The sequence below is a fragment of the Streptomyces sp. NPDC050674 genome (assembly GCF_040654575.1).
Lineage (GTDB): Bacteria > Actinomycetota > Actinomycetes > Streptomycetales > Streptomycetaceae > Streptomyces.
This window is the reverse complement of sequence record NZ_JBFAIG010000004.1, coordinates 115,343-228,652: the sequence shown is the minus strand read 5'-3', so window position 1 is coordinate 228,652 and position 113,310 is coordinate 115,343. Positions and strand designations below refer to the sequence as shown.

Sequence of the window (113,310 nt, the reverse complement as noted above, 5' to 3'; positions counted from 1 at the left end):
TTGCCGTACGTGAAGGCGTACACGCCCGGTGCCGTACGGGCGTCGAAGCCGCTGTCCGGCAGGAAGAAGCGGGCGAGCTGGCCGCCGTACCCGTCCGGTGAGTACCAGGCCTCCATGTCGTGGTTGCCCGTCGTTACCATCCAGGGCACCGACCTGGCCACCGGCTCGGTCTGCTTCAGGAACCGGTCCCACTGCCCGGCGTCGAAGACGTCCGTCTCCTTGCCCTTGCCGGTCGGGTCGGCGTAGCAGATGTCGCCGGCGTGCAGATGGAAGGCGGGCTCGCGGCGCAGCAGCGTACGGTCGTTGAGCGCCGCGTCCTCGCCGACACCCTGGTCGCCGAACGCGGTGAAGACGAAACGCTCCGGCGGGCGCGCCGGTGCCGTGCGGAAGGACGTGACGGTCGCCCGGTGCCGCGGGGAGGCCGGGTCGAAGCCCTCGTGGCCGACCCCGTAGTAGTACGTCGTGTCCGGGCGCAGCCCGTCCAGCGCGGCGTGCAGGTAGTACTGGTCGACCGCGGCCCGCACGCCCTGGAGCTCCGGGGTGCGCAGGTCGCGCAGGTCCGCCTCGACCCTGGGGCCGAGGTCGTCGGGGCGCAGGCCCACCCGGACGTAGGGCTTGCGCACCGCCAGCGGCACCTGCCAGGAGATCCGCATCTGGGTCTTGGGGTCGGCGCCGAAGGCGAGGTGGCGGCCGAAGGGCGTGACGAGGGAGCCGGGCGCCTGCGAGGTGGCGGGTGACGGGCTCCAGGACGCCGTGGCGCCGCCCTGCCCGGTTTGGGAGCCGGGAGCCGATCCGGAGCAGCCGGTCAGCAGCCCGCTCGCCACCGCGCCCGCGGTCACCAGCGTGCGCCGCCGCGACAGCCGCGTCCGCAGGTACTCGTGCTGCTCCGCCATGCTCATCCGGCCGGCGAGCTCGGGCGGGATGCCGAAGTGGGGGATCTCCATGTCCAGTGAACTTCCCAGCGGAGGCCGACGGCCGCACCACATCCGGGTGAACGGCACCAGACGGGAGCGTGCCGTCCCCCGGTCGGACGCCTCTCCGATGTCCGCATCCCGGACATCGAGTGTCATCCCATGGGACGAGGAGTAGGGTGCCCGCATGTCTCGCAGCCTCAATCTCGCAGTGATCCCCGGTGACGGCATCGGCCAGGAAGTCGTGGCCGAAGGTCTGAAGGTCCTCTCCGCCGTCCTTCCGCAGGATGTGAAGCTGGAGACCGAGGAGTACGACTTCGGCGCCCGGCGCTACCACGCCACCGGTGAGACCCTCACCGACGCCGACCTCGACGCCCTGAAGCGGCACGACGCCATCCTGCTCGGCGCGATCGGCGACCCGTCCGTGCCGTCCGGCGTCCTGGAGCGGGGCTTCCTGCTCAAACTCCGCTTCGCCTTCGACCACCACGTCAACCTGCGTCCGTCGAAGCTCCTTCCGGGTGTCGCCACCCCGCTCGCCGGTGAGCCGCAGATCGACTTCGTCGTGGTCCGCGAGGGCACCGAGGGCCCCTACACCGGCAACGGCGGCACCATCCGCAAGGGCACCGAGCACGAGGTCGCCACCGAGGTGTCCGTGAACACGGCCTTCGGTGTGGAGCGCGTGGTCCGCGACGCCTTCGCCCGCGCCCAGGCCCGCCCGCGCAAGAAGCTGGCCCTGATCCACAAGAACAACGTGCTGACCTTCGCGGGTCACCTGTGGACGAACGTCTTCAACAAGGTGGCCGAGGAGTTCCCCGAGGTCACCACCGAGTACATGCACGTCGACGCGGCGACCATCTACCTGGTCACCCAGCCCGAGCGCTTCGACGTCATCGTCACCGACAACCTCTTCGGCGACATCATCACCGACCTCGCCGCGGCCGTCTCCGGCGGCATCGGCGTCGCCGCGAGCGGCAACATCAACCCCTCCGGCGACTTCCCCTCCATGTTCGAGCCCGTGCACGGCTCGGCCCCGGACATCGCCGGCCAGGGCAAGGCCGACCCGACCGCCACCGTGCTGTCCGTCGCCCTGCTCCTGCGCCACCTCGGCTACGAGGCCGAGGCCGCCCGCATCGACGAGGCGGTCGCCGCCGACCTGGCCGAGCGCACCGGCAAGCCCGCCCGCTCCACCTCGGAGATCGGCGACGCGCTCGCCGTACGCGTAGCCGGCTGACCCGCCGCTGCACACCGCAAGCCGCCGGGTCGCATCAGCGCCCGGCGGCTTCCGCATGCTCCCGCCGGGTGTCACCATCGACCACCGGGCCGCGTTCCCCCCGTTCCTCGCGCCGCCGCCTCCGGGCGATAATCGAACGCGAGGCCGCGGAACGAGGGAATGCTCGGACGTCCTAGCACTGGTCCCCAGCAGAGCAGTACCGAGCGCGGCCCGTCACTACAACCGGTGAAGGACATCAACCCATGACGACGCCCACGATCGAGCTCAAGCCCTCCGCCCACCCGCTCTCCGCCGCCGAACGCGAGGCGATCCTGGCCAACCCCGGGTTCGGCCGCCACTTCACCGACCACATGGTGACGATCAAGTGGACGGAAGGCCGCGGCTGGCACGACGGGCAGCTCGTGCCGTACGCGCCGATCTCCCTGGACCCCGCCACCACGGTCCTGCACTACGCGCAGGAGATCTTCGAGGGTCTGAAGGCCTACCGCCAGCCCGACGGGTCCGTCGCCACCTTCCGCCCCGAGAAGAACGCCGAGCGGTTCCAGAGCTCCGCCCGCCGCCTCGCGATGCCCGAGCTGCCGGTCGAGACGTTCATCGAGGCGTGCGACGCCCTGGTGAAGCAGGACAAGGCATGGGTGCCGGCGCACGGCGGTGAGGAGTCTCTCTACCTGCGCCCGTTCATGATCGCCACCGAGGTCGGGCTGGGCGTGAAGCCGGCCAACGAGTACCTGTTCCTGGTGATCGCCTCCCCGGCCGGGGCGTACTTCCCCGGTGGTGTGAAGCCGGTGTCGATCTGGGTCTCCGAGGACCGCGTGCGGGCCGTGCCCGGCGGCATGGGCGACGCCAAGACCGGCGGCAACTACGCCGCGTCCCTGCTCGCGCAGGCCGAGGCCGCGACGAAGGGCTGTGACCAGGTCTGCTACCTCGACGCCGTGGAGCACACGTGGGTCGAGGAACTGGGCGGCATGAACCTGTACTTCGTGTACGGCGACAAGATCGTCACGCCGTCGCTCACCGGCTCGATCCTGGAGGGCGTCACGCGCGACTCGCTGCTCGCCGTCGCCCGTGACCTCGGATACGAGGCCGAGGAGGGCCGGGTCTCGGTCGACCAGTGGCAGCGGGACTCGGAGAACGGGTCGCTCACCGAGGTCTTCGCCTGCGGTACCGCCGCGGTGATCACCCCGGTCGGCACGGTGAAGCGGGCTGGGGCGGAGTGGAAGCAGAGCGGGGGAGAGCCGGGCGAGGTCACGCTGCGGCTGCGTCAGGCGCTGCTCGACATCCAGCGGGGTACGGCCCCGGACGCCCACGGCTGGATGCACCGGCTGGGCTGAGCCGCCCTGGTTTCGGGGCTCCGCCCACCCACGTCCCGAAGCGGGTCGGGCCGGAAGCGGCGCTTGCCTCACCGGCCCGGGCCCGACGGGAACCGCCCCGGGGGCAACAGCGCACAGCCGCCCGTCCCGCCACCCGCGACAGCAGGAGACCGCAGTCCACACCGCAGGTGGTGCTGACCGCCCAAGGCCTGCCCAGGGCGGTCGGCAGCAGCACGCAGGATGTCATCGTGTCCCGCGCGCGAGCGGTGACGCCCGGCGAAGACGGCGGCCGTGGCCGCGACGGCGACCGTGTACGCCGCCCGGGGCGACGAGGTGGCCGGGAAGGGGCCGCGCCGACCAGTGGCTCCGCGTGGCCGCCCCGTCCGCGTCCGCCGTGAACGCGAGGACCTACCGCGCTTCAGCAGGCCCGGCATCAGCCCCGGTCGGGTGGCGTGCGGCTCCGGGCGGGAGACGTAGCGGGCCCCTGAGACGCAGCGGGCGCAGCCGTTCAGCAGCGTGATGCGGGCGACTGCCCGGACAGCCCGGCGGCCGCGGCAGCGAGCGGCCAGGCCGGCCGGAACCTGCCGGGCAGCAAGCCGCCCGCCTCCGGCAGCGCGTCTGTGGTGAAGCCGGGGGCGCAGGCGATCACGCCGAGCGCGAGCGGAGCCGTCATTCCGCACCCGGTAACCCGTCATCCCGCACCCGGTAACCGCAGACCCCGCCCGCCACCGTGGCAGCGGCGAGCAGTTCGCAGACGACGCCGTACGACATCCCGCCCCGCGGCAGCCCGGCCACCGAGCCGACCAGCCGCCCGCACACTCCCCGACACGGCCCCGCCGGTGCGCAGCGAGACCAGCGCCGGTGGGGCCGTGCGCATGACGCCCACCACCGTGCCCGCGAGCACCACGCTGGTCTCCCTCAGTTAGAGTGACGTTCAAGATGATGTCGCGCTGTCCTCTCGCCACCCTTTCTTCCAACAGGGTTGGTGTTTAGAGTGGTGCTCTAACAGAGGGAGTGACATGCGGCTGACCCCGACCGAACGCGACCGGCTGCTGCTCTTCGGCGCCGCCGAACTCGCCCGCGCCCGCCGGGCCAGGGGGCTAAGGCTCAACGTCCCCGAGGCGACCGCGCTCATCGCCGACACGGTGTGTGAGGCCGCCCGGGACGGCAAGCGGCTCACGGAGGCCGTCGAGGCCGCCCGGCGTGTCCTCGGGCCGGGCGACGTGCTGCCCGGTGTCGCCGATGTCGTCACCGAGGTGCAGGTCGAAGCCGTCTTCGACGACGGCTCACGGCTCGCGGTCGTCTCCGACCCCCTCGGCGGCGGTTCCGGGCCGGACGCCCCGGGGGCGCTGCTGCCCGGGCCGGAGTACGCCGAGCCCGAACCGGCCGAGCGGCTCACGGTCACCAACACCGCGACCGTGCCCGTCTCCGTGACCTCCCACTTCCACTTCTTCGAGGCCAACCCGCGGCTCGACTTCGACCGCGTCCGTGCCTACGGCATGCGGCTCGCCGTGCCCGCGGGCTCGTCCGTGCGGTTCGGGCCGGGACAGAGCGCCGAGGTCGGTCTTGTGCCCATCGGAGGCGAACGGATCGCCGTCGGGTTCGCCGGACTCGTCGACGGTCCGCTGGACGAGCCGGGCGCCAGGGAGGAGGCCCTGCGCAGGGCCGCCGCCTGCGGCTACCTCGGCATACCGGACACATCTGAACAGGAGGCCCGGCGATGAGCCGCCCCGGAGGGCACCCCGCCGAGGCGCGCCGCCTCACCCCCCACGAGTACGCCGCCACCCACGGCCCCCGCGCAGGCGACCGTGTCCGCCTCGGTGACTCGGGGCTGGTCGTCCGTGTCGAGTCCGACTCCCAGCGCCCGGGCGACGAGTTCCTCGCCGGGTTCGGCAAGACCGCCCGCGACGGACTGCACCTCAAGGCCGCCGCCGTCCGGGACACTTGTGACGTCGTGATCAGCAACGTCGTCGTGATCGACGCCGTGCAGGGCATCCGGAAGGTCTCCATCGGCATCCGTGAGGGCCGGATCCACTCCATCGGGCGGGCCGGCAACCCCGACACCCTCGACGGGGTCGACGTCGTCGTCGGCACGGGCACCTCGATCGTCTCCGGCGAGGGGCTCATCGCCACCGCCGGAGCCGTCGACACCCACGTCCATCTGCTGTCGCCGCGCGTGATGGAGGCGTCCCTCGCCTCCGGCGTGACCACGATCATCGGGCAGGAGTTCGGCCCGGTCTGGGGCGTCGGCGTCAACTCGCCCTGGGCGCTGCGGCACGCGTTCGGCGCCTTCGACGCCTGGCCGGTCAACATCGGCTTCCTGGGCCGCGGTTCCTCGTCCCACGAGGCACCCCTGGTCGAGGCCCTCGCCGAGGGCGGTGCCTCGGGGTTCAAGGTGCACGAGGACATGGGCGCCCACACCCGCGCCCTGGACACCGCCCTGCGCGTCGCCGAGGAGCACGACGTCCAGGTCGCCCTGCACAGCGACGGGCTGAACGAGTGCCTGTCGGTGGAGGACACCCTGCGGGTGCTGGAGGGCCGGACCATCCACGCCTTCCACATCGAGGGCTGCGGCGGCGGGCACGTCCCCAACGTCCTGAAGATGGCGGGAGTGCCGAACGTCATCGGCTCCTCCACCAATCCGACCCTGCCCTTCGGCCGGGACGCCGTCGCCGAGCACTACGGCATGATCGTCTCCGTCCACGACCTCAAGACCGACCTGCCCGGCGACGCCGCCATGGCCCGGGACCGCATCCGCGCCGGGACCATGGGTGCCGAGGACGTCCTGCACGACCTGGGCGTCATCGGCATCACCTCCTCCGACGCGCAGGGCATGGGACGCGCGGGCGAGACGGTCCGCCGTACGTTCGCCATGGCCGGGAAGATGAAGGCCGAGTCCGGCGACCCCGGCGACGGGCACGACAACGAGCGCGTCCTGCGCTACCTGGCCAAGCTGACCATCAACCCGGCCCTCGCGCACGGACTTTCGCACGAGGTCGGATCCATCGAGACCGGCAAGCTCGCCGACATCGTGCTGTGGCGGCCCGAGTACTTCGGCGCCAAACCGCAGCTGGTCCTGAAGGCCGGCTTCCCCGCGTACGGCGTGACCGGCGACCCGAACGCGGCGACCGACACCTGCGAGCCCCTCGTCCTCGGGCCGCAGTTCGGCGCGCACGGGGCGACACCGGCCGAGCTCTCGGTGGCCTTCGTCGCGCAGGCCGCGCTGGACCAGGGGCACGACACGATGCCGACCCGGCGCCGCAGGGTCGCCGTGCGCGGCACCCGCGGCATCGGCCCGGCCGACCTGCGCCTCAACTCCCGTACCGGGGCGGTCGACGTCGACCAGCGCACCGGCCTGGTCACCCTCGACGGCGAGCCGCTGCGCTCCGAACCCGCCGAGTCCGTCTGTCTCAACCGTCTCTACTTCCTCTGAGGATCAACGATGTCCGCAGCCGCCGACGGCTTCCGCATGCCCGCCGAATGGGTTCCGCACGAGCGGACCTGGATGGCCTGGCCGGGCCCGAACCAGACCTTCGACGACCCCGGGGAGCTGGCCGCCGCCCGGGTGGCCTGGGCCGCCGTCGCCCGGGCCGTGCGCCGCTTCGAGCCGGTGACGGTGGTGTGCGGGCCTGGGCAGTCGGGCGAGGCGCGTGCGCTGCTGGGCGAGGGCGTCGACACGGTCGAGCGGGACCTCGACGACGCCTGGATGCGCGACATCGGCCCGACCTTCCTGACCGACGGCAACGGCGAACTGGCCGCCGCCGACTGGACGTTCAACGGCTGGGGCGCCCAGGAGTGGGCCCGTTGGGAGCACGACGCGAAGGTCGCCGCACACGTCGCCGACCTCGCCGGGGCACGGACGTACACCTCGAAGCTCGTCAACGAGGGCGGGGCGATCCATGTCGACGGCGAGGGCACCGTCCTGCTGACCGAGACCGTCCAGCTCGGCCCGGAACGCAACCCGGGCTGGTCGCGCGACCAGGTCGAGGCGGAGATCCACGCCCAGCTCGGCACCCGCAAGGCGATCTGGCTGCCGCGCGGCCTGACCGGCGACTATCCCCCGCACGGTTTCGGCACCCTGGGCCACGTGGACATCGTCGCCTCCTTCGCCCGCCCCGGTGTCGTCGTGGCGCACTCCCAGCCCGACCCCGCCCATCCCGACCACGAGATCACCCGGGAGGTCATCGGTCTGCTGAAGGCGCAGACGGACGCCCGCGGCCGCCGCCTGGAGGTCGTGGAGGTGCCCGCCCCGACCGTCCTGGAGGCCGACGGTCACTGGGCCGACTACTCCTACATCAACCACTACCTCTGCAACGGCGGTGTGGTCCTGTGCGGCTTCGACGACCCGCGCGACGAGATCGCCGCCGGCATCTTCCGCCGCCTGTTCCCCGAGCGGACCGTGACACTGGTGGACGCCCGTACGATCTTCGCGGGCGGTGGCGGCATCCACTGCGTCACGCAGCAGCAGCCGAGGATCTAGGAGCGCACATGGCCGGTGGGCGACGGCAGGCCCCGCCCCGCGAGGACGTCCTCGCCGCGGCCATGGAGATGATCGCCGAGCGCGGCCTGGAGAAGCTCACCATGGCGGCGCTCGGCGGCGAGGTCGGCATGAGCAGCGGCCACCTGCTCTACTACTTCGGCTCCAAGGACGAGTTGCTGCTGCGCACCCTGGAGTGGAGCGAGGGCCGGCTCGGCGGCGAGCGGGCGCGCCTGCTGACCCGGGCCGCGCCCGCCCGCGAACGCCTCGATGCCTACGTGGACCTGTACGTCCCCGACGGCCACCGCGACCCGCACTGGACGCTGTGGCTGGAGGTCTGGAACCGCTCGCAGAACGCCGACACGCAGGCCCGTGACCGGCAGGCCGCCATCGAGGGCGCCTGGCACCGCGACCTGGTCGCGCTGCTCGCCGAGGGCATCTCGCGGGGCGAGTTCCGCGGCGTCGACCCGGACCGGTTCGCCACCCGCCTGCGGGCCCTGCTGGACGGCTTCTCCATCCATGTGGCGATCGGGCTGCGCGGCACCGACCGCGCGCAGATCCTGCGCCACGTGCGCGAGTTCCTCGCCGACAGCCTCCTCGCGGACGCCTGAACGCACGCCCGGGGCGTACCCGATACGACGGATTGACCCTCCGGCCGGTCGTGATGTCGGCTCGGGGGAGCCCTCGGCGCGGGGCCGGGGGAGAAGCGTCCATGATCGACCGCGACGGCCGCGCGGTCGCCTTCAGCAGCCCGGCGGCCGACCTGGTACCCGGCGACACGTACGACACCTCGCACGTCTACGTCCGTCACCTGAAGTGACCGACCGCATCCTGAGACGGCGGTGAGCCAAGCGCGGGGGTTGTGCCAAACTGCCCCCGTGCTCTCGTTCGCCACGATTATTGGCAGCAGGCGCGCCGGTCCGCAGTGACCGTCACGTACGACCACGTACGGGCGGACACCGTCGTCCTCGACCCGCGCGCAGACCTCTCGCACCCGCGAGAGGTTTTTCGCATTTCTGGCCCACCCGCAGCCGGAGGCGAGAGCGCGAGGGAGTATGTGAGGGCGGTGGAGCCGGTCATTCCGGTACGACCGAGATCCCATCCTCAGGAGCCTTGAGACCATGACCGCTAGCAGCGAGCTCGACGATTCGTTCCACGTCTTCGACACCACCCTGCGCGACGGCGCCCAGCGGGAGGGCATCAACCTCACCGTCGCGGACAAGCTGGCCATCGCGCGGCACCTGGACGACTTCGGCGTGGGCTTCATCGAGGGCGGCTGGCCGGGTGCCAACCCCCGGGACACCGAGTTCTTCGCCCGGGCCCAGCAGGAGATCGACTTCCGGCACGCCCAGCTCGTCGCGTTCGGCTCCACCCGTCGCGCCGGTACCACCGCCGCCGAGGACCCGCAGGTCAGGGCACTCCTGGAGTCCGGCGCGCCGGTGATCACGCTGGTCGCCAAGTCGCACGACCGCCATGTCGAACTCGCGCTGCGCACCACTCTGGACGAGAACCTGGCGATGGTCCGCGACACCGTGTCCTTCCTCAAGGAGCAGGGCCGCCGCGTCTTCATCGACTGCGAGCACTTCTTCGACGGCTACCGCGCCAACCCCGAGTACGCCAAGGCGGTCGTCCGCACCGCCTCGCAGGCCGGCGCGGACGTGGTGGTCCTGTGCGACACCAACGGCGGCATGCTCCCGGCCCAGGTTCAGGCCGTCGTCGCCACGGTCCTCGCCGACACCGGAGCCCGGCTCGGCATCCACGCCCAGGACGACACGGGCTGCGCGGTCGCCAACACCCTGGCCGCCGTCGACGCGGGCGCGACGCACGTGCAGTGCACGGCCAACGGCTACGGCGAGCGCGTCGGCAACGCCAACCTCTTCCCGGTCGTGGCGGCCCTGGAGCTGAAGTACGGCAAGAAGGTCCTGCCCGACGGGCACCTGCGCGAGATGACCCGCATCTCCCACGCCATCGCCGAGGTCGTCAACCTCACGCCCTCCACCCACCAGCCCTACGTCGGCGTCTCCGCCTTCGCCCACAAGGCCGGACTGCACGCCTCCGCGATCAAGGTCGACCCGGACCTCTACCAGCACATCGACCCCGAACTGGTCGGCAACACCATGCGGATGCTGGTCTCCGACATGGCCGGACGGGCCTCCATCGAGCTCAAGGGCAAGGAGCTCGGCATCGACCTCGGCGGCGACCGGGAGCTGGTCGGCCGGGTGGTCGAGCGGGTGAAGGAGCGCGAACTCCAGGGCTACACCTACGAGGCGGCCGACGCGAGCTTCGAACTGCTGCTGCGCGCCGAGGTACAGGGCGGCAAGCCGCTGAGCTACTTCGAGGTCGAGTCCTGGCGGGCCATCGTCGAGGACCGGCCCGACGGCTCCCACGCCAACGAGGCCACGGTCAAGCTGTGGGCCAAGGGCGAGCGCATCGTCGCCACCGCCGAGGGCAACGGCCCGGTCAACGCCCTGGACCGGTCCCTGCGCGTGGGCCTGGAGAAGATCTACCCCCAGCTCGCCAAGCTGGAACTGGTGGACTACAAGGTCCGCATCCTGGAGGGCAAGCACGGCACCAACTCCACGACCCGTGTGCTGATCTCCACGTCCGACGGCACGGGCGAGTGGTCGACGGTCGGCGTCGCCGAGAACGTCATCGCCGCGAGCTGGCAGGCCCTGGAGGACGCGTACACCTACGGACTGCTGCGCGCGGGCGTCACTCCGGCGCGGTAACCGAAACCCGCCCCGGGCCGGGTGCCCGGGGCACGGGTCACATCGCCGAGTCCCGGGACCGCGGCACCGGCACCTCGCCGCCCCGGTCGCGGCCGGGAGCCCGGTCGAGGCGGAAGAGGCCCGCGGTGTGGGCGCGCTGGCCGGTGGTGTTGCCGGTGGAGCGGGTCAGCTCCTCGACGCCGTCGGCCAGATAGCCGACCCACGCCGTGCCCTCGTCCTCGATGATCCGCTGGGCGTCGGTCCGCAGCCGCTCGATCACGGCGAGCAGTGCGGCCTGCTCCTTGTCGCTGGGGGAGTCGGTGGTCCTCAGGAAAGCCTGCGCCCAGTCGGACTGCGCCTTCTTGAGGATCTGCTGCAACGCCAGTTCCGCGCGGATGTAGCGGGTCCAGGACGCCGAGAACCCGAAGATCCGGTCGAACAGGACGCAGCCCGCGCCAGCGGCCAGGAACACGAAACCCCACTCGGGCCGCACGGCCGTGGGAGCGGCCGCGTGCACCAGGGGCGTGATCGTGCCGACGATGCCCAGCAGCGTGGCGAGCGCCCGCAGCGAGCGCGACCACTGCGACGGCCCCCGGCGCCGGGCCAGATACCAGCCGATCGCCGACGTCACCTCCGCCTCGGCGTGCCGGAACAGCTCCCACAGCAGGTCGGCCCGCGTCCGCGACCGGTCCAGCTCCGTCAGTTCGGACACCGTCATGTCCGCAGCCCTGCGTCGTCCGAACATGTCCCCGCTCCCGCCCCTCTGGATGGCCAGAGGCATCCTAGGCGCAGCCGCCCGCACAATTCCCTGCCTCGACGGATAACCCTTCTTGTGCCGTTTCGGGTAGCTTCGAACATATGAAGGCCGCGCTGGTGCGTACCGTCGTACGTCTGCTGATCGTGCCGTTCGCCGCCGTGCTGGCGGTGCTGCTGGCCGGTGCGCCGGGCGCGCACGCGGCCACCGACCTCTCCGATGTCGCCCGCCAGTTGCGCGAGAGCCCCGTCTACGTCGATCCGGCCGCCTCCGGGCAACTGGCGGCGTCGGACGCCGAGGCCCTCGCCGACAAGATCAAGGACGCGGACAAGCCCGTCTTCGTGGCGGTCCTCCCGGCCGGTTATCCCACGCAGAATCTCTTCCGCAACCTGCGCACCGAGACCGGCATCACCGGCCTGTACGGCGTCCACCTGGGCGACCGCTTCGACGCCCGGGCCGACAGCTCCGTGATGAGCCGCGAAGCGGTGTCCAACCTGGTCACGGCCGTGCAGGACGCGGGCGACACCAAGGCCCAGCTGAACGACTTCGTCGACGACGCGCTGCGCAACGTGGGCGGTTCGGCGCCGAGCGGCTGGAGCGACGGGTCGGGCACCGAGGTGCCGGTCGGCGGCCTGATCACGATGGGCGCCCTGGTCGCGGCCGGCGGCGCGGGCGCCTACGCCCTGGTCCGCCGCAACCGGCGCCGCCACGAGGAGGAGCAGCGGGCCGCGCTGGAGAAGCTGCGCGTGGTCGTCGACGAGGACATCACCGCCTTCGGCGAGGAACTCGACCGGCTCGACTTCCACCCCGGCGAACCCGGCGCCGACGACGCGATGCGCACCGACTACGAGCGCGCCCTGGACTCCTACGAACAGGCCAAGTCCCTGATGGCGGCCGCGACGAGACCGGAGGACGTCCGGGCCGTCACCCAGGCCGTGGAGGACGGCCGGTTCGCCTTGGCCCGGCTCGCCGCCCGCCGCGCCGGCGGCCCCCTCCCCGAGCGCCGCCCGCCCTGCTTCTTCGATCCGCGCCACGGCCCCTCGGTCACCGACGCGACCTGGACGCCCCCGGCCGGCGCCGCCCGCGACGTCCCGGTCTGCGCCGCCGACGAGCGGCGGCTCGCCGAGGGCCGCGATCCGGTGATCCGCGAGGTCGACACCGACTACGGCCGCCGCCCGTACTGGGAGGCGGGACCGGCGTACGGCCCCTGGGCCGGCGGCTACTTCGGCGGCGGTCTCCTGCCCGGCCTGCTCGTCGGCACCATGCTCGGCAGCATGATGGCCGGCCCCGCCTACGCGGCCGACTACGGCTCCGGCTACGGCGACTTCGGCGGCTACGACGGCGGCGACGTCTCCGGCGCCGACTTCGACTCCGGCGACTTCGGCGGCGATTTCGGAGGGGGCTTCGGGGGAGGCGACTTCGGCGGCGGGGGCGGAGGCGGCGATTTCGGCGGCGGCTTCTGAGGGGTCGGGCCGGCCTCGACTCCGCCGAAGGGGTCGTCCGCCGGGACGGCACGCCGCGGGCGCGCGTGGGACAGCGCCGCGATGCCTCGCGCTTACGCGGCGTCGGCGGCCCGTTCCGACCCGCCGCGTTCCCGGGGCCGGTGAGACCGGCGTCGCGGCGGCCCCCGCGTGCAGGACGCTGATGCCGCTGCACGGGGGCCTTGGCTCACGGCCTGGGTGTCTTCCCGGACACCTTCACCCAGGCCCGCGAACAGAGCGCGCACGGCTCGCGTAGCGGACAGGATCCGTCCTATCGCCTGCCTACCGTGGTGCCATGACGACCTCCGGCGACACGGGTCCCGTCTCCTTCGAGACCACGGCCGACCTGGACTCCTGGCTGACCGCCCACCCGGCCCCGCATCCGGGCCTGTGGGTCAGGATCGCGAAGAAGGGCTCGGGCATCCCGTCGGTGAGCGCCGCCGACGTCAACGACGTGGCGCTGTGCCACGGCTGGATCACCGGGCAGCGCAAGGGACTCGACGCGTCGTCGTACCTCCAGTGGATCACCCCCCGGCGCCCCGGCAGTCTCTGGTCCATGGTCAACGTCCGGCGCGTCGAGGAGCTGACGGCCGCCGGGCGCATGCGGCCAGGCGGGCTCGCCGAGGTGGCGGCCGCGCGGGCGGACGGCCGCTGGGAGGCGGCCTACGCGTCCCAGCGGGAGGCGGAGGTCCCGCAGGACCTGGCGGCGGCACTGGCCCGCAGTCCCCGGGCCGCGGCGGCGTTCGCGGCCCTCGGCCGCACGGACCGGTACCTGGCGATGCTCGGCGTGCTCAGGGCCAGGACACCGCGGAGCCGGGCGGCGCGGGTGTCGGCGGCGGTGCGGGAGCTGGAGTCACGGGACGGGCCCGGCACCCCGAGGCGCCGGGCCCGCGAGCCGTAGCTCCCGGAGGGGATCAGAGGGTCGATGCCGCCGAGGCGATGGCGGAGGCGAAGGTGGAGACCTCCGTGTAGACGCCGGGAGCCTCGGGCCGCGCGCAGCCCTCGCCCCAGCTGACGATGCCGACCTGGATCCAGTCGCCGGCGTTGTCCTTGCGGAACATCGGGCCGCCGGAGTCGCCCTGGCAGGTGTCGACGCCGCCCGCGTCGAAGCCGGCGCAGATCTCCTCGTTCGCGACGAGGTCGCCGTAGAGGCCGCCGTAGGCCTTGCACGCGGCGTCGCCGACGAACGGGACGGTGGCCTTCAGGAGGTAGCGCTGCTGGGAGCCGCCCTCGCGGTTCGCGCCCCACCCCGCGACGGTGAAGTCACCGGTGTTGTACTGCGCCGTGGTGGCGATCTTCAGGGTCGGCAGGTTGATGGGCTGGGCGAGCTTGATGAGCGCCCAGTCCTTGCCGGTGCCGTTGTAGCCGGGGGCGCGCAGCACCTTGGTGGAACGGACCTGGACCCGGCCGCTGGTGGACTGGAGGTCCACGACCCCGGCCGTCGCCGTGATGCTGGTGTTGTTGCCCGACCGGCTGACGCAGTGCGCGGCCGTGAGCACGATCTGCTGGGTGTAGAGCGCGCCGCCGCAGCCCATGGAGAGCCGGACCATGAACGGGAACTCGCCCTGCGCGGCCCGGGTCCCGCCGACGACGGGCGACGGGGCGGCCTGCGCGGCGGAGACGGGCTGGAGGCTGGCGATCGCGAGCGCGGCCGCGCCGAGCACCGCGCATCTCTTGAGGGCCGTGAGGAGTCTCTTCAAGGTGATGCCTTCCGTGGGGGGTTGACCGGGGAGATGTGCAACCGAAGCATCAAATTGACGAGTGCATGACAGCAGCAAGGGCAAAAAGAACGTCCATGTGCTGGCATGGACTGGTCAAAATACTGCTGCTGGATTATGGGAACGCCGACAGACTCCGCACAAGGGGCGGGAACCGGCCAGACCGGCCCGGTGGGGTGTCACCGGGCCGGTCCCGCGGAGCTCACGCGTTCCTGATGGCCGAGATGTCGAAGTTGAGCTTGATCTTGTCCGACACCAGCACGCCGCCGGTCTCCAGCGCGGCGTTCCAGGTCAGACCCCACTCGGAGCGCAGGATCTCCGCCTTGCCCTCGAAGCCGACGCGCTCGTTGCCGAACGGGTCCTTGGCGGCGCCGTTGAACTCGAGGTCGATGGTGAGGGGGCGGGTGGTGCCGAGGATCGTCAGGTCGCCGGTGATCCGGTAGTCGTCCCCGCCGAGGGCCTCCGCCGAGGTGGAGCGGAACGTCATGGCCGGGAACTCCTCCGTCTTGAAGAAGTCCGCGCTCTTCAGGTGACCGTCGCGGTCGGCGTTGCCCGTGCTGATGCTGTCCATCACGACGTCGATGGAGGCCGTCGAGCGCGACGGGTCGGTGCCGTCGAGGTGGAGCGTGCCGGTGAAGTCCTGGAAGCCGCCCTTGACGTTGGTGACCATGGCGTGCCGGGCGACGAACCCGATCGTCGAGTGGGCGGGGTCGATCGTGTAGTCGCCGGTCAGGGCGGCGAGCTCGGGGCTCACGGCGGTGTCGGTGGCGGTGCGGGCGTCGGTGCGGCCGAAGATGCTCATGTCGGATGCCTCCTGGGTAGATGTTGAATGTTTAACTACTCCAACGCGACCCACCGTAGACCTATTCCGTTCAATGTTCAACATCTTCATCGGGTGCGTCCGCGTCGTGCCCGGCCGCGCCCATCCGTTCCCCCGGTCGGCCCAACCCCGCGCCCTGCGGTGGCGAGGTCGGGCGAGTCGGGGTTCCGTTTCTAGGGAGCGCATGGAGACAGACGAGACCACGGCGGACGCACAGCGCAGGGGAGAGCGACTCGTGACACTCACCGGCTCCGGCTCGGCCTACGACCCCCCGGCGGAACCCGCCCCGCGACGCTCCACCACCCCCGTAACGGCCCGGGTGAACCAGTACGGGCCGCCGCGGCGTCTCGACCGGCGCGTCGCCCTGGTCACCGGGGCCTCCTCCGGCATCGGCGCGGCCACCGCGCGGCGCTTCGCCATGGACGGCTGGCAGCTGATCCTCAACGGACGCGACCGGCGCCGCCTGGAGCAGACGGCCTCCGGCACGTCGGCCGTCGTGCTGCCCGCCGACCTCGCCTCCCCGGGCGGTCCCCGCCTGCTGGCCCAGTCCGCGCTGCACACCACCGGCCGGATCGACGTCCTGGTCGCCGGAGCCGGCCTCGGCTGGACGGGCCCCTTCACCGCCATGCCGCACACCGACATCGACCGGGTCCTGACCCTGGACCTCAACGCCACCCTCCACCTCGTGCGCGAGGTGCTGCCCTCCATGATCGCGGCCGGACGGGGCCGGGTGGTACTGCTCGGCTCGGTGGCGGGCTGCGTGGGTCTGCGGGAGGAGGCGGTGTACTCCGCGGCCAAGGCCGGGCTGGCCGCCTTCGCGGAGGCGCTGCGCCAGGAGCTGCGCGGCACGGGCGTGGGCGTGACGTTCGTCGTGCCCGGCACCGTCGACACCGCTTTCCACCTCCGTCGCGGCAGGCCCTACGACGGCACCCGCACCGGCCTCCTCTCGCCCGGCTGCGTAGCCGGCGCGATCTGGGAGGCCGTACGCCAGAACCGCGACGAGGCCTATGTCCCCACCTGGCTGACCCTCCCGGGCCGGGTCCGAGGCCTCGCACCGGGCCTGTACCGCCGCCTGCTGAACCGCTTCGGCTGACCTGTTTCCGGCGGGGCGGCGTGGTACCGGGTGCTCTGGCCTTCCCCGGATCCGGGTGCCCTGGCCTTCCCGGATCCGGGCGGTCCGGCCTTCCTGGTGATGGCCGCTCAGTGGCCGCTGCGGACGTCTCCGGCTCTCAGCCGCCTGCCCCACCCGGTCAGGCCGGCCTGGCCGAGTGGCCCGACCGGGCCGCCCCGGCCGCACCGCTTCGGCCGCTCCGGGTGCCGGTGCCGTTCGTCCGGCCGGTTTCCTCGTCCCGGCGACCCCTGGCCGGGAGCCCCTGGCCGTTTCCGGTCACATCCCCGTTCGCCCGGGCCGGTATCGCTGCCGCCCGCCCCGGTCGCTGGTTCCGTTGCCGGTGCAGGCGGACGGTCACCCGGGCTCCGGCCGCCCGGGCCTTCCGTGCCCCGGTCGCCGTCGCCCCGGCGCTCACCCGCCGCGAGCCGCTCCGCGCCCCTTCCCCCCGTTCCGGTCACCCCGGCCCGATCGGTCGTTCAGGTCACCGGCTCCCCGTGGTAGGGCATGGGCATGACTTCCCAGCGCCGTGAGTCCCCCCGCCGTACGGCCGGGGCCGCCGCCCCGTTCCGGCCCGGCCGTCGCACCCTGCTGCTGGCAGCCGCGGCCCTCGCGGCCACCGGGAGCGCGGCGCCCGGCGGCCGGGGTGGCGGCGCCGTCGGGCAAGCAGGCGCTCCGAGCGAACCCGCCGACCCGTACGACACCCTCCGCCGGCGCTGGCTCGGGATTTCCCTCGGCACGGGTTACGACCCGGCCGCCGAGCCCTACGCCACCCGCCTAGCCGAGACCGGCGCACTCGCCCGGGACCTGCTCGCGAGCATGGCCCCGGCCGCCGGCTCCCTCTGGCCCGGCCACCCCTTCGACCCGCCGGCCGGCATCACCCGTGCCTACGGCCGCCTGTGGACCATGACCCAGGCCTACGTGCAGCAGGGCACCGGCTCGACCGCCGACCCCCGTCTCCTGGCCGGTGTCCTGCGCGGTCTCGACCACCTCTCCGCCACCGTCTACCACCCCGGCACCACCCGCTACGGCAACTGGTGGGAATGGCAGATCGGCAGCCCCCGTCTGCTGATGGACATCACGGCAGCCCTGTACGAGCGGCTGGGGGAGGACAGGATCCGTGCCGCCTGCGCCGCCGTCGACCACTTCGTCCCCGACTCGGCCCTCGCCGACTACACCGGCACCTCCACCGGCGCCAACCGCGTCGACCTGTGCCGCTCCGTCGCCCTGCGCGGCATCCTCGGATCCGACCCCGACAAGATCGCCCTCGCCCGGGACGCGCTCTCCCCGGTCTTCCCCCACGTCACCCGGGGCGACGGCCTCTACGCCGACGGCTCGTTCGTCCAGCACACCTGGGTCGCCTACTCCGGTACCTACGGCCAGGTCGTGCTGGACGGCCTCGGACGGCTCTTCGCCCTGCTCGCCGGATCCGACTGGGAGGTCACCGACCCGAACCGGCAGATCGTCCTGGACAGCGTCGAGCGCGCCTACGCCCCGCTCATCCACGACGGACTGGTCATGGACAGCGTCAACGGCCGGGCCATCAGCCGCGGTCTGCTCACCACCGACGACCGCGGGATCATGCGCGGCGACCACCACCACGGCCACCAGCTCATCGCCGCCATCGCCCTGCTCGCGGCCGGTGCGAGCCCCGCGGAACGCGAGCGCTGGCACGCCCGCGTCAAGGGCTGGATCGAACGGGACACCGTGACGCCGATCCTGACGGCACCACAGTTCGGCGTCGCCGACCTGGCCCGGCTGCACGCCATCGCCGCCTCGCCCGTCCCGGCCGCGCCCGAACCCCCCGGGCACCACCTCTTCGCCGCCATGGACCGGGCCGTCCACCGCGGCCCCGGCTTCACCGTGAACATCGCCATGGCCAGCGACCGCATCGCCCACTACGAGTGCGGCAACGGCGAGAACCCCCGCGGCTGGCACACCGGCGCGGGCATGGTGAGCTGGTGGTCCGGCGCGAGCGATCAGTACACGGACTGGTTCTGGCCGACCGTCGACTGGTACCGCCTGCCCGGCACCACCGTCTCCACCAAGCGGCTCGCCGACCGCGAAGGCGGCGAATGGGGCACGGCCCGCCCCGACGCGCGCTGGGTCGGCGGCACCACCGACGGCACCTACGCGGCCCTCGGCCAGCACCTCAAGGGCCTCGGCTCCACCCTCGAAGCCCGCAAGTCCTGGTTCTGCGTGGCGGACGCGGTGATCTGCCTGGGCGCCGGGATCACCTGCTCCGACGGCGTCCCGGTCGAGACGGTCGTCGACAACCGCAACCTCGGCGCGTCCGGCACCCAGCGCCTCGTCGAAGGCCCCGGCTGGGCCCACCTGGAGGGCCACGGCGGCTGGGTCCTGCCCGGCCCCGGGCCGAAGACGCTGCGTGAGGACCGCACGGGCGCCTGGTCCGACATCAACACCGGCGGCGCACCCGAGCGGCGCACCCGCCGCTGGCAGACCCTCTGGCTCGACCACGGCACCGACCCCGAGGACGCCACGTACGCCTATGTCCTCATGCCCGGGGCGTCCCGCGGGGCAGTCGCCCGCCGCGCCGCCGACCGCCGCTGGATGTCGGTGCTCGCCAACGACGCCGCCCGCCAGGCGGTCACCGTGCCCTCCCTCGGCTGTACGGCCGTGAACTTCTGGCGGCCCGGCACGGCCGGTCCGCTCACCGCATCGGCGGCGGCGAGCGTGCTGCTGGTCCGCCGCGGCCCTGCCGCTACCCTCTGCGTGAGCGAACCGCCCCGCACCGGGGAGCCCTTGGAGATCGTCTGGGACCACCCGGTCCGCAGGGTCGACCGCGCGGACGAGACCCTCGAGGTGCTCTCCACCGGCCGCCGGCTGCGCGTGCGCGTCACTCCGGGGACGGCATGCGCCACCCACGTCTGTGAGGTGACCCCGGCCTGACCCCTTTGTGCGACCCCTACAAGCGACACGCCCCGGGAGCAGTCAGAAAGGGTCAACCCCGTCATGGTTCTGTTCAGGGGCACCAGGAAAACACGCCGGAGACTGTGAGGAGTCGACGGCCCGGATTCCTCGGTTGTCTTCGTAGAGTCGCTACATGACCGTTTTGGATGAGGCGCCGGGTGAGCCGACCGACGCGCGTGGACGCGTGGCCGAACTGCACGAGATCCGCGCGCAGGCGATGGCGGGACCGAGCGAGAAGGCGACCGAGGCGCAGCACGCCAAGGGCAAGCTGACCGCGCGGGAGCGCATCGAACTCCTCCTCGACCCGGACTCCTTCCGGGAGGTCGAGCAGCTGCGCCGGCACCGGGCCACCGGGTTCGGCCTGGACGCCAAGAAGCCGTACACCGACGGTGTGATCACCGGCTGGGGCACGGTGGAGGGCCGCACGGTCTTCGTCTACGCGCACGACTTCCGCATCTTCGGCGGCGCCCTGGGCGAGGCCCACGCCACGAAGATCCACAAGATCATGGACATGGCCATCGCGGCCGGTGCTCCGCTGGTCTCGCTGAACGACGGAGCCGGCGCCCGTATCCAGGAGGGCGTCTCGGCGCTCGCCGGCTACGGCGGCATCTTCCAGCGCAACACCAAGGCCTCGGGCGTGATCCCGCAGATCTCGGTGATGCTCGGCCCGTGCGCCGGTGGCGCGGCCTACAGCCCCGCCCTCACCGACTTCGTGTTCATGGTCCGCGAGACCTCGCAGATGTTCATCACCGGCCCCGACGTCGTCAAGGCGGTCACCGGCGAGGAGATCACGCAGAACGGCCTGGGCGGCGCCGACGTCCACGCCGAGACCTCCGGCGTCTGCCACTTCGCCTACGACGACGAAGAGACCTGCATCGCCGAGGTCCGCTACCTGCTCTCCCTGCTCCCGCAGAACAACCGGGAGAACCCGCCCCGCACGGAGTCCTCGGACGCCACCGACCGCCGCTCGGACGTCCTGCTGGACCTGGTCCCGGCGGACGGCAACCGGCCCTACGACATGGCCAAGGTCATCGAGGAGATCGTCGACGACGGCGAGTACCTCGAGGTCCACGAGCGCTGGGCCCGCAACATCATCTGCGCGCTGGGCCGGATGGACGGCCAGGTCGTCGGCATCGTGGCGAACCAGCCCCAGTCGCTGGCGGGTGTGCTGGACATCGAGGCCTCCGAGAAGGCGGCCCGTTTCGTTCAGATGTGCGATGCCTTCAACATCCCGATCATCACTCTTCTGGACGTCCCCGGCTTCCTCCCGGGCGTCGACCAGGAGCACGGTGGCATCATCCGCCACGGCGCGAAGCTCCTCTACGCCTACTGCAACGCGACCGTACCGAGGATCTCCCTGATCCTGCGGAAGGCCTACGGAGGTGCGTACATCGTCATGGACAGCCAGTCCATCGGTGCCGACCTCACCTACGCCTGGCCGACCAACGAGATCGCCGTCATGGGCGCGGAGGGTGCCGCCAACGTCATCTTCCGCCGCCAGATCGCCGGCGCCGAGGACCCCGAGGCCATGCGGGCCCGCATGGTCAAGGAGTACAAGTCCGAGCTGATGCACCCCTACTACGCGGCCGAGCGCGGCCTGGTCGACGACGTCATCGACCCCGCCGAGACCCGCGAGGTGCTCATCAGGTCCCTCGCGATGCTCCAGACCAAGCACGCGGACCTGCCGTCCCGCAAGCACGGCAACCCGCCGCAGTAACCCGGCGGACATCTTCCTCACGGAGACTGACACCCATGGAATCAGCTGACATCCGCGTCGAGAAGGGCCACGCAGAGCCCGAGGAAGTCGCCGCCATCACGGCCATCCTCCTCGCCCGCGCCGCCGCCCGCCCCACGGATCCCACCCCGGCCCACCGCGGCCGCATCAAGGCCGGCTGGCGCCGCCTGGAGCGCGAGCCCGGCTTCCGCGCCCCGCACAGCTGGCGCTGACCCACCTTCGCTGAAAGGGGCCCCTCCACACGGAGGGGCCCCTTTCAGCGCTGCCTGGGGGCGCGCCGCCAGGGGCGCGGGGAACTGCGCGACAAGCCACCACAGACCCGCGCCCGGCAAAACGACAGCCCCCGGCAGCCCAGAGGCCGCCAGGGGCTGTCCCGCAAGCGAGCGAACTAACGAAGCCGAGCCATCAGCGCGTGCTCCACCAGCGTGATCAGCGCCGACTTCGCGTCGGCCCGGTGCCGGGCGTCCGTCGTGATGATGGGAGTGTCCGGGCCGATCTGGAGCGCCTCGCGCACCTCATCGGGCGTGTACGGCTGCTGGCCGTCGAAGCCGTTTAGCGCGATGACGAACGGCAGGCCGCTGTTCTCGAAGTAGTCGACGGCGGGGAAGCAGTCGGCGAGCCTCCTCGTGTCGACCAGCACGATCGCGCCGATGGCGCCGCGCACCAGGTCGTCCCACATGAACCAGAAGCGGTCCTGGCCCGGTGTACCGAACAGGTACAGGATCAGGTCCTGGTCCAGGGTGATGCGGCCGAAGTCCATGGCCACCGTGGTGGTGGTCTTGTCCCCGGTGTGGGTCAGGTCGTCGATGCCCGCGCTGGCGGACGTCATGACGGCCTCGGTGCGCAGCGGGTTGATCTCCGAGACGGCACCCACGAACGTGGTCTTGCCCACGCCGAAGCCGCCAGCCACCACGATCTTCGCGGACGTGGTGGAGCGGGAAGGCCCTCCGCTAGAGCTTGCGAAGTCCACTGAGCACCCTTTCGAGCAGTGTCACGTCTGGCTGGCCGCCGGCGTTTTCGTCGCCGCCGGGCTGATGGATGGCGACCAGTCCCGCCTCCGCCAAGTCGGCGACGAGGATCCTGGCCACGCCGAGAGGAATCGTGAGGAGCGCCGAGATCTCGGCGACCGACTTGATGTCCCGGCAGAGGTTGCAGATCCGCTGATGCTCGGGCAACTGGCCCTGCATCTGGTGCGGCTGCGCAGTGGTGTGCACCAGCGCCTCGATGGCGAGCTGGTAGCGCGGGCGTGTCCGGCCGCCGGTCATGGCGTACGGGCGCACCAACGGATTGTGATTGTTCGACGCCCCGCCGGGCGTCGGCTCGGGGCTGCGGCGCTGCGGCTGCACGGGCTGGATGCGCGGTGCCGGCGGCTGGTCGTACGGCGAGGGGCCGGGGCCCTGCGGCGCGTACGGCTGCCGGTGGCTGGGCGCGGAGGGGAAGTTGTAACGGTTCGGGTTCTGACCACCGTCGCCCTGACCCTGGCCAGGGCCGTACGACCAGTTGCCCGAAGACGAACCGCCTGGGGGTGTTGCCACTTTCTCCTCCTCCGACTGTGCCTGGCCCCCATCGCTGTGGAGCCGCGTCCCAAGACCTTACGGCCCCGGGACGCCAAAACGCACCGTCCGTCTGTTAGTTGAGCAGGCTCCCCTGGAGCTCCGCACGAAGGTCCGGTGTCAGGACCGTACCGGCTCGGTCGACCAGCAGTGCCATCTCATACCCGACGAGGCCGATGTCCGCCTCCGGATGTGCGAGAACCGCGAGCGACGATCCGTCTGAGATGGACATGATGAACAGGAATCCCCGCTCCATTTCCACAACCGTCTGATTCACGCTGCCACCCTCGAAGATCCGGGAGGCGCCTGCCGTCAGAGACGTCAGACCGGAGGCGACGGCCGCGAGCTGGTCGGCGCGGTCGCGGGGGAAGCCTTCGGACATCGCCAGAAGGAGTCCGTCGGCGGAGACCACCACCGTGTGGGACACCCCCGGGGTGTTGTCCACGAAGTTGGTGATCAACCAGTTCAGGTTCTGTGCCGCCTGGCTCATCGGGCTCACACTAACGCTCCTGGTTGTAGGTGCTGTCAGGACCGAAGCCCTGGCCGTTCGTTTCACTGCCTGCGCTGCGTCCGCGCTGGACGCCCCGACGCAGGTTGCTCAGCCTGCCCCGGACGTCCTCCGGGGCGCGGGAGACCTGTGGGCCTCCCTGGTGGGTGCTTTCGGCGGCGCCCTCGATCAGGTTGGCCTTGGGCACCCGCCTCGGCAGGCCGGAGGAGGTGACCCCGCCCGCCTTGGGCTTCCGGAGCTGCGAGGCCTGCTGCCACCGCTCGTCGTTCGCCGACCGCCAGTCGTCGCCGTTGTTCTCCGGAGCGGAGGCCGGCGGCTCCTGGCTCGCGTGCCGCGCGCCACCACCCGTGCCGTTCGTACCGCTCGCGGTGGATCCACGGCGGGGAAGCCCGGCGTCGGTCATGGTGCGAGCGGCGGAGGGGCTCGATCCCGGACGGTCGAAGCCTACGCGGTCCTGCTCACTCGCGTCAGCGGCCTGCGCAGATTCCGTTTCCTGGACCTGAGAAGGGTACTGGCTCGGGTAGCCGTTGCGGTAACCGTCCTGCTGGGGCCAGTCGTCCTGGTGACGACGCTGCTCGAAGGCGGCGAATCCGCCCGGTCCGCCCGAGGCGGGCGCCGAGGGCTCCTCCTGAGCCGGCTCCGCATAGGAGGGTTCCGGGTAGCCGCCGTTGGGCGAGAAGGCGTCGTTCTGCGGCAGGCCGCCGCCCGGCGCGTAGTACTGCTCGTCGTACGCAGACCGCTGCGGCTCCTCGTACGCCGTGTGCTGCCCCTCGTACGACGCCTGCTGGCCCTCGTACGACGCCTGCTGCTCCTCGTAGGGCGCCTGGCGGTCGTACGCGGACGGCTGCTGCTCCGGGTAGCCGTTCTGGCCGGTGTCGTAGGCCTGCCCGGCGTCGTAGCCCTGCTGCCCGTTGGCGTACTCGTCCTGGTACCCGGTCGCATCCTGGGCCTGCCCGCCGCTCTGCCCGGGCAGCGCGGGCTGCTCGTGCGACTGGGCCTCCAGGGCCGCCCGGCGCTCCTCACGCATCAGGGAGCGGCCGACCGGGTCCAGCTCCCGTATGTCGTCGGGGACTTCGGAGTAGCGGCTGTCGTCGAAGCCGAGCTCCGCGGCCGTGCGCATGGGCTGGCCGTAGTTCTCGCCGCCGAAGTTCTGCTCCGGGATGATCTGCGAGACGGTGAACTCGTCACGGTCCACGTGCTGCTCGCCGCCACCACCGTGGGTGATCGCGTCCGGCAGCATGACCAGCGAGGTCGTGCCGGCCTGCTCGCCCGAGGGGCGCAGCTGGACGCGGATGCCGTGCCGGTCCGACAGCCGGCCGACCACGAACAGGCCCATGCGCTGCGAGATCGCGGCGTCCACGGTCGGCGGGTTGGCCAGCTTGTGGTTGATGTCCGCGAAGTCCTCGGCGGTGAGGCCGATGCCCTTGTCGTGGATCTCGATCATCACGCGGCCGTCGGGGAGACGGGTCGCGGTGACACGGACCTTGGTCTGCGGGGAGGAGAACGTCGTGGCGTTCTCCAGCAGCTCGGCGAGCAGGTGCACGAGGTCGGTCACGGCGCGGCCGTGGATCTCGGCCTCCGGGACACCGGACAGCTCGATGCGCTCGTACTGCTCCACCTCGGAGGAGGCGGCGCGCAGCACGTCGACCAGCGGGACCGGCTGGTCCCAGCGGCGGCCGGGCTCCTCGCCCGCGAGGACCAGGAGGTTCTCGCCGTTGCGGCGCATACGGGTCGCGAGGTGGTCCAGGCGGAAGAGGTTCTCCAGCTGGTCCGGGTCGGCCTCGTTGTTCTCCAGGTCGGTGATCAGGGTCAGCTGGCCCTCGATCAGCGACTGGTTGCGGCGCGACAGGTTGGTGAAGATCGCGTTGATGTTGCCCCGCAGCAGGGCCTGCTCGGCGGCGAGCCGGACGGCCTCGCGGTGGACCTGGTCGAAGGCGCGGGCGACCTCGCCGATCTCGTCCGTGGTGGTGATCGGGATGGCCTGCACACGGGTGTCGACGCGGCCCGGGTCGGTGCGGGAGAGCTGGTCGACCAGCATCGGCAGGCGCTGCTCGGCGATGCCGAAGGCGGCGTTGCGCAGCTGGCGCATCGAGCGGCTCATCTGGCGGGCGACCGCACCGGCCAGGATGAAGGCCAGCAGCAGCGCGACCACGACGGCGGCACCGGTGATGTAGGCGTCGCGCTGGGCGGCGTCGGCGATGTCCGAGGCCTCGCTCACGGCCTTGTCGGCCATGTCGGTCTCGATCTTCTCGTACGCGTTGAACTTGAGCGTGTTGACCGCCCACCAGTTCTCGGCGGTGATGCCCTTCTCGGCGAGGGCGGCGCGGGCGCTCGGGTCGGTGCTCTGGAGCGTCGCGACGGCGGAGATCATCGACGTGGGGTTGGACGGCGGCGGGACGTAGTCCGGGTTCTTGGCCTTGGCCTCCCGGGCCATCGCCGCGGCGTCGGCCTTGATTTTGGCCTCGGCCGTGTCGAGCTTGGCGGCGTCCTGCTCGGTGCCGCCGCCGATGTACTCCTGCACGGCGATGCGCTCGAGGTAGGCGTACGACGACAGGGCGATGCGCTGGCTGGCCAGGTTGCCGGCGTCCGGGCCGGGCTTGACCAGGATGTGCATGCCGATGGAGCGCTGCAGCGACAGGGCCGCCTTGGTGAGCTCGATGGCGTACACGGTCCGGCCGTAGCTGGTGATGTTGCCGGTGCCCAGGCCGAGCTCGTTGGCGAACTCCGTCAGGGGGTGCGCGACCTCGACATAGCCTTCCTCGGTCTGCACGCCCTTGAGCTTGGAGGTGTACGCGACCTGGCGCAGGGTGGCGAGCTTGGGCTCCGCCTTGCGGAACAGGTCCAGCCGCCGCTCGAGGCCGGGCTTCGCCGGCATGTTCTGGGCGGCGGCGTCGAAGGCGTCGGCCGCCTCGTCGGTGGCCTTGCGGACCTCGGTGACGGTCGCCTTGTCCTGGGCGGTCTGGGCACTGCCCTTCAGCAGGGGCGCCGCCGAGGCGTCACGTTCGTTGTAGAGGGCGTTGGCGTAGAGGAGCGAGGCACGGACCAGGCGCGCGGTGTTCTGCGCGTCCTCGGCCTCCTGCCAGGTGTCGATCGAGCTCTTCACCTGGAAGCCGCCCATGACGAGGCCGACCACCACGGGTATGAGCAGGATCGCGTTGAGCCGGGTCGCCACACGCCAGTTGCGCGGGGAGAGACGGCCGCCGCTCTCGGCGGGTGCGGCCGTCGGTTCCGAACCGGGCACGGGGGCGGGCGCCGCTGTGCGCGGCGGCGGGGTGAAGTTGCCCCGGGCCGACGGCTCGGGACTGCTCTTGCTTCGCCTCACTCGACCAACAACCTCTCGGCGGTCGGCACCAACGTTGTGCCGCAGTGTTCAGAGCCCAACACGACTCGATGGACGAGTACGTCATTGACTATTGGGCAGTTCAGGCATTCCAGCACGACGACCTGCGCTCTTCCAAACAGTCGGGGGAGGGGATTCGACGTGATGTAAGCCCCAGATAAAACGGTCATAAAGAGCGAGCCCCGCCAAAAGGCGGGGCGATTGTGAGCGCAGCGAGACCGGATGTGCGCGACGCGTGGCCGTACCACCACATTCCTCTGCCGAAACGTTATGAACACCTTGGCCGACCGTGTCAAAGGACACAGTCGGCTCCGGTGTATCTACGACAACTGCCGTATGGCGTATCTGAATTGGGTGCTACCTCAGCCGTGCCATCAGAGCGTGCTCGACCAGCGTGATCAGGGCACTCTTCGCGTCCGACCGGTGCCGGGCGTCGGTGGTGATGATCGGGGTGTCCGGACCGATCTGGAGCGCCTCGCGCACCTCTTCGGGCTGGTAGGGCTGCTGTCCGTCGAAGCCGTTGAGCGCCACGACGAACGGCAGACCGCTGTTCTCGAAGTAGTCGACAGCCGGGAAGCAGTCGGCCAGGCGCCGGGTGTCCACGAGCACCACCGCGCCGATGGCGCCGCGCACCAGGTCGTCCCACATGAACCAGAAGCGGTCCTGGCCCGGCGTTCCGAACAGGTACAGGATCAGGTCCTGGTCCAGGGTGATGCGGCCGAAGTCCATGGCCACCGTGGTGGTGGTCTTGTCCCCGGTGTGGGTCAGGTCGTCGATGCCCGCGCTGGCGGACGTCATGACGGCCTCGGTGCGCAGCGGGTTGATCTCCGAGACGGCACCCACGAACGTGGTCTTGCCCACGCCGAAGCCGCCAGCCACCACGATCTTCGCGGAGGTGGTGGACCGCCCCGCGTCAGAGCTTGCGAAGTCCACTGAGCACCCTTTCGAGCAGTGTCACGTCCGGCGCGCCGGTGGCGTCGTCGCCGCCCGGCTGGTGGATCGCGACGAGACCGGCCTCGGCGAGGTCCGCGACGAGGATGCGGGCCACTCCCAGCGGCATGTTGAGCAGTGCCGAGACCTCGGCCACCGACTTCACCTCACGGCAGAGGTGGCAGATCCGCTGGTGCTCCGGGAGCAGCCCCATGAGCGCGGCGGGGTCCGCGGTCGTGCTGATCAGTGCCTCGATGGCCAGCTGGTAGCGCGGCCGTGTCCGGCCACCGGTCATGGCGTACGGCCGTACCAGTGGCTGGTCGCCCTCGTCCTCGTACGGCTCCGCGTACGGATCATGAGAGGCGGTGGGCGGGGTCATGGGTCCTCCGGGCGGGACAGCAAGTCGGTCAGCAAGCCGTCTGACGGGGCCTGTGTGGGGTCTGTGGCGGCCGGACGGTGATGTGGTGAGACGGGTGGTGCCGGGGCCGATCAGTGGAGCAGACTGCCTTGGAGCTCAGCTCGCAGGTCGGGGGTGAGGACCGCGCCCGCGCGGTCGACCAGGAGCGCCATCTCGTAGCCGACGAGGCCGATGTCGCACTCGGGGTGGGCGAGAACCGCCAGCGAGGAGCCGTCCGAGACGGACATGAGGAACAGGAATCCCCGCTCCATCTCCACGACCGTCTGAGCCACCTCCCCGCCCTCGAAGATCCGGGAGGCGCCCGCCGTCAGGGACGTCAGGCCCGAGGCGACGGCCGCGAGCTGGTCCGCGCGGTCGCGCGGGAAGCCCTCCGACATCGCCAGGAGGAGACCGTCGGCGGACACGACGACGGTGTGGGACACCCCGGGGGTGTTGTCCACGAAGTTGGTGATCAACCAGTTGAGATTCTGTGCCGCCTGGCTCATCGGACTCAACTAACGCTCCTGCTGGTGAGTGGGCCGTGGGTGGCTGCCGGTCTGGGTGGACCCGGCCTGACGACCCTGTGCGATTCCCCGACGGAGATTGGTCAGCCGGCCGCGCACGTCATCGGGCGCGCGCGAGACCTGCGGACCACTCTGGTGGGTTTGCTGCTGCGCCGTGCCCGGGACGAGGTTCGCCCGGGGTACCCGGCGCGGCAGGCCGGAGGTGGTGATACCACCCGCGGCGGGCTGGCGGACGCGCTCGGCCTGTCGGACGAGGTCGTCGTTCGGCGAGGCGCGCCAGCCGGCGGACGCGGACCGCTGCGGACCGGTGGGTCCCTGCGGTTGCTGCGGTTGCTGGGGGGCGGCCGGCGCGGAGCCGTTGTTCTGCTGCTGCTCCTGCTGACCGTGGAACCAGTTGGTCTCCAGCGTGTCGTACAGCGGCGTACGACCGTCGCCCGGGCCGGTCGCCGGCGGCAGGGCCTCGGGCTCCTGCCGGACGGGCCGGACCTGCGGGGCGGGCGGACGCGGGGCGCCGAAGTCGGCACCGCCCCGGGCGCCGTTGACCTGAGGCCGCTCGAACTGGCCCGTGCCCGACGGGTCCGCCGGCGTGGCCGGACCCGGGAGGGTGGGCCGGCCGGAGCCGCTGTCCTGGCGCGGCGCGGGGTACTGACCGGTCGTGCCGTTGTCCTGGCGCGGCGCCGGGTACTGACCCGTGGAGCCGTTGTCGTAGGACTGCGGCGCCGGGTACTGACCGGTTGAGCTGTCCTGGCGCGGTGCCGGGTACTGGCCCGTGGAGCCGTTGTCCTGGCGCGGCGCGGGGTACTGGCCCGTGGAGCCGTTGTCGTAGGACTGCGGCGCCGGGTACTGGCCCGACGTCGAGGACGGGTCGGGGCGGCCGCCGTTGGTGCCGAAGACGTCCGGGCGGACGAACTGGTTCTGGCCCTGCGGTGCGTTCGCGCCGAGGCCGAACGGGTCCGCGTGCTGGGGAGCGCCGAAGTCGGACGGCGAGCCGAAGCCCTGCCGGTCGCCGTCACGCGGCACGGCCGGCATCTCCGTCGTCGAGCCCGGGCCCTGACGGTCGTCGACGCGCGGCATGGGCGACGTACGGGAGGCGTCAGCTTCCTCGTGACCGCGCGGGGCGTCCAGCGAGGCACGCGGCACCGGCGGCTGGGCGTTCTCGTCGCTCCAGCTCGGCACGCGCTGCTGCGGGTCGCCGCCGGGCAGCTCCGCGCGCGCTCCGCCGCGCGGCGGCAGCTGCGGCCGACGGCCCTTGCCCTGCTCGGACTTGTTGCCCTGCTTCTTGCGGCCCCGGCCACCACCGCCGCCGCCGAATCCGTCCTGACCCTGCGGGCCGTTGGTGCCCGCGGCCTGCAGACCCTGCGGGGCGCCGGGCGCCGGCTGGCCGAACCCGGCACCGGCCGGAGCCTGACGGCCCGGTGCGGAACCACCCTGGTCGAAGGCCGAGGCGCCGGGACCCTGCGGTCCACGCGCTCCGCCCGGTGCTCCGGGACGGCCACCGTCCGCGTCCCGTCCGGGCAGCGCGGCCCGCGGGCCCTGGCCCGGAGCGAGCCGGCCACCGCCGGGCGCACCGCCACCGAAGGCGTTACCCGACGCACCGGCCCCGAGGGCACCGGCGCCCTGGCCGGCACCGGCCGCACGCCGGGCCGCGGCTGCGCCGGCGGCGGCCTGCGCGGCGGCGGGGCCGCCACCGACCTGCGGCTGACCGGGCTGCTTGGGCTGGGGCTTCCTGCCGCCCTGGGCGACGTCCACGGGCAGCATGACCAGCGCGGTCGTGCCACCGGAGTCGGACGGGCGCAGCTGGATGCGGATGCCGTGGCGCTGCGAGAGGCGGCCGACCACGAACAGACCCATGCGGCGGGAGACGGAGACGTCCACCGTCGGGGGAGAGGCGAGCCGCTCGTTGATCGCCGCCAGGTCCTCCGGCGACAGACCGATACCGGTGTCGTGGATCTCGATCAGCACCCGGCCGTCGGGCAGGGCGTGACCGGTGACCTTGACCTTGGTCTGCGGCGAGGAGAACGAGGTCGCGTTCTCCAGCAGCTCGGCGAGCAGGTGCACGAGGTCGTTGACCACGCGGCCGGCCACTTCGGTGGTCGGCACGGAGGCCAGCTCGATGCGCTCGTACTGCTCCACCTCGGAGGCGGCGGCACGGAGTACGTCGACCAGCGGGACCGGGCGGGTCCACCGGCGGCCGGGCTCCTCACCGGCGAGGACGAGGAGGTTCTCACCGTTACGACGCATGCGGGTGGCGAGGTGGTCGAGCTTGAACAGCGAGGACAGCTGGTCCGGGTCGGCCTCGCGGGACTCCAGTTCGGAGATCAGCGACAGCTGGCGCTGGATCAGACCCTGGGAGCGGCGCGAGAGGTTGGTGAACATCGCGTTGACGTTGCCCCGCAGCAGGGCCTGTTCGGCGGCGAGGCGGACCGCCTCGCGGTGCACGTCGTCGAAGGCCGCGGCCACGCGGCCGATCTCGTCCCGAGAGTGCACGCCGACCGACTCCACGGACGTGTCGACGTCCTGCGGGTCGGACTCGGACAGCTGCTTGACCAGCTCGGGCAGACGGTCGGAGGCGACCTTGGTGGCCGTGTCCTCCAGGCGGCGCAGCGAGCGGATCATGGAGCGGGCCACGACGAAGGCGCCGACCAGCGACACACCGAGCACGATCAGGATCAGGGCACCGGAGATGATCGCGTCGCGCTCGGTGGCGCTGCGCAGCTCGCGGGCCTTCTGTTCCATCTCCTCGAGCAGGGTGTGCTCGATGTTCTTCATCTGCTGGATCTTGGTGGAGCTGTCGTCCAGCCAGTCGCGGTAGGACCGCTTGTCCTGCTGGGCCAGACCGCTCGCGGAGATCAGGGCGCGACCCGCGTAGGTGTCGGTCGCCTTGATCGTGGAGTTGCCGCCGTCCTCGATCGGCTTCAGCAGCTCGGCGGCGGCGTCCTCGCCGTAGATGCTCTTGAAGCTGCGGATCTCGGAGTTCTGGCTCTCCAGGGCCGACTCGGCGTACAGCCGGTCGTTGGGCGAGAGCCTGCCGGTGGTGGTGTTGCTCGCGGGCAGTGCCGCCGCCAGGGCCGCGCGCTGGATCGAGGAGTACTCCTTGGCGGAGGAGAACGCCGCGAGCGCACGGGTGCGCTGGATCATGTCCGGGTTGCTGGTCGCCTCGGCCATGTCCTGGGAGAGGTCGATCAGGTTCTCGATCAGACGGTGGTACGCCTCGATCGTCTGCGTGGAGTTGTCCTCGGAGGCGTAGGCGCCCTTGCGGATCTGCTCCAGGTCGCCCAGCTCGCCGGCCAGCTGGACGAGGTACTCGCGGACGCCCCTGAGGTTGCCGTCCTTGCTGGTGCTGTCGATCTCCTCGGAGCTGTCGAGGAAGTTCTTCATCGCCCGGTCGGTCTTCTCGCGAAGTCCCTTGACGGTGAAGTCGGTCGCCTTGCCGCCGTGCGCGAGCGGACCGGCCGACTGGTCGCGCTCCTCCTGGAGCGCGGCCGACAGCTCGGTGGCCTGCTTGGTCAGATCCGTCAGCAGCTTCATGTTGTCGAGCTGCTGGATGTTCTCCATGGAGTCGTTGATGCGCAGTGCGCCCAGCGACGTGGCGGCGACCACGGGGAGTGCGAGCAGCGAAACCAGGCGGGTGGAGATACGCCAGTTCCGCAGGGCTATTCGCGAGCCCGGGCCGACCGGGCCCGCCGGCGGCTTCAGACCCTTGGCCGGGGCCGCGGACCCGGAGGAGGTCGGTCCCGAGCGCTCACCGCCGTCACCGGCAGGGCCCTGGTTCTGGGCGTGCTGGGGCGAGGGGCCGCCATTCATGGGGCCAGTCCCGCCGTGCGGCTCCGGCTCCGCCGCAGCGTTGCCATCCCTCTTGAAACGTCCCTGCACTAGCGTCGCAACCTCTGGACCAGGCGCCCCGTCGCCTGAACGGCGGGACACGGTGTCGGCGTTCTGGGGACGCCCTGAAAAACGCCCCCGTGGTGGTCTTGGGTGACCGGCGCTGGCTCCCCCTTCTCACCGCCGCTCGGCGCGTCTGTGCGCCCCCTGTGCGCCGGCTCGATCCTGCGGCGGTTCCGTGAGATTCCAGCACAGCACAGGATCTCCAACAAGGCCCGTAGGCCGAGCCGTGACCTAGGTGACACCACGTGAGTGCCGTATCACCAGACGTAGAAAGGGAGTTCGTCCATTTCGGACGTATGCCCGCGAGTCGCCGAGTCCGGCCGGGTGTCCCAGTCGCCATGATCAGGAGCGGAATGATGGCTTCAGTGGGCCAATGTCCGTTTCGTTGGGGTGGGGCGTGAGTCCGGAATGACCGATTCGCCCTGTGATTCGTGAGAAAACTCACATGCCGATCATGGCCTCCGGGCGGCGGGGCCGGGGAATCGGATGTTTAGCCTGACGCTTTACAGCGATGGCACAACCGACAACCCGCGTCCGTACGGGGCTTCATGCCCCGCCCGGCGCCCGGCACAGGACAGGGTCAAGTAAACAGTGAAGACGACGACGATGTTCCACAAGATCGCCAACCCGCGACGCACGACGCTGGCGCACCTGCAAGGCGCCGACGAACTGCAGACGCCGGAGCAGCCGGAGCACCCCGTCGACCTGCCGGCCCAGACCGCAAACCCCAAGCGCACCGTCCTCATGGAGATCCCCGTCGCGGCCGCCGCGGCCGCGGAGTGACACCAGGTAGTACGCGCGCCGGCCGCCTCGTGCTCAGGGCGGCGGGCCACGGATTCTCCAGGGGCGTCCCCCGCGAGGGGGCGCCCCTTCACCATGCGCGGGGCGCGGGGACCTCCCCGCGTTAGCCTGGACCGTCAGACTTCAGCCGCGTCAGTCAAGGGGCCAAGCAACCCGTGCGCATCGCCAGATTCTCCATCGACGGGAACGTCGCCTTCGGTGCCATCGAGGGCGACAGGCAGGACGAGCTCGTCCTCGACATCATCAAGGGCATCCCGTTCGCGGACTTCGAGCTCTCCGGCACGAAGGTGCCGGTGAGCAAGGTCAGGCTGCTGCCGCCGGTGCTCCCCAACAAGGTCGTGGCCTTCGGCCGCAACTACGCGGAGCACGCGCGCGAGCTGGGCCACGAGGTGCCCGAGGCGCCCTTCGCCTTCTTCAAGCCGTCCACCTCGGTGATCGGCCCCGGCGACGCGATCCAGTACCCCTCCTTCTCCTCCGAGGTGCACCACGAGGCCGAGCTGGCCGTGGTCATCGGCCGGATGTGCCGCGAGGTCCCGCGCGAGCGCGTCAAGGACGTGATCTTCGGCTACACCTGCGCCAACGACATCACCGCCCGCGACGTGCAGAGGCGCGAGAAGCAGTGGGCCCGGGCCAAGGGCTTCGACAGCTCCTGCCCGCTCGGCCCCTGGGTGGAGACGGACCTGGACGCGAGCGACCTGACCATCCAGCTCACGGTCAACGGCCAGCAGCGCCAGCTCGGCCGCACCAGCGAGATGATCCACTCCATCGAGGACCTGATCGTCAACATCTCCGAGGCCATGACGCTGCTCCCCGGCGACGTGATCCTCACGGGCACCCCGGCTGGGGTCGGCCCCCTGAACGTCGGCGACGAGGTCGCCGTCACCATCGAAGGCATCGGCACTCTCACCAACAAGGTTGTCAAGCGTGGCTAGCGCACCCGGCTCCGTACGCGTCCGTTTCTGTCCCTCGCCCACCGGTAACCCCCACGTGGGTCTGGTGCGCACCGCCCTGTTCAACTGGGCGTTCGCCAAGCACCACCAGGGCACCCTGGTCTTCCGCATCGAGGACACCGACGCGGCCCGCGACTCCGAGGAGTCCTACACCCAGCTGCTCGACTCGATGCGCTGGCTGGGCTTCGACTGGGACGAGGGCCCCGAGGTCGGCGGCCCGCACGCGCCGTACCGCCAGTCGCAGCGCATGGACCTCTACAAGGACGTCGCGGCCAAGCTCCTCGACGCCGGCCACGCCTACCGCTGCTACTGCTCCCAGGAGGAGCTGGACACCCGCCGCGAGGCCGCCCGCGCCGCCGGCAAGCCCTCCGGCTACGACGGCCACTGCCGTGAGCTGACCGCCGCGCAGGTCGAGGAGTACCAGGCCCAGGGCCGCGAGCCGATCGTCCGCTTCCGCATGCCCGACGAGACGATCACCTTCACCGACCTGGTCCGCGGCGAGCTGACCTTCACCCCGGAGAACGTCCCGGACTACGGCATCGTCCGCGCCAACGGCGCCCCGCTGTACACGCTGGTCAACCCGGTCGACGACGCCCTGATGGAGATCACCCACGTCCTGCGCGGCGAGGACCTGCTCTCCTCCACCCCCCGCCAGATCGCCCTGTACAAGGCGCTGATCGAGCTGGGCGTCGCCAAGGAGATCCCGTCCTTCGGCCACCTGCCGTACGTGATGGGCGAGGGCAACAAGAAGCTCTCCAAGCGCGACCCGCAGTCCTCGCTCAACCTGTACCGGGAGCGCGGCTTCCTCCCCGAGGGCCTGCTCAACTACCTCTCCCTCCTCGGCTGGTCCCTCTCCGCCGACCAGGACATCTTCTCCACCGAGGAGATGATCGCCGCGTTCGAGATCTCCGACGTGAACCCGAACCCCGCGCGCTTCGACCTCAAGAAGTGCGAGGCCATCAACGGCGACCACATCCGGATGCTGGATGTGAAGGACTTCACCGAGCGCTGCCGCCCGTGGCTCCGGGCGCCGTTCGCCCCGTGGGCCCCCGAGGCCTTCGACGAGGCGAAGTGGCAGGCCATCGCCCCGCACGCGCAGACCCGGCTGAAGGTCCTGTCGGAGATCACCGACAACGTCGACTTCCTGTTCCTGCCGGAGCCGGCCGAGGACGAGGCCTCCTGGAACAAGGCCATGAAGGAGGGCTCGGACGCCCTGCTGCGCACGGCCCGCGAGAAGCTGGAGGCCGCCGACTGGACCTCCGCCGAGTCGCTCAAGGAGGCCGTCCTGGCCGCGGGTGAGGCCCACGGCCTCAAGCTCGGCAAGGCCCAGGCCCCCGTCCGCGTCGCCGTCACGGGCCGCACGGTCGGCCTGCCGCTGTTCGAGTCCCTGGAGATCCTGGGCAAGGAGACCACCCTCGCCCGGATCGACGCGGCGCTGGCGAAGCTCACCGCGTAACGCACGGCACCACACCGCGAGGGCGGCGTCCGGTTCGGGCGCCGCCCTCGCCGTGTCCGCCCAGCCGTCACGCGGAGTTCATCCTTCCGGCCGACTCCCGTCTCGGACAGGGACGTTGGATGCCCTCTGTGCGCACGGTGCGCGTGTGCGCCCTGGTACAGGGGGAGAGAGCATGACCCGTTCACGAAGACTCGTCCACGCGGCCGTCGGCGGGGTGGTGGCCCTGTCCTGCACCGTGCTGACCGCACCCGCGCAGGCGGCGCCCCGGGCCGACGCGCCGGCCGGCACGGTACGGCTCGTCACCGAGAAGCGGGTGACCGTCGACTACCCGTGGGCCGGGGCGTCCGGCTTCCAGTACCGCCCGGGAACCTCCTCGGTCATCACGGTGGACTACCCCGGCGTCGTGCCGCCCGCCCACGCCGGCCCGGACGACCTGGCCAGCGGCACCGACGTCGTGAACACCCTCGACGGGCGGACCGTCCGCCAGAAGCACCGCTCCACGGGCGTCACCGCCACCGTGACGATCCCCACCGGCCACGCCTACCGGGCCGCCGTGGGCTGGAGCGTGCTGACCATGGACGGCACCGGTGCCCTGCACGTGCTGCGCACCGTCGACGGCACCCTCACCGTGGACACCCCGGTCACCGGCTTCCCCGCGGGCGCCCGGCCCGTCGCCTACCGCACCGGCGGCTCGGCCGGCCGCCTCGCGATCGTCTACACGCTGTCCGGCAAGACGTCCGTGGGCCTGGTCGACCTCTCCGGCGGCGCCTTCCGCACGTACGTCACCGGCGACACCGCGACCCCGCAGCTCGCCTTCAACGACCGCTGGCTCGTCGCCGACTGGAAGGCGATCCGGGTGGACTCCGAACCCGGCACCGAGCCCACCGCCCTCACCGGCACCGCCGCCCAGCTCGAAGCCGTCGTCGGCGACCAGCTCCTGATCGGCAACCCGGAGTTCGTGCAGGGCGGCACCGAGGCCGCGCTGACCGCCCGCTCCCTCGTCACCGGCGCGTCGACCACCGTGCTCCCCTCGTCCTTCGGCGGCATCGGCCCGGCCCTGGACGGCTCGGCCCTGGCCACGGCGGGCCCCTCCAGCCTCGACTGGAACATCCACCGGATCACCCCCGACGGCAGCGGCGGCCTGACCACCGCCAAGGTGGCCGAGGTCCCCGCCGCCGCGACCGGCGTCCAGGGACTGGCCGTCGCCGGGGGCGAGTTGTTCCTCTTCGGCGCGACGCCGGGCGCCTCGCTGCGGTACAGCGGCTTCCAGCTGGACGCGGCCGGCCGGCCCGACGGCCCCCAGACCCGCCGCAGCCCCGCCCTGAGCCCGCCCACCTGCCTCACCGGCGACGCCGCCTGCCCCCAGATGGAGGCCCTCGGCGACGGCCGGGTCGCGCACCTGTGGACCGACGCGGCCGGCGAGGAGTCCGTGGTCAGCGCCGGCCTCGACACCACCACGCTCCTCACCGAGCCGACGGACGGCGACGCGGCCGGCCGCATCGGCACCGGCTCCGGCCGGTACGTGCTCTACAACGGAGGCTCCGGCAAGCAGCGGGTCGTCGACTTCCCGCGCACCGGCGCCGGCGAAACGGCTCTCGTCCGCGACCGCACCGCCGCCGCGGTGTGGGGGCAGACCCTGTGGACCCCGGGCAGCACCCAGGGCCAGGTCACCGGCCGCAACCTCAAGACCGGCACGACCACCACCGTCGCCACCGGCGCCCCCTGCGTCGCCACCGACCTCCAGGCCGTCAACACCTGGCTGTACTGGTCGTGCGGCAGCTCGGCGGGTGTCTACGACCGCGCCACCGCCCGCAGGATCACGGTCCCGGCCGACCTCGGCCCGGCCCGCCTCGCCGACGGCTTCCTGATCCGCGAGAACCGCGCCACCCACGAGCTGCTGCTCACCGACTTCCACACCGGCACGGCCACCACCCGCACCCTGGCCGAGCTGCCCGCCACCGACCAGAACACCGGCGGCAGCAACGGCCGCTGGGCCGTCGACCGCTTCGGCGGCCCCATCGCCTACCTCAACGGCACCTACGGCGAGGTGTCGATCGTCCCCAGCGGCGTCCCCACCTCGCCCCTGGCACAGACGGAGGCCCAGGTCTACTCGCCCTCCGTGATCGGCAAGGCGTTCCCCTGGACGCCGGTGTGGCAGCTGAACAAGCCCTCCAGCTGGACCCTGACCCTCACCAACGCCTCCGGCAAGGTCGTCCGCACCCTGACCGGCAGGTCCACGGGGGCCGCCGTACGCCCCGCATGGGACGGCACCACCGACAGCGGCGGCGCCACGAGCGGCGGCCACACCTGGAAACTCACCGCTCACCCCCGCGACGGCCAGGGCCCGGACCTCGCGCTCACCGGCAGCATGACCCTGGGCTGAGAGCACAGCGCGGTGGGTACGGTCGGAGCATGAGCATCCAAGCCGTGGTCTGGGACGTCGACGACACCCTCTTCGACTACACCACCGCCGACCGCCTCGGCATGCGCGCCCACCTCACGGCCGAGGGCCTGCTCGACCGCTTCGACGGCGTCGAGCAGGCCCTCGACCGCTGGCGGGAGGTCACCCACCTGCAGTGGGCCCGCTTCTCGGCCGGCGAGGCCACCTTCGAGGACCAGCGGCGCGACCGCGTGCGGGTGTTCCTGGACCGGGACCTCACCGACGCCGAGGCCGACGCGTGGTTCCAGCGGTACGTCACCCACTACGAGGCGGTCTGGGCCCTCTTCCCGGACGTCCTGCCGGTCCTCGACGCGCTCTCCGCCAGCCACCGGCACGCCGTGCTCTCCAACTCCAGCCTCCACGTCCAGGACCGCAAGCTGCGCACCCTCGGCGTCCACGACCGCTTCGAGACCATCCTGTGCGCGGCCGAGCTCGGCGTCTCCAAGCCCGAGGCGGGGGCGTTCCTCGCGGCCTGTTCCTTCCTCGGCCTGCCGCCGCACCAGGTCGCCTACGTCGGCGACCACCCGGAGATCGACGGGCGGGGCGCCGCCGAGGCCGGGCTGCTGTCGGTGTGGATCGACCGCGGCGGCCTGTACGCCACGATCGACCCGCCCGTCGGGCCGCACCGCATCGCCTCGCTGGCCGAACTGCCGTCCCTCCTCGCCTCGGATACTCGTTTTGGAGCCCCGTCCACCTTCGGGTAATGTTCTTCCTGCGCCGCGGGAAGCGGGCCGGAAGGCCACAAACCCAGGCGCACAGCTAGAACACAAACCCTCCGGGGGTTGCGTTCCAGTGGCCTATGGTGTAATTGGCAGCACGACTGATTCTGGTTCAGTTAGTCTTGGTTCGAGTCCAGGTAGGCCAGCTCGCAGAGCTCATCTGCATCGCCCCCGTTGTGTAGCGGCCTAGCACGCTGCCCTCTCAAGGCAGTAGCGCCGGTTCGAATCCGGTCGGGGGTACTGGTTCCGAGCGATCGACGATCATGCTCGGGACTGCTAGGGCCCCCGTTGTGTAGCGGCCTAGCACGCCGCCCTCTCAAGGCGGTAGCGCCGGTTCGAATCCGGTCGGGGGTACTGAACTGGTCTAAACCACATTGGTCTATGGTGTAATTGGCAGCACGACTGATTCTGGTTCAGTTAGTCTTGGTTCGAGTCCAGGTAGACCAGCTCGGACCTGCGGAAACGCAGTGTCCAGGCCCCCGTTGTGTAGCGGCCTAGCACGCCGCCCTCTCAAGGCGGTAGCGCCGGTTCGAATCCGGTCGGGGGTACACATCACAAGAGGCCCCTCACTTCGGTGAGGGGCCTCTTGCGTGCTTGCCTTCTTCGGGTCGGGAAAGGCCTGCCGCGGCGTTGAGGCCGGCCTTCCCGAAACGCTCCGCCGCTTCAGCCGGTGCGCCGCAACGCCTCGGAGAGGCGCCCCGCCGCATCGATCACAGCCTGCGCGTGCATACGGCCGGGGTGCCGGGTGAGCCGCTCGATCGGCCCGGACACCGACACCGCCGCCACGACCCGGTTCGACGGCCCCCGCACCGGCGCGGACACGGACGCGACGCCCGGCTCCCGCTCGCCGATCGACTGGGCCCAGCCCCGCCGCCGTACACCCGACAGCGCCGTCGCCGTGAAGCGCGCCCCCTGCAAGCCGCGGTGCAGCCGCTCCGGCTCCTCCCAGGCCAGCAGGATCTGCGCCGAGGAACCTGCCTTCATCGTGAGCGTCGAACCGACCGGGACCGTGTCCCGCAGTCCGGACAGCCGCTCCGCAGCGGCGACACAGATGCGCATGTCGCCCTGGCGGCGATACAGCTGCGCGCTCTCGCCCGTGATGTCACGAAGATGCGTGAGCACCGGGCCGGCGGTGGCGAGGAGACGGTCCTCACCCGCGGCCGCGGCGAGCTCGGCCAGGCGAGGGCCGAGAATGAAACGGCCCTGCATGTCGCGCGCCACCATGCGGTGGTGTTCCAGGGCCACGGCCAGGCGGTGGGCCGTGGGTCGTGCCAGTCCGGTGGCACCGACCAGACCCGCGAGGGTGGCCGGACCGGACTCCAGAGCGCTCAGGACGAGGGCCGCCTTGTCCAGAACGCCGACGCCGCTACTGTTGTCCATGAAACGATACTCCCGTCTCACTCTGTGAAACGCAAGTTCAATTTTCCGTGGAACGCGCCACCCTGGAATCACGAAGTCACAACGGCCCGTGACGTAAGGGCCTGGTGGTGCGTGCCCGGGATCAGGGGAACGGGCGCCGCCTCCTCAAGATCTCTAGTTGGGTCGGCGGAGCGTCGTCGGCCGGAGGGAAAAGCGATGGGTAGGACACTCGCGGAGAAAGTCTGGGACGACCATGTCGTCCGGCGCGCGGAGGGCGAGCCCGACCTTCTCTTCATCGATCTGCACCTGCTGCACGAGGTGACCAGCCCGCAGGCCTTCGACGGCCTCCGCAAGAGCGGCCGCACCGTGCGCCGCCTCGACCTCACCATCGCCACCGAGGACCACAACACCCCCACCCTCGACATCGACAAGCCGATCGCCGACCCGGTCTCCCGGGTCCAGCTGGAGACGCTGCGCAAGAACGCCGCCGAGTTCGGTGTGCGTCTGCACCCGCTGGGCGACGTCGAACAGGGTGTCGTCCACGTCGTGGGCCCGCAGCTCGGCCTGACCCAGCCCGGCACCACCGTGGTCTGCGGCGACTCGCACACCTCCACGCACGGCGCCTTCGGCGCGCTGGCGTTCGGCATCGGCACCTCCCAGGTGGAGCACGTGCTGGCCACCCAGACGCTGCCGATGTCCCGCCCCAAGACCATGGCGATCACCGTCGAGGGCGAACTGCCCGACGGAGTCACCGCCAAGGACCTGATCCTGGCGATCATCGCGAAGATCGGCACCGGTGGCGGCCAGGGCTACGTCCTGGAGTACCGCGGCGAGGCCATCGAGAAGCTCTCGATGGAAGCCCGCATGACCATCTGCAACATGTCGATCGAGGCCGGTGCCCGCGCGGGCATGATCGCCCCGGACGAGACCACGTTCGCCTACCTCAAGGGCCGCCCGCACGCCCCCGAGGGCGAGGACTGGGACGCGGCCGTCGCGTACTGGAAGACGCTGAAGACGGACGAGGACGCCGAGTTCGACGCCGAGGTCGTCATCGACGCCTCCGCACTGTCGCCGTTCGTCACCTGGGGCACCAACCCGGGCCAGGGCGCACCGCTTTCGGCGTCCGTCCCCGACCCTGCTTCGTACGAAGACGCATCGGAGCGCTACGCCGCCGAAAAGGCCCTGGAGTACATGGGGTTGGAGGCCGGGCAGCCGCTGCGCTCCATCAAGGTGGACACCGTCTTCGTAGGCTCGTGCACCAACGGCCGCATCGAGGACCTGCGCGCCGCGGCCGAGCTGCTGAAGGGCCGCAAAGTCGCCGACGGCGTACGGATGCTGGTCGTCCCGGGCTCCGCGCGGGTCGGTCTGCAGGCCGTCTCCGAGGGCCTGGACATCGTCTTCAAGGAGGCCGGCGCCGAGTGGCGGCACGCGGGCTGCTCGATGTGCCTGGGCATGAACCCCGACCAGCTGGCCCCGGGTGAGCGCTCCGCGTCCACCTCCAACCGCAACTTCGAGGGACGGCAGGGCAAGGGCGGCCGCACCCACCTGGTGTCGCCGCAGGTCGCGGCCGCCACGGCCGTCCTGGGTCACCTGGCCTCCCCGGCCGACCTGTCCGCCGACGCCCCCACGCCCGCTGGAGTCTGATCAGTCATGGAAGCCTTCACCACCCACACCGGCCGGGCCGTCCCGCTGCGCCGCAGCAACGTCGACACCGACCAGATCATCCCCGCCCACTGGCTCAAGAAGGTCACGCGCGACGGGTTCGAGGACGGGCTGTTCGAGGCCTGGCGCAAGGACACGTCGTTCGTGCTCAACCAGCCCGAGCGGCAGGGCGCGACCGTGCTGGTCGCCGGCCCCGACTTCGGCACCGGCTCCTCCCGTGAGCACGCCGTCTGGGCGCTGCAGAACTACGGCTTCAAGGCCGTGATCTCCTCCCGCTTCGCCGACATCTTCCGTGGCAACTCGCTCAAGAACGGCCTGCTCACGGTGGTTCTGGAGCAGCAGATCGTGGACTCGCTGTGGGAGCTCACGGAGAAGGACCCGCAGGCCGAGATCACCGTCGACCTGGAGCGCCGTGAGGTGCGCGCCGAAGGCATCACCGCCGCCTTCGAGCTGGACGAGAACGCCCGCTGGCGGCTGCTGAACGGCCTCGACGACATCTCGATCACCCTCCAGAACGAGGCGGACATCTCCGCGTACGAGGCGAAGCGCCCGTCGTTCAAGCCGAGGACGCTCCCGGTCTGACCCAGGGCACGATCCGACGCCCGCGGGCAAGGCGACTTTCGGCCACCGCAACACCGCCCCTGTACCCCCGATCAGCCCGATCGGGGGTACAGCCGTGTCTGCACCCGAACGGCCCTGCCCACCCCCTGTTCACCTGCCAACTTGCCGCGTTATGCCGGTGGTTGTCGGGGTAGGCGAGTGCTACAGCCGTGACTTCCACGTGTGCCGGGAAGGCCGTCCGAGGCGGCAGTTGTCCCCTGCGCAGGCGACAACTCGCCCCAGATGGCACAATCTGTGCATGGAACACGACGGCCAACTCGAGCTCTATGCGGCGGTCGCGGGCCAACTCAAGGAAGCGCACACAAGAGTGCGCGCACTGCAAGTCCCGGAGGGCGTACGGATGGCGCTGACCCGGAAGCTGCTGGTCATTACGGCCGCGGCCAAGCACGATCTCGCCGACGCGGCAAGGCGGCTGGAGCGGTTCACCGCGGACCTCGACGAGGGACGTCTCCCCGACGAGGAACGCTGAACCTCTCGACACCGTCGAGTTCGTTGCGGCACAAGGGTGATAAGCCCGTTTCGTGTTTGATTTGCGGTATATATCTGCCTAACGTGCGAAAAAGCTTGAACACTTTCGTTCTGGCGATGTCTCCGAAGGGGAAGACGTGAACAAGGCGCAGCTCGTAGAAGCGATTGCCGACAAGATGGGCGGCCGCCAGCAGGCAGCCGACGCTGTCGACCATGTCCTGGACGCCATCGTCCGAGCGGTCGTCTCGGGTGAGCGGGTCTCGGTCACCGGCTTCGGTTCGTTCGAGAAGGTCGACCGTCCGGCGCGGTACGCCCGTAACCCCCAGACGGGCGAGCGGGTTCGGGTCAAGAAGACCTCCGTTCCGCGCTTCCGCGCAGGCCAGGGCTTCAAGGACCTGGTCAGCGGCTCGAAGAAGCTGCCGCGCGGTGGAGAGGTCGCCGTCAAGAAGGCCCCGAAGGGCAGCCTGAGCGGCGGCGCCGGCGCGACGGTCAAGAAGGCCGCCGCGAAGAAGGCGACCACCAAGTCGGCCGCCGCGAAGAAGACCACCGCCAAGAAGACGACGGCGAAGAAGGCCACCACCGCCAAGTCGGCGGCCGCGAAGAAGACCACCGCGAAGAAGGCGCCCGCCAAGAAGACCACGGCGACGTCCAAGACCACCGCCGCGAAGAAGACCACCGCGAAGAAGGCCCCGGCGAAGAAGGCGACGGCCACGAAGGCGCCCGCCAAGAAGTCGACGGCGCGCAAGACCACCGCCAAGAAGACCACCGCCCGCAAGAAGTAGGGGCACTGGGGTACTCACGCGCCGGGCCGGACTCCGCACGGAGTCCGGCCCGCGGCGTGTTCAGCGAGTGATCAGAGGGTCTGAAGGGTCACCAGTGTGATCCGCGGGGCGTCTTTCGCGCCCTCCACCTCGATGCGTACCCGCTGGCCCGGGCGCAGCAGCCTGAGGCCACCCGCGTCGAACGCGGCCGCGTCGAAGGGCACCGGGGTGCCGTCGTCCAGGAGCACCTGCCCGCTGCGGCTTTCGGGGTCGTACGTGTACGCGGTCGCCTGCATGGCCGCAGCCTACTGCCCGGGAATCAGCAACCGCGCGGCGGCCGCGGCCGTATGAGGGCCGACTCCCAGGGCCAGCGCGCTGCGCAGGTCGTCGCCGGTGTCCACGTCCTGGCGTACGGAATCCACCTCGGTGAGCAGCAGTTCCACGGCCCCCGAGGCGCGGTGCCGGGCCCGGGAATCCGCGCCGAAGGCGGGGCGCAATGCCTGCCCGGGGGCGGCGGCCAGCAAGGTCGTGCCCATTGCGGCGGCGTCCGCGAGAAATGCGCGCGGGAATTCGGCGGCCGCTTCCAGGACCCGCGACAATTCCGCGGGGCGCAGGGCCGGCAGATCGGCGTTCAGCGCGGCGACCGCGCTCGCGGGGCGGGCGGTCCGTACGGCCCGCGTCGCGTGTGCGAGGGCGGCGTTGAGGCCGCCGCCCGGCTCGTCGGGAACGATCGCGGCGCCCTGTGCCGCCAGCGCGCGGCCCGCCCGGGCGTCGTCCGTGACGACTGCCACATCCCGCACCGCCGGGCAGGCCAGCGCGGCCGCCACCGTGTCCTGGGCGAAGGCGAGCGCCAGGTCCGGCCGCAGCCCGTCGTCCGCGGTGTCCGCGAGCCTGCTCTTGGCCTGGGCCAGGGGCTTCAGGGGTACGACCAGGGTCCACTGCACGGGTGTTCCGTCCTCCTCTTGTCGCGGTCATTGTCACCCGGGGCATCGGGCGGGCGGCATGCCGGGGCGTACGGTGTTCTCGACAGACCGGCGGCCTGGGGCGACACTTGTGCGGCCCCCGTGGCCCCCGGCTTTCAGGCCCTAGAGGAAGGTGTCCGCGTGCCCCGCCGCAGAATCGGCTTCTGGTACCGCTTCGCCGCGGTGATCTGCAAACCGCCGCTGGTGGTTCTGCTCAAGCGGGACTGGCGTGGAATGGAGAACATTCCGGCCGATGGTGGATTTATCACCGCGGTGAACCACAATTCGCACATCGATCCCTTCGCTTACGCGCACTTTCAGTACAACACCGGGCGCGTCCCGCGATTCCTCGCGAAGAGCGGGCTTTTCAAGAAGGGATTCGTCGGGGCCGCCATGCGCGGCACCGGACAGATCCCGGTGTACCGCGAGAGCACGGACGCGCTCAGCGCCTTCCGGGCCGCCATCGACGCCGTGGACCGCGGGGAATGCGTCGCCTTCTATCCCGAGGGCACCCTCACCCGCGACCCGGACGGCTGGCCCATGACCGCCAAGACCGGCGCCGCGCGCGTGGCCCTGCAGACCAAGTGCCCGGTCATCCCGGTGGCGCAGTGGGGATGCAACGAGCTGCTGCCGCCGTACGCGAAGAGGCCGCACCTGCTGCCGCGCAAGACGCACCGCGTGCTGGCCGGGCCCCCCGTGGACCTCGCGCGTTTCTACGACCGCGAGATGACCGCGGAGCTGCTCAAGGAGGCCACGGAGGTCATCATGGCCGCCGTCACCGCCCAGCTGGAGCTGATCCGCGGGGAGAAGGCGCCCGAGACGCCGTACGACCCGCGCCGGGAGCGGATCGAGCAGCGGCGCCGCACCCAGGCGCAGACGCAGACCCACCGGAAGGCGGGGCAGACCGTGCAGGAAGAGGGGCTGGGCAAGTGAGCAAGCCGGTCAAGGCGGCGGTGCTGAGCGCCGGTTCGTGGGGCACGGCCTTCGGCATGGTGCTCGCCGACGCGGGGTGCGAGGTCACCCTGTGGGCGCGCCGCCCGGAGGTCGTGGAGGCGATCAACTCCACGCGGACCAATCCCGACTACTTCCCGGGCGTCGAGCTGCCGGAGAACGTGCGGGCCACCACCGACCCCGCCGAAGCCGCCGCGGAGGCCGACTTCACGGTCCTGTCGGTCCCCTCGCAGACCCTGCGCGGCAACCTCGCCGAGTGGAGCCCGCTGCTGGCCCCCGGCACGGTCCTCGTCTCGCTGATGAAGGGCGTCGAACTCGGCTCCGCGATGCGGATGAGCGAGGTCGTCGACGATGTCGCCAAGGTCGGTCCGGAGCGGATCGCCGTGGTCAGCGGGCCCAACCTGGCCCGGGAGATCGCCGCGCGGATGCCGGCGGCGGCCGTGGTCGCCTGCACCGACGAGGCCGTCGCCCAGCGGCTCCAGGCCGCCTGCCACACGCCGTACTTCCGCCCCTACACCAATACGGACGTGGTGGGTTGCGAACTGGGCGGAGCCGTGAAGAACGTCATCGGCCTCGCCGTCGGCATCGCGGACGGCATGGGCCTCGGCGACAACGCCAAGGGCTCCCTCATCACCCGCGGCCTCGCCGAGACCACCCGGCTCGGCATGGCGCTCGGCGCCGACCCGCTGACCTTCTCCGGACTCGCGGGCCTGGGCGACCTGGTGGCCACCTGCTCCTCGCCGCTGTCGCGCAACCACACCTTCGGCACCAACCTCGGCAAGGGCATGACCCTCCAGGAGACCATCGCGGTCACCAAGCAGACCGCCGAGGGCGTCAAGTCCTGCGAGTCGGTGCTGGATCTGGCCCGCAGGCACGGCGTCGACATGCCGATCACGGAGACGGTCGTCGGCATCGTGCACGAGGGCAAGCCTCCGGTGGTGGCCCTCAAGGAGCTGATGTCGCGCAGCGCGAAGCCCGAACGACGCTGAGCGACGCGGGGCGGCGGGCGCTGTCTCCGGGCCCTACCACCGGGTACTCTCAACGCGATATGAGCACCGAGAACCTCCCCCAGAGCCCCGAGCAGCCGCCGCGCAAACCGCGTGTGGCCGTCGTGTTCGGCGGGCGCAGCTCCGAACACGGGATCTCCGTGGTCACCGCCGGCGCCGTCCTCAAGGCCATCGACCGGACGAAGTACGACGTCCTGCCGATCGGCATCACCCAGGACGGGCGTTGGGCGCTCACGGCGGACGAACCGGAGCGGATGGCGATCGTCGACCGGCGCCCGCCGAGCGTCGACCTGCTCGCCGAGTCCACCGAGGGCGCGGTGATCCTCCCCGTCGACCCGGCCAGCCGCGAAGTCGTCTACAGCGAGCCGGGTTCGGTCCCCAAGGCCCTCGGCGAGGTCGACGTGGTCTTCCCGGTGCTGCACGGCCCCTACGGCGAGGACGGCACCCTCCAGGGCCTCCTGGAGCTGTCCGGAGTCCCGTACGTGGGTTCGGGTGTGCTCGCCTCGGCCGTGGGCCAGGACAAGGAGTACATGAAGCGGGTGTTCACCTCCTTCGGGCTGAAGGTCGGCCCGTACGTGGTGATCCGGCCGCGCGAGTGGGAGCAGTCCGCCCCGAACGGGGACAAGGGCGCCGCCGCCCGCAAGAAGATCGTCGACTTCGCCGCCGAGCACGGCTGGCCGCTGTTTGTGAAGCCCTCGCGGGCCGGTTCCTCGATCGGCATCACCAAGGTCGAGGACCTCTCCGGCCTGGACGAGGCGATCGCCGAGGCCCAGCGGCACGACCCGAAGATCATCGTCGAGGCGGCACTGCGCGGCCGTGAGATCGAGTGCGGCGTCCTGGAGTTCGAGGACGGCCCCCGGGCCTCGGTGCCCGCGGAGATCCCCCCGCCCGAGGCGCAGGCGTACTACGACTTCGAGGCCAAGTACATCGACTCCACCCCGGGTCTCGTCCCGGCGCCCCTGACTCCCCAGGAGACGGCCGAAGTGCAGCGCCTGGCGGTCGACGCCTTCGAGGCGGCGTCCTGCGAGGGCCTGGTCCGCGCGGACTTCTTCCTCACGGAGGACGGCGAGTTCGTGATCAACGAGATCAACACGATGCCCGGCTTCACGCCCATCTCGATGTATCCGCAGATGTGGCAGGCGAGCGGGGTGAGCTACCCGGAGCTGATCGATCGGCTGGTGCAGGCGGCACTGCGGCGCTCGACGGGCCTGCGCTGAATCGACCCGCAAGAGCGCGGGGAACCGCGCGATCAGCCGTGAACGGCCCGCGGTCTCAGGACACGAGCACCGACACGGCGCTCAGGAGGCGATCCCCTCGGGGATCGCCTTCTTCACTGCCGAGGCCAGATCGATCAGCACCCCCGAGCTGTCCACGCCCTCCGGCGCCCTGACCTCGACATACGCCTCGCGGTTGGCGGTGGTGAACAGATACCCGCCGCCGTCCTGCTTCTCCATCAGCCAGTCGACGCCGTTCACACCACCGGCGACCGCGTCCGGGTCCCGCCCGTCCGCCACCTTCGGATCGACCATCTTCGGCGGCTGCGGCACACCGCAGCGAAGTATGATCGCCGGGCTGCCCCAGCCCGCCGTCAGCGCCGACGCGGGTTCGGGATCCGCACGGCGCTCCCCGTCCACCTTCGCGGGCAGTACCTTGTCCAGGTTCCGGCACAGTTCCGCGACCTTCCCGTCGGGACTGGGAACCGCCGCCGCCGCGCTGTCGTCTGCCGAGGAGCAGCCCGCGACAGTGATCAACAGCGCGACAGCGGGCAGGCGGGACACGCGGAGGACACAACGACGCCGGTGACGGAAAGAGTTCACCGGCTCAGGGTAGACGGGGGCTACAGATGGACGACCGGGCAGGTCAGGGTGCGGGTGATGCCGTCCACCTGCTGGACCTTGGCGACCACCATGCGGCCGAGATCGTCGACGGTGTCGGCCTGCGCCCGCACGATCACGTCGTACGGTCCCGTCACGTCCTCGGCCTGGATGACCCCAGGGATCTTGCTGATCGTCTCGGCGACGGTCGACGCCTTGCCGACCTCCGTCTGGATCAGGATGTACGCCTGTACCACGGAACCTCCAGGGCGGCCACGAGGATCATGTGGGGAAAAGGAACGCCACGGTATCGCGTCGCCCCTCGCCGCGGGGAGACCTGCGGGGACCGGGTCTTGCGCGCCGGGGTGCAGGTCCGGCAGAACATGACGGTCACTTCGACCGTAGCGAGGACAGAGATGCCTCGCGACCGGGCACGGACAGGGACAGAAGGGGAGCAAGGGCAATGAAGGGCACTGTTGGTGAGCTCGGTGAGTTCGGGCTCATCAGGGAGCTCACCTCCCGTCTGACCACCACCCCGGCGGTCCGGGTCGGCCCCGGCGACGACGCCGCCGTGGTGGCCGCGCCGGACCGCAGGGTCGTGGCGAGCACGGACATCCTGGTGGAGGGCCGGCACTTCCGCCGCGACTGGTCGACGGCCTACGACGTGGGCCGCAAGGCCGCCGCGCAGAACCTCGCCGACATCGCCGCCATGGGCGCCGTGCCGACCGCGCTGCTGCTCGGTCTGGTGGTGCCGGCCGAGCTGCCGGTGACCTGGCCGAGCGAGCTGATGGACGGTCTGCGCGACGAGTGCCAGGTGGCCGGCGCCGCCGTGGTCGGCGGGGACGTCGTACGCGGCGACTCGATCATGGTGTCGATCACCGCGCTCGGCGATCTGCGCAACCAGGAGCCGGTGACACGGGCGGGCGCCCAGCCCGGCGACCTCGTCGCGGTGACCGGCTGGCTGGGCTGGTCGGCCGCCGGGTACGCGGTGCTGTCGCGCGGGTTCCGCTCGCCGCGGGCGTTCGTGGAGGCCCACCGGCGGCCCGAGCCGCCGTACCACGCCGGTCCGGCAGCCGCCGGGCTCGGGGCGACGGCGATGTGCGACGTGAGCGACGGGCTGATCGCCGACCTCGGGCACATCGCCGAGGCGAGCAAGGTGCGCATCGACATCCGCTCCGGGGCGATCGACATCCCCTCGCAGATGAACGACATCGGGCAGGCAGTCGGGGTCGACCCGATGCAGTGGGTGCTGACCGGGGGAGAGGACCACGCGATGGTGGCGACGTTCCCGCCGGACGTGAAGCTGCCCGCCCGCTGGAAGGTGATCGGCGAGGTCCTCAACCCCTCGGCGCTGCCCCATGTGACGGTGGACGGGGCGCCGTGGACCAGCAAGGGCGGCTGGGACCACTTCGGGGACATAGAGTCATGATCCCCCGCGTCCTCACGGTGGCCGGCTCCGACTCCGGCGGCGGCGCGGGCATCCAGGCCGACCTCAAGACGATGCTCGCGCACGGTGTGCACGGCATGAGCGTCGTGACGGCGGTGACCGCGCAGAACTCCCTCGGGGTGCAGGGCGCTTGGGAACTGCCCGTGGAAGCCGTGCGGGCCCAGTACCGCAGCGTCGTCGACGACATCGGCGTCCAGGCGGTCAAGACCGGGATGCTGGCCTCCGCGGAACTCGTAGAGGTGGTCGCCGAGTTGATCGCGGAGACCGGCGCCCCGGCCGTCGTGGACCCGGTGGGCGTCTCCAAGCACGGTGACGCCCTGCTCGCCGCCTCGGCGCTGGAGTCCGTCCGTACGAAGCTGCTGCCGGTGGCGACGGTCGCCACACCGAACCTCGACGAGGTGGCCCAGATCACGGGCGTACGGGTCGGGTCGGAGGGGGACATGCGGGAGGCCGCCGAGGCGGTCCTCGCACACGGGCCGCGCTGGGTCCTGATCAAGGGCGGGCACCTGCCCGGTGACGCCGTCGACCTGCTCAGTGACGGCTCCGAGGAGCACTGGCTGCGGGCACCCAGGCATGACAACCGCCACACCCACGGCACCGGCTGCACGCTCGCCTCGGCGATCGCCTCCGGGCTCGCGAAGGGGCAGTCCGTGCCGGACGCGGTGGCGGCGGCGAAGCGGTACGTCACGGGGGCCGTCGCGGCCGGGTTCGCGCTCGGTGGCGGGATCGGACCGGTCGATCACGGCTGGCGCTTCAGGGAACAGCCCGGGGGCTGACGTTCGGGCAAGACGAAGAGCCGGCCCACCAGAGGTGGACCGGCTCTGCAGCAACCAGCAGTGGCCGCGCGCTAGCTGAGCGTCAGCGCGAGACCTTGCCGGCCTTGATGCACGAGGTGCAAGCGTTCACGCGCTTCGGCGTCCCGCCCACCACGGTACGCACACGCTGGATGTTCGGGTTCCAGCGGCGGGACGTACGGCGGTGCGAGTGCGAGATGTTGTTGCCGAAGCCCGGCCCCTTGCCGCAGACGTCGCAGTTGGCAGCCACGGGTCACTCCAAAGACTTCAGATGCACTTACGGTTGATCCCGGCAGGCCGGGATCAAGATTCTCGGGCTTTGCGGAGCCGGTCGAAATCTGAAGTGGCGTTGCCAGGGGGAAGGCCCGATCAGATCGGGCAACCGGAGCAGCATACAACGGCTGCACCCGTGGAACGAAACTACCACGGCAGCTCCGGGGCCCTGCCCCCTCCCTCTTCCGGTGGAGACCGGCCCGGGGTCTACGCTGCGTGCCACGTCCAGCAGCTCAGGGAGGCGCGGTGGCGCAGGTGCCGCAGACATTCTTCGATGCTCTCGCGGTGCGCACCTGGTGCGGTCTCGCGCTCGAGGCCCTGGGGCGGGCGCGTGAGGAGATCGACGCGATCAATGTCTACCCGGTCGCGGACGGGGACACCGGCACCAACCTCTATCTGACCGTGGAGTCGACCGTCGCGGCCGTCGAGGCGGTCTTCGCCGGGCACGCGGCGGGGTCCGGACCGGACGGGCCCACGCTCGCCGACGCCGCCCGGGCGATGGCCCACGGGGCGCTCATCGGCGCCCGGGGCAACTCCGGGACGATCCTCGCCCAGCTGCTGCGCGGCATGGCCCAGGTGCTGGCCGCCGACGACCGCGCCCGGGCCGACGGCCGGAGTCTGCGGGTCGCCCTGCGGGAGGCGGCCGACTCCGCCCGCCGGGCCGTCGCCCATCCCGTCGAGGGCACCGTCCTCACCGTCGCCTCGGCCGCCGCCGACGCGGCGGAGGGCGTCGAGGGCGACTGCGGGACGGTGGCCCGGGCGGCCTGCGCCGGCGCCCGCGCGGCCCTCGCCGAGACCCCGGGCCGGCTGCCCGTCCTGGGACGCGCCGGGGTGGTCGACGCCGGCGGGCAGGGGCTGGTGACGGTGCTCGGGGCGCTGGTGGAGACGTTCACGGGGGAGAGGCCGCGGGCGGTGGCCGCGAGCGCGTCCATCGGCTCCTCGGGGGCGCTCCACGCGCGCGTGGACCCCGCGGTGGGTCCCTCGCCCGCCGGGAGCGGCCTGGACGAGTGCGCCGACAGCGGCGTCGCCCCACCCGGCCCGGAGGGGCCGGCCTTCGAGGTGATCTACCTCCTGGACGCCGAGGACCGGGCCGTGGAGCGGCTGCGGGAGCGGCTCGACGCCCTCGGGGACTCCCTCGTCGTGGTCGGCGGCGACGGGCTGTGGAACGTCCACGTCCATGTGGACGACGCGGGCGCCGCCGTCGAAGCCGGCATCGAGGCCGGGCGGCCCCACCGCATTCGCATCACCCACTTCGGCGCGGGCGACGTGCACACCACCGGCGCCGGGAGGCCGCCCAGGGAGCGCGCCCAGCGGGCCGTCGTGGCCGTCGTGCCCGGCGAGGGCCTGGCCGGTCTGTACACCGAGGCCGGTGCGACCACCGTGCTCGCGCGCCCGGGGGAGCCGCCCGCCAGCGGCGAGCTCGTCCAGGCCGTACGGCGGGCCCACGCGCGCGAGGTCGTGCTGCTGCCCAACGACGCCGACCTGCGCCACACGGCCGCGGCGGCTGCCGAACAGGCCCGCACGGAGGGCATCCGGGTGGCGCTGATCCCGACCCGCTCGGCGGTCCAGGGCATCGCCGCGCTGGCCGTGCACGAGCCGGACCGCCGCTTCGACGAGGACGTGGTCTCGATGACCTCGGCCGCGGGCGCCACCCGCTACGCCGAGGTCACCGTCGCCGAACACCAGTCCTGGACGATGGCCGGCATCTGCCAGGCCGGAGACGTCCTGGGGCTCATCGACGGGGACGTGGCGGTGATCGGCTCGGACGTCGCCCTGACCGCCGAGACCGTCCTGGACCGGATGCTCTCGGCCGGGGGCGAGATGGTCACCCTGGTCCTCGGCGACGAGGCCCCCGAGACCGTCGCCGAGCACCTGGAGGGCCGGGTCCGGGCGAGGTACCTCGCCGTCGACACCGTCCTGTACCGGGGCGGACGCCAGGGCTCCCTGCTCCTCATCGGCGTGGAGTAGGGCCGGGCCCCGTCACCGGCCCGCGCCGGCCGGGCCTTCTCGGTCCGGCTGCGGCGTCAGCAGCCGGAGCAGGTGCTCGGCCTCCGCCCGGCGGGTCCGCACCGGGTCGCCCTCACCGCCGTCGTGCCCGCCGTCCGCCTCCACGCCGGCGTACCCCTCGTACGCGGCCAGCACCGCACGCGCGCGTGCCGCCGCGGCGGCGGGACGGCCCAGGTCGGCCTCCAGCCGGCCCGCGGCGAGTTCCGCTCCCGTGCGGCTGTGCAGGGCGTCGTCCCCGAGTGAGGCGAACACCTCGGCCGACCGCACCACTTCGGCCAGCGCCTCCTCGAACACCGCCGTGTCCGCGGCACCTGCGGCGCCCTCGGAGGCGAAGCGGGCCAGCAGGTCGCTGAACTGCCCGTGCGTGTCGCCGAGTTCGACGACGAGCTGCTCGCGGGACTCCGCGTCGCGAGCCGCGTCCCGAGCCGCCTCGCACTCCCGGACCGCCTCGGTCATCAGGCCCCGCGCGGCCTCCAGCCCGTCCTCCGCGTGCAGCGCCAGCCAGGCGCGGGCCCGCAGGGAGCGGACCAGGCCGTGGGTGTCGCCGAGCGCGCGCCACAGCTCGCCCGCGCGCGCGTAGGCCCGGTCCGCCTCGGCGGGCAGCCCGGCCTGACCGAGCGACTCCCCGGCCAGGTGGGCGAGGGTCGCGTGGTCGTGCTGCTCGGGCCAGTGGCGGGCGATCCCGGCGGCCTCCAGACGCCGTTCGGCCGCCGCGCGGTGCTCGCCCAGCTCGCCCAGGCAGTCGCCCAGCCACCACAGCGTCTGCACGACCGCCCCGTCGCCGTGCGTCCCGGCCGTCAGGTCGGGCAGCGCCGACTCCAGCACCTCGGCGGCCTCGGCCCACCGGCCCTGCCGCAGCAGGAACCCGCCGAGCTGCTGTCGCGCCCAGGCACCCAGCGTCGCCGACTCGCCCGCCTCGTCGGCCCAGTGGGCGGCCTCCAGGGCGTGCTCGGCGGCCTCCACGGCGTCGCCCCGGCCGCCCACAACCTCCCCGAGCTGAAGGTGCAGCTGGGCCCGGCCGGGCGCCTCCAGCTGCGCTCCGCCGTGCTCCAGGGCCGCCCCCAGCGCCCGTTCCGCCTCCGTCATGTCGCCCAGGTGGTGGGCCAGGAAGGCGAGCCGTGCCTCGTACTCCACCGCGAACCAGGGCAGTCCCGCCGCGACGAACGCCGACGCGCCCCGCGCGAACAGCTCCGCGGCCCTCTCCAGGTCCCCGGCCAGCCCGGCCAGCTCCCCGAGCATCGCCTGTGCCTCGGCGACCCGCGCGGCCAGCCGCACGTCCTCCCCTGTCCGGCCGTCGACCAGCGCCAGGACCTCCCGGACGGCCCCCTCGGCCGCGGCGAGGACCTCCGTGTCACCCTCGGCGTCATGGGCCCGCCGCGTCAGGATCCGGGCGCGGCTCATCACGACGGCCGCCGTCTGCCGTACCCCCGTGCCCCCGTCGGCGTACAGCGCGAGGACCTCGTCGTACGGGCCCGCCACCGCCGCGAGGGCGCCGTCCGTGTCACCTCCGAGCGCGCGGACGTACGCCCCACGCGCGCGTGCCGCCAGGGCCTCGCCCGGGTCACCCGCTTCCGCGTAGAGGGCGGCGGCCCGTGCGAAGAGCTCGATGCCCTCGGGGCCGAGGGACATCGCCTCGTGGTCGGCCAGCTCCGCACGGTCGCGCGCGTCCAGTCCGGCGTCCCCCGCCGCCTCCGCGACCGCCGCCCACGCCTCCACGGCCCCCGGCCGCAAGGTGTCCGACAGCCGCCGCGCCTCGGCCAGGAGGGTGGGCAGATCCCGCTGCCCCGGCGCGGGAACCGCAGCGGCGGGGGGAGCGGGCGGGGGAGCGGGGCGGGCCGAGCGCACCCCCAGCGGCAGCCGGTCCACCAGCGGTCGCCGCGTCATCCGCGCGCGGGCCCGCTCGCTCACGTGCGTCGTGCCGTTGCGCTCGTCGAAGCGCGCCGCCAGGGCGAGGGCCTCCTCGCGCGCGTGCGCGGCGAGTTCACGGGCGGTCCACTCGCGGCCGGGCGGGCCCGGCACCCGCCCCTCGCCCCGTCCGAGCTCCGTCAGGCGGTCCATGAGCAGGGCGACCACACTCAGGAAGTCCAGCTTGCTGCGCGGATGCCCGTCACCGGTGAAGTACGCCGGCCGCTCCGCGAGCAGCTCAAGACCCCGTGCCTCGTTGCCGGTCAGCGCGCAGAACTCCACGTGGTCCGCGTACGCGCCGCGCATGCTCTCCATCGCCCGGACGAGCCGGAAGCCCCGCAGATGGCAGGCCCGGGCCTCGTCCGGACGCCCCAGCCGCAGCAGCGGCAGCAGTGAGGAGGCAAGGACCGAGTGCGGCTCGTGGGCGCAGGCGTACTCGCCCTCCAGCACCGGCCGCCACAGCTCCAGGGCCTCGGCGTCCCGCCCCCGCTCCGCCTGCCACCAGCCCTGTCCGTGCAGCTCACATGCGTGGCAGTCGGCCATGCCGTCCCGGTCGGCGGCCAGCCACGCGGCGTAGGCCCGCTCGGCCCGCGCCACGTCCCCGACATGCGCGGCCACACTGTGCTCGGCGCTGCGCACCGCCCGTTCGGAGTGCCCGGCGAGCCGGTAGCGGTGCTCCATCTCGCCGAGCCACTTCTCGATCGAGGCGAGCGGGACGTGCGGCTGGTCCAGCATGCCGGCCGAGACCCACTTGAAGACCCAGTGCAGCGAGTGGGTCTCGTACGCGTCGAAGTCCTCGGGCCGTTCGTCCCACAGACGCAGCAACCGCGCGAAGGGGACGAACATCTTCCCTTTCTCCGAGCTGTAGTTGTAGACCTTCAGCTGGTGACCGAGCGCCTCGATCACGGCGAGCGGGACGTTCAGCCTCTCGGCCGCCGCCAGCAGCTCCTCCGCGCGCGCGTTGCGGGCCGGACCCTCCGGCTGCTCGGCGTTCTCCGCCATCGCCTCGCGCAGGGCGCCGATGTCCGTGATCGCGCTCATGCCCCACCCTCCTCACTGTGCGTGGCCCACTCCAGGAGGCCGATGAACGCCCGGTTGAGCAGCGCCGAGTCGGCCGGCCTGAGCGGCCGCTGCGCCATCAGCAGCGCCTGCCCGTACAGCGACTCCGCGGCGGTGCCGATCAGCTCCGGGTCGGGCAGCGCGCCGATCCGCCGCACCAGCGGGTTGAGGTGGTTCAGCACCAGCCGCGCGCGGGGTGCGCTCCCGCGCAGCGAGCCGAGGATGCCCGCCCACAGGTCGTCGGCCCGCTCCTCGGCGTCCGCCCGGGCCTGCTCGTGCCGGGCCTCCCGGTCGTCGAGGTGCAGGGCGGGCACGGACAGCGGGTGGAAGGCCCGCAGCACCACGTCGCAGCCGAGCGGGTCGAGCCGGGCCCGGGCCGCCGCCAGGAACCCGGACAGGGCCAGCTCCTCGGCCGGGTCGACGGCGTCCAGATGCGCGGTGACCGTCTCGGCGTCCAGCTCGGCGACCACGGTGCCCGGCCGCACCGACGGCAGGGCCTGAACGAGCTCGCTGTCGTACGTGTAGCCGCCGTTGATCACGCCGATGCCCTGCGCGGACGCGATCGGCGCGACCTGCCGGTACTCCTCCACGGTCCGGGTGAAGTGCACCACCGGGTGCCGCCGCGCGAACTCCTCCAGGGACAGCCGCCCGTCGGTCGTCTCGAACGGCAGCCACGGCAGCATCGTGCGCAGCATGTCCCGGTCGTGCCGGGCCAGGGACTTCACGCCCAGGTGGTGCACCGCGAGAAACGCCGCCAGCCGCTCCGGATCACCGGCCGCCAGCCCCGTCAGCCAGGCCCGGATCCGCTCGCCCAGCGCCTCCCGTACACCGGCCAGCGTCTCGTCCTCGTACAGCGCCTCGCGCGACGCCGTGGGCCGCAGGCTGTCCGTGTCGAGCACACAGCGCACGAAGAACGCCCAGTCGGGCAGCAGCTGTTCGGCGCGCTCGGTCAGCAGCATGCCCTTCAGGTGCACGCGGTGACCCGCGCGCCGGGCCGGGCTCACCGCCGACGGCAGCACGTACGCCACCCCGCGGACACCGGCCAGCGGCACGGACAGGTCGATCGTGTCCAGCGGGGTGAAGCCGAACAGGTCGTGGCAGTGCCGGGCGAGGGCGACCCGGCGCGCGGCCGGGCCCGGGTACGGACGGTCCCAGGGCGCCGGAAGGTCGGTGACCGCCTCGTCGCCGACCCGGACGTCGTACGGCAGCAGCGACCCGAAGTCCCGGGCCAGCGCCTCGACCCGCTCGGGCGCGAGCCACTCCGCCGCACCCGCCCGGGCCACCAACTGCACGGTGGTGCCCGGTTCGGGCCGCTCGGCGTCCGGCAGCGTCCGCACGGTGTACGAACCGTCGTCGGACGCCGTCCACTCCACCGGCGGCGCCCCGGGCGTACGGGCGCTGCGGCTGACGACCCGGATCCGCTCGGCGACGACGAAGCAGGCCAGCAGCCCGATGCCGAACTGCCCGAGGAAGTCGGACCGGACCTCCTGGAGCCCCTCGGCCCGCTTGGAACTGCGCCCGATCGTGGCCAGCAGGCTGTGCACGTCGGCCTCGGTGAGCCCCACGCCGGTGTCCTCGACACGCAGCGCGCCGCCCTCCGCGTACAGCCGGACCCGGGCCGGGGCACCGGGTTCGTCCGCCCGCCGGGCCGTGACGGCGTCCACGGCGTTCTGCAGCAGTTCGCGCAGATACACCTTGGGGCTGGAGTAGAGGTGATGGGAGAGCAGGTCCACCAGACCACGCAGGTCGACCTGGAACGAATGAGGTGACGGGGGCGGATGAGGTGACGGCTGGGATGGCTGTGAGATCTGGGAGTCCATCATCACGGCGCCGGTGGGGGACTCGCGACGGCGCGGGGTCGGGCGGCCCCGGTGAGGCGGTGACCGCGAAGAGGGCCGGAGGCGCGTCATCCTAAGCCGGAAAGGACCGTCTGACCAGGGGTTTCCGGGACCTTTACGACGAGTCGGCCGCGGCCTGGAAGCCGGTGTCAGTGGCATGGTGTGCAATGGATCTCGTGCCCGCACTGGAAGAACCCCTGCGCCAGCCGCTGAAGTCGGTGCTCGGCCCCGCCACCGCGAAGGTGATGGCCGAGCACCTCGGCCTGCTCACCGTCGGCGACCTCCTGCACCACTACCCGCGCAGATACGAGGAGCGCGGCCAGCTCACCCACCTCGCCGACCTCCCCATGGACGAGCACGTCACGGTGGTCGCGCAGGTCGCCGACGCCCGCCTGCACACCTTCGCCTCCGCCAAGGCCCCGCGCGGCAAGGGCCAGCGCCTGGAGGTCACGATCACGGACGGCAGCGGCCGGCTCCAACTGGTCTTCTTCGGCGCGGGTGTCCACAAGCCCCACAAGGAACTCCTGCCGGGCACCCGCGCGATGTTCGCGGGCAAGGTCTCCGTCTTCAACCGCCGCCTCCAACTCGCCCACCCGGCATACGAGTTGCTGCGCGGCGATCCGGAGGAGTCCGTCGAGACCTGGGCGGGCGCCCTGATCCCGATCTACCCCGCCACCGCCAAGCTGGAGTCCTGGAAGATCGGCAAGGCGATCCAGACGGTCCTGCCCACCGCCCAGGAGGCCGTCGACCCGCTCCCGGACACCTTGCGCGAGGGGCGAGGGCTGGTGCCCCTCCCCGAGGCACTCCTCAAGATCCACCGCCCGCACACCAAGGCGGACATCGAGGACGCCCGCTCCCGCCTCAAGTGGGACGAGGCCTTCGTCCTCCAGGTCGCGCTGGCCCGCCGCCGCCACACGGACGCCCAACTCCCCGCCGTCCCCCGCAAACCCGCCCCCGACGGTCTCCTCGCAGCCTTCGACGCCCGCCTCCCCTTCACCCTCACCGACGGCCAGCAACGCGTCTCCCGGGAGATCTTCGACGACCTGGCCACCGACCACCCGATGCACCGGCTGTTGCAGGGGGAGGTCGGCTCGGGCAAGACCATGGTCGCCCTGCGCGCCATGCTCGCCGTGGTCGACGCGGGCGGGCAGGCCGCCATGCTCGCGCCCACCGAAGTGCTCGCGCAGCAGCACCACCGGTCCATCGTGGAGATGATGGGCGAGCTGGCCGAGGGCGGCATGCTGGGCGGAGCCGAGCAGGCCACCAAGGTGGTCCTGCTCACCGGTTCCATGGGAGCCGCCGCCCGGCGGCACGCCCTGCTCGACCTGACCACCGGCGAGGCCGGCATCGTCATCGGCACCCACGCGCTGATCGAGGACAAGGTGCAGTTCCACGACCTCGGTCTGGTCGTGGTCGACGAACAGCACCGCTTCGGCGTCGAGCAGCGCGACGCCCTGCGCGGCAAGGGCAAACAGCCCCCGCACCTGCTGGTCATGACGGCCACGCCCATTCCGCGCACGGTCGCGATGACCGTCTTCGGCGACCTGGAGACCTCCGTCCTGGACCAGCTCCCGGCCGGCCGCTCCCCGATCGCCAGCCATGTGGTCCCGGCCGCCGACAAGCCCCACTTCCTGACCCGCGCGTGGGAGAGGGTCCGTGAGGAAGTGGAGAACGGCCACCAGGCGTACGTGGTCTGCCCCCGCATCGGCGACGAGGAGGACGACCCGAAGAAGACCGGCAAGAAGAAGGCCGCGCAGCCCCCGCAGGACGACGCCGACAAGCGCCCGCCGCTCGCGGTCCTCGACGTGGCCGCGCACCTGGCCAAGGGCCCTCTCCAGGGTCTCGAGGTGGAGGTGCTGCACGGCAGGATGCACCCCGACGACAAGGACGCCGTCATGCGCCGCTTCGCCGCCGGCGAGACCCACGTCCTGGTCGCCACGACCGTCATCGAGGTCGGCGTCAACGTCCCCAACGCCACCGCCATGGTGATCATGGACGCGGACCGCTTCGGCGTCTCCCAGCTCCACCAGCTGCGCGGCCGCGTGGGCCGCGGCTCGGCCCCCGGCCTCTGCCTCCTGGTCACCGAGATGCCCGAGGCGAGCCCGGCACGCCAGCGCCTGGGCGCGGTCGCCGCCACCCTCGACGGTTTCGAGCTCTCCCGCATCGACCTGGAGCAACGCCGGGAAGGCGACGTCCTCGGCCAGGCCCAGTCGGGCGCGCGCACCAGCCTGAGGATGCTCGCGGTCATCGAGGACGAGGAGATCATCGCGGAGGCCCGGCAGGAAGCGACGGCGGTGGTGGCCGACGACCCCGAGCTGACCCGCCTCCCGGCCCTCCGGACGGCTCTGGACGCCCTCTTGGACGAGGAGCGGGAGCAGTACCTGGAAAAGGGGTGACGGTTGTCGCCCCAAGGGGCGCGGGGAACTGCGCGACCAGCCACAATGAACCTGTACCCGCCCACGACCAAGGACCGAAGATGACCCGCGTGATCGCCGGCACAGCCGGCGGACGTCGACTCGCCGTACCCCCCGGCACCGGCACCCGCCCCACCTCCGACCGCGCACGCGAAGGCCTCTTCTCCACCTGGCAGTCCCTGCTCCGCGGCCCCCTGGACGGCGAACGCGTCCTCGACCTCTACGCCGGCTCCGGTGCCGTGGGCCTGGAGGCCCTCTCCCGGGGCGCGGGCCACGCCCTCCTCGTCGAGGCCGACGCCAAGGCCGTCCGCACGGTCCGCGAGAACGTGAAGAACCTCGCCCTGCCCGGCGCCGAGGTCAGGGCGGGCAAAGCGGAACAGATCATCCGCACCGCACCCCCCGGCGACCCCTACGACCTCGTCTTCCTCGACCCCCCGTACGCCGTCACGGACGACGATCTTCGGGAGATCCTGCTCACACTCCGCACGGAAGGCTGGCTCACCGAAGAAGCCCTCGTCACCGTGGAGCGCAGCACCAGAGGCGGTGAATTTCGGTGGCCGGAGGGTTTCGAACCCCTCCGGGCCCGTCGTTACGGCGAGGGAACGTTTTGGTACGGTCGCGCCGCCTCTACGTGCGAAGACGCACGATGACCGGACCGGAGAGCGAGGGATCACAAGTGCGCCGCGCCGTCTGTCCCGGGTCGTTCGACCCGATCACCAACGGACATCTCGACATCATTTCCCGCGCCTCCAGGCTGTACGACGAGGTCTACGTCGCGGTGATGATCAACCAGTCCAAGAAGGGCCTGTTCGAGATCGAGGAGCGGATCGACCTGATCCGCCGGGTCACCGCCGAGTACGGCAACGTCCGCGTGGAGGCCTTCCACGGCCTGCTCGTCGACTTCTGCAAGCAGCGCGACATCCCCGCCATCGTCAAGGGCCTGCGCGCGGTCAGCGACTTCGACTACGAGCTCCAGATGGCACAGATGAACAACGGCCTCTCGGGCGTGGAAACCCTGTTCATCCCCACCAACCCCACCTACAGCTTCCTGTCGTCCTCCCTGGTCAAGGAGGTCGCCACCTGGGGCGGCGACGTCTCGCACCTGGTCCCGGCGGAGGTCCTCCAGCAGCTCACCGAGCGGCTGCGGAAGGACTGAACCCGTCCGGGGCGCCGCACCGGGGTCTGACTGCCCGTCACCCGGTGTTCCGCGGCGACCCCATGGCCGTACAGTCGTCCCGTCCGTCTCCAACGCATCTGTAGAGAGTGGCGAGCACACGGTGGACGTGCAGAAGAAGCTCGACGAGATCGTCTCCGCGATCTCCGGCGCCCGGTCCATGCCCATGTCGGCCTCGTGCGTGGTCAACCGCGCCGAACTGCTCGCGATGCTGGAGGAGGTGCGCGCGGCGCTGCCCGACTCCCTCGCCCAGGCCCAGGAGCTGATCGGCGGCCGTGAGGAGATGGTCGAGCAGGCCCGCCAGGAGGCCCAGCGCATCATCGAGAGCGCGCACGCCGAGCGGGGCTCGCTGATCTCCGGCACCGAGATCGCCCGCCGCTCCCAGGCCGAGGCCGACCGCATCCTCGCCGAGGCCCGCCAGGAGGCCGAGGAGATCCGCGCCGAGGCCGACGAGTACGTCGACTCCAAGCTCGCCAACTTCGAGGTCGTCCTCACCAAGACCCTGGGCTCCGTCGGCCGGGGCCGCGAGAAGCTCCTGGGCACCGGCCCCGGCACCGACGAGCAGGGCTACGAGGACGAGGACGCCCCCGAGCGCAGCCACGACCCGCAGACCCAGCGCCGCAGCGCCGACGAGTACGTCGACGTCAAGCTCGGCGCCTTCGAGGCGGTCCTCGCCAAGACGCTGGAGGCCGTCGGCCGGGGCCGGCAGAAGCTGCACGGCCGGATCGCCACCGACGACCTCGGCGCCCTCGCGGACGACGCGAGCACCATCCAGCACTCCAGCGACGCCGACTACCTCGCCGACCTGGCCGCCCTCACCGAGCAGCCGACCGCGCCCGCCGAGCGCCCCGCCCAGCGGCAGGACTACGCCCAGCCCCAGCCGGCTTACGGCTACGGGGAGCAGGCCGACCCCTACGGCGGCTATCCGCAGCAGGCCTACGCGGATCAGGCCGACCCGTACGGCTACCAGCACGCCGATCCTTACGCCTACCAGGGCTACGACCCCCAGCAGGCCGCCTACGACCCGAACCAGGCGCAGCAGGAGCACCAGAGCCACCAGGCGCACCAGCAGTACGCCCTCGACGAGACCAGCCTCTTCGACACCGGCATGATCAGCGCCGAGCAGCTGCGGGCCTACGAGCAGGGTCGCGGTCAGGGCTGAGCACCGGATTGGGCCGACAGCGAAAGGTCCAGTATCCTGGCTCTTCGGTCGCGTGTACGTCCGCGATCAACGCTGCCCGGAACACCGAAGGGCGGCGGTCCCACGAGCTCGACAGATCGAAAGCAGGAATGGCTCTGAACGCCCGCCTCGACCACCGCAACCCCCTCGTGTTCGACACGCACGAGCTGGGCCGGCGGCCTGGTGCGCTCCAGCGCCTGACCCGCACGGTCGACGCTCCCCGGGACCTCGGTCTCAAGGGGGTCATCGGAGTGCCGGAAGGCGCCCCGGTGGAGCTCGAACTCCGTCTGGAGTCGGTCATGGAAGGGGTGCTCGTCACAGGCACCGCCCGTGCCACGGCCGAGGGGGAGTGCGTAAGGTGTCTGGAGCCGCTCGAGCAGGAACTCGAAGCGGATTTCCAGGAGATGTTCTCGTACCCTGACGCCGACGACCGGGGCCGCGTGATCGCGGAACCGGGCGACGACGCCGAGGACGACGAGGACAGGCTCTTCCTCGAGGACGGCTTGTTCGACCTCGAGCCCGTGCTGCGTGATGCGGTGGTGCTCGCACTGCCGATGCAGCCGGTGTGCCGGGAAGACTGCCCCGGTCTGTGCGCCGAGTGTGGCGTGCGGCTGGCGGACGACCCGGACCACCACCATGACGCCGTCGACATCCGTTGGGCGGCATTGCAGGGACTCGCCGGCACCATGAAGGACGGCGAGAAGGACGAGATCAGCGGCGCTGACGCGGAAGCGGGCGTCGACGAGAAGCAGGAGAAGTAGCCGTGGCTGTTCCGAAGCGGAAGATGTCGCGCAGCAACACGCGCCACCGCCGGTCGCAGTGGAAGGCTGCGGTCCCCACCCTGGTTGCGTGCGAGCGCTGCCACGAGCCCAAGCAGCAGCACATCGCGTGCCCGTCGTGCGGCACCTACAACAAGCGCCAGGTCCTCGAGGTCTGAGCGGCTGGTGAGAGGCACTGTGTCCACGCCTAAGAACAAGTCTTCCCGTGTGAGCGGGAGTGCTCCGGCGGACAACAACCAGGCCTCGTCCCACACGCTTCTGGAAGGGCGGCTCGGCTACAAGCTCGAGTCCGCCCTTCTGGTGCGCGCACTGACCCACCGGTCGTACGCATACGAGAACGGCGGTCTGCCGACCAACGAGCGCCTGGAGTTCCTCGGGGACTCCGTCCTCGGCCTCGTGGTCACGGACACGCTGTACCGCACCCACCCCGACCTGCCTGAAGGCCAGCTGGCCAAACTGCGGGCCGCGGTGGTCAACTCGCGTGCACTCGCCGAAGTGGGCCGCGGGCTCGACCTGGGCTCCTTCATCCGGCTCGGCCGGGGTGAAGAGGGCACGGGCGGCCGGGACAAGGCGTCCATCCTCGCCGACACCCTTGAAGCGGTGATCGGCGCGGTCTACCTGGACCAGGGTCTGGAATCGGCGGCGGAGCTCGTGCACCGCCTGTTCGACCCCCTGATCGAGAAATCCTCGAACCTCGGAGCCGGCCTGGACTGGAAGACCAGTCTCCAGGAGCTCACCGCGACCGAGGGGCTCGGCGTCCCCGAGTACCTGGTCACGGAGACCGGCCCCGACCACGAGAAGACCTTCACTGCTGCCGCCCGCGTCGGAGGCGTCTCGTACGGCACCGGCACCGGCCGCAGCAAGAAGGAGGCGGAGCAGCAGGCCGCCGAGTCCGCATGGCGGTCCATCCGGGCCGCGGCGGACGAGCGCGCCAAGGCGGCGAAGGCCGCCGAGGCGACGCAGACGGCAGCCGTGCAGGCCGCCCACACGGCCGTCGACGGCAGCGTCGACGGCTGACCGGCCGCCGCCCGCACCCGGGCGGCGCGCACAGCGCACCCGAGCGCCCGCCCCTGCCCGGGGCGGGCGCTCGCGTCATCCACAGGTTCGTGACGGGGGACCCCATGCCCGAGTTGCCCGAGGTCGAGGTCGTACGGCGCGGAATCGAGCGGTGGGTCGCCCACCGGACGGTCGCCGAGGCCGAGGTGCTGCACCCGCGCGCGGTGCGCCGCCACCTCGCGGGCGCCGATGACTTCACGCACCGCCTGAAGGGCCACCGCATCGGCGTCCCCGGCCGCCGCGGCAAGTACCTGTGGCTGCCCCTGGAGGACACGGACCAGTCGATCCTGGCCCACCTCGGCATGAGCGGCCAGCTCCTGGTCCAGCCGCACAGCGCCCCGGACGAGAAGCACCTGCGCATCCGCGTGCGCTTCACCGACGCGCAGGAGACCGAGCTCCGCTTCGTCGACCAGCGCACGTTCGGCGGCCTCTCGCTGCACGAGAACACCCCGGACGGCCTGCCCGACGTCATCGCGCACATCGCCCGCGACCCGCTGGACCCGCTCTTCGACGACGAGGCCTTCCACCAGGCGCTGCGCCGCAAGCGGTCCACGATCAAGCGGGCGCTGCTCGACCAGTCGCTGATCAGCGGTGTCGGCAACATCTACGCGGATGAGGCGCTGTGGCGCTCGCGCATCCACTACGAGCGCCCGACCGCGACCTTCACGCGCCCGCGCACCCTGCTGCTCCTGGGGCACGTGCGGGACGTGATGAACGCGGCCCTCGCGGTGGGCGGCACCAGCTTCGACAGCCTGTACGTCAACGTCAACGGCGAGTCCGGCTACTTCGACCGGTCCCTGGACGCGTACGGCCGGGAGGGACTGCCCTGCCGGCGCTGCGGCACGCCCATGCGGCGGCGGCCCTGGATGAACCGGTCGAGCTACTTCTGCCCGACGTGCCAGCGGCCGCCGCGGATCACGCCCTAGCGGAGTCGTACCGCTCGCGCGCGGCCAGGACCTCGTCCATGCTGCCCTCCACGAAGTGGATCAGGGCGAGCAGCCGCTCGGCCACGGCGCGTCCCAGCGGCGTCAGCTCGTAGTCCACCCGGGGCGGGTTGGTCGGCTGCGCCTCGCGGTGGACCAGGCCGTCGCGCTCCAGGGCGTGCAGCGTCTGGGACAGCATCTTCTCGCTCACCCCGTCGACACGGCGGCGCAGCTCGTTGAAACGCAGCGAGCCCTCGTACAGGGCGCCGAGCGTGAGACCGCCCCAGCGGCCCGTGATGTGCTCCAGCGTGCCGCGCGAGGGACAGGCCTTGGCGAACACGTTGTACGGGAGGTCGTCGACGCCCTCCGTGCGCTCCTGGGTGGTGGTCATGTGCCCAGCCTACGTCAGCGCAGCGCTAACCAACAGGTTGCACTAACCAGAAGTTAGTGCTTTCCTTTGGTCATCGTTATCGACCTGCCTATCTCAGGAGCGCTCACGTGACCACCCCTGTCGTCTCTCTCGCCTACCACTCCGGCTACGGCCACACCGCCGTCATCGCCGAGGCCGTCCGGGCCGGTGCCGTCGCGGCCGGTGCCGAAGTGCACCTGATCAAGGTCGACGAGATCACCGAGGAGCAGTGGGCGATCCTCGACCGCTCGGACGCCATCGTGTTCGGCTCGCCGACCTACATGGGCACCGCGTCCGGCGCCTTCCACGTCTTCGCGGAGGCCACGTCGAAGCGCTGGGCGACCCAGGCCTGGAAGGACAAGCTGGCCGCGGGCTTCACCAACTCCGCGTCCAAGAGCGGCGACAAGCTGCATACCCTGCAGTACTTCCAGATCCTCGCCGGTCAGCTCGGCATGCACTGGGTCAGCCTCGGTCTGCTCCCGGGCTGGAACAGCAGCACCGGCTCGGAGCACGACCTGAACCGTCTCGGGGTCTTCGTGGGCGCGGCCGCTCAGACCAACGCCGACGAGGGTCCGGAGGCCGTCCACAAGGCCGACATCGCCACCGCCGAGCACCTGGGCCGCCGGGTGACGGAGACGGCCAGGGTGTTCCTCAAGGGCCTGGCCGCCGCCTGAGTGTCGTGAGGGGCGTCAGTAGCCGAAGTTCTGCGTCCACCAGGGGCCGCCGGAACCGAACTCGACACCGACGCCGAGCGTCTTGAAGTCGCAGTTCAGTATGTTCGCGCGGTGGCCGGGGCTGTTCATCCAGGCGTCCATCACGGCCGCGGCGTCGGCCTGGCCGCGGGCGATGTTCTCGCCGCCGAGGTTGGATATCCCGGCCTTCTCGGCCCGGTCCCACGGCGTGCGGCCGTCCGGGTCGGTGTGGTCGAAGAAGCCGCGCGCGGCCATGTCCTCGCTGTAGCTCTGGGCCAGGCCGGTCAGGGCGCTGTTGGCGGCGACCGGGCTGCAGCCCACCTTGGCCCGCTCCTCGTTCACGAGGCTGAGGACCTGGGCTGCGGCGGCGGACTCGCCGGACAGGGCGGCGGAGGCGCCGGACTTCCTCGGCGCCTTCGTGGCCGTGCGCGAGGGGGTGTCGGCCGGCTTCTCGCTCGGGGTGGCCGCCGGCGCCTTCTTCTCCGGAGCCTTCTCCCGCGCCTTGTCCGTCTTCTCCGGCTTCTCCGGCGTCTTGGTCGGCGCGGCCGACGACTTCGAGGCGGACGGCGACGGCGAGACCGAACGCTGGGCGTCCCGGCTGGTGGGCGCGTCGTCCCGGCTGTCGGCGCTGCCCGAGGTGCCGCCCTGCTCGATCGGGGAGTTCGTCGGCGTGTCCCCGGCCTGGACCTTGTCGGCCCCGCCGCCCCCGCCGAGCTTGTAGTTGTCGAGGCCGGGCACGGCGCCCGTGGCGACCGCGACCGTGCCGAGGGCGACGGCGGCGGAGACGCCGAGCAGTCCGGTGCGCACCGGCCGGGCGGTCTTCTTGCGGCGGCGGTGCGACCCCGCCCGCCGGGTGCCGCCGTCCGGCGTGAAACCGTCGCCGGCGAAGCCGTCCGGCGTGAAGCCGTCGCTCGCGAAGCCGTCACCGGCGAAGACGGCCGTGTCGTCGAAGCGGTCGGCCGCGGCGGACGCCTCCGACCCGAACAGGTAGGCCTCGCTCCGGGCGTGGGTGTCGGCGTACGCCTCCGGGTTCAGATAGGGCGCGATGCCCATCGTCGGGGCGTCGTCCGCGCCGGAGCGCAGCGGATCGCGGACCTCCGCGAAGCCGTCGGTGTGGGTGCTCCCCGTGGCGCGGCCCGTGGCGGCGCGGCCGGCGTCCGAGCGTCGGTGGCGTCCCATGTCCTGGCCTTCCTCGTCCTGTCGGTCGACTCGTCCTCGAGATCAACACCAAACTCACTCGATCGTGTGAGTTTCATATGAGATTCGTTGAGGGGGGACGGTACCTCATGGCGCAAGTGGAGGAAGTGCCCGGAGGGAGATTGGGCGGTTAGGTTGCAGTCATGAGCGAGGATGTGCGATTGGTCGCCTGGGTGCGTGGACGCGTCCAAGGTGTGGGTTTCCGCTGGTTCACGCGGGCGAAGGCATTGGAGATCGGCGGCCTGAGTGGCTTTGCTCTCAATTTGGGCGACGGGCGGGTCCAAGTGGTCGCCGAGGGCGGTCGCGAGGGCTGCGAGGGGCTGCTGGAGTGGCTCCGCAGCGACGACACGCCCGGGCGCGTGGACGGCGTCACCGAGATCTGGGACACACCGCGCGGCGGCTACGAGGGCTTCGCCGTCCGCTGATCACTCACGCCGGGCGGCTGCCGAGGCCGCCCGGGGGCGGGGCCCGGGCGGCCGCTCCGAACGGAAACTTGCTGGTGATTGCCAGAACCGCTTGCCTGGGCAGGCTCCACACGCAAGGATGATCGCCACGCCCCGAGGGCCCCGCAGAAGCCGCAGTACGGCCGGTCCAGGCCGCGCGCGCCCGGGTCACCCCCCAATACGGGGCGTGATCGTGTTGACCGTCAAACTTTTTGGTGAGACGCTGAAAGCCCCGCGCACCTTAGCTGTTTGGCATGGCTGAACGGCAGCACAACTCCAGGCCCTGCCAAGACCGCGGGTGCGAATCCCTCACGACCCACACCGCAGCGGTCGGTCACGCATTGTGGAGGACCATCCATCATGGCAAAGGCGCTTCTCGGTTACGTCGGCGGCTCCGACCCTCGACTCCTCGCCGAGATGCGACGGCTCCAGCAGCGCGTCCAGGACCTGGAATCCGAGCTCGGACGAATCCAGGCGGAGAACGAAGCGCTGACGGCTGCCGCTTCTCACGACAGGATCATGGAGAGCGTTGACGCACACCAGGCGGAGCCTGCGCTCACCTGATCACTGCACCGCTCCACAAAAGCACAGCAGTGGTTGGGCCGCCCGTCACAACCGCCTAGTTGTCAGAAGTGCAAGGGACGCCCTGTCGGCGTCCCTTCTTTCTTGCCCCCGCATCCTTTCACCGTCTTTAACGTCTGATGTGCCCTGCGCGTTCAGCGGCGAAACCGCGGGTTCATGGAGTGAGACCGACCCGGGCGGTAGAGTCCGGCGGCGTGCACCTCAAGGCCCTGACCCTCCGCGGGTTCAAGTCGTTCGCCTCTGCGACCACCCTCCGGTTCGAGCCGGGGATCACGTGCGTCGTCGGACCGAACGGCTCGGGCAAGTCCAACGTCGTCGACGCGCTCAGCTGGGTCATGGGCGAGCAGGGCGCCAAGTCGTTGCGCGGCGGCAAGATGGAGGACGTCATCTTCGCCGGGACCACCGGCCGCCCCCCGCTGGGCCGCGCCGAGGTGTCCCTGACCATCGACAACTCCGACGGGGCCCTGCCCATCGAGTACGCCGAGGTCACCATCACGCGGATCATGTTCCGCAACGGCGGCAGCGAGTACCAGATCAACGGGGACACCTGCCGTCTCCTCGACATCCAGGAACTGCTCTCCGACTCCGGCATCGGCCGAGAGATGCACGTGATCGTCGGGCAGGGCCAGCTCGACTCCGTGCTGCACGCCGATCCCATGGGCCGCCGCGCCTTCATCGAGGAGGCGGCCGGCGTCCTGAAGCACCGCAAGCGCAAGGAGAAGGCGCTGCGGAAGCTGGACGCGATGCAGGCCAACCTCGCCCGCGTGCAGGACCTCACCGACGAACTGCGGCGACAGCTCAAGCCCCTCGGCCGCCAGGCCGCCGTCGCCCGCAGGGCCGCCGTCATCCAGGCCGACCTGCGCGACGCCCGTCTGCGCCTCCTCGCCGACGACCTCGTCCGGCTCCGGGAGGCCCTGGACGCCGAGGTCGCCGACGAGGCCGCGCTGAAGCAGCGCAAGGAGGACGCCGAGCAGCAGTTGCGCAGAGCGCTCCAGCGCGAGGCCCTCCTGGAGGACGAGGTACGGCAGCTCACCCCGCGGCTCCAGCGCGCCCAGCAGACCTGGTACGAGCTCTCCCAGCTCGCCGAACGGGTGCGCGGCACGATCTCGCTCGCCGACGCCCGCGTGAAGAGCGCCACCTCCGCGCCGCCCGAGGAGCGGCGTGGCCGCGACCCCGAGGACATGGAGCGCGAGGCCGCCCGCATCCGTGAGCAGGAGGCCGAGCTGGAGGCGGCCCTGGAAGCGGCCGAACGCGCCCTGGAGGACACGGTTGCCCACCGTGCCGAGCTGGAGCGCGCGCTCGCCCAGGAGGAGCGGCGCCTGAAGGACGTCGCCCGCGCCATCGCCGACCGGCGCGAGGGCCTGGCCCGGCTCAGCGGCCAGGTCAACGCCGCCCGTTCCCGTGCGGCCTCCGCCCAGGCCGAGATCGAACGCCTGGCCGCCGCCCGCGACGAGGCGAAGGAACGTGCCGTCACCGCCCAGGAGGAGTACGAGGCCCTCAAGGCCGAGGTCGACGGTCTCGACGCTGGTGACGCGGAACTCGCGGACCGGCACGAGGAAGCGAAACAACGGCTCACCGAGGCCGAGGCCGCCCTCACGGCGGCCCGCGAGGAGGCCACGGCGGCGGAGCGGAAACGCGCCGCCACCCAGGCCCGCCACGAGACCCTCGCCCTCGGCCTGCGCCGCAAGGACGGCACCGGGATACTGCTCGCGGCCAAGGACCGCCTCTCCGGCCTGCTCGGCCCGGCGGCGGAGCTCCTGACGGTGGCCCCGGGCCACGAGATCGCTCTGGCAGCGGCGCTCGGGGCGGCGGCGGACGCGGTCGCAGTGACCAGCCCGTCGTCGGCCGCGGACGCGATCAGGCTCCTGCGCAAACAGGACGGAGGCCGGGCGACTCTGCTCCTGGCGGGTGATGCTCACCCCAGGGGCGCGGAGAACCGCGCGGCCGGCCACGACGAACCGGCAGACGCGCGGCACACCTACGCCGCGGACATGGTCCGCGGCCCCTCCGACCTGATGCCGGCCGTCCGCAGGCTCCTGCACGGCATCGTCGTCGTCAGCACCCTCGAAGACGCCGAAGCCCTCGTCTACGCCCACCCCGGCCTCACCGCGGTCACCGCCGAAGGCGACCTCCTGGGCGCCCACTTCGCCCACGGCGGCTCCGCCGGCGCACCCAGCCTCCTGGAGGTGCAGGCCTCCGTCGACGAGGCGGCAGCGGAGCTGGAGGAGCTCGCCGTGCGCTGCGAGGAGCTCACCGAGGCCCAGCACGCGGCCGTCGACCGACGCAGGGACGCCGCCGCGCTGGTCGAGGAGCTGGGGGAGCGGCGCCGGGCCGCCGACCGGGAGAAGTCCGCCGTCGCCCAGCAGCTCGGACGGCTCGCGGGCCAGGCGCGCGGGGCCACCGGCGAGGCGGAGCGCGCCACCGCCGCCGCGGCCCGGGCGCAGGAGGCCCTGGACAAGGCGCTCGAGGAGGTCGAGGAACTCGCCGAGCGGCTCGCCGTCGCCGAGGAGATGCCGATCGAGGAGGAGCCCGACACCTCCGCGCGCGACCGGCTCGCCGCCGACGGCGCCAACGCCCGCCAGACCGAGATGGAGGCCCGCCTCCAGGTCCGTACCCACGAGGAGCGCGTCAAGGGCCTGGCCGGGCGGGCCGACTCGCTGGACCGGGCCGCCCGCGCGGAGCGTGAGGCACGCGCGCGTGCCGAGCAGCGGCGGGCCCGGCTGCGGCACGAGGCGGCCGTCGCCGAGGCCGTCGGCTCGGGTGCCCGGCAACTGCTCGCCCACGTCGAGGTCTCCCTGGCCAGGGCCGACGAGGAGCGCACCGCGGCCGAGGCCGCCAAGGCCCGCCGGGAGCAGGAACTCGTCCGTGCCCGCACCGAAGGGCGCGATCTGAAGGCCGAGCTCGACAAGTTGACGGATTCGGTCCACCGTGGCGAGGTACTCGGCGCCGAGAAGCGGCTGCGCATCGAGCAGCTGGAGACCAAGGCGCTGGAGGAGCTGGGTGTCGAACCGGCCGGGCTGGTGGCGGAGTACGGTCCGCGTCAACTCGTGCCGCCCTCGCCCCCCGCCGAGGGCGAGGAGCTGCCGGAGGACCCGGAGCACCCGCGCAACCAGCCCCGGCCGTATCTCCGGGCCGAGCAGGAGAAGCGCCTGAAGGCGGCCGAGCGTGCCTACCAGCAGCTCGGCAAGGTGAATCCGCTCGCCCTGGAGGAGTTCGCGGCGCTGGAGGAACGCCACCAGTTCCTCAGCGAGCAGCTGGAGGACCTGAAGAAGACGCGGGCGGATCTCCTCCAGGTGGTGAAGGAGGTCGACGAGCGCGTCGAGCAGGTCTTCACCGAGGCCTACCGCGACACCGCCCGGGAGTTCGAGGGCGTCTTCAGCCGGCTGTTCCCCGGCGGTGAGGGGCGGCTGGTGCTGACGGACCCCGACAACATGCTCACCACGGGCGTGGACGTCGAGGCGCGTCCGCCGGGCAAGAAGGTCAAGCGGCTGTCGCTGCTCTCGGGCGGGGAGCGGTCGCTGACGGCGGTGGCGATGCTCGTGTCGATCTTCAAGGCACGGCCCAGCCCGTTCTACGTCATGGACGAGGTCGAGGCCGCCCTCGACGACACCAACCTCCAGCGGCTCATCCGGATCATGCAGGAGCTCCAGGAAGCCTCCCAGCTGATCGTGATCACCCACCAGAAGCGCACGATGGAGGTCGCCGACGCGCTCTACGGCGTCTCCATGCAGGGCGACGGTGTGTCGAAGGTCATCAGCCAGCGCCTCCGCTAGATGCGTGGGCTGTACACCCGTCTCACCTGCGGCTCCTCAGTGACTTCAATTCTTGAACACATAGCTGACACACTCCTGCATCGGAATCACAGGAGCCGCCTATTGACTTCGAAACTTGAAGACATAGTCTCGGCAACGTTCCTTTTACCTTCAGGTACCTTCAGGTGGACCTCGAAGGGCTGACCCCCTCCGGCAGCGTTGCCGGTGGCCCGAGGAGTACACGTGACCAGCACAGCGCAGGCACCCAAGTCCGGAGCCAGAACGGCTCACCCCGATCATCTCGGGCACGTCATCTTCATCGCGGCGGCGGCCGCCATGGGCGGTTTCCTCTTCGGCTACGACAGCTCCGTGATCAACGGCGCCGTCGAGGCCATCCGCGACCGCTACGACGTCGGCTCCGCGGCCCTCGCCCAGGTCATCGCCATCGCCCTCATCGGCTGCGCCATCGGTGCCGCCACCGCCGGCCGCATAGCCGACCGCATCGGCCGTATCCGGTGCATGCAGATCGCCGCGGTGCTCTTCACCATCAGCGCCGTCGGCTCCGCCCTGCCCTTCGCGCTGTGGGACCTCGCCTTCTGGCGGGTCGTCGGCGGCTTCGCCATCGGCATGGCCTCCGTGATCGGCCCGGCCTACATCGCCGAGGTCGCCCCGCCCGCCTACCGCGGCCGGCTCGGCTCCTTCCAGCAGGCCGCGATCGTGATCGGCATCGCCGTCTCGCAGCTGGTCAACTGGGGTCTGCTGAACGCCGCCGACGGTGACCAGCGCGGCAAGCTGATGGGCCTGGAGGCCTGGCAGGTCATGCTCGGCGTCATGGTCGTCCCGGCCGTCCTCTACGGGCTGCTGTCCTTCGCCATCCCCGAGTCCCCCCGCTTCCTCATCTCCGTCGGCAAGCACGAGCGCGCCCGCGAGATCCTCACTGAGGTCGAGGGCAAGGACGTGGACCTCGACGCCCGGGTCGCCGAGATCGAGGGCGCCATGAAGAGCGAGCACCGGTCGAGCTTCAAGGACCTGCTCGGTGGCGGCTTCTTCTTCAAGCCGATCGTCTGGGTCGGCATCGGCCTGTCGGTCTTCCAGCAGTTCGTCGGCATCAACGTCGCGTTCTACTACTCCTCGACGCTGTGGCAGTCGGTCGGTGTCGACCCGACGGACTCGTTCTTCTACTCCTTCACCACGTCGATCATCAACATCCTCGGCACCGTGATCGCGATGATCTTCGTCGACCGCGTCGGACGCCGACCGCTCGCGATCATCGGCTCGGTCGGCATGGTCATCGGCCTCGCGCTGGAGGCCTGGGCGTTCTCGCACCACCTGGTCGACGGCAAGCTGCCGGCCACGCAGGGCTGGATCGCCCTGATCGCCGCGCACATCTTCGTCCTCTTCTTCGCCCTGTCCTGGGGCGTGGTCGTCTGGGTCATGCTCGGCGAGATGTTCCCCAACCGGCTCCGTGCCGCCGCCCTGGGCGTGGCCGCCGCGGCGCAGTGGATCGCCAACTGGGCCATCACCGCGAGCTTCCCGTCGCTGGCCGACTGGAACCTCTCCGCGACGTACGTGATCTACACCGCGTTCGCCGCGCTCTCGATCCCGTTCGTGCTGAAGTTCGTCAAGGAGACGAAGGGCAAGTCCCTGGAGGAGATGGGCTAGGCCCGTCCCGCGTACTCGGGGAGAAGGCCAAAGTCCCCGCTGCCCTCTCCCCGTAACCCGCCACCGCCCCGGTTCGGCCACTGCCCGAGCCGGGGCGGTGGTCCGTCTCGGCAGACGATGAGGCCGGCCCGCTCAGCCTCCCAGGCCCGGCAGTACCCGCTCGCAGAACAGCTGCAGACTCCGCCACCCCTCCTCCACCGGCATCCCGCCCGCCAGCGGATGCACGACATAGGAGTCCAGGCCCAGGGACACGCACTGCTCCGGCGCGAGGATCCGGTACACCCCCTCCGCGCGCAGCTCCTCGACCGTCGTCGCGGCCGACCTCACCGCCGAGCGCACCCCGCCCGCCTGCCAGGCGGCGTACGTCCGCGCCTCGTGCAGGAAGTGCCGCCCGTAGCGCGCCCAGGCCCGGTCCGGGTCCTCGGCCACGTGCAGCAGGGGCGTCTCGGCGGCCGGCATCATCACCCAGCCCTCGGTGCCGTACTCGACGAGCAGCTCCTTGTAGTACGCCTCCAGCTCGGGCAGATGGGCGCTGGGGAAGAAGGGCAGGCCGAGCCGGGCGGCGCGGCGGGCGGCGGCCCGGGACGAGCCGCCGACCAGCAGCAGCGGGTGCGGTTCGGTGCAGGGCCGCGGCGTGACGCGGACCGTGCGGCCCCGGTAGGAGAAGGGCTCGCCCGTCCATGCCTTCGGCAGCGTCTCCAGCAGCTCGTCCTGGAGCCTGCCGCGCCGGGCGAAGTCCACACCGAACAGGTCGTACTCCTGCGGCCGGTACCCGATCCCGGCGACCGTCACCAGCCGTCCGCCGCTCAGCAGGTCCAGCACGGCGATCTCCTCGGCCAGCCGCAGCGGGTCGTGCAGCGGGCCGATGATCGCGGAGACGGTGACCACGATCCGCCGGGTGGCGCCGAAGACGGCTCCCGCGAAGACGAACGGCGACGGCAGCCAGTTGTTCCCGGCCCCGTGGTGCTCCTCCGTCTGCACGGTGCTCACGCCCCGGTCGTCGGCGTACGCGGCCATCTCCAGGGCCGCCCGGTACCGGGCTCCGAGCTCGGCGGGGCCGGCCCCGGGAGCGACGAGGTTGAACCGTACGACCGTGACGGGCATGGGCGTCTCCCTCCGCCGGGCGGCGTGTCGGGAGGACGGTAGCTGACGTAGCGTCAGACAACCAGGGGTGGGGAGATCGGGCGGCCCTCGGCCTTCCGGGGCGGTGCGAGCAGGGTGACCCGGGGCCCCATGACTGATACTGGACGCGTTATGGACATCGTCATCCTTGCTGTAGTCATCGCCGTGGTCGTGATCGGCGCGCTCGGCGGGCTCGTCGTCGGCAGCCGGCGCAAGAAGCAGCTGCCCCCGCCCCCGCCCGCAGCGCCCGACATCACCGCCCCACCGGCCGAGCCGCACGTCGGCGAAGAGGCCGAGACGCCGCGGGAGGAACCGCGGCGCACGATAGAGGAGGTGGATCTCCCGGACGGCTCGGCTCCGGTCGTAGTCGAGGAGCCGCCCGCCGAAGCGCCCGCGATCGAGATCCCGGAACCCACCGCCGGCCGGCTGGTCCGGCTGCGGAGCCGGCTCTCCCGCTCGCAGAACGCCCTCGGCAAGGGCTTGCTCACCCTGCTGTCGCGTGAGCACCTCGACGAGGACACCTGGGAGGAGATCGAGGACACGCTGCTCACCGCCGACGTCGGTGTGCAGCCCACCCAGGAACTGGTCGACCGGCTGCGCGAGCGCGTGAAGGTGCTCGGCACCCGCACCCCCGAGGAACTGCGCACCCTGCTCCGTGAGGAACTGGTCACGCTGGTGGGCCGCGACATGGACCGGGCGGTGAAGACCGAGCCCGAGGACCGCAAGCCCGGCATCGTGATGGTCGTCGGCGTCAACGGCACCGGCAAGACCACCACCACCGGCAAGCTCGCCCGCGTCCTGGTCGCCGACGGCCAGAGCGTGGTCCTGGGCGCGGCGGACACCTTCCGGGCCGCCGCCGCCGACCAGCTCCAGACCTGGGGCGAGCGCGTGGGCGCCCACACCGTGCGCGGGCCGGAGGGCGGCGACCCCGCCTCCGTGGCCTTCGACGCGGTCAAGGAGGGCAAGGAGATGGGCGCGAACGTCGTGCTCATCGACACCGCCGGCCGCCTGCACACCAAGACCGGCCTCATGGACGAGCTCGGCAAGGTCAAGCGGGTCGTCGAGAAGCAGGCCCCGGTCGACGAGGTGCTGCTCGTCCTGGACGCCACCACCGGCCAGAACGGCCTCGTCCAGGCCCGGGTCTTCGCCGAGGTCGTCAACATCACGGGCATCGTGCTCACCAAGCTCGACGGCACGGCCAAGGGCGGCATCGTGATCGCCGTCCAGCGTGAGCTGGGCGTCCCGGTCAAGCTCATCGGGCTCGGCGAGGGCGCGGACGACCTCGCGCCGTTCGAGCCGGAGGCGTTCGTTGACGCCCTTATCGGAGAGTGAGCTCGGCACCCGCCGAGGTTTCACCCGCGAAAGCCGCACGCGCACAGCGAAGCGCCCGCCCCGGGGTCCGGCCGGGGTCGGGCGCTTCGCTGTGTGTTCCCTGCCGCGACCAGCTAGGCCCGTGAGCGGTGGGCCACGTACGCCAGCGTGCCCAGCACCAGGCGGGCCTCCGGCGGGCGGGACGCCGAGTCCAGGGCGGGGGAGCGCAGCCAGCGCACCGGGCCCAGGCCGCCCCGGTCGGACGGCGGCGCGGTGATGTGCGTGCCCGGGCCGAGGCCGCGCAGGTCGAGGGAGTCCGGGTCGTCCCAGCCCATGCGGTAGAGCAGACCGGGCAGGTCGGCGGCGGCGCCGGGGGCGACGAAGAAGTGCGCACGGCCGTCGGGGGTCGCGGCGACCGGGCCGACGGGCAGGCCCATGCGCTCCAGCCGGGCCAGTGCCCGGCAGCCGGCGGGCTCCGCGACCTCGATGACGTCGAAGGCCCGGCCCACCGGCAGCATCACCGAGGCGCCGGGGAATTCGCCCCATGTCTCGGTCACGTCGTCCAGGGTGGCCCCGGCGGCGATCACCGGGGCGAAGTCCAGCGGGTGCGCGCCCGGTGCCGGGCAGTCGCCGCGACCGCAGGAGCAGGCACCGGCCGAGGCGCGGGCGCCCGGCACCACGTCCCAGCCCCACAGCCCGGTGTACTCGGCCACGGCCGTGCCGTCCGACGCGCGGCCGCGGCGGCGTGAGCCGGACCGGATGTCGCGCATGCCTCGGCTGATGCCGATCGTGAAGCCCATGCCCCCTCCAACGGGTCCGTCACGCCGGTGGTTACGCTGCGGACGCGATGCGTGACTCTCTGTTTCCGCCTTCCCGGTGACGGACGGTTCAGTCGGCGCCCGGATGCGCCCGAGGTGGTGTGCCCGGCGACGCGCGCCCCCGAGTGCATCGCTGCACCCGCTCTTGGTCGTGCTGTGTCAAGTGAATCGCGCCCAGCCGTACAGGAGTTCATTCGATGGGGTGGCGAATGGTGGCGTTTCCGTGTGAGCCGTGGCTGGACGGGTGATCGTAGGATTACTTTGTGTGCACGAGTCCTGGGGGCACATGCACTCGTGGGTATGCCGGAGGCAAGTCGTCATTCCGTTCGATGGGTGACAAGGGCCGGACGGACGGCCGCACTTACCGGCATGCTGATAGGGCTTGGCGCACTTCGGCGACAAGTGGTCTCAGGGATGGGGGCGTTCCAGTGAGCGGCAACGGCGGAAGCGGAACGAACGCTGTGGGCGCGACGCACGCCGACAAGCGCCCGAACGAGCTGCTCACCTCCTGGTTCGTACGCAGCGGCTGGTCCAAGGGTGAGCTCGCCCGCCAGGTCAACCGCAGGGCACGTCAGCTGGGCGCCAACCACATCTCCACGGACACCTCCCGCGTGCGCCGCTGGCTCGACGGCGAGAACCCCCGCGAGCCGATCCCCAGGATCCTGTCCGAGCTGTTCTCCGAGCGCTTCGGCGTCGTCGTCTCCGTCGAGGACCTGGGCCTGCGCACCGCGCGCCAGTCGCCCTCCGCGACCGGCGTCGACCTGCCGTGGACGGGCCCGCAGACCGTGGCCCTGCTCAGCGAGTTCTCGCGCAGCGACCTCATGCTGGCGCGGCGCGGCTTCCTCGGGAGCTCGCTGGTCCTGTCCGCGGGCCCGGCCCTCATCGAGCCCATGCAGCGCTGGCTCGTGCCCTCGCCCCCGGCCCCGCGCTCCGAGCCCGAGCCCGCGGGCGGTTCCGGACGCGCCCGCGGCCGGCTCTCCAAGCCCGAGCTGGACCTCCTGGAGTCCACGACGGTGATGTTCCGCCAGTGGGACGCCCAATGCGGCGGCGGCCTGCGCCGCAAGGCGGTCGTCGGCCAGCTGCACGAGGTGACGGACCTCCTCCAGGAGCCCCAGCCCGAGTCCACCACGCGACGGCTGTTCAAGGTCGCCGCCGAACTCGCCGAGCTGGCCGGCTGGATGTCCTACGACATCGGGCTCCAGCCGACCGCGCAGAAGTACTTCGTCCTCGCGCTGCACGCCGCCAAGGAGGCCGGCGACCGGCCGCTGGGCTCGTACGTGCTGTCCAGCATGAGCCGCCAGATGATCCACCTCGGCCGGCCCGACGACGCGCTGGAGCTGATCCACCTCGCGCAGTACGGCAGCCGCGACTGCGCCAGCCCGCGCACCCAGTCGATGCTGTATGCGATGGAGGCCCGCGCCTACGCCAACATGGGGCAGCCCGGCAAGTGCAAGCGGGCGGTGCGCATGGCCGAGGACACCTTCTCCGAGGCCGCCGAGTGGGACGAGCCGGATCCCGACTGGATCCGCTTCTTCTCCGAGGCCGAGCTGTACGGCGAGAACTCCCACTCCTACCGCGACCTGGCCTATGTCGCCGGCCGCAGCCCCACGTACGCCTCGCTGGCCGAACCGCTGATGCGGCGGGCCGTGGAGCTCTTCGCCGAGGACGGTGAGCACCAGCGGTCGTACGCACTGAACCTCATCGGCATGGCCACGGTGCACCTGCTCCAGCGCGAGCCCGAGCAGAGCGCGGTCTTCGCCACCGAGGCCATGCAGGTCGCCAAGAAGGTCCGCTCCGAGCGCGTCAACACCCGCATCCGCAAGACGGTGGACACCGCCGCCCGTGACTTCGGCGACCTGGGCGAGGTCGTCGACCTCACCGAGCGGCTCGCCGCCGAACTGCCCGAGACCGCCGAGGCGGTCTGAGCAGCCGTACCACCCCCGGAACCCCGGCCGCGGCCGGCCCTCCCGAACTGCCCGACTCGGCTCCCCCATGCCAGGTCATCGGAAGGCCGACCGCGGCCGGTCTGTGTGCCCCCGGCTGCCTGAAACCGAAGGTTGCGCCACGATAACGATCGGCGCGCCCGTAATCCGGCAGTTCATCGAGGCGTAACACGACACGCGCCTTCGTCACGGCCACGAAACAACGAGGGGCTTCGACCGAAACCGCGCTGCGCCAATCTCGTGGCGCATAACCGGCCCACCCCTCATTCCGCTCGAGGCTTCGCCCGCACGGGGCCGTACCAATGACGAGGAGACGCCGATGGCACCAGCCATCACCCTTGCCGCAGAGGCGCCCAAGCTCTCTGCCGCGAACACAGGGTTCATGCTCATCTGTTCCGCCCTGGTGATGCTCATGACGCCGGGTCTGGCCTTCTTCTACGGAGGCATGGTCCGCGTCAAGAGCACCCTGAACATGCTGATGATGAGCTTCATCAGCCTCGGGATCGTCACCATCCTGTGGGTGCTGTACGGCTTCTCCCTGGCGTTCGGCACCGACTCCGGCAGCCTCATCGGCTGGAACTCCGACTGGGTCGGCCTCGGCAACATCGGCCTGACGGAGCTGTGGCCCGGCTACACGATTCCGGTCTTCGTGTTCCTGGTCTTCCAGCTGATGTTCGCGATCATCACGCCCGCCCTGATCAGCGGCGCCCTCGCGGACCGCGTGAAGTTCAGCGCCTGGGCGCTGTTCATCACCCTGTGGGCCACGGTCGTCTACTTCCCGGTCGCGCACTGGGTCTGGGGCGCCGGCGGCTGGGCCTTCGAGCTGGGCGTCATCGACTTCGCCGGTGGTACGGCCGTGCACATCAACGCGGGTGCCGCGGCCCTCGGCGTGATCCTCGTCATCGGCAAGCGCGTCGGCTTCAAGAAGGACCCGATGCGCCCGCACAGCCTCCCGCTGGTCATGCTCGGCGCCGGTCTGCTGTGGTTCGGCTGGTTCGGATTCAATGCCGGCTCCTGGCTCGGCAACGACGACGGCGTCGGCGCGCTGATGTTCGTCAACACCCAGGTCGCCACCGCCGCCGCCATGCTGGCCTGGCTGATCTACGAGAAGATCCGCCACGGCGCGTTCACCACCCTCGGTGCCGCCTCCGGCGCGGTCGCGGGCCTGGTCGCCATCACCCCGGCCGGCGGCGCGGTCACCCCGCTCGGCTCGATCGCCGTCGGCGCCATCGCCGGTGTGCTGTGCGCCATGGCCGTCGGCCTGAAGTACAAGTTCGGCTACGACGACTCCCTCGACGTCGTCGGCGTCCACCTGGTCGGCGGTGTCCTCGGCTCCCTGCTGATCGGCCTCTTCGCCAGCGGCAAGGGCCAGTCCACCGTCGAGGGCCTCTTCTACGGCGGCGGCCTGACCCAGTTCTGGAAGCAGTGCGCCGGTGTCTTCGCGGTGCTCGCCTACTCCCTGATCGTCTCCGCGATCCTCGCCTTCGTCCTCGACAAGACCATCGGCATGCGGGTCCCCGAGGACGACGAGGTCGCCGGCATCGACCAGGCCGAGCACGCCGAGACCGCATACGACTTCAGCGGCGCCGGTGGCGGTGCCGCCAAGACGGCCGTCACGGCCCCCGTCGCCGCAGCCGCGAGCAAGAAGGTGGACGCATGAAGCTCATCACCGCCGTCGTGAAGCCGCACCGGCTCGACGAGATCAAGGAGGCCCTCCAGGCCTTCGGAGTACACGGCCTGACGGTCACCGAGGCCAGCGGCTACGGTCGTCAGCGGGGCCACACCGAGGTCTACCGAGGCGCCGAGTACACCGTCGACCTGGTCCCCAAGATCCGCATCGAGGTCCTGGTCGAGGACGACGACGCCGAGCAGCTGATCGACGTGGTGGTCAAGGCCGCCCGCACCGGCAAGATCGGTGACGGCAAGGTCTGGTCCATCCCGGTCGAGACGGCCGTACGGGTCAGGACCGGCGAGCGCGGTCCCGACGCGCTCTGAAGGCCTTGGGACAGGACAACGGAACAGGAGTCGCCGGGTGACGGGTACGGACGTGCAGAAGGAAGCAGAGGACTCGGGACCCAGCGGCTACGCGGCGGCCCGGCTGCGTCTCCTCACCGAGGAGGCGCGGTCCGGGCCGCCGCGCCGTGCGGCCCTGGCCGAGCTCACCGACGAATGGCTGACCGGTCTGTTCGCGGCGGGTTCGGAGGGACTGCGCGGTGCCTCCCTGGTCGCCGTCGGCGGCTACGGACGCGGTGAGCTGTCCCCGCGCAGCGACCTCGACCTGCTCCTGCTGCACGACGGGAGCGACACCAAGGCGGTCGCGGCCCTCGCCGACCGGCTCTGGTACCCCGTCTGGGACCTGGGCCTGGACCTCGACCACTCCGTGCGCACACCCGCCGAGGCCCGCAAGACCGCCGGCGAGGACCTCAAGGTGCAGCTCGGCCTGCTGGACGCCCGGCACATCGCCGGCGACCTCGGCCTCACCTCCTCGCTGCGCACGGCCGTCCTGGCCGACTGGCGCAACCAGGCGCCCAAACGCCTGCCCGAACTCCAGGAACTGTGCGCCGAGCGCGCCGAACGCCAGGGCGAGTTGCAGTACTTGCTGGAGCCCGACCTCAAGGAGGCCCGCGGCGGGCTGCGGGACGCCACCGCCCTGCGCGCCGTCGCCGCCTCCTGGCTCGCCGACGCCCCCCGCGAGGGCCTCGCCGACGCCCGGCGCCGCCTCCTCGACGTCCGGGACGCCCTGCACCTGGCCACCGGGCGCGCGACCGACCGGCTCGCCCTCCAGGAGCAGGACCAGGTGGCCGCCGAGCTCGGCCTGCTCGACGCGGACGCCCTGCTGCGCCAGGTGTACGAGGCGGCCCGGCTCGTCTCGTACGCCAGCGACGTCACCTGGCGCGAGATGGGGCGCGTGCTGCGTTCACGCGCCGTGCGGCCCCGGCTGCGCGCCATGCTGGGCGGCGGGAAGCCGACCACCGAGCGGTCACCGCTGGCCGAGGGCGTGGTGGAGCAGGACGGCGAGGTGGTGCTCGCCCGCGCCGCACGCCCCGAACGCGACCCGGTGCTGCCGCTGCGCGCCGCGGCCGCCGCCGCCCAGGCCGGACTCCCGCTCTCCCTGCACGCCGTACGGCGCCTGGCGGCCACCGTGCGCCCGCTGCCCACACCCTGGCCCGCCGAGGCTCGCGAACAGCTCGTCACCCTGCTCGGCTCGGGCCGCCCCACCATCGAGGTGTGGGAGGCGCTGGAGGCCGAGGGACTGATCACCCGGCTGCTGCCCGACTGGGAGCGGGTCCGCTGCCGTCCGCAGCGCAACGCCGTGCACCTGTGGACCGTCGACCGGCACCTGATCGAGACGGCGGTGCGTGCCTCCGAGTTCACCCGCCGGGTCAGCCGACCCGACCTGCTGCTGGTCGCCGCATTGCTGCACGACATCGGCAAGGGCTGGCCGGGGGACCACTCGGTCGCCGGCGAGATCATCGCCAAGGACGTGGCCGCCCGCATCGGCTTCGACCGCCACGACGTGAGCGTCATCGCCGCCCTCGTACGGCACCACCTGCTGCTCATCGACACCGCCACCCGGCGTGACCTGGAGGATCCGGCCACCGTGCGCTCCGTCGCCGAGGCCGTCGGCTCCCAGGGCACCCTGGAGCTGCTGCACGCGCTCACCGAGGCCGACGCGCTCGCGACCGGGCCGGCCGCCTGGTCGTCCTGGCGTGGCTCGCTCGTCGCCGACCTGGTCAAACGGGTCTCGGCGGTGCTCGCCGGGGACGCCCCGGACGATCCCGAGGAGGCCGCGCCCACCGCCGAGCAGGAGCGGCTCGCCCTGGAGGCGGCGGCCACGGGCAGCCCGGTGCTCTCGCTGCGGGCCCAGACCGAGCCGCCCGCCGGGCAGGAGCCGTCCGGCGACCCCGAGCCGCTCGGCGTGGAGCTGCTCATCGCCGTACCCGACCAGCCCGGGGTGCTGCCCGCGGTGGCCGGAGTCCTCGCCATGCACCGGCTGACCGTGCGCACCGCCGAGCTGCGCTCCGTGCACCTGCCGGACGGCCTCGACGGCTCCGTGCTGCTGCTGGACTGGCGGGTCGCCGCCGAGTACGGCTCGCTGCCGCAGGCCGCCCGGCTGCGCGCGGACCTGGTCCGGGCCCTGGACGGCTCCCTGGACATCGCCGGCCGCCTCGCCGAACGGGACGCGGCCTATCCGCGCCGCCGGGGCGTGATCGCGCCGGCGGCCCGGGTCTCCGTCCATCCGGCCGCCTCCCGGCTGGCCACCGTCATCGAGGTCCGCTCCCAGGACGCGCCCGGGCTGCTGTTCCGCATCGGCCGCGCCCTGGAGGACGCGACCGTACGGGTGCGCAGCGCGCACGTCTCCACGCTCGGCGCCAACGCCGTCGACGCCTTCTACGTGACCGGGCCGGAGGGCGCGCCCCTGCCGGGGGACGAGGCGGCCTCGGTGGCGCGGAAGCTGGAGGAGACACTGCGGGGGTGAGGCCGACCCGGCGACTTGTCGCGCCGGGATACCCTGGAGGGCGATTCCCAGTAGCCACCGACCCCGAGGACCGCGAGCGCCGTGTTCGATACTCTCTCCGATCGCCTCTCAGCGACCTTCAAGAACCTGCGCGGCAAGGGACGGCTCTCCGAGGCGGACATCGACGCCACGGCGCGCGAGATCCGGATCGCGCTCCTCGAGGCGGACGTGGCGCTCCCGGTCGTGCGGACGTTCATCAAGAACGTCAAGGAGCGTGCCCTCGGCGCCGAGGTCTCCAAGGCGCTGAACCCGGCCCAGCAGGTTCTGAAGATCGTCAACGACGAGCTCGTCACGATCCTCGGCGGCGAGACCCGGCGCCTGCGCTTCGCCAAGCAGCCGCCCACCGTGATCATGCTGGCGGGTCTTCAGGGTGCCGGTAAGACCACCCTCGCGGGCAAGCTCGGCCACTGGCTGAAGGAGCAGGGCCACTCACCGCTGCTCGTCGCCTGTGACCTCCAGCGCCCCAACGCCGTCAACCAGCTCAGCGTGGTCGCCGAGCGTGCCGGTGTCGCGGTCTACGCCCCCGAGCCGGGCAACGGCGTCGGTGACCCGGTCAAGGTCGCCAAGGACTCCATCGAGCACGCGAAGACCAAGGTCCACGACATCGTGATCGTGGACACCGCCGGCCGTCTCGGCATCGACCAGGAGATGATGCAGCAGGCCGCGGACATCCGCGACGCCGTCTCCCCGGACGAGATCCTGTTCGTCGTCGACGCGATGATCGGCCAGGACGCGGTCAACACCGCCGAGGCCTTCCGCGACGGCGTCGGCTTCGACGGCGTGGTGCTCTCCAAGCTCGACGGCGACGCCCGCGGTGGTGCCGCCCTGTCGATCCGGCAGATCACCGGCAAGCCGATCATGTTCGCCTCCAACGGCGAGAAGCTCGACGACTTCGACGCGTTCCACCCTGACCGGATGGCCTCCCGCATCCTCGACATGGGTGACCTGCTCACCCTGATCGAGCAGGCGGAGAAGACGTTCAGCCAGGAAGAGGCCGAGAAGATGGCCTCCAAGCTGGCGTCCAAGAAGGGCCAGGACTTCACCCTGGACGACTTCCTGGCCCAGATGGAGCAGGTCCGCAAGATGGGCTCCATCTCCAAGCTGCTCGGCATGCTGCCGGGCATGGGCCAGATGAAGGAGCAGATCCAGAACCTCGACGAGCGCGACGTCGACCGCACGGCCGCCATCATCAAGTCGATGACCCCGGCCGAGCGCCAGGAGCCGACGATCATCAACGGCTCGCGCCGCGCCCGGATCGCCAAGGGCTCCGGCGTCGAGGTCAGCGCCGTGAAGAACCTGGTGGAGCGGTTCTTCGAGGCCCGCAAGATGATGTCCCGCATGGCCCAGGGCGGCGGCATGCCCGGGATGCCGGGGATGCCCGGCATGGGCGGCGGTCCCGGCCGGACCAAGAAGAAGCAGAAGCAGGCCAAGGGCAAGCAGCGCTCCGGCAACCCGATGAAGCGCAAGCAGCAGGAGCAGGAGGAGGCCGCCCGCCGGGCCGCCGCGGCCGAGGGCGGCGGCGCCTTCGGGCTGCCCCAGCAGGGCGCCAAGGACTTCGAACTGCCCGACGAGTTCAAGAAGTTCATGGGCTGACGGTCCGTCCTGGAAAAGCCGCTGAGGGCGCCCTTCTCGAAGGGGCGCCCTCAGCGGCTTTTCCGGCGGTTCACGTCAGTCGTTCACGGGCTTCCGGATGTACGGCTCCTCTCAGGACGCTGCCGCTGCCGCTGGGAGCGTCAGGGCGTCCGGGCGATCAGATACCGGAACACGTTCGGCATCCACACCGTGCCGTCCCGACGCTGGTGCGGGTGCAGGGCCTCGGTGAGCTCCTTGTCTACCTGCGCCTGGTCGGTCGCCGTCATCGCCGCGTCGAACAGACCGGTCGACTTCAGTCCGCGCACCGCGCTGTCCACGTCGGCGTAGCCGAAGGGGCAGGCCACCCGGCCCGAGCCGTCCGGTTTCAGCCCGGCCCGCCGCGCGACGTCCTCCAGGTCGTCGCGCAGGGCCGGACGCCAGCTGCCCGAGGTGCGTTCCGGCTCCGCCAGCTTCGTGGCCACCCGCATCACCGACGCGGTGGCGCAGCGTTCCGGCGGGCCCCAGCCGGCCAGCACCACGGCCGCGCCCCGCTCGGCGAGCGGTGTCGCCTCCGTGAGCTGCCCGCTCAGCCCCTCCGAGTCGCCCGCCAGGCACCCGATCGGCTCGAACGCCGTCAGCAGGGTGTAGCCCGCGGCGCCGGGCCTGCCGGCGTCCCGGGGCGATCCGTCGACCAGCCGCGTGCCCGTACGCGCACGCGCGCCCGACGCCTCGGGGAGCAGTCGCTCCCGCGCCAGGGCCATTCTTTCGGGGGATGTGTCGACACCGGTGACCGCCGCTCCCCGGGCGGCGGCCATCAGCAGGGCGAGTCCGGAACCGCAGCCGAGGCCGAGCAGCCGCGTGGTGGGACCCACCTCCAGTCGCTCGTAGACGGCCTCATAGAGCGGTACGAGCATCCGCTCCTGGATCTCGGACCAGTCACGCGCGCGTGCACGCACATCCACGCGGGGTGCGGGCCCCGCATGAGGCAGGTGCTGCCGCACGAGCGTTGGTGTCATAAGTAAGCGCCCCAATCCGCCGAGAGTTGCCTCTTGCCCGATTCCATGGCCCCCGTGACAGTGCGCTCGCACTCCCCCCGTATGCCAGGAAACTCCCCCCTCGACCCGCCGTCCAGTGGAATGCGGCAGGGCTTGTGAGATGTCATGTGCCTATGGCGAGATTTCACATTCCGGTAACCGGGCCGGCCGATCACGCGGTGACCGTACGGTGTCCGGTCGCCGAGGACGGGCCGGTGCCGGACGACGGGGAGGCGCCCGGTAACGTCGCGGTCGTGGCACGCGCTTACCGAGACAGGCCGCGCGCATTCGCGGCGGGGCACAAGGTGACCGGAACGCCTCTTGCGTCCCGGCGGACTCCCGCCGCCCCGGCGCGCGCAGTCGGCCTACGCGCCGGCGCGTAGCGAGAAGTACGCACCACCTTGTGGTGAGCTGTGAGGCTTCTCCACAGATCAGCGCACCCGCCCTCGTCGGGACGCATCAGAGGCAACTGACGGGTACGTGCAAATTATTTGGGATGGCCCGGAATCGGAACACTGGGGCACCCCGGCTCGTTGTCATTACGTGAGCACGACACAGACACCACCTGTTCTCGCCGCAGAGCTGGCACAGGCGTGGGCCGACATTCAGCGGTACCACCCCGAGCTGCCCGACCTTGCCGCGCCAGAGTCCCTGATCGGGGAGTCGTCGTCCGCGTGCGGTCACGAACTCTCCTTCGAGCGACTGCTCCATGAGGCAGTCCATGGCATCGCCGCCGCGCGCGGCGTCCGCGACACCTCCCGTGCCGGCCGCTACCACAACCGCAGATTCCTCGCGATCGCCGAGGAGCTGGGCCTGGACCACCCCGAGGAACCGCATCCCAGCAGCGGTTTCTCCCTGGTCACGCTCACCCCCGAGGCGAAGCGCCGCTACCGCCCGACCATGGAGCGCCTCCAGCGCGCCCTGAAGGCCCACACCGCCGCGACCTCCTCCGACACCTCCCGCACCTTCCGGGGCCCGGCCGCCCGTCACGGCTCCTCCGGCGGCGGAGTCCGCGTCAAGGCGGTGTGTGACTGCGGCCGCAACGTCCGGGTCGTCCCCTCGGTCCTCGCCCAGGCCCCCATCGTCTGCGGCGGCTGCGGCAAGCCGTTCCGGATCCCGGACGTCGTGGGAGCGGTCGCGAGCTGACGCCCCCCACCGGCATCTCGTGGCTGCCGGTCTGCGGCGCAGGGCTCGGACCATGACGCGCACCCGTCGTGCCTCACCGCCACGCCGGGTGCGCCGTCGGCGTGCCCGGACGACGGTTCCCGCCCCCGGCCCGGAGGGGCCCTCGGGGTGTGGCACAATGGCTAGCTGTACTCGACAGCCGCACAGGAACCCTCTCGCCTCCGGCTGACGCGTCCATCGGGCACTCGGGTACCGCAACCCCACGCGGCATTCTCGCCGTGCCCAACCACGTCAAATCCAGGAGAACCCACTCCCGTGGCAGTCAAGATCAAGCTGAAGCGTCTGGGCAAGATCCGTTCGCCTCACTACCGCATCGTCGTCGCCGACTCCCGCACCCGTCGTGACGGCCGTGCGATCGAGGAGATCGGCAAGTACCACCCGACGTACAACCCGTCGGTCATCGAGGTCGACGCGGACCGTGTCGCGTACTGGCTGGGTGTCGGCGCGCAGCCGACCGAGCCCGTGCTCGCCATCCTCAAGAAGACCGGCGACTGGCAGAAGTTCAAGGGCGAGCCGGCTCCGGCCCCGCTCCTGACGCAGCCCGAGAAGGCCGCGCGTCCGTCGTTCGAGGCGATCGGCGGCGACGACGAGGGCAAGGGTGAGGCGATCACCCAGAAGAAGAAGGCTGAGAAGAAGGACGACGCTGCCGCTGAGTCCGCTTCGACCGAGGCCTGAGCATGCTCGAGGAGGCTCTCGAGCACCTCGTGAAGGGCATCGTCGACAACCCTGACGATGTGCAGGTCGCCTCGCGCAACCTGCGTCGCGGTCGCGTGCTCGAGGTCCGGGTTCACCCGGACGACCTCGGCAAGGTGATCGGCCGCAACGGCCGCACCGCACGCGCCCTGCGTACCGTCGTGGGCGCCATCGGCGGTCGCGGTGTCCGCGTCGACCTGGTCGACGTGGATCACGTCCGCTGACGCTTATCGCAACCGGCTCGGGCCGGGGAAGGCCTGAGGGCCGTCCCCGGCCCGTCGCTGTATGACAGGAGACTTGGACACGTGCAGCTGGTAGTCGCACGGATCGGCCGTGCCCATGGCATCAAGGGTGAGGTCACCGTCGAGGTACGGACCGACGAGCCCGAGCTGAGGCTCGCCCCCGGTGCCGTGCTCGCCACCGACCCCGCCTCCGCGGGGCCCCTCACCATCGAGACGGGCCGCGTCCACAGCGGCCGCCTCCTGCTGCGCTTCGAGGGCGTCAGCGACCGCACCGGCGCCGAAGCCCTGCGCAACATCCTCCTCATCGCGGAGATCGACCCGGAGGAACTGCCCGAGGGCGAGGACGAGTACTACGACCACCAGCTCATGGACCTCGACGTGGTCACCGTCGACGGCACCGAGGTCGGCCGCATCACGGAGATCTCCCACCTGCCCACCCAGGACCTGTTCATCGTGGAGCGCCCCGACGGCAGTGAGGTGATGATCCCCTTCGTCGAGGAGATCGTCGCCGAGATCGACCTGGAGGAGCAGAAGGCCGTCATCACCCCGCCCCCGGGCCTGATCGACGACCGCGCCGAGATCGCCTCCAGCCGGGACGAATCCTGATGCGCCTCGACGTCGTCACGATCTTCCCGGAGTACCTGGAACCGCTGAACGTCTCCCTCGTCGGCAAGGCACGCGCGCGTGGACAGCTCGACGTGCACGTCCACGACCTGCGCTCCTGGACCTACGACCGTCACAACACCGTCGACGACACCCCTTACGGCGGCGGCCCCGGCATGGTCATGAAGACCGAGCCGTGGGGGGACGCACTGGACTCCGTCCTGGCCGACGGCTACGAGAAGGGCTCCCGGGAGCCCACCCTGATCGTGCCCACGCCCAGCGGCCGCCCCTTCACCCAGGACCTCGCCGTCCACCTCTCCGAGCGTCCCTGGCTGATCTTCACGCCGGCCCGCTACGAGGGCATCGACCGGCGCGTCGTCGACGAGTACGCGACCCGGATGCCCGTCCACGAGGTGTCCATCGGCGACTACGTCCTGGCCGGCGGCGAAGCGGCCGTCCTGGTCGTCACCGAGGCCGTGGCGCGGCTGCTGCCGGGCGTCCTCGGCAACGCCGAGTCCCACCGCGACGACTCCTTCGCGCCCGGCGCCATGGCGAACCTCCTGGAGGGGCCCGTCTACACCAAGCCGCCCGAGTGGCGCGGCCGGGACATCCCCGACGTGCTGCTCAGCGGCCACCACGGCAAGATCGCCCGCTGGCGCCGCGACGAGGCCCTCAAGCGCACCACCGCCCACCGGCCCGACCTCATCGAGCGCTGCGACCCCAAGGCCTTCGACAAGAAGGACCGCGAGATGCTCTCCATCCTGGGCTGGGCCCCGGACCCGGCGGGGGAGCCGTACGGCCGATTTTGGCGCAGGACCGACGGCGTGGAAGAATAGCCAGCTGTTGTGCGTCCGTCCGGCGTGCGCCCCTGCCACAGGGGGAGACGACGTCCGTCCGACCCGCACACACCTGATCCCGAAACACCTAGTTTCCGTTGATGACCTGTGGCATCAGCGAGGAAAGCAGACGAAATGTCTCACCTGCTCGACACCGTCGACTCCGCGTCGCTGCGCGACGACGTCCCCGCCTTCCGTCCGGGTGACACCGTCAACGTGCACGTCCGCGTCATCGAGGGCAACCGCTCCCGTGTGCAGCAGTTCAAGGGCGTCGTGATCCGCCGCCAGGGTTCCGGCGTGCGCGAGACCTTCACGGTCCGCAAGGTCTCCTTCTCCGTCGGCGTCGAGCGCACCTTCCCGGTGCACACCCCGATCGTCGAGAAGATCGAGCTCGTCACCAAGGGTGACGTCCGCCGCGCCAAGCTGTACTACCTCCGTGAGCTGCGCGGCAAGGCCGCGAAGATCAAGGAGAAGCGCGAGAACTGAGCGCTTTCCGGGGTTCGCGCCGGGGCCGGATAGCATCTGGCTCCGATGGACACCGAAGCACAGCCGACGGAGCGCGACCGCTCCTCCCGCCCTTCCGGTTCCGAGGCGACGACCTCGGAGGCCGCGGGGCCGGAGGACCGGTCGCGTTTCGCGTTGGTGGCGCGGGCCGGCTCCTGGGTCCCGGGCGGCCGCATCACCCTCACCCTGCTGGTCTGCCTGGTCTTCCTGCTGCTGCTCAGCACCTTCGTGCTGCGCCCGTTCCAGATCCCCAGCGGATCCATGGAGCCCGCGTTGAGGATCGGCGACCGGGTTCTCGTAAATAGGTTGGCGTACCGTTTCGGTGCCGCGCCGCAGCGGGGAGACATCGTGGTGTTCGACGGGACCGGGTACTTCGGGCACGCGGACTACATCAAACGCGTTGTCGGTGTGGGGGGAGACCACGTGGTCTGCTGCGACAGCGAGGGGAGGATCCAGGTGAACGGGCGGCCGGTCGACGAGTCGGGCTTCCTGCACCATGGCGACAGCCCGTCCGCGGTGCCCTTCGACGTCGTCGTGCCCGACGGCACCCTGTTCGTCCTCGGCGACCACCGCAGCGACTCCAGCGACTCCCGCGACCACCTGGGCTCGCCCGGCGGCGGCATGATCCCCGTGGGCGAGGTGATCGGCCGCGCCGACGGGATCGTCTGGCCCTTCGGCCACGCCATCCGGCTGCACCGGCCCACCGCCTACGCGCGTGTGCCCGCCGCCGGGGAGGGCGCCCATGGGTAACCGCGGCAAACCGCGCGGCGTCCCTGCGGGCCCCGCCGAGAACCTGCTGCCCACCGGCGCCCGGCGCGCCGCCGGACCGTCAGGGAGCGGCCGTACCCGTGCCGAGCGCCGCAAACTCCAGCGCAAGGTCAAGCGGCGTCGCAGGCGCGGTGCCGTCAAGGAGATACCGCTCCTCGTCGGCGTCGCCGTCCTGATAGCGCTCGTGCTGAAGACCTTCCTCGTCCAGGCCTTCGTCATCCCGTCCGGCTCCATGGAGCAGACGATCCAGATCGGCGACCGCGTCCTGGTCGACAAGCTCACCCCGTGGTTCGGCTCCAGGCCGCAGCGCGGGGACGTCGTCGTCTTCAAGGACCCCGGCGGCTGGCTCCGGGACGAGCAGCCCACCACGCAGAAGTCCGACCCCGTCGTCGTCAAGCAGGTCAAGGAAGGGCTCACCTTCATCGGCCTGCTGCCGTCCGAGAACGAGAAGGACCTCATCAAGCGGGTCGTCGGCGTCGGCGGCGACCGGGTCAAGTGCTGTGACACGCAAGGGCGTGTCACCGTCAACGGCGTCCCGCTGAACGAGGACTACCTCTACCCCGGGGCAGCCCCGTCGGACACGCCGTTCGACATCACCGTCCCGCAGGGGCGGTTGTGGGTGATGGGCGACCACCGGAACAACTCCGCGGACTCGCGCGCCCACCAGGACACCGACTACGGGGGCACGGTCTCCGAGGACGAGGTGGTGGGCCGCGCCATGGTCATCGCCTGGCCCTTCGGCCACTGGAACATGCTGGAGGAGCCGAATACGTATGCCTCCGTGTCCGACTCGGCCACCGGGTCGACCGCTGCTCCCGAACTGTCGCATAGGGTTGCCCCCTACGATGCGAACGGAACGATCCAGCTCCCGACCCCTGCGGAACTCCCGCTCGTTATGGGAGTGGTGGGCCTGCGCCGCATCGGTGGCAGGCGGCGGCAGAGAGTGAGGAGTTGGCGTGGGGGATGTGGCGGTTGGCGCACGGTCCGGACACGATGGCGAGGAGCATCGCGGACGTCCCGCGGAATCCGCCGTCCCGGCCGCGGACAGCGCCGTGACCCCCGGGAGTGACTCCGGGGCAGCCGAGGGCGACAGGGTGACGAGCGAGGACACGACAGCCGAGGGCCAGGGACCGGGCGGTACGGCCCGGACACCCAAGAAGCCGCGCTCCTTCTGGAAGGAGCTGCCGATCCTGATCGGTATCGCGCTGGTACTGGCGCTGCTGATCAAGACGTTCCTGGTGCAGGCCTTCTCCATCCCGTCCGACTCGATGCAGAACACCCTCCAGCAGGGTGACCGCGTCCTGGTCGACAAGCTCACCCCCTGGTTCGGCTCCGAGCCCGAGCGCGGCGAAGTCGTGGTCTTCCACGACCCGGACAACTGGCTGGCGGGCGAGCCGACCACGGACCCGAACGCCCTTCAGGCCTTCCTCAGCTGGATCGGCCTCATGCCGTCCGCCGAGGAGAAGGACCTCATCAAGCGCGTCATCGGCGTCGGCGGCGACACCATCCAGTGCAAGGGCACCGGCCCGCTCACGGTCAACGGCAAGGCGCTGAACGAGCAGGACTACGTCTACGCCGGGAACACGCCGTGCAGCCAGGACGACCAGGGCGGCGTGTTCAAGGTGAAGGTCCCCGAGGGCTACATCTGGGTCATGGGCGACCACCGGCAGAACTCGCGGGACTCGCGCTACAACCAGGCCGACAAGCACCACGGCATGGTCCCGGTGAAGGACGTCGTCGGACGCGCCGTCGTCGTCGCCTGGCCGATCAACCGGTGGGCGACCCTGCCGGTGCCGGACACCTTCGACCAGTCCGGGCTGAACGCCCAGCCGGCCGTCGGCGGGCTGCCCGTCGCGCCGCAGGGCCTGGCCCTGGCCGGTATGGTGCCGGTGGTGTGGTGGCGTCGCCGCAAGCAGTGATCCCGGCCATGGGCTGACCCCGGCCGGTACCCCCGGGTAGGGTGCGGACCCATGGGTGGCGAGAGCATGACGCACACGGCCCCGCGCAGCGGTGGCCCGAGCACGGGCCCGGTGGGCAGCCGGACCGGACAGCGGTTGTCCGGGCTGGCCGTCGCACTGGGCCTCGTGCTGTTCCTGGGCGGTTTCGCCTGGGGAGCGGTGGTCTACCGGCCGTACACGGTCCCCACCAGCTCGATGACCCCGACGATCGACGCGGGCGACCGGATCCTGGCGCAGCGCGTCGACGGCGCCGAGGTGCGCCGCGGTGACGTCGTCGTCTTCAAGGACGCGACCTGGGCCAACGCGCCCATGGTCAAGCGTGTGGTCGCGGTCGGCGGTGACACGGTCTCCTGCTGCCAGGACGGCAGGCTGAAGGTCAACGGCAAGGAGATCGACGAAACGTACCTGCCCAAGGGCACACCGGCCGAGATGAGCAATTTCCCGACCGTGACCGTCCCAAAGGGCCGGCTCTTCCTGCTCGGCGACGAGCGGGGGAACTCCGTCGACTCCACCGCCCATCTGACCGACGCCGCCAGCGGCACGGTGGCGCGTTCCGCCGTGGACGCCCGCGTCGACTCCGTCGTGTGGCCGATGAAGGGCATGCTGGAGCGCCCCACCGGCTTCGAGGCCCTCGGCACCCTCTCCTCGCCCGGACCGCTGCAAACGATCGTCCTCCTCGTGATCGCCGGTGCCGTGCTCGTGCTCGGCGGAGGCGCCTACGGGCCCATCGCCAAGCGCACCGGGGCCGCCCGGGCCCGACGGGAGAGCACGGAGCCCGCGGGTGTCCGCTGAGGCCGTGGCAGCCGGCCAGGACCCCCACGAGGGCGGGCTGCGCAAGGTCGCCCGGGTCGTGCTGCTCGACCCGCAGGACCGCATCCTGCTGCTGCACGGGCACGAGCCGGACGATCCGGCCGACGACTGGTGGTTCACGCCCGGCGGGGGAGTGGAGGGCGCCGAGACCCGTCGACAGGCGGCTCTGCGGGAACTCGCCGAAGAGACGGGCATCACCGAGGCCGAGGTCGAGCTCGGTCCGGTGCTGTGGCGGCGCAGGTGCTCCTTCCCGTTCGCCGGCCGCCGCTGGGACCAGGACGAGTGGTACTACCTGGCCCGTACGGACCGCACGGCGGTCGCCGCCACGGGGCTGACCGAGCTGGAACGGCGCAGTGTCGCCGGAGCGCGCTGGTGGACGTGTCCGGAACTGAGCCGGGCACATGAGACGGTGTATCCGACCAGACTCGCCGGGCTGCTGCGCACGCTGCTCGACGAAGGTCCCCCGGCCAGGCCCGTCATCCTTGACCCGGAAATCGTCTAGGGGCTCACGGGACTGGCGCACAATGGGGGGATCGCACGGCTGAAGGGGAACATGCCATGAGCGCCGAGGACCTCGAGAAGTACGAGACCGAGATGGAGCTGAAGCTCTACCGGGAGTACCGCGATGTCGTCGGTCTGTTCAAATACGTGATCGAGACCGAGCGGCGTTTCTACCTGACCAACGACTACGAGATGCAGGTGCACTCGGTCCAGGGTGAGGTGTTCTTCGAGGTCTCCATGGCGGATGCCTGGGTGTGGGACATGTACCGGCCGGCACGGTTCGTGAAGCAGGTTCGGGTCCTCACGTTCAAGGACGTGAACATCGAGGAGCTGAACAAGAGCGATCTGGAGCTGCCGAGTGGGTGACGGAGTTATCCACAATCGCTGAGTCGCCCACCAAGATCCACTTCTTGGGGGCGGCTGCGTGATCGTTGGCGCCGGAGGTGGTGCCGACATGAACGCACATCTGGCCCGCAGCGCCATGGGCAGGTACGGGGAGAGCCTGGCCGCACGACGGCTGGCCGAGGCCGGTCTGACGGTCATCGAGCGCAACTGGCGCTCCGGCCGCGCCGGCGAGATCGACATCGTGGCCAGGGACGGGGACGTCCTGGTCGTCTGCGAGGTGAAGACCCGCAGGGAGAGTCCCTTCGAGCATCCGATGGCCGCCGTGACCCCGCAGAAGGCGGAGCGGCTGCGTGACCTCGCCGAGCGGTGGATCCAGGCACACGGGGGCGCGCCGCCCGGCGGCGTCCGCATCGACGTGGTCGGGGTGCTGCTGCCGGCCCGCGGCGCCGCCGTCGTCGAGCATGTGCGGGGGGTGGCCTGAATGGCATTCGCCCGTACGTGTTCGGTGGCACTGGTCGGTGTCGAAGGCGTGGTCGTCGAGGTCCAGGCCGACCTCGAACCCGGCGTCGCGGCCTTCACGCTGGTGGGACTGCCCGACAAGAGCCTCACCGAGAGCAAGGACCGGGTGCGCGCCGCGGTCGTCAACTCGGGCGCCGCCTGGCCCCAGAAGAAACTCACGGTCGGGCTGAGCCCGGCCTCGGTGCCCAAGTCGGGCAGCGGCTTCGATCTGGCCGTCGCGGCAGCCGTCCTCGGCGCGGCGGAGCGCATCGACCCGCGGGTCCTGGCCGACATCGTGATGATCGGCGAGCTGGGGCTGGACGGGCGGGTGCGGCCGGTGCGGGGCGTGCTGCCCGCGGTGCTGGCGGCGGCCGACGCGGGCTACGAGCAGGTGGTGGTGCCCGAGTGCGCCGCCGCCGAGGCGTCCCTCGTGCCGGGGGTGTCGGTGCTGGGCGTCCGCAGTCTGCGGCAGCTGATCGCCGTCCTGGCCGACGAGCCCGTGCCGGACGAGGAGCGCGACGAGCAGGGCCGCCCGGACCCGCTCATGGCCGGGCTGCGCGTGCCGGGCACCGGCGCCGCCACGGGTATGCACAGCGTCGGCGCGGCCCAGCACGACCACGGTCACGACCTGGCGGACGTCGTCGGCCAGACCTCGGCCCGTACGGCCGTGGAAGTGGCAGCGGCGGGCGGGCACCACCTCTTCCTCGAGGGGCCGCCCGGTGCCGGCAAGACGATGCTCGCGGAGCGGCTGCCGGCCATCCTGCCCCGGCTCGGCCGGCAGGAGTCGCTGGAGGTCACCGCGGTCCACTCGGTGGCCGGCCTGCTGCCCCCGGGCAAGCCGCTGATCGACGTCGCCCCCTACTGCGCCCCGCACCACTCCGCCACGATGCAGGCACTCGTCGGCGGCGGCCCGGGCATCGCGCGGCCCGGGGCGGTGTCGCTGTCCCATCGCGGCGTGCTGTTCCTGGACGAGACACCGGAATTCAACAGCCAGGCCCTGGACGCCCTGCGGCAGCCGCTGGAGGCGGGGCACGTGGTGATCGCGCGCAGTGCGGGAGTCGTGCGCTTCCCTGCGAAGTTCCTGATGGTCCTCGCGGCGAACCCCTGCCCGTGCGGCCGGTTCTCCCAGCGGGACGACCTGTGCGAGTGCCCGCCCTCGGCGGTCCGCCGCTACCAGGCCCGGCTGTCCGGGCCGCTGCTCGACCGGGTCGACCTGCGCGTCGAGGTGGACCGTGTCACCCGCGCACAGCTCACCGCCGGCGCCCGGGGAGAGGCGACCGCGGCGGTCGCCGACCGGGTGCGGGCGGCCCGGGGGCGGGCCGCGGAGCGCCTCGCCGGCACCCCCTGGCGCACGAACAGCGAGGTGCCCGGCCGGGAGCTGCGCAGTCGCTGGCACGCGATGCCAGGAGCGATGGACGAGGCCGAGCGGAACCTGGAACGGGGCGTCCTGACCGCCCGGGGACTCGACCGCGTCCTGCGCGTGGCCTGGACGGTCGCCGACCTCGTCGGCCATGACCGGCCCGACGCGACGGACGTGGCCCTCGCGCTCCAGCTGCGCACCGGAGTGCCGCGAGGCGTCCCCATGGCCCTCGGGGCGCTGACATGACCCTCACCGACGCACCGGACGCCGAGCTGCTCGACCGCGTCCTGCTCACCCGGGTCATCGAGCCCGGAGACGAGACCGGCGGGAGGTGGGTACGGGAGTTCGGGGTCAGGGAGGTGGTGCGGAGGCTGAGGGAGGACCGGGCCGCGCTGCCCGGGGTGAGCGCGAAGCGGTGGGCCGGGCTGGTGGCCAGAGCCGAGGCGGCCCGGCCACGCCGGGATCTGGAGACCGCCCGGGACGCCGGAGTGCGGTTCGTGAGCCCCGCGGGGGCGGAGTGGCCGGGGCAGCTGGACGATCTCGGGGACGCCCGCCCCCTCGGGTTGTGGGTGCGCGGGCGGCCCAGCCTGCGCATGTGGGCACTGAGATCGGTCGCCGTGGTCGGCGCCCGGGCCTGTACCGAGTACGGGGCCCACATGGCCGCGACCCTCGCCGCCGGGCTCGCCGAGCAGGGCTGGGTGGTGGTGTCCGGCGGCGCCTACGGAGTCGACGGCGCCGCCCACCGCGGGGCGCTCGGTGCCGGCGGGGCCACCGTCGCCGTCCTCGCCTGCGGTGTCGACCGGCCCTACCCGCGCGGCCACACCCGGTTGATCGGCAGGATCGCGGAACAGGGCCTGGTGATCGGCGAGCTGCCGCCCGGCGAGCACCCGACCCCGAGCCGGTTCATCCTGCGGAACCGAGTGATCGCGGCGCTCACCCGCGGCACCGTGGTCGTCGAAGCCGCCCACCGCAGCGGTTCCCTGGTCACCGCACGGGCGGCGCAGCGCCTCCGCCGGCACACGATGGGCGTGCCGGGCCCGGCCACCAGCGGGCTCTCCGCCGGAGTGCACGATCTGCTGCGCGGGGAGGCATCCCTGGTCACCGACGTCGCGGACGTCGTCGAACTGGTAGGTGACATCGGTGAGCTGGCGCCCGACCGGCGCGGCCCGGTCCTGCCCCGGGACCTGCTGGAACCGGCCGCCCGGCAGGTGCTCGCCGCGCTGCCGGGGCGTGGGGCGGCCCGGCCGGACGAGATCGCCCGCTCCGCCCAGACGGCGCAGGACGACGCGATCGCGAGACTGTACGAACTCCGAGCACTCGGTTACGTCGAACGACACGGCGACGGCTGGAAGTTGACACGCCAGGCGGTGATGTCGGTCCGCGACGGCCGCGGGCCGTGTTGACCGTCTGTGTTCGGCCGTCCGGGGGAACCCCGACAACCCTTGGAAATGCGCTCAGTTGGGCCTCTCGGGTGATCACGCGGAGCGACCGGCCCACCCCGGAGAGGCGTCCTGAGGAACGTATCTGCGCCCGCCTCGACCGCCGCCCTTCGCGCACCGCGACTCCGCAGTCACGCTACGCTCACGAGGATCCCGACACGGACAGGCAACTCGACATCAGACAGACAGCTCACCCCAGCAGCACCCCTGCGCAGCAGAACGGCACAAGGCGACGAATGCCCCAGCACACCTCCGGGTCCGACCGGGCGGCGATCCCCCCAGCCGCCCGTGACGGTGGCAGCGTGCGGCCGCCCGCTCCCTCGACGCTCGACGAGCTGTGGCGGTCGTACAAGGCGACGGGGGACGAGCGGCTGCGGGAGCAACTGATCCTGCACTACTCACCCCTCGTGAAGTACGTCGCGGGACGGGTCAGTGTGGGCCTGCCGTCCAACGTCGAGCAGGCGGACTTTGTCTCGTCCGGGGTGTTCGGGCTGATCGACGCGATCGAGAAGTTCGACATCGACCGGCAGATCAAGTTCGAGACGTACGCGATCACCCGGATCCGCGGCGCCATGATCGACGAACTCCGGGCGCTGGACTGGATCCCCCGCTCGGTGCGCCAGAAGGCGCGCAACGTGGAGCGTGCGTACACCACGCTGGAGGCGCGGCTGCGGCGGACGCCGTCCGAGGGCGAGGTGGCCTCCGAGATGGGCATCGCCGTCGAGGAACTCCACGCCGTGTTCAGCCAGTTGTCGCTGGCCAACGTGGTCGCCCTGGAGGAGTTGCTGCACGGCAGCGGTGAGGCCGGCGACGGGCTCAATGTGCTGGACACGCTGGAGGACACCACCGCCGACAACCCCGTCGAGGTCGCCGAGGACCGGGAGCTGCGGACGTTCCTGGCGCGGGCGATCAACACCCTGCCCGACAGGGAGAAGACCGTGGTCACGCTGTACTACTACGAGGGCCTCACCCTGGCCGAGATCGGGAACGTGCTGGGCGTGACCGAGAGCCGGGTCAGCCAGATCCACACCAAATCGGTCCTCCAGCTGAGAGCGAAACTGGCGAGCTTCGGTCGCTGACCTGGCCGGACACCCTCGGGTCGGCAGCAACCACTCCCGTCGGGCGGGGCTCGTCCGTAGAGTGTTGACGTGCCAAGGATTCGAGCGGCCTCCGTGGCCGAGCACCGGTCGATGCAGCGAGCCGCCCTGCTGGACGCGGCTCGTTCCTTGTTGTCCGAGGGCGGTACGGAGGCGCTGACCTTCCCGGCCCTCGCCGAGCGGACGGGCCTCGCGCGATCGTCCGTCTACGAGTACTTCCGCTCCCGCGCGGCCGTGGTCGAGGAGCTGTGCGCGGTCGACTTCCCGGTCTGGGCGGCGGAGGTGTCGGCGGCGATGGAGCGGGCGGAGACGGCCGAGGCCAAGGTCGAGGCGTATGTGCGGCAGCAGCTGGAGCTGGTCGGCGACCGCCGGCACCGGGCCGTCGTCGCGATCTCCGCGAGTGAACTCGACGCGGGGGCGCGGGAGAAGATCCGCGCGGCGCACGGCGGGCTGATCGCCATGATCGTCGAGGCGCTGGGCGAGCTGGGGCACGCGCAGCCCAGGCTGGCGGCGATGCTGCTCCAGGGTGTCGTGGACGCGGCGGTGCGGAGGATCGAGCTGGGGGCGGCGGAGGAACCGGCCGCCATCACCGACGCGGCTGTGTCCATGGCTCTGCGGGGTGTACGGGGCTGAGGGCGGGGTGCGTCGGCCGTTTCAGGCGGCCTCGTGGTCCTGTGCGTCCGATCCGTCCTCTTGTGCATCCAGGTTGTGCATCCAGGGCGGGCGCGAAGGCCTTTGCGGAAGAACCGGCTGACGAGAGTCGGCTCAGCGGCCCGGGCGCACGGCAGTCGTCGTCGCGGCCCCCGCTGGCCTGTGCGGCTCCGAGTCGGCGTCTCGGGCCGTGCGCGCCGGCCGGTCCGTGCGTATGGCAGTGGGCGAGGCCCCGCGGGTGTTCGAGGACGGACGGCAGCGGCAGGGACCTGGTGCACGTCCGGGACGCGGTGGCGGCGAACGCGGTGGCGCGCCGTCGTGGCCACCTGCCCACCGGCCCGTGCTGCCCCGAGCCGGTATCGCGTGGCCCCGCCCCCAGCCCCGTGCGGCGGAGTGGCGGGCACGCCTGCGGCTAGGCGAGCGGGAGGAGTCTCGACGGGCCCCTGTGCAGGAGCCATGGGGGTAGGAGGGACAGCGGGTTCAGGTACGTCTCGCCGCGCCGCAGGCCCCAGTGCACGCAGGTGGCCGTGCAGTGCGAGCCGCTCGCGTCCACCGTGCCGATCACCTCGCCCGGTTCCACCTCCCGGCCCTCTTCGACCGAGGCCGTCACCGGTTCGTAGGTCGTGCGCAGCGGCGGATCGCCCGTGTCCGTGAGGTCCACCGAGACGACTCCCTTGCCTGCCACACGGCCCGCGAAGGAGACACGGCCCGCGGTCACCGCCCGCACGGGTGTTCCCGCGGGGGCCGCGAGATCCACACCCCGGTGGCCGGGGCCGTAGACGGTCGCCGGGGGCTTCCAGCCCCGCAGGACAGGGGGACGGAGACCGACGGGCCAGGCCCGGCCGATCGTCGGCACGGTGGCGTCGGCCGCGGGCGCGTCCGCCGCGAACAGTGGTGGTGGCGGGGCCAGCAGGGCCGTCGCCGTGACGATCAGCAGCAGCATCAGCCGGGTACAGACCCGCGCACATCGGTTCGCTCGCATGCGGACAGCGTCCCGGAGTCCCCGCATCGCCGCTCAGGGCTGTGGGCCGTCGCCCGCTTGTGGACAACGGCGTCACCCGGCACTCCACGGGTCCCGTACACTTCTGGTGGCGATCCGAGTCATCGGGTCGACTTCGCACGCCCCGATACGGACCCCGGCAACGGGCCCGTATCAGCGTCCCTCGGTCCCTCGTGGAACGGCGCGCAGTGGGCGTCAGGCGCGGAAGCCGTCCGGCATCCGCGGCACAACCGAGAAAATCAAGGAGATACGGCCATGGCCGTCGTCACGATGCGGGAGCTGCTGGAGAGCGGCGTCCACTTCGGTCACCAGACCCGTCGTTGGAACCCGAAGATGAAGCGCTTCATCTTCACGGAGCGCAACGGCATCTACATCATCGACCTGCTCCAGTCGCTGTCATACATCGACCGCGCCTACGAGTTCGTCAAGGAGACCGTCGCCCACGGCGGCACGGTCATGTTCGTCGGCACGAAGAAGCAGGCGCAGGAGGCCATCGCCGAGCAGGCCACCCGCGTCGGCATGCCCTACGTCAACCAGCGCTGGCTGGGCGGCATGCTCACCAACTTCTCGACCGTCTACAAGCGTCTGCAGCGCCTCAAGGAGCTCGAGCAGATCGACTTCGAGGACGTCGCCGCGTCCGGTCTGACCAAGAAGGAGCTTCTCGTGCTCTCGCGCGAGAAGGCCAAGCTGGAGAAGACCCTCGGCGGTATCCGCGAGATGCAGAAGGTGCCCAGCGCCGTCTGGATCGTGGACACCAAGAAGGAGCACATCGCCGTTGGTGAGGCCCGGAAGCTGAACATCCCGGTCGTCGCGATCCTCGACACCAACTGCGACCCCGACGAGGTCGACTACAAGATCCCGGGCAACGACGACGCGATCCGCTCCGTCACCCTGCTCACCCGCGTCATCGCCGACGCCGTCGCCGAGGGCCTCATCTCCCGCAGCGGTGTCGCCACCGAGGGCAAGGGCGAGAAGGCCGCGGGCGAGCCGCTGGCCGAGTGGGAGCGTGACCTGCTCGAGGGCGAGAAGAAGGCCGACGAGGCCGCCCCCGCCGCCGACGCCGCTCCGGCTGAGGCCGCCCCCGCCGCCGAGGCTGCTCCGGCCGAGGCTGCTCCGGCCGCCGAGGCCGAGGCTCCGGCCGAGGGCGAGAAGCCGGCCGAGGCCGAGCAGGCCTGACCCGTCAGTCCCGTGGTGACGGCGGGAGCGGTACTGCATCCACCAGCGCCCTCGGCGCGGTGAAGTCCGCTCCCGCCGTTCACCCGTAGGTCAGCGGAAGGACAGCGCCCTCAGGCTCCATGAGGGCGCGACCGCAGGATCCGCAGATCGTCGATCTTCCAGACTTCGAGAGAGATTCACAGACTCATGGCGAACTACACCGCCGCCGACGTCAAGAAGCTCCGTGAGCTCACGGGCGCCGGCATGATGGACTGCAAGAAGGCGCTGGACGAGGCCGAGGGCAACGTCGAGAAGGCCGTCGAGGCGCTCCGCATCAAGGGCCAGAAGGGCGTCGCCAAGCGCGAGGGCCGCTCCGCCGAGAACGGTGCCGTCGTCTCGATCATCGCCGACGACAACTCCTCCGGTGTCCTGGTCGAGCTGAAGTGCGAGACGGACTTCGTCGCCAAGGGTGACAAGTTCCAGGCCGTGGCCAAGACCATCGCCGAGCACGTCGCGAAGACCTCCCCGGCCGACCTCGAGGCCCTGCTCGCCTCCGAGATCGAGGCCGGCAAGACCGTCCAGGCGTTCGTGGACGAGGCCAACGCCAACCTGGGCGAGAAGATCGTCCTGGACCGCTTCGCGCAGTACGCCGACGGCTTCGTGACCGCGTACATGCACCGCACGATGCCCGACCTGCCCCCGCAGATCGGTGTCCTCGTCGAGCTGGACAAGCCGAACGCGGAGATCGCCAAGGGCGTCGCCCAGCACATCGCCGCCTTCGCGCCGAAGTACCTCTCCAAGGAGGACGTGCCGGCCGAGGTCGTCGAGTCCGAGCGCCGCGTCGCCGAGGAGACCACCCGCGCCGAGGGCAAGCCCGAGGCCGCCCTGCCGAAGATCGTCGAGGGTCGCCTCAACGGCTTCTTCAAGGACGCCACGCTGCTCGGCCAGCCGTACGCGCTCGACAACAAGAAGTCCGTCCAGAAGGTCCTGGACGAGGCCGGTGTCACCCTGAAGCGCTTCACGCGCATCAAGGTCGGCATCTGAGTCCGTACCGCGCTCGACGCCCGACCCCTATAGGGTCGACAGCAGTCGTCCGCGTACGCCGTCACATGGGTGGCGGACGACAGCAGATCTGACGAGGAGGCCATTGCCGTATGGGATGCGAACCACGCCCCACCGGCAATGGCCTCTTCGGTATGTGCAACACGTGAAAGAGGCGGGATCCCCCATGACCACCAAGGCCCAGAAGAGCGACGACGGCAAAGTACGCGGCCGGTTTCTGCTGAAGCTGTCCGGAGAGGCCTTCTCCGGTGGCGGCGGCCTTGGCGTCGACCCCGACGTGGTGCACAAGATCGCCCGCGAGATCGCGGCCGTCGTGCGCGACGGCGCCCAGATCGCGGTCGTCATCGGCGGCGGCAACTTCTTCCGCGGTGCCGAACTCCAGCAGCGCGGCATGGACCGGGCCCGCTCCGACTACATGGGCATGCTCGGCACGGTCATGAACTGCCTCGCCCTCCAGGACTTCCTGGAGAAGGTGGGCGTGGAATGCCGTGTGCAGTCCGCCATCACCATGGGGCAGGTCGCCGAGCCGTACATCCCGCTGCGCGCCGTACGGCACCTGGAGAAGGGCCGTGTGGTCATCTTCGGCGCCGGTATGGGCATGCCGTACTTCTCCACCGACACCACCGCCGCCCAGCGCGCCCTGGAGATCGACGCCGAGGCGCTGCTGATGGGCAAGAACGGCGTGGACGGGGTCTACGACTCCGACCCGAAGACCAACCCGGACGCGGTGAAGTTCGATCACCTCGGCTACGGCGAGGTCATCACGCGCGACCTGAAGGTCGCCGACGCCACGGCCGTGACGCTGTGCCGCGACAACAAGCTCCCGATCGTGGTCTTCGAGCTGCTGGCGGAGGGCAACATCGCACGCGCCGTCAAGGGTGAGAAGATCGGCACGCTGGTGGGGGACCCCGGCAGCCGGGACTGAGTTTCCCGAGAACAACCCCGTCCGGGGGACGGACGGGACGGAGCCGGGCCGGGGGATGGACAATGTCCCGCCGGTCGGGAACCGTGCAGGAAGAAGACGCGACGCAGCCGGCCGCCGCCCCACATGGAACCGCAGCCGGGCCTACTCAAGACACGCAGGAGCAAGTGGTGATCGAAGAGACCCTCCTCGAGGCCGAGGAGAAGATGGAGAAGGCCGTCGTGGTCGCCAAGGAGGACTTCGCCGCGATCCGCACCGGCCGTGCGCACCCGGCGATGTTCAACAAGATCGTGGCCGACTACTACGGCGCGCCGACCCCGATCAACCAGCTGGCCTCGTTCTCGGTGCCCGAGCCGCGCATGGCCGTGGTGACCCCGTTCGACAAGAGCGCGCTGCGCAACATCGAGCAGGCCATCCGCGACTCCGACCTGGGCGTCAACCCGAGCAACGACGGCAACATCATCCGGGTGGTGTTCCCCGAGCTGACCGAGGAGCGCCGCCGGGAGTACATCAAGGTGGCCAAGAGCAAGGGTGAGGACGCCAAGGTCTCCATCCGCTCCGTGCGCCGCAAGGCCAAGGACACCATCGACAAGATGATCAAGGATGGCGAGGTCGGCGAGGACGAGGGCCGCCGTGCGGAGAAGGAGCTCGACGACACCACCGCGAAGTACGTCGCGCAGGTGGACGAGCTCCTGAAGCACAAGGAAGCGGAGCTGCTCGAGGTCTGATGAACGACTCTTCCTGGGGGGCGCCGCCACAGGCCGGCTACTGGGGGCCTCCTGACCACGGGCATGGTCAGGGGCACGTCCAGGGCGCGGGCCACGGGCACGTCCAGGGGGCCGCTCCGGCGGGTCCCGCATACGATGCGTATGAAGCGCCTCAGACTCGCCCCATGCCCATCGTGCCCGACGTGACCGAATTCGGCGGAAACCAGGATGACGACCGGGGGGCCGCTCGGCTGAGCGGCCCCCCGGTCCGAAACGACACGAATCCGGAGCCCATGCCCGACGCCTCGCAGCCGGCGCCCAAGCCGCCGAAGAAGAGCGCGGGGCGCGACCTGAGTGCCGCGATAGGGGTCGGTGTCGGGCTCGGCGCGGTGATCGTCGCGTCGCTGTTCGTCGTCAAGGCCGTGTTCGTCGGCGTCGTCGCGGTGGCCGTGGTGGTGGGCCTGTGGGAGCTGACCAAGCGGCTGGAGGAACGCAAGGGCATCCGGGCTCCTCTGGTGCCGCTCGCGCTCGGCGGTGCCGCGATGATCGTCGCCGGGTACGTCCGTGGCGCCGAGGGCGCGTGGGTGGCGATGGCGCTCACGGCACTGGCCGTCCTGGTCTGGCGCATGACGGAACCGCCCGAGGGCTACCTGAGGGACGTCACCGCGGGCGTCTTCGCGGCGTTCTACGTGCCGTTCCTGGCGACCTTCGTCGCGATGATGCTGACCGCGGACGACGGGCCGCAGCGGGTGCTCACCTTCCTGCTGCTCACGGTCGTCAGCGACACCGGGGCGTACGCCGTCGGCTGGCGGTTCGGCCGGCACAAGCTCGCCCCGCGCATCAGCCCCGGCAAGACCCGGGAGGGCCTGCTCGGCGCGGTGTCCTTCGCCATGGTCGCGGGGGCCCTGTGCACGCAGTTCCTCATCGACGACGGGGTCTGGTGGCAGGGCCTGGTGCTGGGCCTCGCGGTCGCGGTCACCGCCACGCTCGGCGACCTCGGCGAGTCCATGATCAAGCGGGACCTCGGCATCAAGGACATGGGCACGCTGCTGCCGGGCCACGGCGGCATCATGGACCGGCTCGACTCGCTGCTGCCCACGGCTCCGGTGGTGTGGCTGCTGCTCGTGCTCTTCGTGGGATCCGGCTGAGCCGTCCGGCCCGGTCGGCGAGCCCCTGCCCCGCCGGGCAGGGGCTCGCTGCCGTCCGGGGAGACGCCCGGGGGGGCCAAGTGGGACGATGCAGATGTACCTCCCAAAGGAGGCCATCATGGCCATCATCCGAGAGAGCATCGACGTCGACCGCCGCCCCGAGGAGGTCTACCAGTACGTCATGGACGCCGGGCACATGCCGGAGTGGCAGCTGAGCGCCGTATCGGCGGAGCGCCTCGACGAAGGGCCGGTCGGGGTGGGCACCAAGGTCCGGGTGACCCGGCACGTCGGCAGCCGTGTGATGCCGATGACCATGGAGGTCACCGAGTACGACCCGCCCCGCAGCTGGGGCATGCGCGGCGTCGACGGACCCGTCCGGGCCCAGGTGCACGGCGAGGTCGAGCCCTACGACGAGGGCCGCCGCTCGCACGTCACGATCGACATCGACTTCGAGGGCCACGGCATGGGCAAGGTCCTGGTCCCCCTCGTCGTACGCCCCCAGGTCCGCAAGGAGCTCCCACGCAACGAGCAGCTCCTCAAGGACCGGCTGGAGCAGACGGGCGGGTAAGGCGTCTACTCCGGCGGCTCGGCTCGGATCAGCGCCGCCGAGGGAACTTCCAGCCCTAGGCCCGGCCCTCGCCCAAGCCGTGTGGGTCCGCGCGGCGGGGACGCCTAGTCGTCCTCGCCGCTCTGCTGTGAGCGGGGACTCCGGCTCGCGCTGCGGGCCAGTTCACTGCCGAGCAGCGTGGCCTTGGCCACGCCACGCGCCCAGCGCGGGGCGTCACCCCGGGCTGTCCAGAACACGCAGACACTGCCGCCGATGACGAGCAGGACGACGACCGACAATATGAGCACGAGCATGCTCGACCCCCGCTTCTTGTGATGATCGGCCCATCCTGCCAGGCAGTCCCCGCTTCCAGCCTCCAAACGCTCTCAGGGGCTGCTGCTGCACAGGCCGACTCCTCAGCGCTTGCTGCGTCATGATCTGGCAATGGACGAGTACGGATGGGCCGCGAGCCTCGAAATGCCGGCCAGGGACGCGGTGCGGGCGGGCTGGGGGGCGACGGTCGCGGCCCTGCCTGTCGGGAGCAAGATCACCGGAGTGGTCATCGGTCGCCGGCCCTTCGGGGTCTTCATTCGTATGGACGGTGTGCCGGACGCCATAGCGCTGGCGGAGATCACGCGCATGCCGCTGGGGATGGACCTTCCGGCCCTCGAGGCCTCGACCAGTGGTGAGGTCTACTGGCACGACGACCGCAACCACCAGGTCAGGGTCCGGCTCGACGAGTGGCAAGGAGCCCCGGAGTGATCGCCCGAGCCTGACGGCAGCCGTAGCGACCGACGGCTGCGGGTCACCCGAGTGGATCTGCGACACTGGGAGGGTTATGCCGAAGCCCGGAGAACTCACTTTCGTAGCCCCCCGCGGAGCCAAGAAGCCGCCGCGGCACCTCGCCGATCTCACTCCTGCCGAGCGCAAGGAGGCCGTCGTCGCGGCCGGGGAGAAGCCGTTTCGTGCCAAGCAGCTCTCGCAGCACTACTTCGCGCGGTACGCGCATGATCCGGAGCAGTGGACCGACATCCCCGCCGGGTCCCGGGAGCGGCTGCGGGAGGCGCTGCTGCCCGAGCTGATGACCGTCGTGCGGCATCTGTCGACCGACGAGGGCACCACCCGCAAGACGCTGTGGCGGTTGTTCGACGGGACGCTCGTCGAGTCCGTGCTGATGCGGTACCCGGACCGGGTGACCATGTGCATCAGCTCGCAGGCCGGGTGCGGGATGAACTGCCCGTTCTGTGCGACCGGGCAGGCGGGGCTGGACCGGAATCTGTCCACCGCAGAGATCGTGCACCAGATCGTGGACGGCATGCGCGCCCTCCGGGACGGGGAGGTGCCCGGGGGGCCGGCGCGGCTCAGTAACATCGTCTTCATGGGCATGGGCGAGCCGCTCGCCAACTACAACCGGGTCGCCGGTGCCATCCGGCGGCTCACCGACCCCGAGCCCGACGGGGTGGGCCTCTCCCAGCGCGGCATCACCGTCTCGACGGTCGGGCTCGTCCCGGCCATCCACCGGTTCTCCGACGAGGGCTTCAAGTGCCGCCTCGCCATCTCGCTGCACGCCCCCGACGACGAGCTGCGCGACACCCTCGTCCCGGTGAACACCCGGTGGAAGGTCCGCGAGGTGCTGGACGCCGGCTTCGAGTACAGCGCCAAGTCGGGACGCCGGCTGTCGATCGAGTACGCGCTGATCAGGGACATCAACGACCAGGCCTGGCGCGGTGACCGGCTCGGCCGGTTGCTCAAGGGCAGGCCGGTGCACGTCAACCTGATCCCGCTGAACCCGACCCCCGGGTCCAAGTGGACCGCCTCCCGGCCCGAGGACGAGAAGGCGTTCGTGGAGGCCATCGCCGCCCATGGTGTGCCGGTGACGATCCGGGACACCCGTGGTCAGGAGATCGACGGGGCGTGTGGTCAGCTCGCGGCCACCGAACGGTAGTCTGACCGTCGTAAGCACACCTGCATATTCGACATCTGCACATTCCGACAGGGGAGCGCCACAGCGCTGAGAGTGCGGCACACGGCCGCAGACCCTCCGAACCTGGCCCAGGTCATTCTGGGTAGGGAGATCGGTCACCACTCGAGCTGTTGCGCCCTGCCCGGGACCCCGTAAGTCCCGGGCAGGGCCGCGTCTTCTCCTGGTCACTCCAGGAGGAATCCAGTGAGCATCAACGCAAAGCGGCTGACGGCGGCGGTCGTCGGGCTGGGCATGGCCGGCACGCTCGCCGCGTGCGGGTCGTCCGACGGCGGTCAGGGGTCCGGCGACTCCAAGACCGTCACGCTCGTCAGTCACGACTCGTGGGCGGCGTCCAAGGACGTCATCGCCGCCTTCGAGAAGCAGTCCGGCTACAAGGTCCGGGTGCTGAAGGACGGCGACGCCGGGCAGGCCGTCAACAAGGCCATCCTGACCAAGGACAACCCGCAGGGCGACGTCTTCTTCGGTGTCGACAACACCCTGCTCTCGCGAGCCCTCGACAACGGGCTGTTCCAGTCGTACGAGGCGAAGGGGTCCGAGCAGGTCAAGGCCGCGTACCGGGTCGACCAGGACAAGCACCGGGTCACGCCCGTCGACACCGGCGACATCTGCGTCAACTACGACAAGAAGTACTTCGCCGATCACAAGCTGAAGCCGCCGCGGAGCTTCGACGATCTCGTCAAGCCGCAGTACAAGAACCTGCTCGTGACCGAGAACGCCTCCGCCTCCTCGCCCGGCCTCGGCTTCCTGCTCGGCACCGCCGCCAAGTACGGCGACCAGGGCTGGGAGGGGTACTGGAAGAAGCTCAAGGCCAACGGCGTGAAGGTCGTCGACGGCTGGGAGCAGGCCTACAACGAGGAGTTCTCCGGCTCTGCCGGCGGCAAGAAGGCCAAGGGCGACCGGCCGCTCGTCGTGTCGTACGCCTCCTCGCCGCCCGCCGAGGTCGTCTTCGCCGACCCGAAGCCGGGCACCGCCCCGACCGGCGTCGCCGACGGCACCTGCTTCCGGCAGGTCGAGTACGCCGGGCTGCTCGCCAACGCGAAGAACGCCAAGGGCGGCAAGGCGTTCCTGGACTTCCTGCTCAGCAAGCGGTTCCAGGAGGACATGCCCATGAACATGTTCGTGTACCCGGTGCGCGAGGGCGCCCAGGTGCCGCCGGAGTTCGTGACGTACGGGCCGCAGGCGAAGGACCCCGAGACCATGGACCCGGCGAAGATCGCCGACCACCGTGACCAGTGGGTCAAGTCGTGGACCTCACTCGTACTGAAGTAGTCCGCACCAGGCGCGGGAGCGCGGCGCGGCTCGGTCTCCTGGCCGTGCCCGTCGCGTTCTTCGCCGTCTTCTTCGCCTACCCCGTCGCCGCGATCGTCGCCCGTGGTCTGAAGACCGGCGGGACCTGGCACCTCGGGCGGATCGGGGAGGTGCTGGCGCAGTCCGACGTGCGGCACGTGCTGTGGTTCACCACCTGGCAGGCACTCGTCTCCACCGCGCTCACGCTGCTCGTGGCGCTGCCCGGCGCGTACGTCTTCGCGCGCCTCGACTTCCCCGGCAAGCAGGTCCTGCGGGCGGTCGTGACCGTCCCGTTCGTGCTGCCGACGGTCGTCGTCGGCACGGCGTTCCTGGCGCTGGTCGGGCGAGGCGGGCTGCTCGACGAGCTGTGGGGCCTGCGCCTGGACACCACCGTGTGGGCGATCCTGCTCGCGCACGTCTTCTTCAACTACGCGGTCGTCGTCCGTACCGTCGGCGGACTCTGGGCGCAGCTCGACCCGCGACAGGAGGAGGCCGCCCGGATGCTCGGCGCGTCCCCGCTGAAGGCCTGGCGGCAGGTCACCCTGCCCGCCCTCTGCCCGGCCGTGGCCGCCGCCGCGCTCATGGTCTTCCTGTTCACGTTCACCTCCTTCGGTGTCGTGCAGATCCTCGGCGGGCCCACGTTCTCCACCCTGGAGGTGGAGATCTACCGGCAGACGTCCGAGATCTTCGACCTGTCCACCGCGGCCGTACTCACCATGATCCAGTTCGTGGCGGTGGGGGCGATCCTCGCGGTGCACGCCTGGACCGTGCGCCGGCGGGAGACCGCGCTGCGGCTGGTGGACGCGTCCGTGACCGCGCGCGGGCCGCGCGGCGCGGGGCAGTGGGCACTGCTGGGCGGGGTGCTCGCCACCGTCGCCGTGCTGCTCGTGCTGCCGCTCGCCGTGCTGGTCCAGCGGTCCCTGGGCGCGCCGGACCTCGGCTACTACCGGGCGCTGACCCGTGAGGACGGGGGAGTGTTCCTGGTCCCGCCCATCGAGGCGATCGGCAACTCCCTGTCGTACGCGGTGGCCGCCACGCTCATCGCCGTGGTGATCGGCGGGCTCGCCGCGGTCGCGCTCACCCGCCGGGACGCCGGGCGGTTCGTGCGCGGCTTCGACGCGCTGCTGATGCTGCCGCTCGGGGTGTCCGCGGTGACCGTCGGCTTCGGGTTCCTGATCTCCCTCGACGAGCCGCCGCTGGATCTGCGGTCCTCGTGGATCCTCGTGCCGCTCGCCCAGGCGCTGGTGGGGGTGCCGTTCGTCGTCCGCACCATGCTGCCGGTGCTGCGCGCCGTGGACACGCGGCTGAGGGAGGCCGCCTCGGTGCTCGGGGCCTCGCCCTGGCGGGTGTGGCGGGAGGTGGACCTGCCGATGGTGCGGCGGGCGCTGCTGATCGCGGCCGGGTTCGCCTTCGCCGTGTCGCTCGGGGAGTTCGGCGCGACGGTGTTCATCGCACGGCCCGACCGGCCGACGCTGCCGGTGGCCGTGGCGCGGCTGCTGGGGCGGCCCGGGGACCTCAACTACGGCCAGGCGATGGCCCTTTCGACGATTCTGATGGTGGTGTGCGCCGTGGCCCTGCTGGTGCTGGAGCGGCTGCGCACGGACCGGACGGGGGAGTTCTGATGCTGCTGGCCCTGGAGGGCGCGACGGTCCGTTTCGGCGGGCGTGCCGTGCTGGACGCCGTCGATCTGGAGGTCGCCGAGCACGAGGTCGTGTGTGTGCTCGGGCCCAGCGGCAGCGGCAAGTCGACCCTGCTGCGGGCGGTGGCCGGGCTCCAGCCCCTCGACGCGGGGCGGGTGGTGCTCGACGGGCGTGACCAGGCGGGCGTGCCGGCGCACCGGCGCGGGGTCGGGCTGATGTTCCAGGACCACCAGCTGTTCCCGCAGCGGGACGTGGGCGCGAACGTGGCCTTCGGGCTGCGGATGCGCGGTGAGGCCAAGCGGCGGCAGGCCGAGCGGGTGCGGGAGTTGCTGGACCTGGTGGGGCTGCCGGGCGCGGGCCGCCGGGCCGTCGCCGGGCTGTCCGGCGGGGAGCAGCAGCGGGTGGCGCTGGCCCGGGCGCTGGCGCCGAGCCCCCGGCTGCTGATGCTGGACGAGCCGCTGGGGCAGCTGGACCGGTCGCTGCGGGAGCGGCTGGTCGTCGAACTGAAGGAGCTGTTCGGCCGGTTGGGAACGACCGTGCTCGCCGTGACGCACGACCAGGGGGAGGCCTTCGCGCTGGCCGACCGGGTCGTGGTGATGCGGGACGGGCGGATCGCCCAGTCCGGTACGCCACTTGAGGTGTGGCAACGGCCCGCCGACGCGTTCGTCGCCCGCTTCCTGGGCTTCGAGAACGTGGTCGAGGCCACGGTCGGGGCGGAGGCCGCGGACACGCCGTGGGGCAAGGTGCCGGTGCCCGAAGGGGCCCCGCAGGGCACGCGCACGCTGCTCGTGCGCCCCGCCGGAGTGCGTCTGGTGCCCGCCGGCTCGGGGCTGCGCTGCACGGTGACCGCGCGCACCTTCAAGGGCACCCACGTCGCCGTCCACCTCCAGCCCCGGGACGCCCCCCGCCTGGAGGCGGCGTGCGCGCTGCGGGATGCCCCGGAGCCGGGGGACGAGGTCGGGATGGAGTTCGACGCGGCTGAAATCGTGGTGCTCGGCTGATCCGCCGCGGCCTAGGGTGCGGGGCATGACGCTGCTGCTCCCTCACGACCGCTACTGCGACGAAATCCCGCCCACCAGGTCCGCCAGTTGAGGTCGGTGGTGACCTCGGGTGCCGACCTGTCCGCCACGGTGCCGACCTGCCCGGACTGGTCGCTGGAGGACCTCGTCCGGCACCTGGGCGGCGCCTTGCGCTGGGTGGAACTCCTGGTGCGCACCCGGGCCCAGGAGGAGGTGCCGGCGGAGCGGGTGCCGGCTGTGGACGGGCCCGGGACGCGGGGGGACGCCGCGGCGCTGGACGCCTGGCTGGCGGAGGCGGGCGAACAGGTGGTCGCCACCCTGCGGGAAGCGGGCCCGGGCACCACGGTGTGGGGCTGGGCCGGGGTGCTCACCACCGGGTTCTGGGCCCGCCGGATGACCCACGAGATCACCGTGCACCGCGCGGACGCCACGCTCGCGGCCGCACTGCCGTACGAGGTCGCACCCGAGGTCGCCGTCGACGCGATCGACGAGTGGCTCCAGATCGTGCAGTACGTGCAACGGACGCAGCCGCACGACGCGGCCGCTGAACTGCGCGGCCCGGGCCGCAGCATCCATCTGCACGCCACCGGCGCCGACCCGGGATTGGGCGCCGAGTGGCTGATCGAACTCACCGAGGACGGTGTCACCTGGCGCCGGGGCCACGAGAAGGCCACGGTCGCCCTGCGCGGACCGCTCACCTCCGTCCTGCTGGCCTTCTACCGCCGACTGCCGCTGGACGCACCGGAGTTGGAGGTGCTGGGCGAGCGGGAGCTGCTGGAGTTCTGGCTGCGGCGGGCGACGTTCGGATGAGACGGGACGTGGCCCGCCCCCGGTCGGGGACGGGCCACGTCAGGGTGTGCGGAGGCGTCAGCTGTCGCTGTCGGCCCCGCGACGGCGCATGCCGAAGAACACCGCACCGCCACCGACGACGACCAGGGCCGCCGCGATGCCGGCGATGAGGCCGGTGTTGGAGTCGGCACCGGTCTCGGCGAGGTTGGAGTCACCGGCCGGGGCGGGCGCGTTGCCCGCCGGCGAGGAGCTCTGGCTCTCCGACGGCTCCGGAGCCGGGGTCCCGGTGTCCTCGGCCGGCTTGGACGGGGAGGCCGACGGGGTCGGCGTCGCCGGGGGAGTCGAAGCCGGGGGCTCCTCCTC

General features: G+C 71.5%; 104 protein-coding genes, 5 tRNA genes, 1 pseudogene and 1 riboswitch (2 of these 111 only partly in view). Of the genes and pseudogenes, 81 read left to right on the top strand and 29 right to left on the bottom strand.

Annotation, left to right across the window (positions count from 1 at the left end):
• A protein-coding gene (locus AB0I06_RS09720) for a metallophosphoesterase family protein (RefSeq protein ID WP_363118209.1) crosses the window boundary here: on the bottom strand, window positions 1-944 show its 5' portion. It extends 643 nt beyond the left edge of the window; 944 of the gene's 1,587 nt are visible here — the first part of the coding sequence; it begins with the start codon at window positions 942-944; its stop codon lies off the left edge, out of view.
• A 154-nt stretch (window positions 945-1,098) separates the two neighbouring features.
• Between AB0I06_RS09720 and AB0I06_RS09715 the strand changes: the two genes are divergently transcribed.
• Together AB0I06_RS09715 and AB0I06_RS09710 are read left to right on the top strand one after the other, a co-directional pair.
• Window positions 1,099-2,142: a 3-isopropylmalate dehydrogenase gene (locus AB0I06_RS09715; protein ID WP_363118207.1), complete on the top strand. Its 1,044-nt coding sequence runs from the start codon at window positions 1,099-1,101 to the stop codon at window positions 2,140-2,142.
• 242 nt (window positions 2,143-2,384) lie between these two features.
• Complete coding sequence (locus AB0I06_RS09710; protein WP_363118206.1) at window positions 2,385-3,473, top strand: branched-chain amino acid aminotransferase; 1,089 nt, start codon at window positions 2,385-2,387, stop codon at window positions 3,471-3,473.
• Between the two features lie 487 nt (window positions 3,474-3,960).
• Here the strand turns inward: AB0I06_RS09710 and AB0I06_RS09705 are convergent, their stop codons facing one another.
• The gene (locus AB0I06_RS09705; protein WP_363118205.1) at window positions 3,961-4,125 is read right to left on the bottom strand and encodes a hypothetical protein; all 165 of its coding nucleotides are present in this window, start codon (window positions 4,123-4,125) and stop codon (window positions 3,961-3,963) included.
• A gap of 346 nt (window positions 4,126-4,471) precedes the next feature.
• Between AB0I06_RS09705 and ureA the strand changes: the two genes are divergently transcribed.
• The 5 genes from ureA to cimA all read left to right on the top strand — a co-directional run bounded on the left by ureA (window position 4,472) and on the right by cimA (window position 10,658).
• Window positions 4,472-5,176 (top strand): urease subunit gamma, encoded by a 705-nt coding sequence (gene ureA, locus AB0I06_RS09700; RefSeq protein WP_363118204.1) that lies wholly within the window; start codon window positions 4,472-4,474, stop codon window positions 5,174-5,176.
• Window positions 5,173-6,885, top strand: a complete 1,713-nt coding sequence (locus tag AB0I06_RS09695; protein ID WP_363118203.1) for an urease subunit alpha — start codon at window positions 5,173-5,175, stop codon at window positions 6,883-6,885. Before ureA ends, AB0I06_RS09695 begins: the two co-directional genes overlap by 4 nt.
• Window positions 6,886-6,894: 9 nt before the next feature.
• The gene (locus AB0I06_RS09690; protein ID WP_363118202.1) at window positions 6,895-7,932 is read left to right on the top strand and encodes an agmatine deiminase family protein; all 1,038 of its coding nucleotides are present in this window, start codon (window positions 6,895-6,897) and stop codon (window positions 7,930-7,932) included.
• A gap of 8 nt (window positions 7,933-7,940) precedes the next feature.
• Window positions 7,941-8,540: a TetR/AcrR family transcriptional regulator gene (locus tag AB0I06_RS09685; RefSeq protein ID WP_363118201.1), complete on the top strand. Its 600-nt coding sequence runs from the start codon at window positions 7,941-7,943 to the stop codon at window positions 8,538-8,540.
• A gap of 510 nt (window positions 8,541-9,050) precedes the next feature.
• Complete coding sequence (gene cimA / locus AB0I06_RS09680; RefSeq protein WP_363118200.1) at window positions 9,051-10,658, top strand: citramalate synthase; 1,608 nt, start codon at window positions 9,051-9,053, stop codon at window positions 10,656-10,658.
• 37 nt (window positions 10,659-10,695) lie between these two features.
• On the opposite strand, the gene AB0I06_RS09675 is transcribed toward cimA, so the two are convergent.
• Window positions 10,696-11,382, bottom strand: a complete 687-nt coding sequence (locus tag AB0I06_RS09675) for an SLATT domain-containing protein (RefSeq protein ID WP_363118199.1) — start codon at window positions 11,380-11,382, stop codon at window positions 10,696-10,698.
• A gap of 113 nt (window positions 11,383-11,495) precedes the next feature.
• Here AB0I06_RS09675 and AB0I06_RS09670 point away from each other — a divergent pair, with 113 nt between their 5' ends.
• Together AB0I06_RS09670 and AB0I06_RS09665 are read left to right on the top strand one after the other, a co-directional pair.
• The gene (locus AB0I06_RS09670; RefSeq protein WP_363118198.1) at window positions 11,496-12,854 is read left to right on the top strand and encodes a hypothetical protein; all 1,359 of its coding nucleotides are present in this window, start codon (window positions 11,496-11,498) and stop codon (window positions 12,852-12,854) included.
• Between the two features lie 313 nt (window positions 12,855-13,167).
• Window positions 13,168-13,773: a YdeI/OmpD-associated family protein gene (locus AB0I06_RS09665; RefSeq protein ID WP_363118197.1), complete on the top strand. Its 606-nt coding sequence runs from the start codon at window positions 13,168-13,170 to the stop codon at window positions 13,771-13,773.
• 13 nt (window positions 13,774-13,786) lie between these two features.
• Here the strand turns inward: AB0I06_RS09665 and AB0I06_RS09660 are convergent, their stop codons facing one another.
• Window positions 13,787-14,572: a serine protease gene (locus tag AB0I06_RS09660; RefSeq protein ID WP_363118196.1), complete on the bottom strand. Its 786-nt coding sequence runs from the start codon at window positions 14,570-14,572 to the stop codon at window positions 13,787-13,789.
• 220 nt (window positions 14,573-14,792) lie between these two features.
• Window positions 14,793-15,392, bottom strand: coding sequence for a YceI family protein (locus AB0I06_RS09655; protein WP_363118195.1), 600 nt, complete (start codon window positions 15,390-15,392; stop codon window positions 14,793-14,795).
• 253 nt (window positions 15,393-15,645) lie between these two features.
• On the opposite strand from AB0I06_RS09655, the gene AB0I06_RS09650 reads away from it, so the two are divergent.
• The 4 genes from AB0I06_RS09650 (at window position 15,646) to AB0I06_RS09635 (ending at window position 21,396) form a co-directional block, all read left to right on the top strand.
• Entirely contained in the window at window positions 15,646-16,503 is an 858-nt protein-coding gene (locus tag AB0I06_RS09650; protein ID WP_363118337.1) for an SDR family NAD(P)-dependent oxidoreductase, read from the top strand.
• A gap of 528 nt (window positions 16,504-17,031) precedes the next feature.
• Window positions 17,032-19,428, top strand: a complete 2,397-nt coding sequence (locus AB0I06_RS09645; RefSeq protein WP_363118194.1) for a polysaccharide lyase 8 family protein — start codon at window positions 17,032-17,034, stop codon at window positions 19,426-19,428.
• Between the two features lie 154 nt (window positions 19,429-19,582).
• Window positions 19,583-21,166: an acyl-CoA carboxylase subunit beta gene (locus AB0I06_RS09640; RefSeq protein ID WP_363118193.1), complete on the top strand. Its 1,584-nt coding sequence runs from the start codon at window positions 19,583-19,585 to the stop codon at window positions 21,164-21,166.
• A gap of 35 nt (window positions 21,167-21,201) precedes the next feature.
• Window positions 21,202-21,396 carry an acyl-CoA carboxylase subunit epsilon gene (locus AB0I06_RS09635; RefSeq protein ID WP_142159151.1) on the top strand — a complete coding sequence of 65 codons (195 nt, stop codon included), beginning with the start codon at window positions 21,202-21,204 and terminating at the stop codon, window positions 21,394-21,396.
• Window positions 21,397-21,572: 176 nt separating this feature from the next.
• Here the strand turns inward: AB0I06_RS09635 and AB0I06_RS09630 are convergent, their stop codons facing one another.
• The 8 genes from AB0I06_RS09630 to AB0I06_RS09595 form a co-directional block, all read right to left on the bottom strand.
• On the bottom strand, window positions 21,573-22,154 hold the full coding sequence (locus tag AB0I06_RS09630; RefSeq protein WP_014675207.1) for an ATP/GTP-binding protein: 582 nt from the start codon (window positions 22,152-22,154) through the stop codon (window positions 21,573-21,575).
• Window positions 22,135-22,719, bottom strand: coding sequence for a DUF742 domain-containing protein (locus AB0I06_RS09625; protein ID WP_363118192.1), 585 nt, complete (start codon window positions 22,717-22,719; stop codon window positions 22,135-22,137). The genes AB0I06_RS09630 and AB0I06_RS09625 overlap by 20 nt, the downstream gene beginning before the upstream one ends.
• A gap of 94 nt (window positions 22,720-22,813) precedes the next feature.
• On the bottom strand, window positions 22,814-23,227 hold the full coding sequence (locus AB0I06_RS09620; RefSeq protein ID WP_033321188.1) for a roadblock/LC7 domain-containing protein: 414 nt from the start codon (window positions 23,225-23,227) through the stop codon (window positions 22,814-22,816).
• Window positions 23,228-23,237: 10 nt separating this feature from the next.
• Window positions 23,238-26,567, bottom strand: coding sequence for a nitrate- and nitrite sensing domain-containing protein (locus AB0I06_RS09615; protein WP_363118191.1), 3,330 nt, complete (start codon window positions 26,565-26,567; stop codon window positions 23,238-23,240).
• A 375-nt stretch (window positions 26,568-26,942) separates the two neighbouring features.
• Window positions 26,943-27,518 (bottom strand): ATP/GTP-binding protein, encoded by a 576-nt coding sequence (locus AB0I06_RS09610; protein ID WP_097220936.1) that lies wholly within the window; start codon window positions 27,516-27,518, stop codon window positions 26,943-26,945.
• On the bottom strand, window positions 27,499-27,894 hold the full coding sequence (locus tag AB0I06_RS09605; protein ID WP_030851927.1) for a DUF742 domain-containing protein: 396 nt from the start codon (window positions 27,892-27,894) through the stop codon (window positions 27,499-27,501). The genes AB0I06_RS09610 and AB0I06_RS09605 overlap by 20 nt, the downstream gene beginning before the upstream one ends.
• A 110-nt stretch (window positions 27,895-28,004) precedes the next feature.
• On the bottom strand, window positions 28,005-28,418 hold the full coding sequence (locus tag AB0I06_RS09600; protein ID WP_030851929.1) for a roadblock/LC7 domain-containing protein: 414 nt from the start codon (window positions 28,416-28,418) through the stop codon (window positions 28,005-28,007).
• A gap of 9 nt (window positions 28,419-28,427) precedes the next feature.
• Window positions 28,428-32,309, bottom strand: coding sequence for a nitrate- and nitrite sensing domain-containing protein (locus tag AB0I06_RS09595; protein ID WP_363118190.1), 3,882 nt, complete (start codon window positions 32,307-32,309; stop codon window positions 28,428-28,430).
• A 603-nt stretch (window positions 32,310-32,912) separates the two neighbouring features.
• Here AB0I06_RS09595 and AB0I06_RS09590 point away from each other — a divergent pair.
• From AB0I06_RS09590 to AB0I06_RS09545, 10 genes are all read left to right on the top strand, one after another.
• Entirely contained in the window at window positions 32,913-33,104 is a 192-nt protein-coding gene (locus AB0I06_RS09590) for a hypothetical protein (RefSeq protein ID WP_363118189.1), read from the top strand.
• Window positions 33,105-33,277: 173 nt separating this feature from the next.
• A complete protein-coding gene (locus AB0I06_RS09585) occupies window positions 33,278-34,054 on the top strand; it encodes a fumarylacetoacetate hydrolase family protein (RefSeq protein WP_363118188.1) in 777 nt (258 codons plus the stop codon).
• Window positions 34,047-35,528 carry a glutamate--tRNA ligase gene (gene gltX, locus AB0I06_RS09580; protein WP_363118187.1) on the top strand — a complete coding sequence of 494 codons (1,482 nt, stop codon included), beginning with the start codon at window positions 34,047-34,049 and terminating at the stop codon, window positions 35,526-35,528. The genes AB0I06_RS09585 and gltX overlap by 8 nt, the downstream gene beginning before the upstream one ends.
• Before the next feature lie 172 nt (window positions 35,529-35,700).
• Entirely contained in the window at window positions 35,701-37,911 is a 2,211-nt protein-coding gene (locus AB0I06_RS09575; protein ID WP_363118186.1) for a FlgD immunoglobulin-like domain containing protein, read from the top strand.
• Window positions 37,912-37,940: 29 nt separating this feature from the next.
• Window positions 37,941-38,672, top strand: coding sequence for an HAD family hydrolase (locus tag AB0I06_RS09570; RefSeq protein ID WP_363118185.1), 732 nt, complete (start codon window positions 37,941-37,943; stop codon window positions 38,670-38,672).
• Between the two features lie 89 nt (window positions 38,673-38,761).
• Window positions 38,762-38,833 (top strand) — tRNA-Gln (locus tag AB0I06_RS09565).
• A gap of 21 nt (window positions 38,834-38,854) precedes the next feature.
• Window positions 38,855-38,927, top strand: a tRNA-Glu gene (locus tag AB0I06_RS09560).
• 41 nt (window positions 38,928-38,968) lie between these two features.
• A tRNA-Glu gene (locus AB0I06_RS09555) sits at window positions 38,969-39,041 on the top strand.
• A 21-nt stretch (window positions 39,042-39,062) separates the two neighbouring features.
• Window positions 39,063-39,134, top strand: a tRNA-Gln gene (locus AB0I06_RS09550).
• A gap of 28 nt (window positions 39,135-39,162) precedes the next feature.
• Window positions 39,163-39,235 (top strand) — tRNA-Glu (locus tag AB0I06_RS09545).
• 115 nt (window positions 39,236-39,350) lie between these two features.
• Here AB0I06_RS09545 and ndgR read toward each other — a convergent pair.
• Window positions 39,351-40,067, bottom strand: a complete 717-nt coding sequence (gene ndgR / locus AB0I06_RS09540; RefSeq protein WP_184988622.1) for an IclR family transcriptional regulator NdgR — start codon at window positions 40,065-40,067, stop codon at window positions 39,351-39,353.
• A 195-nt stretch (window positions 40,068-40,262) separates the two neighbouring features.
• Here ndgR and leuC point away from each other — a divergent pair, with 195 nt between their 5' ends.
• From leuC to AB0I06_RS09520, 4 genes are all read left to right on the top strand, one after another.
• On the top strand, window positions 40,263-41,690 hold the full coding sequence (leuC, locus tag AB0I06_RS09535) for a 3-isopropylmalate dehydratase large subunit (protein ID WP_363118184.1): 1,428 nt from the start codon (window positions 40,263-40,265) through the stop codon (window positions 41,688-41,690).
• Window positions 41,691-41,696: 6 nt separating this feature from the next.
• The gene (leuD, locus tag AB0I06_RS09530) at window positions 41,697-42,290 is read left to right on the top strand and encodes a 3-isopropylmalate dehydratase small subunit (RefSeq protein ID WP_363118183.1); all 594 of its coding nucleotides are present in this window, start codon (window positions 41,697-41,699) and stop codon (window positions 42,288-42,290) included.
• Window positions 42,291-42,567: 277 nt separating this feature from the next.
• Window positions 42,568-42,798, top strand: a complete 231-nt coding sequence (locus tag AB0I06_RS09525; protein WP_248507222.1) for a hypothetical protein — start codon at window positions 42,568-42,570, stop codon at window positions 42,796-42,798.
• A gap of 136 nt (window positions 42,799-42,934) precedes the next feature.
• Window positions 42,935-43,579 carry an HU family DNA-binding protein gene (locus tag AB0I06_RS09520; protein WP_363118182.1) on the top strand — a complete coding sequence of 215 codons (645 nt, stop codon included), beginning with the start codon at window positions 42,935-42,937 and terminating at the stop codon, window positions 43,577-43,579.
• A gap of 71 nt (window positions 43,580-43,650) precedes the next feature.
• On the opposite strand, the gene AB0I06_RS09515 is transcribed toward AB0I06_RS09520, so the two are convergent.
• Both AB0I06_RS09515 and cofC read right to left on the bottom strand, forming a co-directional pair.
• Window positions 43,651-43,854 carry a hypothetical protein gene (locus AB0I06_RS09515; RefSeq protein ID WP_033313194.1) on the bottom strand — a complete coding sequence of 68 codons (204 nt, stop codon included), beginning with the start codon at window positions 43,852-43,854 and terminating at the stop codon, window positions 43,651-43,653.
• Window positions 43,855-43,863: 9 nt separating this feature from the next.
• Window positions 43,864-44,502, bottom strand: a complete 639-nt coding sequence (cofC, locus tag AB0I06_RS09510; RefSeq protein ID WP_363118181.1) for a 2-phospho-L-lactate guanylyltransferase — start codon at window positions 44,500-44,502, stop codon at window positions 43,864-43,866.
• Window positions 44,503-44,661: 159 nt separating this feature from the next.
• Here cofC and AB0I06_RS09505 point away from each other — a divergent pair, with 159 nt between their 5' ends.
• From AB0I06_RS09505 to AB0I06_RS09495, 3 genes are read left to right on the top strand one after another with little or no spacing between them, the layout of a single operon-like run.
• Window positions 44,662-45,453 (top strand): lysophospholipid acyltransferase family protein, encoded by a 792-nt coding sequence (locus AB0I06_RS09505; protein WP_363118180.1) that lies wholly within the window; start codon window positions 44,662-44,664, stop codon window positions 45,451-45,453.
• Complete coding sequence (locus tag AB0I06_RS09500; RefSeq protein WP_363118179.1) at window positions 45,450-46,460, top strand: NAD(P)H-dependent glycerol-3-phosphate dehydrogenase; 1,011 nt, start codon at window positions 45,450-45,452, stop codon at window positions 46,458-46,460. Before AB0I06_RS09505 ends, AB0I06_RS09500 begins: the two co-directional genes overlap by 4 nt.
• 59 nt (window positions 46,461-46,519) lie before the next feature.
• Window positions 46,520-47,695, top strand: coding sequence for a D-alanine--D-alanine ligase family protein (locus AB0I06_RS09495; protein ID WP_363118178.1), 1,176 nt, complete (start codon window positions 46,520-46,522; stop codon window positions 47,693-47,695).
• 81 nt (window positions 47,696-47,776) lie between these two features.
• On the opposite strand, the gene AB0I06_RS09490 is transcribed toward AB0I06_RS09495, so the two are convergent.
• Window positions 47,777-48,295: a DUF3515 domain-containing protein gene (locus AB0I06_RS09490; RefSeq protein ID WP_363118177.1), complete on the bottom strand. Its 519-nt coding sequence runs from the start codon at window positions 48,293-48,295 to the stop codon at window positions 47,777-47,779.
• A gap of 20 nt (window positions 48,296-48,315) precedes the next feature.
• On the bottom strand, window positions 48,316-48,549 hold the full coding sequence (locus AB0I06_RS09485) for an Lrp/AsnC ligand binding domain-containing protein (protein ID WP_003997603.1): 234 nt from the start codon (window positions 48,547-48,549) through the stop codon (window positions 48,316-48,318).
• Window positions 48,550-48,755: 206 nt separating this feature from the next.
• Here AB0I06_RS09485 and AB0I06_RS09480 point away from each other — a divergent pair, with 206 nt between their 5' ends.
• Window positions 48,756-49,721, top strand: coding sequence for a thiamine-phosphate kinase (locus tag AB0I06_RS09480; protein WP_363118176.1), 966 nt, complete (start codon window positions 48,756-48,758; stop codon window positions 49,719-49,721).
• Window positions 49,718-50,515 carry a bifunctional hydroxymethylpyrimidine kinase/phosphomethylpyrimidine kinase gene (gene thiD / locus AB0I06_RS09475; RefSeq protein WP_363118175.1) on the top strand — a complete coding sequence of 266 codons (798 nt, stop codon included), beginning with the start codon at window positions 49,718-49,720 and terminating at the stop codon, window positions 50,513-50,515. Before AB0I06_RS09480 ends, thiD begins: the two co-directional genes overlap by 4 nt.
• An 82-nt stretch (window positions 50,516-50,597) precedes the next feature.
• On the opposite strand, the gene rpmB is transcribed toward thiD, so the two are convergent.
• Window positions 50,598-50,783, bottom strand: coding sequence for a 50S ribosomal protein L28 (rpmB, locus tag AB0I06_RS09470; protein ID WP_003993230.1), 186 nt, complete (start codon window positions 50,781-50,783; stop codon window positions 50,598-50,600).
• Window positions 50,784-51,052: 269 nt separating this feature from the next.
• Here rpmB and AB0I06_RS09465 point away from each other — a divergent pair, with 269 nt between their 5' ends.
• The gene (locus AB0I06_RS09465; protein WP_363118174.1) at window positions 51,053-52,774 is read left to right on the top strand and encodes a DAK2 domain-containing protein; all 1,722 of its coding nucleotides are present in this window, start codon (window positions 51,053-51,055) and stop codon (window positions 52,772-52,774) included.
• A 12-nt stretch (window positions 52,775-52,786) separates the two neighbouring features.
• On the opposite strand, the gene AB0I06_RS09460 is transcribed toward AB0I06_RS09465, so the two are convergent.
• Complete coding sequence (locus tag AB0I06_RS09460) at window positions 52,787-55,759, bottom strand: tetratricopeptide repeat protein (protein ID WP_363118173.1); 2,973 nt, start codon at window positions 55,757-55,759, stop codon at window positions 52,787-52,789.
• Window positions 55,756-57,597, bottom strand: a complete 1,842-nt coding sequence (locus AB0I06_RS09455; protein WP_363118336.1) for an HSP90 family protein — start codon at window positions 57,595-57,597, stop codon at window positions 55,756-55,758. The genes AB0I06_RS09460 and AB0I06_RS09455 overlap by 4 nt, the downstream gene beginning before the upstream one ends.
• A gap of 185 nt (window positions 57,598-57,782) precedes the next feature.
• Between AB0I06_RS09455 and recG the strand changes: the two genes are divergently transcribed.
• The 8 genes from recG to mutM all read left to right on the top strand — a co-directional run bounded on the left by recG (window position 57,783) and on the right by mutM (window position 65,144).
• Window positions 57,783-60,011 (top strand): ATP-dependent DNA helicase RecG, encoded by a 2,229-nt coding sequence (gene recG, locus AB0I06_RS09450; protein WP_363118172.1) that lies wholly within the window; start codon window positions 57,783-57,785, stop codon window positions 60,009-60,011.
• A gap of 80 nt (window positions 60,012-60,091) precedes the next feature.
• Entirely contained in the window at window positions 60,092-60,679 is a 588-nt protein-coding gene (gene rsmD / locus AB0I06_RS09445) for a 16S rRNA (guanine(966)-N(2))-methyltransferase RsmD (protein WP_363118171.1), read from the top strand.
• Between the two features lie 26 nt (window positions 60,680-60,705).
• Entirely contained in the window at window positions 60,706-61,185 is a 480-nt protein-coding gene (gene coaD, locus AB0I06_RS09440; RefSeq protein WP_363118170.1) for a pantetheine-phosphate adenylyltransferase, read from the top strand.
• 121 nt (window positions 61,186-61,306) lie between these two features.
• On the top strand, window positions 61,307-62,365 hold the full coding sequence (locus AB0I06_RS09435) for a cell division initiation protein (RefSeq protein ID WP_363118169.1): 1,059 nt from the start codon (window positions 61,307-61,309) through the stop codon (window positions 62,363-62,365).
• A 128-nt stretch (window positions 62,366-62,493) separates the two neighbouring features.
• Window positions 62,494-63,144, top strand: a complete 651-nt coding sequence (locus tag AB0I06_RS09430) for a YceD family protein (RefSeq protein ID WP_363118168.1) — start codon at window positions 62,494-62,496, stop codon at window positions 63,142-63,144.
• 2 nt (window positions 63,145-63,146) lie between these two features.
• On the top strand, window positions 63,147-63,320 hold the full coding sequence (rpmF, locus tag AB0I06_RS09425; RefSeq protein WP_003951102.1) for a 50S ribosomal protein L32: 174 nt from the start codon (window positions 63,147-63,149) through the stop codon (window positions 63,318-63,320).
• A 49-nt stretch (window positions 63,321-63,369) separates the two neighbouring features.
• Window positions 63,370-64,179, top strand: coding sequence for a ribonuclease III (gene rnc / locus AB0I06_RS09420; protein ID WP_363118167.1), 810 nt, complete (start codon window positions 63,370-63,372; stop codon window positions 64,177-64,179).
• A 104-nt stretch (window positions 64,180-64,283) separates the two neighbouring features.
• Complete coding sequence (mutM, locus tag AB0I06_RS09415; RefSeq protein WP_363118166.1) at window positions 64,284-65,144, top strand: bifunctional DNA-formamidopyrimidine glycosylase/DNA-(apurinic or apyrimidinic site) lyase; 861 nt, start codon at window positions 64,284-64,286, stop codon at window positions 65,142-65,144.
• On the opposite strand, the gene AB0I06_RS09410 is transcribed toward mutM, so the two are convergent.
• The gene (locus AB0I06_RS09410; RefSeq protein WP_363118165.1) at window positions 65,134-65,532 is read right to left on the bottom strand and encodes a helix-turn-helix domain-containing protein; all 399 of its coding nucleotides are present in this window, start codon (window positions 65,530-65,532) and stop codon (window positions 65,134-65,136) included. The genes mutM and AB0I06_RS09410 overlap by 11 nt on opposite strands.
• A 107-nt stretch (window positions 65,533-65,639) precedes the next feature.
• Here AB0I06_RS09410 and AB0I06_RS09405 point away from each other — a divergent pair, with 107 nt between their 5' ends.
• Window positions 65,640-66,224, top strand: a complete 585-nt coding sequence (locus tag AB0I06_RS09405; RefSeq protein ID WP_363118164.1) for a flavodoxin family protein — start codon at window positions 65,640-65,642, stop codon at window positions 66,222-66,224.
• A 15-nt stretch (window positions 66,225-66,239) separates the two neighbouring features.
• Here AB0I06_RS09405 and AB0I06_RS09400 read toward each other — a convergent pair whose 3' ends face one another.
• Complete coding sequence (locus AB0I06_RS09400) at window positions 66,240-67,421, bottom strand: CAP domain-containing protein (RefSeq protein ID WP_363118163.1); 1,182 nt, start codon at window positions 67,419-67,421, stop codon at window positions 66,240-66,242.
• Between the two features lie 161 nt (window positions 67,422-67,582).
• On the opposite strand from AB0I06_RS09400, the gene AB0I06_RS09395 reads away from it, so the two are divergent.
• From AB0I06_RS09395 to AB0I06_RS09380, 4 genes are all read left to right on the top strand, one after another.
• Entirely contained in the window at window positions 67,583-67,864 is a 282-nt protein-coding gene (locus AB0I06_RS09395; RefSeq protein WP_363118162.1) for an acylphosphatase, read from the top strand.
• A 378-nt stretch (window positions 67,865-68,242) separates the two neighbouring features.
• A complete protein-coding gene (locus tag AB0I06_RS09390) occupies window positions 68,243-68,446 on the top strand; it encodes a hypothetical protein (protein WP_030852030.1) in 204 nt (67 codons plus the stop codon).
• Window positions 68,447-68,658: 212 nt separating this feature from the next.
• On the top strand, window positions 68,659-72,237 hold the full coding sequence (gene smc / locus AB0I06_RS09385; protein ID WP_363118161.1) for a chromosome segregation protein SMC: 3,579 nt from the start codon (window positions 68,659-68,661) through the stop codon (window positions 72,235-72,237).
• A gap of 222 nt (window positions 72,238-72,459) precedes the next feature.
• On the top strand, window positions 72,460-73,878 hold the full coding sequence (locus tag AB0I06_RS09380; protein WP_363118160.1) for a sugar porter family MFS transporter: 1,419 nt from the start codon (window positions 72,460-72,462) through the stop codon (window positions 73,876-73,878).
• A 132-nt stretch (window positions 73,879-74,010) separates the two neighbouring features.
• Here the strand turns inward: AB0I06_RS09380 and AB0I06_RS09375 are convergent, their stop codons facing one another.
• The gene (locus AB0I06_RS09375) at window positions 74,011-74,982 is read right to left on the bottom strand and encodes an LLM class flavin-dependent oxidoreductase (protein WP_363118159.1); all 972 of its coding nucleotides are present in this window, start codon (window positions 74,980-74,982) and stop codon (window positions 74,011-74,013) included.
• 150 nt (window positions 74,983-75,132) lie between these two features.
• Between AB0I06_RS09375 and ftsY the strand changes: the two genes are divergently transcribed.
• Entirely contained in the window at window positions 75,133-76,332 is a 1,200-nt protein-coding gene (ftsY, locus tag AB0I06_RS09370) for a signal recognition particle-docking protein FtsY (protein WP_363118335.1), read from the top strand.
• A 113-nt stretch (window positions 76,333-76,445) separates the two neighbouring features.
• Here ftsY and AB0I06_RS09365 read toward each other — a convergent pair whose 3' ends face one another.
• Window positions 76,446-77,111 carry a bifunctional DNA primase/polymerase gene (locus tag AB0I06_RS09365; RefSeq protein WP_363118158.1) on the bottom strand — a complete coding sequence of 222 codons (666 nt, stop codon included), beginning with the start codon at window positions 77,109-77,111 and terminating at the stop codon, window positions 76,446-76,448.
• A gap of 446 nt (window positions 77,112-77,557) precedes the next feature.
• On the opposite strand from AB0I06_RS09365, the gene AB0I06_RS09360 reads away from it, so the two are divergent.
• The 5 genes from AB0I06_RS09360 to ffh all read left to right on the top strand — a co-directional run bounded on the left by AB0I06_RS09360 (window position 77,558) and on the right by ffh (window position 85,184).
• Window positions 77,558-79,054, top strand: a complete 1,497-nt coding sequence (locus tag AB0I06_RS09360) for a hypothetical protein (protein WP_363118157.1) — start codon at window positions 77,558-77,560, stop codon at window positions 79,052-79,054.
• A 337-nt stretch (window positions 79,055-79,391) separates the two neighbouring features.
• A complete protein-coding gene (locus AB0I06_RS09355; RefSeq protein WP_363118156.1) occupies window positions 79,392-80,732 on the top strand; it encodes an ammonium transporter in 1,341 nt (446 codons plus the stop codon).
• Window positions 80,729-81,067, top strand: a complete 339-nt coding sequence (locus tag AB0I06_RS09350; RefSeq protein WP_030231663.1) for a P-II family nitrogen regulator — start codon at window positions 80,729-80,731, stop codon at window positions 81,065-81,067. Before AB0I06_RS09355 ends, AB0I06_RS09350 begins: the two co-directional genes overlap by 4 nt.
• A 37-nt stretch (window positions 81,068-81,104) precedes the next feature.
• Window positions 81,105-83,552: a [protein-PII] uridylyltransferase gene (locus tag AB0I06_RS09345; protein WP_363118155.1), complete on the top strand. Its 2,448-nt coding sequence runs from the start codon at window positions 81,105-81,107 to the stop codon at window positions 83,550-83,552.
• Between the two features lie 81 nt (window positions 83,553-83,633).
• Window positions 83,634-85,184: a signal recognition particle protein gene (ffh, locus tag AB0I06_RS09340; protein ID WP_363118154.1), complete on the top strand. Its 1,551-nt coding sequence runs from the start codon at window positions 83,634-83,636 to the stop codon at window positions 85,182-85,184.
• A gap of 140 nt (window positions 85,185-85,324) precedes the next feature.
• On the opposite strand, the gene AB0I06_RS09335 is transcribed toward ffh, so the two are convergent.
• Entirely contained in the window at window positions 85,325-86,179 is an 855-nt protein-coding gene (locus AB0I06_RS09335; RefSeq protein WP_363118153.1) for a methyltransferase domain-containing protein, read from the bottom strand.
• Between the two features lie 561 nt (window positions 86,180-86,740).
• On the opposite strand from AB0I06_RS09335, the gene AB0I06_RS09330 reads away from it, so the two are divergent.
• The 17 genes from AB0I06_RS09330 (at window position 86,741) to AB0I06_RS09250 (ending at window position 99,669) form a co-directional block, all read left to right on the top strand.
• Entirely contained in the window at window positions 86,741-87,343 is a 603-nt protein-coding gene (locus AB0I06_RS09330; RefSeq protein WP_283970237.1) for a hypothetical protein, read from the top strand.
• Between the two features lie 294 nt (window positions 87,344-87,637).
• The gene (gene rpsP, locus AB0I06_RS09325) at window positions 87,638-88,057 is read left to right on the top strand and encodes a 30S ribosomal protein S16 (RefSeq protein WP_363118152.1); all 420 of its coding nucleotides are present in this window, start codon (window positions 87,638-87,640) and stop codon (window positions 88,055-88,057) included.
• Between the two features lie 2 nt (window positions 88,058-88,059).
• Entirely contained in the window at window positions 88,060-88,299 is a 240-nt protein-coding gene (locus tag AB0I06_RS09320) for an RNA-binding protein (RefSeq protein ID WP_003973401.1), read from the top strand.
• An 81-nt stretch (window positions 88,300-88,380) separates the two neighbouring features.
• Window positions 88,381-88,923: a ribosome maturation factor RimM gene (rimM, locus tag AB0I06_RS09315; RefSeq protein ID WP_363118151.1), complete on the top strand. Its 543-nt coding sequence runs from the start codon at window positions 88,381-88,383 to the stop codon at window positions 88,921-88,923.
• A complete protein-coding gene (gene trmD, locus AB0I06_RS09310; RefSeq protein ID WP_363118150.1) occupies window positions 88,923-89,756 on the top strand; it encodes a tRNA (guanosine(37)-N1)-methyltransferase TrmD in 834 nt (277 codons plus the stop codon). Before rimM ends, trmD begins: the two co-directional genes overlap by 1 nt.
• A 135-nt stretch (window positions 89,757-89,891) precedes the next feature.
• A complete protein-coding gene (gene rplS / locus AB0I06_RS09305; protein WP_104781421.1) occupies window positions 89,892-90,242 on the top strand; it encodes a 50S ribosomal protein L19 in 351 nt (116 codons plus the stop codon).
• Between the two features lie 45 nt (window positions 90,243-90,287).
• Window positions 90,288-91,010, top strand: coding sequence for a signal peptidase I (gene lepB / locus AB0I06_RS09300; RefSeq protein WP_363118148.1), 723 nt, complete (start codon window positions 90,288-90,290; stop codon window positions 91,008-91,010).
• A complete protein-coding gene (gene lepB / locus AB0I06_RS09295) occupies window positions 91,003-92,097 on the top strand; it encodes a signal peptidase I (RefSeq protein WP_363118147.1) in 1,095 nt (364 codons plus the stop codon). The genes lepB (AB0I06_RS09300) and lepB (AB0I06_RS09295) overlap by 8 nt, the downstream gene beginning before the upstream one ends.
• Window positions 91,985-92,947 (top strand): signal peptidase I, encoded by a 963-nt coding sequence (gene lepB, locus AB0I06_RS09290; RefSeq protein ID WP_363118146.1) that lies wholly within the window; start codon window positions 91,985-91,987, stop codon window positions 92,945-92,947. The genes lepB (AB0I06_RS09295) and lepB (AB0I06_RS09290) overlap by 113 nt, the downstream gene beginning before the upstream one ends.
• 51 nt (window positions 92,948-92,998) lie before the next feature.
• The gene (lepB, locus tag AB0I06_RS09285) at window positions 92,999-93,778 is read left to right on the top strand and encodes a signal peptidase I (protein WP_363118145.1); all 780 of its coding nucleotides are present in this window, start codon (window positions 92,999-93,001) and stop codon (window positions 93,776-93,778) included.
• A complete protein-coding gene (locus tag AB0I06_RS09280; protein ID WP_363118144.1) occupies window positions 93,768-94,298 on the top strand; it encodes an NUDIX hydrolase in 531 nt (176 codons plus the stop codon). The genes lepB (AB0I06_RS09285) and AB0I06_RS09280 overlap by 11 nt, the downstream gene beginning before the upstream one ends.
• Before the next feature lie 56 nt (window positions 94,299-94,354).
• Window positions 94,355-94,663: a DUF2469 domain-containing protein gene (locus tag AB0I06_RS09275; protein WP_003993268.1), complete on the top strand. Its 309-nt coding sequence runs from the start codon at window positions 94,355-94,357 to the stop codon at window positions 94,661-94,663.
• A 58-nt stretch (window positions 94,664-94,721) separates the two neighbouring features.
• On the top strand, window positions 94,722-95,123 hold the full coding sequence (locus tag AB0I06_RS09270) for a YraN family protein (protein ID WP_363118143.1): 402 nt from the start codon (window positions 94,722-94,724) through the stop codon (window positions 95,121-95,123).
• A complete protein-coding gene (locus AB0I06_RS09265; RefSeq protein ID WP_363118142.1) occupies window positions 95,124-96,746 on the top strand; it encodes a YifB family Mg chelatase-like AAA ATPase in 1,623 nt (540 codons plus the stop codon).
• The gene (gene dprA / locus AB0I06_RS09260) at window positions 96,743-97,903 is read left to right on the top strand and encodes a DNA-processing protein DprA (protein WP_363118141.1); all 1,161 of its coding nucleotides are present in this window, start codon (window positions 96,743-96,745) and stop codon (window positions 97,901-97,903) included. Before AB0I06_RS09265 ends, dprA begins: the two co-directional genes overlap by 4 nt.
• A gap of 272 nt (window positions 97,904-98,175) precedes the next feature.
• On the top strand, window positions 98,176-99,018 hold the full coding sequence (whiG, locus tag AB0I06_RS09255; protein ID WP_363118140.1) for an RNA polymerase sigma factor WhiG: 843 nt from the start codon (window positions 98,176-98,178) through the stop codon (window positions 99,016-99,018).
• A gap of 93 nt (window positions 99,019-99,111) precedes the next feature.
• Window positions 99,112-99,669: a helix-turn-helix domain-containing protein gene (locus AB0I06_RS09250; protein ID WP_363118334.1), complete on the top strand. Its 558-nt coding sequence runs from the start codon at window positions 99,112-99,114 to the stop codon at window positions 99,667-99,669.
• A gap of 430 nt (window positions 99,670-100,099) precedes the next feature.
• Here AB0I06_RS09250 and AB0I06_RS09245 read toward each other — a convergent pair whose 3' ends face one another.
• Window positions 100,100-100,669: a M23 family metallopeptidase gene (locus AB0I06_RS09245; RefSeq protein WP_363118139.1), complete on the bottom strand. Its 570-nt coding sequence runs from the start codon at window positions 100,667-100,669 to the stop codon at window positions 100,100-100,102.
• Between the two features lie 273 nt (window positions 100,670-100,942).
• Here AB0I06_RS09245 and rpsB point away from each other — a divergent pair, with 273 nt between their 5' ends.
• From rpsB to AB0I06_RS09215, 6 genes are all read left to right on the top strand, one after another.
• Window positions 100,943-101,863: a 30S ribosomal protein S2 gene (rpsB, locus tag AB0I06_RS09240; protein WP_363118138.1), complete on the top strand. Its 921-nt coding sequence runs from the start codon at window positions 100,943-100,945 to the stop codon at window positions 101,861-101,863.
• A gap of 186 nt (window positions 101,864-102,049) precedes the next feature.
• The gene (gene tsf / locus AB0I06_RS09235) at window positions 102,050-102,886 is read left to right on the top strand and encodes a translation elongation factor Ts (RefSeq protein ID WP_031103424.1); all 837 of its coding nucleotides are present in this window, start codon (window positions 102,050-102,052) and stop codon (window positions 102,884-102,886) included.
• 184 nt (window positions 102,887-103,070) lie between these two features.
• Complete coding sequence (pyrH, locus tag AB0I06_RS09230) at window positions 103,071-103,829, top strand: UMP kinase (RefSeq protein ID WP_363118137.1); 759 nt, start codon at window positions 103,071-103,073, stop codon at window positions 103,827-103,829.
• A gap of 167 nt (window positions 103,830-103,996) precedes the next feature.
• The gene (frr, locus tag AB0I06_RS09225) at window positions 103,997-104,554 is read left to right on the top strand and encodes a ribosome recycling factor (RefSeq protein ID WP_363118136.1); all 558 of its coding nucleotides are present in this window, start codon (window positions 103,997-103,999) and stop codon (window positions 104,552-104,554) included.
• Window positions 104,554-105,681 carry a phosphatidate cytidylyltransferase gene (locus AB0I06_RS09220; protein WP_363118135.1) on the top strand — a complete coding sequence of 376 codons (1,128 nt, stop codon included), beginning with the start codon at window positions 104,554-104,556 and terminating at the stop codon, window positions 105,679-105,681. The genes frr and AB0I06_RS09220 overlap by 1 nt, the downstream gene beginning before the upstream one ends.
• 118 nt (window positions 105,682-105,799) lie before the next feature.
• Window positions 105,800-106,249, top strand: a complete 450-nt coding sequence (locus AB0I06_RS09215) for an SRPBCC family protein (RefSeq protein WP_363118134.1) — start codon at window positions 105,800-105,802, stop codon at window positions 106,247-106,249.
• A 104-nt stretch (window positions 106,250-106,353) separates the two neighbouring features.
• Here AB0I06_RS09215 and AB0I06_RS09210 read toward each other — a convergent pair whose 3' ends face one another.
• On the bottom strand, window positions 106,354-106,542 hold the full coding sequence (locus AB0I06_RS09210) for a hypothetical protein (protein ID WP_363118133.1): 189 nt from the start codon (window positions 106,540-106,542) through the stop codon (window positions 106,354-106,356).
• Between the two features lie 130 nt (window positions 106,543-106,672).
• Here AB0I06_RS09210 and AB0I06_RS09205 point away from each other — a divergent pair, with 130 nt between their 5' ends.
• From AB0I06_RS09205 to AB0I06_RS09180, 6 genes and pseudogenes are all read left to right on the top strand, one after another.
• Entirely contained in the window at window positions 106,673-106,990 is a 318-nt protein-coding gene (locus AB0I06_RS09205; protein ID WP_363118132.1) for a hypothetical protein, read from the top strand.
• A gap of 76 nt (window positions 106,991-107,066) precedes the next feature.
• Complete coding sequence (rlmN, locus tag AB0I06_RS09200) at window positions 107,067-108,173, top strand: 23S rRNA (adenine(2503)-C(2))-methyltransferase RlmN (protein ID WP_363118131.1); 1,107 nt, start codon at window positions 107,067-107,069, stop codon at window positions 108,171-108,173.
• A gap of 39 nt (window positions 108,174-108,212) precedes the next feature.
• A riboswitch (TPP riboswitch) is annotated at window positions 108,213-108,319 on the top strand.
• 82 nt (window positions 108,320-108,401) lie between these two features.
• Window positions 108,402-109,481 carry a thiamine ABC transporter substrate-binding protein gene (locus tag AB0I06_RS09195; RefSeq protein WP_363118333.1) on the top strand — a complete coding sequence of 360 codons (1,080 nt, stop codon included), beginning with the start codon at window positions 108,402-108,404 and terminating at the stop codon, window positions 109,479-109,481.
• 38 nt (window positions 109,482-109,519) lie between these two features.
• A complete protein-coding gene (locus AB0I06_RS09190; protein WP_363118332.1) occupies window positions 109,520-111,121 on the top strand; it encodes an iron ABC transporter permease in 1,602 nt (533 codons plus the stop codon).
• The gene (locus tag AB0I06_RS09185; protein ID WP_363118130.1) at window positions 111,121-112,140 is read left to right on the top strand and encodes an ABC transporter ATP-binding protein; all 1,020 of its coding nucleotides are present in this window, start codon (window positions 111,121-111,123) and stop codon (window positions 112,138-112,140) included. Before AB0I06_RS09190 ends, AB0I06_RS09185 begins: the two co-directional genes overlap by 1 nt.
• A gap of 25 nt (window positions 112,141-112,165) precedes the next feature.
• Window positions 112,166-112,968, top strand: a pseudogene (locus tag AB0I06_RS09180) (maleylpyruvate isomerase family mycothiol-dependent enzyme).
• A gap of 57 nt (window positions 112,969-113,025) precedes the next feature.
• On the opposite strand, the gene AB0I06_RS09175 reads toward AB0I06_RS09180, so the two are convergent.
• Window positions 113,026-113,310, bottom strand: the 3' end of a protein-coding gene (locus AB0I06_RS09175) for an LAETG motif-containing sortase-dependent surface protein (protein ID WP_363118331.1). The gene runs 396 nt beyond the window's last position; 285 of the gene's 681 nt are visible here — the last part of the coding sequence; its start codon lies off the right edge, out of view — the gene reads right to left on this strand; it ends in the stop codon at window positions 113,026-113,028.

Excerpts from the sequence above, each read along its gene's own strand:
- AB0I06_RS09715 (WP_363118207.1), top strand. The coding sequence starts at position 1,099 with ATGTCTCGCAGCCTCAATCTCGCAGTGATCCCCGGTGACGGCATCGGC.
- AB0I06_RS09710 (WP_363118206.1), top strand. The coding sequence starts at position 2,385 with ATGACGACGCCCACGATCGAGCTCAAGCCCTCCGCCCACCCGCTCTCC.
- AB0I06_RS09705 (WP_363118205.1), bottom strand. The coding sequence starts at position 4,125 with ATGACGGCTCCGCTCGCGCTCGGCGTGATCGCCTGCGCCCCCGGCTTC.
- ureA (WP_363118204.1), top strand. The coding sequence starts at position 4,472 with ATGCGGCTGACCCCGACCGAACGCGACCGGCTGCTGCTCTTCGGCGCC.
- AB0I06_RS09695 (WP_363118203.1), top strand. The coding sequence starts at position 5,173 with ATGAGCCGCCCCGGAGGGCACCCCGCCGAGGCGCGCCGCCTCACCCCC.
- AB0I06_RS09690 (WP_363118202.1), top strand. The coding sequence starts at position 6,895 with ATGTCCGCAGCCGCCGACGGCTTCCGCATGCCCGCCGAATGGGTTCCG.
- AB0I06_RS09685 (WP_363118201.1), top strand. The coding sequence starts at position 7,941 with ATGGCCGGTGGGCGACGGCAGGCCCCGCCCCGCGAGGACGTCCTCGCC.
- cimA (WP_363118200.1), top strand. The coding sequence starts at position 9,051 with ATGACCGCTAGCAGCGAGCTCGACGATTCGTTCCACGTCTTCGACACC.
- AB0I06_RS09675 (WP_363118199.1), bottom strand. The coding sequence starts at position 11,382 with ATGTTCGGACGACGCAGGGCTGCGGACATGACGGTGTCCGAACTGACG.
- AB0I06_RS09670 (WP_363118198.1), top strand. The coding sequence starts at position 11,496 with ATGAAGGCCGCGCTGGTGCGTACCGTCGTACGTCTGCTGATCGTGCCG.
- AB0I06_RS09665 (WP_363118197.1), top strand. The coding sequence starts at position 13,168 with ATGACGACCTCCGGCGACACGGGTCCCGTCTCCTTCGAGACCACGGCC.
- AB0I06_RS09655 (WP_363118195.1), bottom strand. The coding sequence starts at position 15,392 with ATGAGCATCTTCGGCCGCACCGACGCCCGCACCGCCACCGACACCGCC.
- AB0I06_RS09645 (WP_363118194.1), top strand. The coding sequence starts at position 17,032 with ATGACTTCCCAGCGCCGTGAGTCCCCCCGCCGTACGGCCGGGGCCGCC.
- AB0I06_RS09640 (WP_363118193.1), top strand. The coding sequence starts at position 19,583 with ATGACCGTTTTGGATGAGGCGCCGGGTGAGCCGACCGACGCGCGTGGA.
- AB0I06_RS09635 (WP_142159151.1), top strand. The coding sequence starts at position 21,202 with ATGGAATCAGCTGACATCCGCGTCGAGAAGGGCCACGCAGAGCCCGAG.
- AB0I06_RS09620 (WP_033321188.1), bottom strand. The coding sequence starts at position 23,227 with ATGAGCCAGGCGGCACAGAACCTGAACTGGTTGATCACCAACTTCGTG.
- AB0I06_RS09605 (WP_030851927.1), bottom strand. The coding sequence starts at position 27,894 with ATGACCCCGCCCACCGCCTCTCATGATCCGTACGCGGAGCCGTACGAG.
- AB0I06_RS09600 (WP_030851929.1), bottom strand. The coding sequence starts at position 28,418 with ATGAGCCAGGCGGCACAGAATCTCAACTGGTTGATCACCAACTTCGTG.
- AB0I06_RS09575 (WP_363118186.1), top strand. The coding sequence starts at position 35,701 with ATGACCCGTTCACGAAGACTCGTCCACGCGGCCGTCGGCGGGGTGGTG.
- AB0I06_RS09570 (WP_363118185.1), top strand. The coding sequence starts at position 37,941 with ATGAGCATCCAAGCCGTGGTCTGGGACGTCGACGACACCCTCTTCGAC.
- ndgR (WP_184988622.1), bottom strand. The coding sequence starts at position 40,067 with ATGGACAACAGTAGCGGCGTCGGCGTTCTGGACAAGGCGGCCCTCGTC.
- leuC (WP_363118184.1), top strand. The coding sequence starts at position 40,263 with ATGGGTAGGACACTCGCGGAGAAAGTCTGGGACGACCATGTCGTCCGG.
- leuD (WP_363118183.1), top strand. The coding sequence starts at position 41,697 with ATGGAAGCCTTCACCACCCACACCGGCCGGGCCGTCCCGCTGCGCCGC.
- AB0I06_RS09525 (WP_248507222.1), top strand. The coding sequence starts at position 42,568 with ATGGAACACGACGGCCAACTCGAGCTCTATGCGGCGGTCGCGGGCCAA.
- AB0I06_RS09515 (WP_033313194.1), bottom strand. The coding sequence starts at position 43,854 with ATGCAGGCGACCGCGTACACGTACGACCCCGAAAGCCGCAGCGGGCAG.
- AB0I06_RS09495 (WP_363118178.1), top strand. The coding sequence starts at position 46,520 with ATGAGCACCGAGAACCTCCCCCAGAGCCCCGAGCAGCCGCCGCGCAAA.
- AB0I06_RS09480 (WP_363118176.1), top strand. The coding sequence starts at position 48,756 with ATGAAGGGCACTGTTGGTGAGCTCGGTGAGTTCGGGCTCATCAGGGAG.
- thiD (WP_363118175.1), top strand. The coding sequence starts at position 49,718 with ATGATCCCCCGCGTCCTCACGGTGGCCGGCTCCGACTCCGGCGGCGGC.
- AB0I06_RS09460 (WP_363118173.1), bottom strand. The coding sequence starts at position 55,759 with ATGAGCGCGATCACGGACATCGGCGCCCTGCGCGAGGCGATGGCGGAG.
- AB0I06_RS09455 (WP_363118336.1), bottom strand. The coding sequence starts at position 57,597 with ATGGACTCCCAGATCTCACAGCCATCCCAGCCGTCACCTCATCCGCCC.
- recG (WP_363118172.1), top strand. The coding sequence starts at position 57,783 with ATGGATCTCGTGCCCGCACTGGAAGAACCCCTGCGCCAGCCGCTGAAG.
- rsmD (WP_363118171.1), top strand. The coding sequence starts at position 60,092 with ATGACCCGCGTGATCGCCGGCACAGCCGGCGGACGTCGACTCGCCGTA.
- AB0I06_RS09430 (WP_363118168.1), top strand. The coding sequence starts at position 62,494 with ATGGCTCTGAACGCCCGCCTCGACCACCGCAACCCCCTCGTGTTCGAC.
- mutM (WP_363118166.1), top strand. The coding sequence starts at position 64,284 with ATGCCCGAGTTGCCCGAGGTCGAGGTCGTACGGCGCGGAATCGAGCGG.
- AB0I06_RS09410 (WP_363118165.1), bottom strand. The coding sequence starts at position 65,532 with ATGACCACCACCCAGGAGCGCACGGAGGGCGTCGACGACCTCCCGTAC.
- AB0I06_RS09400 (WP_363118163.1), bottom strand. The coding sequence starts at position 67,421 with ATGGGACGCCACCGACGCTCGGACGCCGGCCGCGCCGCCACGGGCCGC.
- AB0I06_RS09395 (WP_363118162.1), top strand. The coding sequence starts at position 67,583 with ATGAGCGAGGATGTGCGATTGGTCGCCTGGGTGCGTGGACGCGTCCAA.
- AB0I06_RS09390 (WP_030852030.1), top strand. The coding sequence starts at position 68,243 with ATGGCAAAGGCGCTTCTCGGTTACGTCGGCGGCTCCGACCCTCGACTC.
- AB0I06_RS09375 (WP_363118159.1), bottom strand. The coding sequence starts at position 74,982 with ATGCCCGTCACGGTCGTACGGTTCAACCTCGTCGCTCCCGGGGCCGGC.
- ftsY (WP_363118335.1), top strand. The coding sequence starts at position 75,133 with ATGGACATCGTCATCCTTGCTGTAGTCATCGCCGTGGTCGTGATCGGC.
- AB0I06_RS09365 (WP_363118158.1), bottom strand. The coding sequence starts at position 77,111 with ATGGGCTTCACGATCGGCATCAGCCGAGGCATGCGCGACATCCGGTCC.
- AB0I06_RS09355 (WP_363118156.1), top strand. The coding sequence starts at position 79,392 with ATGGCACCAGCCATCACCCTTGCCGCAGAGGCGCCCAAGCTCTCTGCC.
- AB0I06_RS09350 (WP_030231663.1), top strand. The coding sequence starts at position 80,729 with ATGAAGCTCATCACCGCCGTCGTGAAGCCGCACCGGCTCGACGAGATC.
- AB0I06_RS09335 (WP_363118153.1), bottom strand. The coding sequence starts at position 86,179 with ATGACACCAACGCTCGTGCGGCAGCACCTGCCTCATGCGGGGCCCGCA.
- AB0I06_RS09320 (WP_003973401.1), top strand. The coding sequence starts at position 88,060 with ATGCTCGAGGAGGCTCTCGAGCACCTCGTGAAGGGCATCGTCGACAAC.
- trmD (WP_363118150.1), top strand. The coding sequence starts at position 88,923 with ATGCGCCTCGACGTCGTCACGATCTTCCCGGAGTACCTGGAACCGCTG.
- rplS (WP_104781421.1), top strand. The coding sequence starts at position 89,892 with ATGTCTCACCTGCTCGACACCGTCGACTCCGCGTCGCTGCGCGACGAC.
- lepB (WP_363118148.1), top strand. The coding sequence starts at position 90,288 with ATGGACACCGAAGCACAGCCGACGGAGCGCGACCGCTCCTCCCGCCCT.
- lepB (WP_363118147.1), top strand. The coding sequence starts at position 91,003 with ATGGGTAACCGCGGCAAACCGCGCGGCGTCCCTGCGGGCCCCGCCGAG.
- lepB (WP_363118145.1), top strand. The coding sequence starts at position 92,999 with ATGGGTGGCGAGAGCATGACGCACACGGCCCCGCGCAGCGGTGGCCCG.
- AB0I06_RS09275 (WP_003993268.1), top strand. The coding sequence starts at position 94,355 with ATGAGCGCCGAGGACCTCGAGAAGTACGAGACCGAGATGGAGCTGAAG.
- AB0I06_RS09265 (WP_363118142.1), top strand. The coding sequence starts at position 95,124 with ATGGCATTCGCCCGTACGTGTTCGGTGGCACTGGTCGGTGTCGAAGGC.
- dprA (WP_363118141.1), top strand. The coding sequence starts at position 96,743 with ATGACCCTCACCGACGCACCGGACGCCGAGCTGCTCGACCGCGTCCTG.
- whiG (WP_363118140.1), top strand. The coding sequence starts at position 98,176 with ATGCCCCAGCACACCTCCGGGTCCGACCGGGCGGCGATCCCCCCAGCC.
- AB0I06_RS09245 (WP_363118139.1), bottom strand. The coding sequence starts at position 100,669 with ATGCGAGCGAACCGATGTGCGCGGGTCTGTACCCGGCTGATGCTGCTG.
- rpsB (WP_363118138.1), top strand. The coding sequence starts at position 100,943 with ATGGCCGTCGTCACGATGCGGGAGCTGCTGGAGAGCGGCGTCCACTTC.
- tsf (WP_031103424.1), top strand. The coding sequence starts at position 102,050 with ATGGCGAACTACACCGCCGCCGACGTCAAGAAGCTCCGTGAGCTCACG.
- pyrH (WP_363118137.1), top strand. The coding sequence starts at position 103,071 with ATGACCACCAAGGCCCAGAAGAGCGACGACGGCAAAGTACGCGGCCGG.
- AB0I06_RS09220 (WP_363118135.1), top strand. The coding sequence starts at position 104,554 with ATGAACGACTCTTCCTGGGGGGCGCCGCCACAGGCCGGCTACTGGGGG.
- AB0I06_RS09215 (WP_363118134.1), top strand. The coding sequence starts at position 105,800 with ATGGCCATCATCCGAGAGAGCATCGACGTCGACCGCCGCCCCGAGGAG.
- AB0I06_RS09210 (WP_363118133.1), bottom strand. The coding sequence starts at position 106,542 with ATGCTCGTGCTCATATTGTCGGTCGTCGTCCTGCTCGTCATCGGCGGC.
- AB0I06_RS09205 (WP_363118132.1), top strand. The coding sequence starts at position 106,673 with ATGGACGAGTACGGATGGGCCGCGAGCCTCGAAATGCCGGCCAGGGAC.
- rlmN (WP_363118131.1), top strand. The coding sequence starts at position 107,067 with ATGCCGAAGCCCGGAGAACTCACTTTCGTAGCCCCCCGCGGAGCCAAG.
- AB0I06_RS09185 (WP_363118130.1), top strand. The coding sequence starts at position 111,121 with ATGCTGCTGGCCCTGGAGGGCGCGACGGTCCGTTTCGGCGGGCGTGCC.